The following is a 115,343-nucleotide window of genomic DNA, read 5'->3' on the forward strand; positions in this document are numbered from 1 at the left end:
TTTAAACCCTTCATCATGTATTTGATGAAGGGTTTTTTTATGCCCTAAAACCACCCCGGCCTGCGGCCACCCCTCCTTAAAAAGGAGGGGAACACTACAAAAGTGCAATCTGGAAACCGATCTCAGCTCCCCTCCCTTTCAGGGAGGGGAAGTCCGGCAATTGGCGGACGGGGAGGGTCTTACTTCCCCAGAGATTATAACTAACCAAGAACTATTAGATTCCATGCACCACCCCGGCCTGCGGCCACCCCTCCTCAGAGAGGAGGGGAACACTACAAAAGTCCAATCTGGAAACGAATGTCAGCTCCCCTCCCTTCCAGGGAGGGGAAGTCCGGCATTTGGCCGGACGGGGAGGGTCTTTTTTCCTCCAATTTGAATTCAGGAAACGGACGGATAGGACTTTACTTTTTAAAAGTGTCTAAACATGGGAAGAATTACTCCACCTCATAAGTTAAAACATCAACTTCCGAAAGCCTGAAATAACCAAATGGAAAATTGTCAGGATTCGTCTGGTTCACGATGTTTCCCCGTACTATACTTGGCTGTGTTTGGAAAGGTCCTCCATTATTGTTCCCGGCCTGCGATCGCAGGATGAACATGTATTCATAAAAACCTTCAGAAATCCCCTGGATTTCAAATAAAACCAAATCACCGGGCGCTGCATCTTCATCATTGAAAAATGCAAAGGTTCGGTTCCCGTTAGTGAATTCGTCATTATAGATCTGAATATTGAAACGTTCATTAAGATATCGAAAAAGGTAAAAGTTCTCCCTGTCTGCAGGATCCTCATAGTACACTTTAAATTCATATTCGTCACCAGAAAAGCCTCCCAATTCCTGTTCTACAAACTGTAGATCGGGGGTAGGGATATACTGTTCTGTTGCTGTGTAGACCTCCTCTTCATAAATCACCTCTAGTTGGTAATCTATGTTTTCTACGGGCACCATGCGGTCATTTTGATAAATTCCTTCTTTTACCTCCTCAAAAAGGTATTCCTCTCCTGTATTTGTTGTCACTTTCACCAAAGCCCCGGTAGCCGGAGGTACGTCCTCGTCAAAGTAAGGAGCTGTGAAAGAGAGTTTGATGATTTGAAAATTGGATTCATTTTCTTCATTCCACACCAATGATGCCTCTATCACTAATCTTGGATCAGATTCTTCAAGGTCAATATCTACTACCTCTTCACAGGAAGTTAATCCAAGGAGCAGAATTATAAATAAGATCTTTTTCATTTTTCAAAACTTAAAATTGTAAGTTACAGAAGGTACGATCCCAAACAGGGAAAGCCGTACAGCCTCGTTACGTAATGTATCATCGTTTTCTCTAAAACTTATAGAGACTGCATTTTTTCGGGCGTAAACATTATAGAGCCCGAAATTCCAGGAGGAACTGTAACTCCTTGAAGATTTTCTTTTAGGAGTGTAAGTAGCCGAAAGATCCAGCCTGTGATAATCTGGTAGCCTACTGCTATTACGCGGAGCATAAACCGGAATAGCCATGTTTTCAAATCTGTATTGACCTGTTGGATAAGTTGTGGGTAAGCCGGTCTGGTAAATAAAGTTGGCATTCAGATCCCATTTCCGACTAAGTTCGTAAGAAGCGGTTAATGAAAGATCATGAGTTTTATCGTAGGCAGTTGCGTACCATCGGGAATTGTTGATTCCGGGTTCTGTCGCAGTCCTTCCGGGAGTACGTTGTTCAGATTTTGAAAGTGTGTAGGCAAACCAGCCGGTAAATCTTCCCTTATTTTTTTTCAGCAATAATTCTGCGCCATAAGCACGGGCTTCTCCCGGCAGGATGACCTGTTCAATTGCATCATTGGCAATGAGATTAGCACCGTCAATATAATCAATGCGATTTCTAAGGCTTTTATAGTACGCCTCAATTTCAAGGGAATATTCTTCATTCTCAAAATTCCTGTAGTAACCTGCTGCTACCTGGTCCAGAGACTGGGGCTCAATATACCTGCCGCTTGGCGTCCAAACATCAAGCGGTGTGGGAGAGCTGGTATTTGTGATAAGGTGCAGGTACTGGGTCATGCGGTTGTAGCTAAACTTAATGCTTTGATCTTCGTTAAAAGTGTAGGCCAGGGCAAGACGAGGCTCAAAGTTCCCGAAGGACCGCTCCACCTTACTTTTGTCGAGTTGCCTGATATCTACGGGTTCTGCTTTTTCATAAATCCCAAATCTATCGTTATAAATTACAGGTTCTCCCTGGTACAGGTTTAATTCTTCCTGTCCCATTCTTAAAAAATTACTGTACCTAATCCCATATTCTGCTGAAAGTTTTTGGGAGATCGTATGCTCCAGAGACAAATACAAAGCCGATTCCAAAGCGTATTTTTTAATGAGTTCCCTGGGAATGATACCTGAAGAAGAGGAGCTGGGTTCAATTTCCCCCGGATTAAATTCATGCCAGGTGGTATGGAAACCGTAATCAAGATTCAGGTTCTTGTTGAGATAGTGGTCAAGGTCGTATTTGAAATTTAAATTCTTGATCCCGCTGTTCCAGTTAAATCCAACGAAATCAAGGGTAAGGCCATAATAATAGTCACTGTAGATGAGAGAAAGATTGCTGAAAACATTATCCCTTAGAACATGGTTCCATCGTAGATTAAAAACTGAATTCCCATAGATATTATTAAAGCTTTCGCTTATGTTAAAGACATCTCTTCCGAAGTAACCAGAGAATAATATGGTATTTTCCGGATCCAGTCTAAAGGTCAATTTAGTATTAAGATCGTAGAAGTAGGCCGAATTGTCGTTGTCTGTTAATTTCAGAAATAAATGTGCATACGAACTGCGGCCTCCTATTAAATAAGAACTTTTCTCCTTTACTATTGGTCCCTGGGCTAAAAGTCGGCTGGAGATAAGGCCTATTCCGCCGTTGGCTTCAAAATGGCGGCTGTTTCCATCCTTTTGATAAATATCCAGTACAGAAGATACCCTTCCGCCGTAGTTGGCAGGAATACCTCCCTTATAAAGCTTCAGGTTCTTAATCGCATCGGGATTAAAGACCGAGAATAACCCAAAGAGATGACTGGCATTATAGATGGTCGCTTCATCAAGAAGGATAAGATTTTGATCGGCAGCACCACCACGAACGTTGAATCCCGAAGATCCTTCCCCGGCATTAGACACTCCTGGGAGCAGGAGCAGAGATTTTACAATGTCCACCTCTCCAAATACCACCGGCAGCTTTTGAATGGTGGAAATTTCAAGTTTATTGACACTCATTTCCGGTTTGCTAATATTTAGTCGTTCGCTGTCATCTACGATAACAACTTCTGCCAGGTCCTGTGCTGCAGTGTTCAGCTCGAAGTTCAGGTTCAGGTTTTCCTGGATGTCTACTTTTTCAGAAATGGATTGATATCCAAGATAAGAGATTTCCATCCTGTGGTTTCCCGCCGGAACTTTTAAGGAGTAAAAACCATATTCATTGGTTACTGTTCCGGTTTGAAGCTCGGGGAAAAGAATATTGACTCCAGAAAGCGTCTCATTATTTTCGGCATCTTTTATAATACCATTAATAACGAAGCTTTCCTGTGCCCAGGCTGAAACAGAGGACAGAAGTAAACAAAGGAGAATTAAGTTTTTCAAAAATAAAAAGGTTTTAAAAATGCCATTTTTGGCACCTAATCAAATAGCGCTTTCATTACTGTCTGTATTCCTTTGAACATAAGAAAGATCGCTGCAGCCATGGCTGCTAAAGCAAAAACCAGGACCGGAAGGAACCCCGGACTTTCCTGGTTCTTAAAGGAACTAAAAAGTACCACAGGTCCAATGAATGAAAGAGGTAGAGCGCCGGCCAGGAATTTAAGTCCTTTTAGCAGGAGGTCCTTGTTGGTGTGTTTCATAAAATCAAAGATAAATATTACTTTTTAAAATTTGTCTTTGTCCACCGCCTCATTCAAAGTCCTTATTTTCATATATTTAAAGGATTAATATTTTATCGGGAAACATGTGCTAAATTAATTTCCGGTAATATTAATCCAGAATTAACATATATCAAAGCTTTTTATGTTTAATTTTGGTGTAAATTATTTAAACAATGGACCAATTTTCCATCAGTCAGCTTTCCCAATTTTCGGGAATTAAACCGCACACCATTCGCATTTGGGAAAAGCGGTACAACGCTCTCAGGCCCCACCGGTCTGAAGGGAATACCCGGTATTATGACGGTGCCCAACTGCGACGCCTCCTCAATATCGTAGGATTGGCAGAGACAGGAGTAAAGATATCCAAGCTGTGCGCCATGAGTGATGAGGAGCTTTTCAAGATGAGAGCGGACTATGAGAGTGAGGCCGGTTTGAAAGAAGATTACCAGTATTTTATCAATCAGCTGGTCGCTGCGGGGATGGGATATGACGAAGCAAATTTTGAGAAAACCTTCTCTCATTGTTTATTGAAGTTTGGTCTGCAAAAAACCTATGTTGAAATTATACTTCCATTGTTAAATAGAATAGGTCTTATGTGGTCTGTAAACAACATACCTCCTTCACAGGAACATTATATTTCCAATCTTTTGAAGCAGAAAATGTTTACAGCCATAGATTCTATGCCACCGGTCAAAAAAGCCGAAGAGAACTGGTTACTCTTTTTGCCCGAAGATGAATTCCATGAGTTGGGACTTTTATTCACCAATTATTTTTTACGAAGCAGGGGCAAAAATGTCATTTATTTAGGCGCTAATGTTCCATTGTCCTCTATTAAGCACACCCTAGAGGGACTTGAAATAGATAATCTAATGTTTTTCCTGGTGCATCATGACCTGCCCGAAAAGATAGACACTTACTTAAAGGAGCTTCGTGATCTGGCAGGACAACGTCAAATCTTTATTGCCGGGGGAGGTGTAGATCCCAAGATTTTAAAGGATAAAAAAAATATAATCCTACTTTCCACTGTTGAAGACCTGGAGCGGGAGGTAAAAGAAATAAAATTAGCCTAATGTCAAAAATTGCAGTAATAGGAGCAGGTTTTTCGGGTTTAAGTGCGGCAGCATACATGGGAGCTGCAGGCCACGAGGTGCATATCTTTGAGAAGAACAGCAGTGCCGGTGGCCGGGCCAGGCAATTCAAAACTTCCAGCGGTTATACTTATGACATGGGACCAAGTTGGTACTGGATGCCAGGGGTTTTTGAAAAGTTTTTCGGCGATTTTGGACACAAGGTAGAAGATCTTTATCAACTTGACCTGTTGGATCCGTCTTTTGAGGTGGTCTTTCCTCAGAATGAAAAATTAAGTATTCCCGATAATTATACTAAGCTTCGGGAACTGTTTGAAGAAATTGAAACCGGGAGTGCCGACAAACTCGATAAATTTATGGAGGAGGCACAATATAAATATGAGCAGGGAATGGAAAGACTGGTTTATATGCCGGGCATTTCCCTTACCGAATTTGTAGACCTGGATCTCATTAAAGGTACCATGCGCCTGCAGGTGTTCTCTTCTTTCAGCAAACATGTGCGAAAATATTTCAAAGATCCAAAGTTGATCTCCCTTATGGAATTTCCCGTTCTGTTTTTGGGAGCTATGCCGCAGGATACCCCGGCGCTTTACAGTCTCATGAATTACGCAGGACTTAAGCTTGGAACATGGTATCCACAGGGGGGCTTCGGAAGTGTGATAGATGCAATGGTGAAAGTAGCCAGGGAACAGGGTGTTGAGATCCATTTTGATGCTCCTGTGGAGCAGATCATTTCAGCTGAAAGTAGCGTAAAAGGCCTTAGAGTTCATGGGGAAGAAATGAAATTTGATGCAGTCGTAGCAGCGGCCGATTATCAACATGTGGAAGAAAAACTGCTTCCCAGGGAACTTCAAAACTACAGTGAGAAGTATTGGGAGAATAAGACCTTTGCTCCATCCTGCCTCATCTATTATCTGGGAATTTCAGAAAGAATTCCGGAGCTGGAACACCATACTTTATTCTTTGATGAAGATCTTTACGATCATTCCGTAGAAATCTATAAAGATCCAAAATGGCCTGCTAAGCCTTTATTTTATGTGTGTTGTCCTTCAAGAACCGATGATTCAGTAGCGCCGGAAGGTCATGAAAACCTGTTTATGCTTATGCCACTGGCACCTGGATTAAAAGATGAAGAGGCGACACGGGAAAAATTCTTCCAGATTATGATAAAGAGGCTTGAGAAACAAATAGGCCGCAGCATTTGTGCTAAAATTGATTATAAGAAGAGCTACTGTGTTTCAGATTTTATTACAGATTACAACTCTTATAAAGGCAATGCTTACGGCCTTGCCAATACCCTGCAACAAACAGCCGTGCTAAAACCTAAAATCAAGAACAAAAAGCTTGACAATCTCTTTTACGCGGGGCAGCTTACAGTGCCCGGCCCGGGAGTGCCGCCGTCGCTTATTTCGGGAAATATCGCGGCAGAACAAGTTATAAAAGAACTAAAAAAGAAGAAGTATGAAGTCACTGTTTGATGATCTGTCGGTCCAGGTAAGCCGGCTCACTACACGCTCCTATAGTACAAGCTTTTCGCTAGGGATCTATTTCCTTCACGACCGGCTGCGCGATCCAATTTACTCAATCTATGGATTTGTAAGGGTTGCCGATGAGATCGTGGACAGTTTTGAAGGTTATGACCAGGAGTACCTGCTAAAGAAATTTAGGGAGGATACCTATGAGGCATTAGAACAGAAGATTTCTGCCAATCCTATACTAAATTCCTTCCAGGAGGTAGTACATGAGTTTGACATAGACAAAGAACTCATTGATACTTTTTTGAAGAGTATGGAAATGGATCTTCAAAAAGTGGATTATACAGATGAAAAATATCAACAGTACATCCTGGGTTCTGCCGAGGTAGTTGGACTTATGTGCCTGCACGTCTTCACCGAAGGAGACAAAAAAATGTTTGCAGAGCTTAAGCCTTATGCGATGAAACTGGGGGCAGCTTTTCAGAAAGTAAATTTCCTGAGGGATCTTAAGGATGATTATCATGTATTGGGAAGAACTTATTTCCCGGGAGTGGACATGGAAAATTTTTCGGCAGAGGCAAAACAACAAATTGAAGAAGAGATTGAAGAAGACTTCAGGATTGCGCTGCAGGGGATAAAGATGTTACCGGCTTCTTCCAAAGGAGGCGTCTATCTTGCCTATGTTTATTATCAATCTTTATTTAAAAAGATCAAGAGATTACCTGCAAAAAGAATACTTTCGGGCAGGATAAGGATCAATAATGGCCGGAAAGTAGGCTTGATGATCAACAGTCTTGTAGAATGTAAAATGAGAATTATTTGATGAAGTATATAATAGTTTTACTTTTTGTGATGACAGGGATGGTGGTGCAAAAATCTAATATTTCGGAAGCCCGCAAGCTTTATAGCAAGGCTGCCGAGAATGAGAAGGCAGCAAGAAGCCTTTTGGAACTTTCAGAAAATAAAGATATCAAGGATCCTGTGGTGCTGGGTTACAAAGGTGCGGGACATATGATGATGGCCAAGCACGTGGGAAATCCTTTTAAAAAATTGTCCCATTTCAATAAAGGCAAGGGTATTTTTAGCAGTGCGATAGCAGCCGATAAACAAAACCTGGAACTGCGGTTCCTTAGGTTTGCTGTCCAGGCCGAAGCTCCCGCTTTTCTTGGATACCGTGATAATCTTGAAGAGGATAAAGCTTTACTTATTGCAGGTGTAGACACTCTCCAGGATAAGGAACTTCAAAATATGATCCTTGATTACCTAAAAACATCCAAAGGCCTTACTGCGGCCGAAAAAGAAAAATTAAAATAAAAAATTGAATTTTAGTATCTTAATACTTGAATAAAAAATAACAAAATGGAGACGATAGCAATAAATTTTCTAATAGTTCTGGCATCTTTTCTTGCCATGGAAGGTGTTGCGTGGTTCACCCATAAATATATCATGCACGGGCTGTTGTGGACCTTACATAAAGACCACCACAAGAAGGAATCGAAAGGATTTTTTGAACATAATGATTTCTTCTTTCTCATTTTCGCCATTCCGGGGATCATCTCTCTTTATTTCGGAATGGAAGCAGGCTTCAATTTTCTGTTTTGGATAGGTCTGGGAATTACACTTTATGGAATGGCATATTTCTTTGTTCATGACATCTTTATCCATCAACGATTTAAGGTGCTGCGCAAAGCAGATAATTCGTATTTCAAAGCAATACGTCGTGCTCACAAAATGCATCATAAACATATTGGTAAGGAAGAAGGAGAGTGCTTCGGAATGCTTTGGGTGCCAATGAAATATTTTAGGGAACAAAGAAAAACTGCCTAATGCAATACACATATCTGCTGGTCAATTTCTTTACCATCATCATTCCCTTCCTGTTTTCTTTTCATCCCCGGCTGAAGTTTCACAAAACCTGGGGTGCATTTTTCCCGGCCGTTTTCCTCACAGGATTAGTTTTCGTGCTTTGGGATATGTTATTCACTAAAATGGGAGTTTGGGGTTTTAATGACCGCTATCTTACAGGATTAGAAATAGGCAACCTTCCGGTTGAGGAGGTGCTGTTTTTTTTCTGTATCCCTTATGCCTGCGTCTTCACCTTCCACTGCCTTGATCTTTTTATGAACGAAATAGGGGGGTCAAAAACGCAAAAAATCATCACTCTTTTTCTGGTGGCCTTTTTGTTGATCTTTGGCACAATCCATTCTTCCAAAAGCTATACTGCGACTACTTTCTTTAGTTTTGCTATTCTGCTTTTATACGCCCAGTTTATTCTGAAGATCAACTGGCTCACCCGGTTTTATGTGATCTATGCGGTATTGTTGATTCCCTTCTTTTTCGTGAACGGGATCCTTACCGGAAGCTGGATCGAAGAACAGGTAGTATGGTATAATCCCGAAGAATTTATGAACTTCAGGATAGGGACGATCCCTGTTGAAGATGCTTTTTACGGAGCCGAATTGATCCTCATGAACCTGCTTATCTACAAATATCTTTTAAACAGGAAAAAAGCAGTCGCAGCGGCAAATCTTAAGACTACAGCATTATGAAAAAGATCTTACAAATCTCCAACATTGTAGCTTTTATTGCAATGGTGACCATTAATTACTTTTCGAATACCGGAGCGATCAATGGTGAGACCATGGCAACGGTTTCTGCGGAATATGAGAATTTGTTTACTCCTGCGGGATATGCGTTTTCCATTTGGGGACTAATCTATCTTGGCCTAGCCGGCTTTGTGACTTTCCAGGCGATAAGTTCCCGCGGGAAGGAGGCAGCTGTAAAAATTGGCTGGTGGTTCGTGATCACCTGTGTCCTTAACATAAGCTGGATCTTTGCCTGGTTAAATCATCTTACCGGCCTTTCAGTTATTTTAATGTCTTTATTGTTATTTTCTCTAATAATGATCATTATCAAAACCAGGATGGAACTTGATGACGAACCATTAAAAGTAATAGCATTTTTGTGGTGGCCGTTTTCATTTTATTCCGGGTGGATCAGCGTTGCTCTAATTGCAAATACTGCTGCTTTTCTCACTTCTTTGGGATGGGATGGCTTAGGGATTTCTAATGTCACCTGGACCCTTATTATGATCATTGTAGCTACCTTTATTAACTTACTAATTACCTGGACTCGTAACATGAGAGAATTTGCTCTTGTTGGCGCCTGGGGCCTTGTAGCTGTTGGGATTGCTAATCAGGGAGAAAATGAAGGGATCTTTTTAACAGCTGTGATCACGGCAGGAATATTAGTGATTAGCAGCGGAATTCATGGTTATAAAAACCGAAAATACTCTCCGTGGAAAAAGCTGTAGACAAGGGAATTGCTGTTTGCTGGCTGAGAAGAGACCTTCGGTTATTTGACAACACAGCCCTTTACCATGCTCTCGACAGGGGACTCCCGGTGCAGGTCATCTTTATCTTTGATCCCGAAATTTTAAATACTTTACCTCATAAAAAAGATCAACGAGTGGCTTTTATTCATCAAGAGCTGGAGAAGATCAATTCAAAACTTTTAGAATTTGGCGCATCTCTTCTGGTACTTCATGAAGTTCCAAAAAAGGCATTCGAAAAGCTCATTTTAGAGTATCCTGTTCGGGAGGTTTTCACAAATCATGACTATGAACCTTATGCCCGGCAAAGGGATAAAGAGGTAAAAGATCTTCTGAATAAAAATAATGTTGGATTCACCACTTACAAAGATCAGGTGATGTTTGAGAAGGCAGAAGTAATGAAACCCGATGGTACTCCTTACACTGTTTTTACACCTTACTCCAAAAAATGGAAGGAAAATCTTTACCGGCAATCTGTTCCGGAATTTCCTTCTGAAACTCTTTTATCTCACCTGCTGAAAAAGGCAAACGAGAGAATACCTTCTCTGGAAAAAATAGGATTTAAAAATGTGGAGCTCCATATTCCTGAAGCAGATCTTTCTGAAGAATTGATAAAAGATTACCATAAAAAACGGGATCTTCCGTTTGTGGAAGGGACCAGCAGAGCAGGTATTCACTTGAGGTTTGGAACTGTGAGCGTGCGACAGCTTGTAAAGCAGGCATTGCAACAAAATGAAACCTGGCTGAATGAACTCATTTGGCGGGAATTTTTCATGATGATCCTGTACCATTTTCCTCATGTAGAGCAGCATAACTTCCGAAGAAAATATGATAGAATTCCGTGGCGCAACGATGAAAGAGAATTCGAATTGTGGTGCAGGGGAGAAACAGGATATCCCATGGTGGATGCCGGGATGCGGCAGCTTAACCAAACCGGCTGGATGCATAATAGAGTAAGGATGGTGGTTGCCGGTTTCCTGTGTAAACATTTATTGATCGATTGGTGCTGGGGGGAAGCTTACTTTGCCGAAAAGCTCCTGGATTATGAACTGGCTTCCAACAATGGAAACTGGCAATGGGCAGCAGGCACGGGTTGTGATTCTGCACCGTATTTCAGGATCTTTAATCCTGAATCTCAACTAAAGAAATTCGACCCCGATCTAAAATATGTAAAGACCTGGATTCCCAATTTTAGGGCGGGTTATTTAGAACCTATTGTAGAGCATAAATTTGCGCGGGCAAGAGCATTGGAAGTGTATAAGAAAGCTCTGAATTAAAAGTGAAGTTGTCTTATAGACCCCAACTTTTACGGAGCGAAGAATCTATCGTGTACTGAAGAGATTCCTCCTTCGTCGGAATGACATTGGAGGGTTTGTCATTCATAGGTTAGATTTTGCGCAGCGAAGAATCTTTCGCATGCTGAAGAGATTCCTCCTTCGTCGGAATGACAATGAGTAAAGCACAGAATAAGCACCATTGAATCCTAGTTACAGAATCCCTCTTTTTTTGATCTCAAGGTATTTATTGATCGTGTTGACTGTGAGATCTTCGGGTCGGGTAAGGATGGTTTGAATTCCGTGTTTTTGAAGTTCTTTTGCCATTAATCGTTTGTCATAGCTAAATTGTTCGGCAATGGTTTGATTGAAGATTTCTGGTACTTTTTCGGCTTTAGTGTGAATAAAGCTTTCCAGTTCGGTGTTTTCGAAAAAGATGACTACCAGTAAATGTTTTCTCGCCAAAGCCAGCAGGTAAGGCATTTGCCTGCGAAGTGCACCCAAATGTTCAAAGTTGGTGTATAACAACAGCAGGCTTCGCTGTGGTAAGCTGCGATTCATGTGAGTATACAGAAGGCCAAAATCTGAATCTCTAAAGCGCGTGCCAACATTGTAAAGCGATTCCAAAAGCAGGTTTAGATGGGTCTTTTTAGAACTTGCCGGGAGTATCTTTTCCATTTTATTAGAAAAAGTGATCAATCCTGCTTTATCTTTTTTCTTTAGGGCAATGTTTGAAAATGCCAGGGCACTGTTTATGGCATAATCCAGCAACTTGAGGTTATTAAAGGGCATTTTCATGGTACGCCCGGTATCAATGACAGAATAGACGGGTTGTGACCGTTCATCCTGGTACTGGTTCACCATGAGATCTCCCTGCTTTGCAGTAGCTTTCCAGTTTATGCTTCGCACATCGTCTCCCGGCACGTAATCCTTGATCTGCTCGAATTCCATGGTGTGGCCAATCTTCCTTATCTTCTTTAAGCCCGGCTGTGAGATCTTTCGATCTATAGCCATGAAGTCATACTTCTTCATTTGAATAAAAGAAGGATAAACTTTCAACATTTGTTCTTTGCCAAACTTCTTCCGGCGTTTTGCCAGCTTGAGAGGTGTAGAGGCAAAGACATTCAGGTTACCGAAGAAATATTCCCCGCGTTCTACCGGTCGCAAAGAATAGCTGAAAGATGAAGAATCCCCGGCAGGTATATTTAAGAGTTTCAAAAAATCCCTTTTTTGGAACTGTACCGGGATCTCATCTATAATTTCAAGCCGGGATTTAAAACCATAGTTGTTCTGCAGTAAAATTTCTACGGGGTTTTGATCGCTATTAGAAAATTTCTCGGGCAGGATCCTTTCTGCAGTTATTCCGCGACTCTTATACAAAGCAATAATATCTGCCAGAAAAATTAATAGAAATATCACGGTGATGATCCACAGCACGGGGTAGAGCCATTGAAGCCAATAGGAGAACAGGAAACCGGCGGCCAGGACAAAGATGGTCACAAAAAAACGCTGGTGCAGGTATAATGACTTGAAAAAGTGTACCAATTATCTCGGGATTTCTACAGAGTGAGTGATCATATCTATAGCACTTGCCGTAGTACTGCCTTCCATTTCACGTTCGGGAGACAAAATAATGCGGTGACCCAACACAGGTTCCAGTACTTTTTTGATGTCTTCGGGGATAACGAAATCTCTTCCATCTACTGCCGCCACTGCTTTTGAAGCATTCATCACCGCAATAGACGCACGCGGAGAAGCTCCCAGATACAAATGCGGATGATTTCTTGTTTTACTCACAATTTCGGCAATATAAGTAAGCAGTTTCTTTTCAACTCTTACTCCTTGTATCTGAGAACGCAGCACCCGCAGTTTTTCGGGATCTAAAACGGCTTCGACCTCATTTTGAGGTGCAGCTCCCTGCCGGTCATGGTGGGTTTGAAGTATCCTCACTTCCTCTTCCATCGCCGGGTAATCAACATTGATCTTAAATAGGAACCTGTCAAGTTGTGCTTCGGGAAGGGCATAAGTTCCCTCCTGGTCAATAGGGTTTTGGGTAGCAATTACCATGAATGGCGGTGGCATGCTATGCTGCTTTCCGTCAATAGTGATCTGCCGTTCTTCCATCACTTCAAAAAGAGCAGCCTGTGTCTTAGCGGGTGCCCTGTTGATCTCGTCGATGAGAACAATATTGGAAAAAACAGGACCCGGCTTAAATTCAAAGTCCGAAGTTTTTGCATTGAGTACCGATGTCCCCAAAACGTCACTCGGCATAAGATCGGGGGTGAACTGGATGCGACTAAATCCGGTTTTTAAAGTTTTGGCAAATAATTTTGCAGTGATCGTCTTTGCTACCCCGGGCACTCCCTCAATGAGTACATGCCCATCGGCCAGCAAGCCAATGATCAAAAGGTCGATAAATCTCTCCTGTCCAATGATGATATGTGAAAGCTGAGTTTTCACATTTTCTACTGCCGACTTTAATTCCTCCAGCGGAATGCGGTTTTCAAAAGTGATCTCGTCGTTCTTTATTTCCTCGTTTTCCATTTATTTCTTTTTAAAAGCCTCCATGGCTTTGTTTAAATGTAGCAATTCCTCTTTTGACACAGATTGTTGGTTTTCCAATCTATGCATGAGTTGCCATAAATTTTTGACCTCCTCTTTACTATTATCGCTTAGTGCTGCCAGGTTTTCATAAAAACTTTCATTTACATTCCCCGTAGAAACCCGGTAGTGGGTACGAACATATTCCAAAAATAAAGTAATCTTTTTTGAAGCAATACTACTGTAATCTTCCCGGTCCAGGTAAAGGCCTGCAATTGTTCGGGTGAAATCCAGAGTTTGATTCCGTAGCGGCTGGACCACGGGGATACTGCGTTGCTTGCGTTTCCCTTCAAAAAGGATAAATAATACGCTGCCTATAATCACAAAATAATAGGCCCAGCGCAGGGCTTTACTGTTTAGGATCACGAAAAGAGGAGAAGTGTAGAATGATTTTCCCGTTTTATAATAATGATCCCAATAAACAACTTTTTGAGCAGGCAGGTAAGCCAGAACTTTTTCAACATACTCTGCATTGTTGTCCTGCAGCAGGAAATAATTGCTGAAAGCTTTTGGTGTGGAATGTAAATAAACCACGCCTTTTCCAATAGTATCTCTCAAAAAGTTAATTTTTGGCGAGGTAATTTCGGCTGAATCCCTCTTAAGTTGGGTTACCCCAAGAACCTCCTTAGGCAGGGAATCTGAAATTATAAAAATATCCTGGTAAGTCTCTTTGTCAAACAGGAACGGTTGTGAGTTCTTGAGCGCAGGATCCTTGAGGTTCAATAATGGTTTTGAGGAAAAACCTTTTTCGGGCGTAAGGGTTTCCTTTTTTAGATCAAGGGTATCGAGAAGATTTGCGCTAAATTGCTCGGCTATAAAAAAAGCAGTATTTCCCTTTGCCACCCATTCAAAGATCTTTTTAAGCTCATGTTTATCAAAGCCAAGCCCATTGTTAAGAAAGAAATAAGTGCCGGTGACAGTGGTGTCATTAAGAAATTCAAAAGGAGGAACATTGACCTCCTTTAATTCCAGGTCCTGTTGCTTAAGGTTATCAAAAAGCACTTTTGTTCCCAGGGGGATCTTATCAAGGGCCGAATAGCTGGGGCTCCAATTTAATTCCTGCGGTTCATTGGCCTCCAGCCAGGTGAGGAAAACCAGCAGCAGAACGAGCAGGGCAAGTGTGATCTTATATGCTTTGCTCATGCTGTGGCTGAATTATTTCTTCGGTTAATAGAAACTCATTTTTGATCTTGTCGTAATCCAGAGCTGTGGTGGCAAAATTCCCGTACCACACAAAATCATAGATACGGTTAAGTCTTTTGAAGCGCCGTTGAAGTTCGGGCGCTTTGATTTCCATCACGTATTCCTCATCGGTCTTGGAGGCATCGTAGATCACAAGCTCCTGTCGCGACAATTGCTGAAGTATATAAAGAAAGTGATAGCGAATAGCCAGACGGTAATTTTCGGCCGCTACGGCTTTCTCAATTAATTTTTTAATGTTTCTCGTTTTGATGATCTTTTCCTCTTCATTGAAATGAAGTTCCCCACTAGATGGAGTCCCAAAAAGGTAATTTCCGGGGTTCATTTTTCCGAAGAGATAGAGAATGAGTGCGAGCAACAACCCCAGCAGCAGGTAAGGTAGGATATCAAGAAGAATGGCCAGCAGCAGGGGGGCTTCATAATCCCCAAACATCCAGTCCAGAAACCGCTCCCATTGTAGCCCAATGTATCTTTTGAATTTGCTCCACCAGCTATCTTCGGCCGCTGCTTCGGAATAATCATAAGCGGGATCCTGTTTGAATTCCTCAATGGTTTCTTCAGAAAAATCTAATGGCACCAACTCTTCTTCCGAAGTTTGTACCGGCATCACCAACTCCCCGGCAGATACCGAAAGATTGAAGCCGAAAAGGAAAAAGAGGAGGAATTTTACCATTTTTAAGATCCCAGGTTTGAGATACGTTCATAAGTACCTGTGGCATTCTTTTTTTCGTCCAGGTGGTAATAAATAAAAGCAGAAGCTACTACCCCAATAACCGAAAGCAGGTACTGGAAGAGTGACGAGAGCACGTTAAAAAACACATATACCCAATCGACAACATCGGCAGGATTTGCAATACTTCCCTCCTGGGACATTACCAGAGCCTTAATGAACATATAGATCATAAGCGGAAACTGAAAGATGAGTCCAATGATGTATATGAGCAGGGTAATTACAAAAAGAGTGAAAAATGTTGTCCACCAGTTGTCTTTAATAAGGCTGAAGGAATAGCTTATGGAATCCATGACCGAGGTACGTGCAAAGATGAGCATAGCCGGCGCTAGTGATAGGGGCACCCATACATAAACTCCCGGGAAAAAACAGAGCATAAGTCCAAAAACGGTAATGATACCAATCAGGATTACCAGCCCGAGCATGCTTCCAAAGTCTTGTTTAACTCCCCGGGAAACTTGTGAATGATCTACTTCTCCTGAATTTTCAATGTAACTTTTAATATAATGCAAAACTGTATTGTAAAGGAGCACATAAAATGCCAGCAGGGAAACGAAGAGGATAAACACCGAAATGAAGAAGGTCTCAACATTTATCTCAGAAGTTTCTACTAAAAACGGGTTGGAGAGTAGATCCATTCCCAGGTAAGAATAATATCCTATGGCAAGAATAAGAATTACAAAAACAGGGCCTGTTATCTTAAAAATGTCCATAAACAGGGGCTTCAGGTTTTGGCGAAGAAATTTAAAGGTATCGGTAATGATATCTCCCAGCTCGCGCTGTTTTCTAAATTCGATTGGTTGGGACATTGGGTGGTTTTCTATGTAAATAAATGGGATAGTAAACGTAGTAAAATAATATAAGTGCCAGGGAGCCGGTAATGATGAGAATGGCCAGCCAGTCGGGCATTTGTGTTTGCCTGGTAACAAAACCTTCCAGGAAACCGGCTAATACAAAGAAAGGAATAGTGCTAATTACGATCTTGAGTCCGGCTTTTATTCCGTTCACAAAAGAGGTGAGCCGGGAATAGGTGCCGGGGAAAAGAATGCCTTTCCCAACAACGAGACCGGCACAGGCAGCGACTATGATCACCGAGATCTCTATTGTGCCGTGAATCCAGATGGTCCTTACCGATTCCCATAGTAATCCTTTTTCATAAAAGAAGTATTGGAAGGAACCCAACATTATAGCATTCTGCATGATGATATATAGAGTTCCCAATCCCGCAAAAATGCCAAAAACAAAGGCCATTAAAGCTACCCGTACATTGTTGATCGTTATCCCGAGAAACATTTCCATTTCCCCCATTTTTTTATAAACAGCCATGGGATCATCATTGGCAATGTTTTCAAGAGTCATATTGACATAGGCATCACCCAGGATAGAGCGAACAAAAGCGCCGTCACTCGAGGCAGAGAAACTTCCAGCTGCAACAAAGAGTACAAAAACCAGGAAGGCCAGCAACAACTGCTTTTGATACCGGTAAAATTCCCGCGGAAATTCTTCAGTGAAAAAGGTAATAAACCTGCTTTTTGGTTCTTTTTTATTGCGGTAGATCTTTTGATGTGCTCTTGAAGCAAGGCCATTTAGGTAGTGAAATGTATTGCTGCCGGGATAGAAAGTCTGTGCATAGCTAAGATGATCTGTCACCTCAAGGTATAGTACCGATAATTCACCGGGAGACAAGATTGCATTATTTTGCAGGGCGCTTTCAAATCTTTGCCAATTATCCTTATTTTGCCGTACAAAAGCAGCCTCGCGCATTCTTTGCTATTTTGTCTCAAAGAAACATATTAAATGGATAATTTTCAAATTGAAACTGCCCAAAATATAAGCATTTCCCAAAATGTTGCCGGGGTAGGGGAGCGTATCCTGGCGTATCTAATCGATGGCCTCATTATGCTGGCATATATCATCATTGCGATTATGCTCCTGGGAGGCCTTGATGCCAGCCAGGGGCAGGAATGGCTTTTCATAAGTGTGATTATGTTGCCATTACTCCTTTACTTCCTGTTATGGGAGAGCTTATGGAATGGGCAATCGCCCGGTAAGGCAGCATTGGACTTAAGGGTTGTAAAGATCGATGGATCAAGACCGGCATTTTCAAATTACCTGGTCCGCTGGCTTTTAAGGATCGTGGACATCACTTTAACCAGCGGGAGTGTTGCAGTAGTTACTATCTTAATGAACGGCAAAGGGCAACGTTTGGGAGACCTTGCCGCAGGTACCACTGTTATTTCTGAAAGAGTGAGAACCGGGCTGGACAGGACCCTCCTGGTCAATGTTCCTGAAGATTACCGGCCGGTCTACCCGCAGGTAACCATGCTTTCTGACCGGGATGTGCAGGAAATAAAGGAGATCTACAAACATTCTCTTCAAAACTCCAACTACAAGGTGATAGGGAAATTGTCTAACCGGGTATCGGAATTACTGCAGGTTACCCCGGAAGAAAATTCGGTGCAATTTTTAAAAACTATACTAAAGGATTACAGCTATTATACAAGGCACTAATTAATCGATAATTTCCATCTGGATATGGATGTTTCTTAGAGGCCATTCGCTGCCATCTGTCGGCACCTTGTTAATTTCATCTACCACATCCATTCCTGATATCACCCTGCCAAAAACAGTGTGGTCATTGTTGAGGTGTGGTGCACCGCCGGGATCCTGGACAATATAAAATTCATAAGGAGACGAGGCTTTACTCACATTTTGTTCAGAATATTTTGCGGCTGCAAGGGCACCTCGCACATGGCGATGACCGGCTTCAAACTCACTGGGAATAAGGTAATCTCCTATCCTGTGTCGTTTTTGATTGGTGTCGGGATTATCGGAATTTCCTCCCTGGATGACAAAACCTTCCGAAACCCGATGAAAGAACGTGCCGTCATAGTAATCGTTATTGACCATATAGAGAAAGTTGGCGCGGTGCAAAGGAGTATCTCTAAACAATTCTACATCAATATTTCCAAAACGTGTTTTTATTCGCACCCTGTTTTCGTCGTGTTCCTTTGCATATTTCGTTAAAAAAGGGATCAATTCTTCCTGTACCAAAAGTGGGCCTTCACGTTCTTCTTTTTCAACTTCGGCTTCCACCATTTTTTCTGTCTTAGTGTTATCAACACGGGCAGTATCGGGTTGAACGGGTTCTTCAAGCATGCTTTCCACCTCATTTTGTGATGAAGATTTCTTATCTTCACAACTTGCAAAAACGGCTGCTACCAAAATCATTATCAGGAAAAATTTAGATCTCATGGATTTTCAGGATTTTTTAAGTCTAAGCCCGAATTTAAGGAAAATTACACTTCCGGGCGAAGAGGCGCACTTTAAATTGGCTCCTGTGCTGAGGATGAAGGAACTTGAGAACCTGAATATTGACAGGAAAAATCCAAAACAGGCGGCGGTTCTTTCAGTTTTTTATCCGGCAGAGAACGGGGAAACCAGCTTTGTTTTGATCCTAAGAAAGACCTACAAAGGAGTACATTCCAACCAGGTAGGTTTTCCCGGGGGCAGAGTAGAATTGGCCGATAGGGATCTCGCACATACGGCCCTGCGGGAAACAGAAGAAGAAGTTGGTATTCCACAGCATGAAGTAGAGATCATGAGGGAGATGTCAAGATTATATATTCCTCCAAGTAATTTTTGGGTGCATCCTTTTATGGGTATTATGAAAAAGACTCCGGTACTGGTGCCACAGGAGGATGAGGTGGAATCTGTGCTGGAGATTAAACTTGATGAGTTTATGAGCGAATCCTGTTTGATCAAGGAAACCCTTAGTACCTCTTATGCCAAAGAGATCGAGGTGCCTGCATTTTTACTTAATGGTCATGTGGTGTGGGGAGCTACCGCAATGATGTTGAGCGAAATGAAAGAAATCCTAAGGCAGCTGCTGTAAGTTATATTTAAGTATCTTTGTTCTTTCTTTAAAATGTAAGGGAACAAATGGGGATATTGAAAAAGAATCCTTTTGGACATTATCTTTTCTTTAAAAAATGGCTGATCCGAATCTTTGGAGTGCTCTCACACAGACGATACAGGGGATTTAATGAACTCCATATCGAGGGTTCAGAAATTATCAAGAACCTGCCCGGGAACAACGTTCTGTTCGTTTCCAACCACCAAACCTATTTTGCCGATGTTACGGCCATGTTCCATGTTTTTAATGCAGCATTAAGCGGAAGGGTAGATTCTATTAAGAACGTTGGATACTTGTGGCAGCCCAAACTCAACATTTATTATGTTGCTGCAAAGGAAACAATGAATTCTGGCCTTCTCACTCGTTTGATGGCTTATGCCGGAGCGGTTTCGGTAGAGAGGACCTGGCGGGAAAAAGGAAAGGAAGTACAACGGGAAGTAAACCCCGATGACCATAAAAATATTGGGACAGCCTTACAGGATGGCTGGGTGATCACTTTCCCTCAAGGAACAACTAAACCCTTTAAACCTATAAGAAAGGGAACTGCCCACATAATCAAACAGTACAAACCAATAGTAATCCCAATCGTTATTGATGGTTTTAGACGTTCTTTTGATAAAAAAGGTCTGAGAATAAGGAAAAAAGGTATTCTTCAGAGTTTCCAGATAAAAGAACCACTTGTTATAGATTATGATAACGAAACTATTGAAGAGATTGTAGAGAAGCTGGAGTATGCCATTGAGCAACATCCTTCTTTCCTGAAAGTGATTCCGAGAGAAGAGCTAGAAGTTATGGAAGAGTTGAACAAGACCCGACAATGGGAATATTAGATTTCATACTGAAGAATTCTTTTAGAAAACAGAAGCAAAAATCAGGTCTGAAGATCTCGAAATTAGAAAGGAAAATGCTCTTTATGACGTAGAGCATATTTGGTGATTTGCTTTTAGGAGTAGGCTGAACAAGGGTTTAGTTGTAGTTGCTTTTTTATTGAAATCCAAAAATGTCATTTTTGGAAGATATTTTCCCCGGCTGCTTAAAACGGAACTTCAGCTACTGCTTATCAATATTAAGAACCCGACCCTCTTTTTCAGCTTTTTTGTCCAGACTGGCTCCGTAGAAGCTTCCAAAAGCCATTCCAATTGGGAGGCCGATACCTATAAAGGCAACATTTCCAGTTATAGCAAAGATTGCGGTTCCAATAGGTAGTCCAAAGGCGCTCATTCCAAGAGGAAGCCATAAAGTGGTGTAGTAATTTTTTTGAACAATTCCAGGTCCTTTTGCAAGAAGGTTTAAGATCCTGCCTTTTGCCGTTTTTATTTTCTTACTAAGGTTCTTATCTTCAGGAGAAAGATTGTTCACTTCTTTGATCTGCTCGTTGATTAAGGCCACAGTGTTTTCGGGAAGTTCCCGAACCTCGAGATCCTTCAGAAGTAACTCAAGCTCTAGAGCTGCCCCTCCTTTTTCGGATTCTTCAGAATTTAAACTTAGAAGTTCCATTAGCTATATTTCCAGTCTTTTTAGCTCCCTGTAATTTTTCTTGAGTCGGCGCAGTAGAATTCCGTAGATAAGCCTGTAAAACAGCCAAAGGGCCAGAAGAAAAACAGCAAGGATAATAGAGAATACTACTGTGAATTTTACCCAGTCCATAGCATCAAAGGTGTATTTGGAAGTATTTTCAATATCCTGTATTAACTGGTGGTTTTGGACAGTGAGATAACCAATGACTAAATAATATATCCCTGTTGAGATAAGAACATAGGCGATATATGTCCTTACTGTTCTACGGGTTCTAAGGATGTTGTGCATAAGCGTGGCAGCATCATCTGTAGTAGAAATCCTTTTGTAGTTCCTGTAGAAACAGTAAATAAAGTAGAAAGTAATTAAGTAGCTAATTACATATACAATAATTGTCACCTTCTTGAGATGTAACTGCTCCAATTGATCCCAGTAATTGGCATCGGCCATGAAAATAGTGAATAAGGTGGAAAGTAGTAACTCCACAATACTTATCACAAAGATCCACTTAACTATGGAAGAGGATTTCTTCCATATCATACTGTAAATATCATCATAGGAAAGTCTTGGAAGATTTTCCTCCTGCTTTTTCCAATTTTGTTTTAAAAATTCAAGTTCATCCATATCGTAGGTACTACGGATTTAAAATATTTCTAAGGGTTTTTTTGATCCTGTTCATCTTCACGCGTGCGTTCACTTCAGATATCCCCAACATTTCTGAAATTTCTCTATAAGACTGGTCTTCCAGGTATAAAAAAACCAGTGCCTTATCAATGTCATTTAATTCTTTAACAGCTTTATACATTAGTTGCAGTTGTTTCTCAACTTCATCATTATAAGCCTCTGCCTTAATTTTAAAGCTTATTTCATCGTAGTTCTGGGTATGCAGCTCTTTTTTAGATTTCCTGTAAAGGGTAATTGCGGTATTAAGTGCAACCCGGTACATCCAGGTACTAAATTTCGAATCACCTCTAAACTTTGGGTAAGCATTCCAAAGCTGTATTGTTATCTCCTGGAACAGGTCGTTATGTGAATCCTTATCATTGGTGTACATGCGACATATCTTGTGCACAATATTCTGGTGCTTTTCAAGATTACTCACAAATTCATGTTCCAGTTGTTTCTTCACAAGGCTGTTTAGACTATTATAAGTAGCGAAAGTAATGCACTTGTTACAATTCCCTTAAAATTTATTTATCTTCTATTTTGTGTAAGGAAAGCTTTAACTTTGAAATAAAGGTTCATTAAGGATGAATATTCCAGTTTCCGAATACCCCCGTGTTGTCATTGTTGGTGGCGGCTTTGCGGGAATTTCAATTGCCAAGCATCTTCTAAAGGAGAAAATACAGGTGGTCCTGCTGGATCGTCATAATTACCACACTTTCCAACCTTTATTATACCAGGTTTCTACCTCGGGCCTGGAACCCGATTCCATTGCTTACCCTCTTCGAAAGATCACGCGTCACAGCCGTGATGGTTATTTTAGGCTCACCGAAGTACAACGTATTATTCCTGAAGAGAACAAGATCAAAACTTCAATTGGCGAACTTGCTTATGATTATCTTGTTCTGGCTACAGGCTCCCGGACAAATTTCTTCGGAAATAAAAGTATTGAGAAGAATGCCATGTGGATGAAAACAATTCCGCAGGCATTGAATATCCGTAGTTTGATCCTGGAAAATCTCGAGCAGGCGGTAATCACCGAAGACCCTGAAAAACGGAAGGCGCTCCTTAATTTTGTGGTGGCCGGGGCAGGTCCAACTGGAGTGGAACTTTGTGGTGCTATAGCCGAAGTGCGAAATCACATCGTACCAAAGGATTTTCGGGACCTTGATCCAACCGAGATGGAGATACATCTTGTGGAAGGACTTGACAGGGTATTGCCTCCCATGAGTGCCGAAGCATCTAAAAAAGCCGAAAAATTCCTGAGGGAACTGGGGGTGGATATCCATCTCAATGTCATGGTGCAGGAGTATGATGGCAATAAGGTGACAACAAATAAAGAAGATCTAACTTTTATTACTTCCACTTTTATTTGGGCGGCAGGAGTATCGGGTGCACCCGTGGAGGGATTGAATGCCTCTGCACTTGTCGATAAGGCCGATAGATATGAGGTAAATGTGTTTAACCAGGTGAAAGGTTACGAGAATATTTTTGCTATTGGGGACATTGCTTTAATGAGCAATGAAGATTATCCCAAAGGGCATCCTATGGTTGCACAGCCGGCAATTCAACAGGGAAAACACTTGGCGAAAAATATAAAGAGAATCCTGAATAAGGAAAAAATGAAGGCTTTTGAATACAATGACAAAGGCACCATGGCAACTGTGGGTAGAAATAAAGCTGTAGTTGATCTTGGAAAACTAAAATTTGGAGGCTTCTTTGCCTGGTTCATCTGGATGTTCATTCACCTCTACTTTTTGGTAGGTTTCAGGAACCGGCTTATTACATTTTTCAATTGGGTATACAACTATGTTAATTTTGATAAAGCTGCAAGATTGATCATTAGGCCGTTTAAAAGTAATAAAGAGAACCTGGAAGTAGACCAGAAAAAGGTATAAAAAAAGCCGGCTCAAAAAAGATCATTTTGAGCCGGCTAAATTTTTATGGTAAATATTTTATTCTAACCATTCTACGCGTCCTGTATCCACATCATAAACAGCTCCTACAATTTTTATCTCTCCATTTTCGGCCATTTCGGCTATTATAGGGCTTTCATTCTTGATCACATCTATAGTGTGAAGCACGTTGTTTCGGGTTACTGCGTCAACAAACTCCTTGTTCTCAACAGTTCTTTGATCATCAGAAAAACCCTCGGTCATGTCGATTGCCGGTTCAATATGATTCAGCATTCCGGTAATATTTCCAAGCTCCACGCCTGCAATGGCAGATTTTACTGCGCCACAACTTTCATGGCCCATTACCACTATTACCTTTGAACCTGCAACTTTAGTTGCAAATTCCATGCTTCCAAGCATACCTTCATCTGCGAAATTACCCGCTATACGACCTACAAAAATATCTCCAAGTCCCTGGTCGAATATTTCTTCTACAGGAACCCTGCTGTCGATACATGAAAGTACCATTCCTGTGGGATACTGTGCTGATCCAGTTGCTCCCCTTCTTGCTTCCCGATTTCTTGGGGTAAGGCTGTCCTGAACAAATCGAAGATTTCCTCCCTTAAATTCTGCGACTACATCAGCAGGCATTAAGGCATCACGTTCTGCCTGTGTTAAAGTTATATCCGCTTCTCTTTGGGTTTCCATGGCGGTGTTTTCAGTTTCTTCAACTTCTTCAACAGGCTCATTTCTTTCCTCTGTTTCTCCACAAGAAACCATTAGAAGTGAAATGAATAGAATAAAGCTCCAGTAATTAATAGTCTTAGTTTTTTTCATTGTTATATGTGTTAGCATTAGTGAATAAAATAAAATTATTGACTGCAGATAGGTGTTTAATGATTGTGAAAAAGGTTTAAAACTGTAATAAAAAAAGCGGCCCGGAGGCCGCTTTTTGTTAATTTTTGCACTTACGGCCTTATAACTTTATCTCTGCACAACCTATTCTTGCACCTGCATTACCACTAGGTTGAGAAGTGAAATCATCTACACCGGCGTGCACGATCACCGATTTGTTCAGAATATTTTTCTTTTCATCTTCGCAGCCAATACACCACTCATCTGTAGTAAAAGTAATACTGCCTTCTCCACTTGAGTTCACGTCAAAGTTCCCTATGTCTCCTCTATGATAACCACCTGCATCTCCCCATTCTCCGTGATCTTCAAATGTCGGGTTCCAATGTCCTCCGGCAGAGGTTCCATCTTCTGCAGAACAATCGGCATTCTCATGAAGGTGGATTGCATGCATTCCTTCCTCAAGTCCTGCAAGATCTGCTGTCATAGTCACTTCTCCATTTTCCTGGATAAATGTTATTGTCCCCGAAACATTACTACCGCTGCGCGGCTCCATTTGAATAGTTAGCTCATCCTGGACATAAGTATCACCAGGTCCCGCCTCTTCTTCCTGCTGAGTAAGATTAGTGTGTTCATCTACGCGCTCATCGGCAGATTCTTTCTCATCCCGGCAACCGGTTAAGGTTAAAGCGGTAAAAAGAAAAAGGGATAGTCCTATTTGTTTCATAGTTGGTATTTTAAAATTATTTTTTCAGCTCACTAAAATAGAGTATGCTGCCTCATTTGCCAAAAAATTAAGGAGAGCTTAACAATAGCTGGATTTTACTGTAGAAATGTTGACTAAATATCTTAAATGCTAGTAGTTGATTTACAGGTTTTTACTAATCTTCTATTTTTTGCAACTAAATGCATTTATCAAATGCTTTCAGTAAAGATAAAAGCACTTATGAATTTTTTAAAACAGCAAAAGAAGTTCAAGACCTATTTTTTTAAGGATGATTAAATTTTCTTCAATTGGGTAGTTATTTTCACTTTGTTTGAAAGAGTACGATGCACCGGACATTTATCGGCAATTTCCAATAGCTTTTGTTGCTGCTGTTCGTCGAGATTTCCTTCAAGAACTATTTCCCTCTCAAAAAGGTCAATTTTCGCGGTGTTTCTTTCACAGTTCTCACAATCTTCGGCGTGACTTTTTTGGTGATCTACGTGGGTCTCAACATTGAGTAGGGGCCATTTTTTACGTCGTGCATACATTTGGATGGTCATAGAGGTGCAGGCTGCCAGGCCGGCAGAAAGAAGTTCGTATGGAGAAGGACCAAAGTCCTCTCCTCCAAAGGATTTTGGTTCATCGGCCGTGAAGTAGTGTTTGCCTGCTCGCATTTGGGTTGTGAATCCTTCTTCTCCCAGGTTTGCAACAACCTGATGGTTGGTTTCCAATTCTTTTTCTTCTGGTATTTCGAGATATCGCGAGGCCCAGGAGGCTATTACCATTCCTGCATATTCTGAATCCTTAGTATTGGTTAACAAATGATCTGCGCCATCCAGAGAAACAAAACTTTTGGGATGTTTCACACTTTTGTATAAAGCTTCTGCATTGCTAATTTCTACTACAGAGTCCTGTGGGGAATGCATAATCAAAAATGCTTTTTTTAGATCCCTTGCAAAACTGGTAAGATCATGGGTATTTATATCTTCCAGGAATTTTTTCTTTATGGTAAAATTCCTACCTCCAACATTCACTTGAGCTACACCTTTTTCATCAATTTCCTCGAGACTGGATTTCAGTAAATTTTTTACATGAACGGGGGAGGAGGGTGCTCCAATTGTGACCACACTTTTCACAGAGGTCAATTTTTCTGCAGCAAAAATAACTGCAGCCCCTCCCAGAGAATGACCAATGAGCATTTCGGGTGCTTTATACTCTTGCTTGAGGAAATCAGCAGCTGCAAGCAGATCTTCCACGTTCCCAGAAAAAGTGGTATTGGCAAATTCGCCATCACTTTCTCCCAGACCCGAAAAATCAAAACGCAGCACGCCATATCCTTTTGCGGAAAGTGCCCGTGCAATATTTTTAACTGCAAAGAAATTTTTATTACAGGTAAAGCAGTGGGCGAAAAGTACGTAACTGTGGGGATGCCTGTTAAGGGGAAGTTCAAGGTAACCTGAGAGTTCCAGGCCTTCTGAATTTTTGAATTTTATTTTTTTATAGTTCATAGGAAAGATATTGAATTATAAAAAAGGCTTTTAAAAAGCATCCTGAATTCCATCTCTACATCAAAGTCCAAATGGTTTCTTTAATGCCTCATATAATGGAAACAGTGAATACTTTTTAAAAGCCCTGCTTTCTACAGGTAATTACCTGTTATCTGCGATATTTGGTTTGATCGAATTCTCCTCTATCATAGAAAGAGTCATCTTCCGAAATTGTTCCGCTGCTGCGGCGGTCAGAATGTTTTCCAGATTCATTCCCGGTAAGAGGGTCACGATCACGATCTACAACTCCACGATCCCTGTCTGTAAGGGTACGTTCTCGATCACTTTTGTTATGATCAGAAAGGTCATTTTTTCTATCGGCATCTCTCATTCTTTTTCTTTCTTCATCTTTGTCGTGTGAACCAAGATCTTTGTCTCTGTCTCTGCGGTCTTCGCGGTTGTAGGATTCCAGCACAACCATCTCATATTCACGATCTACGTCATACCCTTTCTCCATCCTTTTTGTCTCGGCAAAGGTGCGGTGGTCAATTTTATCTGTATACACAAACTTATCATCCACATTTAATCTTGCGAGTCCTATAGGAAGGATCAGGTGATTCTCTCCTTCTTTGTTTATAAATTCGTGTACATCTCCAGATGCAGATTTCCCATATGGATCATGGTTTGCATCAATTATGGATTTATCCACTTCAACATCAAGATATACTACTCTTCTTTTTTCTTTGCTTACCAACAGGTTATCTACTTTCCCTATTACTTTGTTGTCAACATCTTTTACAGGCCATCCTCTTACATCTGGATCGTCACTGTCAACTTTAAAGTCGGAAAGTTCATTGAGGTAAAACAAATGTTTTCTATTGTCTTTTCTATCTGTCATAATTTCTTTCTTTTTTGATTAGCTCATTTTCTTTAATAAGTCTCCTGCTTCGTCAAAGAACTTTTTTACCTGATCTTTTTGGTCAAGGGTAGGAGTAGATCCCTCAATGTTTTGTGCTGCAGTTTTCACTTCAGTTACATCACTGGAAAGGTTAGGAAACTCTTCCTTTTGCATTTTTTCCATCACATTAGCCAGTTTTGTCCCTGCAGATTTAATTGTATTTGCATGGGTTAAAGACATTGGGTCGCTTTTTATTGCCTGTGCCTCCTGTCTTACAGTTTCCATATCGGCACTAATGTCATAGTTCATATCATCTGCTTTTGCCTGTACAGCGTTTATAAGCTCAATTAGAGCATTATTTGTATATTGATGATCTATGCCCATTTTCTCCTGATCTGAGATGTAGGCCAAATAACCTTCAACTCCTTCACTGGTGTCCCAGTCTGTGGTATCAGTCTGGTCTTCCCAATTGGTGGTTTCAGCGTCTTCTTCCTCCCAGGTAGTTTCTTCAACCTGTTCAGTTTCTACCTCGTCTAAGTCATCATCATCATCGGCAAATACTAAAAAGTATAGTATTGCAAGGATAACCAGTACCAGGATAATCCAAGGCCAAATTGGTTTCTTCTTTTCGATCTTAATCTCTGCCATAATTGTTCTTTTTTAATTAGTTAGATTGAACATCTAAATTACTCATTTGGCAGCCCAATTTAACTAAGGGTAGCCTAAATTATTGTTAATTAAGCATTAAAATAGCTAATTGTTTGCGAGAATGCTAGCGTAGTTGAAGATGTAGAGAGTTATTTTTAAGGAACTGCAATTTTAATCTTTACCGGTGATATGCTGGCAGTTACATCGCTAATATCTCCTCTATATTCCCCATCTATTTGGAATGGGATCTTTTTGTCACTGTAAATTCTTGCTTCTTCGGCAGAAATGATTTCCAGAAAATCCTCATCAAGTTCTGCATTTTCGCTAAAGGTTTTAAGGATCTGGGGAATATTGAATTCCTTAAATATGAGGATCTCGAACTTGCCGTCATTATACCTGCCATGAGGGTTAATATTGGCGCCAGTACCATATTTCCTGGCATTGGCAACAGCTACAAGAACTGCGTTGCGGGAGAATTTTTTTCCGTCCACCTGTATATCAAACTGAAAAGGAAAGTCACTTTTTATAAGAGTCGGGATAGATTTTAATAAGTAACCTAATTTTCCGCGGATATTTCCTTCCTGATAATTTTTTATCAACTCAGCATTTAATCCAATATCGCTTATATGTAGACAAAGCTCATTATTTATGAGAATAGAATCCATATTTTCAAATTTATCCCCCAAAGCTACTTCGGTAAGATATTCATCACTGCCGTGAAGATTAAAGTTTTCGGCGAGACCGTTTGCCGAACCGGCAGGGAATATTCCAATGGGAACAGAATCATCTTTAAGAAGTTCGGCAATCAATTTTATAGTTCCATCACCGCCTACAGATACAATACGATGAGGGGCATAATTTTCAATTTTTGAAAAGAGGAGTTCTTTGTCATCCTTGCCGGTGGTGTAGTAGATATCCAGGTCGTAATTCTTCTTCTTTGCCTGTTTTTTAACCTCCTCGATGATATCTGATTTATCTATTCCACCCGAGATCGGGTTAACTACCATTAAAACCCTGCTAAAGTCTGTCATTTTTATTGAGCTTGTGCCTAAAAATAACTAATTTGGGAGGGATAGGTAGTTAAAAAATATTAAATATGAGGTTAGACATTAAGCTCTACCGGGGTTATGTGAATGATCAGGAATTAGTAGTGTTTGGACATGTTTTTAAGTCCTGGGCACCAGATAAATATGAAATTGACCGCAGGGGCTACAGGCATGCAAAATCTGTTTACAAGATGTTTACGATTAGTCCCATAAAAAATGCCACTGTGAAATTAAATTTTAGAAGTCTTGAGGTGGTTACAAAAACTACAGATGATGGGTACTTCAGGTTTAATCTGCCTTATAACAAATTCCTGGAGAGCGGTTGGCACGAATACTCGGTCACCTGTCAATTTGGAGAGATTGGAGTGGTAGAGACAGGAGAATTGCTTAAGCCGTTTAAAAGTAAACTTGGAATAATATCAGATATTGATGATACTTTTCTTATTTCTCACACCCAGAATTTTTTCAAGAAGCTATATGTGATCCTTACCCAAAATATAGACAACCGTGAGATTTTCGACGATGTTGTTCCCCATTACCAGGCTTTAAGCAGGGCCGGGCAGGAAGAAGGACAATTCAATTCATTTTTTTATGTTTCCAGCAGTGAATGGAATTTATATGAATTTATTCTGCAGTTTGCACGTAAACATAAGCTTCCCAAAGCGGTAATAAAATTAAAAAGTATTAAAACCGGTCTTGGGGATTTTCTATTTACGGGCAGGGGTGGTCATGACCATAAATTTATCAAGATCAAAGATGTTATTTCTTTTTATCCACAACTTCAATATGTTTTAATGGGAGATGATTCCCAGCAGGATGCTTACCTGTATGAGCGTATAACAAAAATGTTCCCCTTAAACATTAGAGCTATTTACATTAGGCAAACTTCAAAACGGCAGAAAGAGAAAATAATTCAGGTATTGGAAAATATTGAGGATCTTGGAGTTGCCACCTGCTATTTTAAAGATAGTGGAAAAGCCATTGGACATTCAAAAAAAATAGGGATCGTTTGATCCCTATATGACTTTCAATAAAATTTGGTTTGGTAAGTAATTTTTGATTTTAGAAGGTGCTGGATGGAAACACTACCACACTTTCATTTCCATTCTTTCCTACAGTTGAAACACCAAAGAAGAAATTATCTATTACTATTCCCTCGAGAGTAAAGTTGTCTACGTTCCCAACAAATCTCGAATGCTGCCATTGAGGGGAGGTCGTTTCCCTCCAGTAAATCTTATAACCGGCTACATTATCGCCAGTCACTTTTTCCCATTTTAATTTAGCCGAAGGCTCTACAATTCCACCAATCTTTACTTCTTTAGGAGCAGGTGGTGCCCATGCAAGACTTGCCATAGTGATTGCGTTCACAGCAGTTAGCTTGGCGGCGTAATCAAAATTCACATGTTCAATCACATCTCCATATTCGATCCCATCTTCAGTACGAATATCCTGATGCTGCTGGTTATAGTTCTCATGGGCTTCCATGATTCTAATTCCTGCAAACCCAAGATCATTGAAAGGCCGGTGATGCCCTCCACGACCAAACCTGTCAAGTCTGTAGATCATCATTGGGTTCATTTCGGGCATATAGGTCTCGGTAGTACGATGAACATAGCGGGCTAATTGTCGGGAAATACCGTCTACTTCCCCTCCGTAATACCTTCTCATTTTTCTTTCGTCCTCAGTTTCTGTGGGAGGAACGGGTTCAGAAAAGATCCTGAAACTTCGGTTGTCAATGACTCCGTCAACTCCTTTAATATTGCCGATCATATCATTATTTAGAACTCCTATGATGTCCCAGCCTTCGTCTTTAGCCATTTTAGCAAAACCCTGTCCCCCAAACAATCCCTGTTCTTCTCCAGATAGTCCAAGGTATATAATGCTGTTCTCAAAATCATATTTTGAAAGCACACGTGCCGCCTCCATAACTCCTGCCATTCCGCTGGCATTGTCGTTGGCTCCAGGAGCATCTGTGGTGAAATCCATTGTGTTGCTAGCCCGGGAATCAATGTCACCGCTCATAATAATATATCGGTTTGGATATTTGGTTCCTTTTTGTACTGCCACAACATTTACTACCCATGCATCTTTGGGAACGCGGTTATTTCCTTCTTTGGTGACAAAATCCTTCTGGTAAAATACATCAAGACAGTCATTGCACTCCTGGGAAATTTTTTCAAAATCGGCTTTAATAAATCTCCGGGCAGCTCCAATTCCGCGGGTATTGGAAACGGTATCGCTAAAGGTATTTCGTGTTCCAAAACCAGCCAGACGACGAATATCGCTCTCAATTTCATCGGCAGAAACCGATTCCACTATATCGTAAATTCTAAGGTCTACCTGTGGGGGTGCAACCTCTTGAGCAAAGCTGGTAAGACCACAAAAAACAAAGGTGGCAAAAATGGCATTTTTAAGCATATTAATTTTTTAGATTCCTGTTTACAAAATAGGAAAAATAAAACATAAAAAAAGCTGCATGAGATGCAGCTTTAATTTAAATCTTCAAGAAGTCTTAGTAGATGATCTTATCATCTCCGTCCATTTCTGTTTGAAGTTCTTTAGACTTTCCTTTAATCTTTGATTTTACAGAATCATATCTGTGAGAAAGATTATCGCTTAGGTCGTTGTATTTGCTTTTGGCTCCATACATATATTCGTTGCCTTTATCAGCAATGTTTTTCCGTGTTTCAGATCCTTTTTTTGGTGCGAATAATAATCCTGCTACAGCACCAAGAGCAGCCCCTGAAAGTATTCCTGCTAAAATTTTTCCTGTTTTCATGTTTCGTTGTTTTCTAAATTCGATAATGGTTAAATATCCAATTGCTAATATACCTTATTTGCAGGTTTCGTATGGAAAACCAGAGTTAAGGTTGATTTAAAATAACAATTAATATTTACTCCTTTTTAACAGTTTTTGTTCCTATATCAACGGGTAAGGCTTACAAATTGCCCCAATAATTCAAGCACCTCATCTACATCATCTACGTAGTATTTTGCCTTAGTCTTATTCCTTCCCACTTTAACACTTACTGTTTGATCTGGAAGTTCGGTAAACAGGTATTCATCGGTCCAGTCATCACCTATGGCAAAGATGAAATCGTATTTTTCTACCAGCAATTTATTGGCTGCCTTACCTTTATTTACTCCGCTATTCTTTATTTCAAGTACTTTATTTCCCTGTAACACGGTTAAGCCGTGATTAGAGATCATGTCTTTTAGAACTGCCGAAAGTTCATTCGCTCTTACTTCGCCCAATTCGGGATTTGCTTTTCTATAATGCCACGCAAGCGAGAAGTTCTTTTCTTCAATGAAGGTGCCGGGAGTTCGATCTACATAAGTCTCCAGAACGGGACGAACAGAGGACATCCAGTTATTGTTGAGATTTTCTGTTAATTGCCAGCTTTCATTTACCGGCCGGTTCCAGACCCCATGTTCAGAAATTAATTCTATGGGAACATTCTTCCACCAGGTTCCAAGGGTTTCTTTGTCTCTTCCGCTTATAAGTACAACCCGGGTATTTTTTTGTTCCCCAAGTCTTGTAACCAATTGAATTAGATCGGGATCGGGCATGGCATCATCGGGCTTGTCTACAAATTTACGAAGGGTGCCATCATAATCCAGGAACAGGATGCGGCGCTGTGCCGCACTGTATTTATCAAAAAGGTCCTTTTTAATATTCTCTGTAATTTGAATAGCCTTGAAAGCCTTTCGGGAATCTCTGGTTTGCCGCAGGCTCTTCATAAAATCTTTAGCCCACTTTTCTACATTATATCGCTTAAGCCTTTTTTGAAGGAGTTTATTGCGGCGCACCTGCTCTTCTTTGGGCATTTCGAGAGCCATTTTTATACTGTCTACTATTTGTTCGAAGTTATTGGGGTTGATGATAAGTGCCTCATTTAGTTCGTGTGCCGCCCCTGCCATTTCGCTTAGAATAAGGACTCCTGTTTGGTCTGTCCTGGTAGCGATGTATTCTTTTGCAACCAGGTTCATACCATCGCGGGTAGGGGTGATGAGTGCAACATCGCTTGAGGTATAAAGGTCAATAAGATTTTCAAAAGGCATAGAGCGATAAAAATACCAAATGGGTGTCCAGTTAATGGAAGCGAACTTTCCATTAATACGTCCCACAAGTTCGTCAATCTCTTTCTTCAATAGTTGGTACTGCGGAACATTGGTGCGCGAAGGTACAGCCAGCATAATAAGCCTTACTTTTTCCTGATACTCCGGGTACTTCTCAAGAAAATATCCAAATGCCCTAATTCGATTGGCAATTCCTTTAGTGTAATCCAAGCGATCTATTGAAAGTATCAATTTGGTGTTGCGGGTCACATACTTGTGATAATCCAGCTTCTTTTGAATATCAGAATTTTCACTCCGGGGCTGATTAAAATGTTCTTTTGCGGCCGTTCGGAATTTCTTGTAATCAATTCCCATTGGGAATGAATCTGACCTCACAATACGGCCGCCAATATTGACGCTGTTAAAATTAATATCGAGGCGAAGTATTCGGTTAACAGAGCGCAGGAAGTGTCTCTCGTAATCATAAGTATGAAAACCAATAAGATCGGCCCCCAGCATACCTTTTAATACCTCTTCCCTCCATGGAAGGGTCCTGAAAACTTCAGAAGACGGGAAAGGAATATGATTAAAAAAGCCGATAGTTACCTTCATATTTTTCTTTCTAATATACTCGGGCAACAACAGCAGCTGGTAATCGTGAACCCATACTACATCATCATCATCAAGGTGCTCTACAACTGCCTCGGCGTATTTTTCATTTACTTGTTTATAAGCCTCCCAATGATCTGGGTGAAATTCTGTGTATTCCATAAAATAATGGAACAAAGGCCAAATGGTGCGGTTACTGAAGCCGTAATAAAATTTTTCAATTTCTTCGGTGGTTAAAGTGACGGGAATACATCCCTGTTTCCTGGCTTCAGATTTTACTTCCTCCTCCATTCCTTCGGGAATATCTTCAGCAGAAAGACCTGTCCATCCAATCCATATGCTGTCTCCTTCCTGATGAAAACTCTTTAATCCGGTGGCAAGCCCTCCGACACTGGGTGTAACTTCTAATTTTTCATCTTCAGTAATATTTATTTGTAAGGGTAGGCGATTAGAGATTATTATTGTTTTGCCCATAGTAAATTTTAAGCGGGTTCTATCTTATTCATTTTGCTTAAATTTCCGAAATTTTAAATAAGCCCCCTACCATTTTAAAAGAACTTTAAGACTAAATGAAAACATTGGATTATGGATTGATAGGCAACTGTAAAAGTGCTGCCTTGATCACGAAATCAGGCTCCCTCGACTGGTGTTGTTTGCCTAATTTTAATTCGGCTTCGGTCTTTGCAAAATTGCTTGATAAGGATAAAGGAGGACATTTTTCTTTTGAAGTGTCTTCAGATTATAACATTTCTCAAAAATACCTTCGGAAAACTAATATATTGTGTACCACCTTTGCTTCGGAAGAAGCTGCCTTCCAGGTGATAGATTTTATGCCCCGTTACAAGGAGGAGGATGGAACTTTTTATACACCTCCAGATGTGGTAAGATATATTAACCTTTTAAAAGGGTCCCCAAAATTTAAGGTAAGCTATCAACCCCGCTTGAATTATGCCCGGGAAGAAACAATTACCGAAAATCATCGCTATTATCTCAAGAGCTTTACCAAAGAAGGTACTTATGACTCGCTGTATCTCTACACCAGTCTGGATTTGGATAAGGTATTGAACGGGGAGGAGATAACCCTGGAGGAGAATGCATATTTTTTGATGGGATATCATGAAAAACTCAGGGAACAAAATCTGGAAAGAGCCTATCTAAAGTTTCAGCGAACCAAGACTTATTGGATGAACTGGAGCGAATCTACTACCAAATTTCCGCATTACGATGAGGCCATAAACCGAAGTGCTCTTGTACTAAAGGCTATGACCTATCAAAAGACGGGAGCGGTTCTTGCAGCTGTGACCACTTCCCTGCCCGAGACTATTGGGGAAGTGCGTAACTGGGATTACCGTTTTTGCTGGATTCGTGACGCTTCTATGGTGATCAAGGTGATGAGCAGCCTGGGACATCGGGAGTCGGCAGAGCACTTCCTGCAGTTTATTATCGATCTTATTCCGAATAAGGATGAAAAACTGCAAATCATGTATGGGATCAACGGTGAAAAAGAATTGACCGAACATATCCTGGATCACCTCGATGGCTATGAAGGTTCAAAGCCGGTACGTATTGGGAATGCTGCATATATTCAAAAGCAGAATGATATCTATGGGATTCTAATGGAAGTGATCTATCAGCAATTCTTAAGATTTGAAACTACTTTGGAAAACAGTGAAGAACTATGGACCATTGTGAGAGGGATTGTGCGTATTGTCGAAGAGCACTGGAAACAACCTGACAAAGGTATATGGGAGTTTAGAACTGAAGAACGACATTTTACCTTTTCGAAACTGTTATGCTGGGTAGCAGTAGACAGAGCCGTTAAAATAGGTGAAATCCTTAGGAATGGGATCAATGATCAAAAGTGGAAAGATTTGCGACAGGAGATCTATGATGATATTTATCACCGCGGATGGAATGAAGAGGTGCAGGCTTACACGCAGTCGTACGGTTCCAAAGATCTTGACGCCTCGACTTTGTTGATGGAGAATTATGGCTTTATCAAAGCTAAAGATCCTCGGTATATTAGCACGGTGAAGGCTACAGAACGGGAACTTAGCTATAACGGGCTTTTATTCAGGTATAAAAATAAGGACGATTTTGGAACTCCTTCTTCATCTTTTACTATTTGTACCTTCTGGTTTATCAACAGCCTTTATAAAATTGGAGAAAAGAAAAAAGCAATGAAGATGTTTGATCAATTGCTATCATACAGTAACCACCTTGGCTTATTTAGTGAAGATCTCGATTTTGAAACCAAACGTTTGCTGGGCAATTTCCCACAGGCTTATTCACACCTGGCACTAATTGAAACAGCAATGAATTTTTCTCAGAATATTACGTCTGAGGCTCGTTTGAAGATCCTTCTTGAGGAGGAAGATCTTCTTTAATATTAATACGGGTACGCGGTAAACTGTCGGGGTAATTTTCCTGAATGAATTTAAGAAGATTTTCCCTGGCATAGACCCGCAGATCCCAGGCAGTAGGTGCGTCTTTGGCACTCATTAATGCTCTTAATTCCATGGTATTTTCGGTTAGATCTGTGACCTGTATAACATTCACTTCTCTATCCCATAGTTCTGTGGCATTGAGCAGGCGCGTAAGTTCCTCCCTTAGTTTGTCTATGGGAAGATCAAAATCTGTATAGATGAAAACAGTACCAAGAATGTCCGATGAACTTCTTGTCCAGTTCTGGAAAGGTTTCTCGATGAAGTAGGTAGTAGGAAGTACAAGACGTCTTTTATCCCAAATTTTCACTACGACGTATGTGAGTTTTATTTCTTCGATTTTTCCCCATTCCCCTTCAACTATAACAACATCATCTATACGTATGGGTTGTGCAATCGCTATTTGAATTCCGGCGAAAATAGTTCCAAAGACTTTTTGAGCAGAAAGACCAAGGATTATACCGGCAATTCCGGCAGAGGTGAGGATGCTTATACCAATTTCTTCAACTCCGTCAAAAGTGAGGAGTGCAATGCCCAGGGCAAAAAGCACGACGACGAAAATCGAAATTCTTTCAATAATGTTGAATTGAGTATAGAATTTACGGGCCCGTAAATTATTTTGAGTGGTGACATCAAACTGCTTTAAAAATTGATTTTTGGCAACCCTTATAGCGACTACAATAAACCAGGTAAAACTGAAAATAAGCAGAATGGTACGCAATTGCTGAAAGAAATCTACCTGCCCTTCATCTGTAATGATTTCTCTGCGAATAAGAACGAACTGTATGGCAACCGCAAAAAAAAGAATTATAATGGGGATTTTTAAACGGCTGGCAATATTTTGGGGTAATATATTACTGGGATCCTTTCCCAGTCTCTTCAATATAAAATGCAGCAAAAAGTATAATACAATTAATGCTGCTAAAAATATGAGGATGTTGCGGGTTGTATCTCCCATAGGTGTGATATTTCCGTTTCTTTCAAGCTAAAAAATGGAATTCATTTATGCTGTTAAAGAAATACAAAAAGAAAAAGGTCGCCAGTGGCGACCTTCATCAGATTTAATTGACGCAAATTATATTTTAGAAAGGATATTTGTTTTCAGAAATTACTTTTTCGGCAATTGTCTTACGAAGTTCCACTACATTTGGATGGTTCTCATATTTGGTGAATCTCTTCAAGCCCATCAACATCATTCTTTGTTCATCTCCTTCAGCAAAAGAAACGATTCCTTCCTTGGCTTTTTGGTTTATAGTGTCAACAGCGTGATATAAATACAATTTCGACATTGCAATTTGTTCTTTCTGACTGTCGGCGCCAAAACGGTTAACATTTTTCTCTGTCCTAAGAATAGTAGACTCGGCCATATAGATCTCGATAAGAATATCGGCAGAAGCCAGCAGCAACTGTTGGTGATCTTCAAGCTGAGGTCCAAATTTTTGAACAGCACTACCTGCAACCATCAAAAATACTTTTTTCAACTTTTTCACCATTTCCTTTTCTTCGGCAAAAAGCTCTGAATAATCTGGCTTGTCAAAAGAAGGAATTCCGGTGAGTTCTTCTCCAACTTTAGTCGCTGGTCCAAGAAGGTCCACGTGTCCTTTCATGGCCTTTTTCACGAGCATTCCCACACAAAGCATGCGGTTGATTTCATTAGTACCTTCATAAATCCTGGTAATTCTCGCATCTCTCCAAGCAGATTCCATAGGAGCATCGGCCGAGAAGCCCATTCCCCCAAAGATCTGTATACCTTCATCTGTACAATTCTGAAGATCTTCTGAAGCTGCAACCTTTAGGATGGAACACTCTATGGCGTATTCCTCAACTCCTTTCAACTCGGCTTCCTGGTGAGAATTCCCTTCTTCCTGACGGATGGAAATCCTGTCCTCAATATCTTTAGCAGCACGATATGAAGCAGATTCCCCTGCATAAGCCGAAGTTGCCATTTCGGCTAATTTCGACTGAACAGCACCAAAATTGGCTATTGGAGTTTTAAACTGTACGCGCTCATTTGCGTATTTTACTGAAGCATCGATTGATCGGCGTTGTGCGTCCAAACAAGCTCCGGCTAGTTTTATACGTCCTACGTTTAGAGCATTCATCGCGATCTTGAAACCGCTCCCTCTTTCTGAAAGCATATTCTCTACCGGAACTTTTGTGTCGTTAAAGAACACCTGCCGGGTAGAGGAGGAGTGGATTCCCAGTTTCTTTTCTTCTTCTCCCAACGAGATTCCATTTGGATTTTCGGAATCATATTCCACTATAAATCCGGTGATGTTTTTATCATCTTCAATTCGGGCGAATACGATCATCATGTTGCAGAAGCCCGCATTGGAGATCCACATTTTTTGTCCGGTGATGTTGTAATATTTTCCATCTTCAGAAAGAACTGCTTTGGTCTTTCCTGAATTTGCATCACTACCTGCTCCTGGTTCTGTCAAGGCATAAGCTCCAAACCATTCTCCTGTGGCAAGCTTCGGAAGATATTTTTTCTTCTGCTCTTCATTCCCGTAGAGCGTGATTGGAAGTGTTCCAATCCCCGAATGTGCTCCAAAAGCGGTGGAAAATGATCCCGTAGCACCCGAAATATAATCTACCACAAGCATAGTAGTGACAAAACCCATTCCCAAGCCATCGTATTCTTCGGGTACCGAAACTCCCAAAAAGCCCATTTCCCCGGCCTTTTTCATAAGATCTTCGGTAAGTTCATAATTTTTCTTTTCAAATTCTTCCCTTCTTGGCATCAATTCGCGATTCACGAATTCCTGCACCGAATCCCGCATCATTTTTTGCTCATCAGTGAAATCTTCCGGAGTAAATACATCCTCTGCCTTAGTCTCCTTTACCAGGAATTGCCCTCCGCGTAGAAGGTCTTTCTTGTTACTATTGGTTTGTGTGCTCATTTTGTTTTTTTTTAGAACCTAGACTTCTAGAACCTAGAGCCTAGACTGGTTTTGTTTTAATTGGAAAGTCTAGTATCTAGACTCTAGTCTCTAATATCTTTTTCTACGACAGGAATTCAAAAACTCCCGCGGCTCCCTGTCCTGTTCCTACGCACATGGTTACCATTCCGTATTTATTTTTCAGTTCACGTTTGCGCATTTCATCAAACAACTGAACTGAAAGTTTGGCTCCTGTACATCCAAGTGGATGGCCCATTGAAATAGCTCCTCCGTTGGGGTTCATGCGGTCCATATCTAATCCAAGTTCTCGAATTACTGCTAAAGATTGAGATGCAAAGGCTTCATTAAGCTCGATCAACTCAAGATCATTTAATTGAATTCCGGCTTGTTTAACAGCCTTTGGAATCGCATAAACAGGTCCTATCCCCATTATTCTTGGTTCAACCCCAACAGCCGAATAACTAACAAGTCTGGCTACAGGCTCCAGATTTAATTCCTTCACCATTTCTTCGCTCATGACCATGACGAAAGCAGCACCATCACTCATTTGAGAAGAGTTACCAGCGGTCACACTTCCACCCTCCTCAAAAACGGGACGTAGTTTTCCTAATACTTCTCTGGAAGTATCGGCTCTTGGTCCTTCATCTTTATTGACGGTATATGATTTTGTCTGTTTTTTGCCATTTTCATCGACATAGGTTTGATCTACTGTGATCGGTACTATTTGATCCTGAAAACGATCTTCTTTTTGAGCTTTTAGAGACTTTTGGTGAGAGTTAAATGCGAACTCATCTTGATCTTCTCTCGAAACCTTATATTTTTGAGCAACTGCTTCTGCAGTTAATCCCATTCCCCAGTAATAATCTTCTTTTCCGGCTTTTGCAAGTTTATAATCGGGTACAGGTTTATAACCTCCCATAGGGATATAGCTCATGCTTTCTGCACCACCTGCAATTATACAGTTGGCCATACCGCTTTGGATCTTTGCTGTGGCGATTGCTATAGTCTCCAGGCCTGAAGCACAGTAGCGGTTTACAGTCATCCCGGGTACGTCTTCGGTCTTTAATCCCATGAGAGAGATAAAGCGCCCAACATTAAGTCCCTGTTCGGCTTCGGGCATCGCGTTCCCCACGATCACGTCATCAATTCGTTTTTTATCAAATTCGGGCAGCTTATCCATCATAAACTGGATAGTTTCTGCCGCTAATTCATCTGGCCTTTTAAATCTGAATACCCCCCGTGGTGCTTTTCCCACTGCAGTTCGGTATCCTTTTACGATGTAAGCTGTTTTGTTCATAGTTCTAAATATTAATCTGAAAACGAGAGTCTGGAAACTAGAGCCTAGATTCTAGACTTAATCATTTCCAAGGTTGTCCATAAAGGAGCCTATCATTTTCTGTATTTGTAAAATCTTATTTTCCAGTTCTTCAAATCTTTCCTTAGAAAGAAAGTTTTCATTGTAGGCGACAATTAGTTGTGTTTCCCATTCAAAAGCCGACCCAAGACTGTTCTCCAAAAACTTTTTAAAATGCCTGTCGGTACTTTTGCTGGAGCCTTCAGCTATGTTAGAAGGAATAGAAACGGCACAACGGTTTAACTGACTTATTAAATTGAATCTTTCACTATCAGGCAATGTTCGGGTAAGTTTATAGCTTTCCCCAACAAGAGCAATCCCCTCATTCCAGATCTTTAATTTTTTAAAATTATGTCGTCCCATTTTCTCCATTCGTCTAGTATCTAGACTCTAGATTCTAGTTTCTTAAAGGTTTACCTTTTTGCAACATATGCTGCAACCTCTCCAGTGTCTTCTTTTCTCCCGTAAGAGATAAAAATGCTTCTCTTTCCAGATCAAGCAGATATTGCTCACTCACATAAGAATTTTCGGAAAGATCTCCTCCCGCCATCACGTAGGCGAGTTTGTTGGCGATCTTCTTGTCATGTTCGCTAATGTACTTACCGGCGAACATCTGATCTGTACCTACTAAAAAGGCTCCCAGTGCCTGTTTACCTAATACCTTAATGTCTTTTCTCATAATAGGCTTGGTATAACCGTTTTCTGCCATGAGAAGCGCGTGTTTCTTAGCAATTGCTAACTGACGATCGGGGTTTATTACCACAATGTCTTTTCCTTTCTGAAGGATATTAAGGTCGTAAGCTTCGTAAGCTGATGTAGAAACCTTTGCCATACCAATAGTAAGGAAATGTTCCCGCAGTCGGTTCAACTCCACATCATCCTTCTGGAAAGTATCAGCAGCACGTAAGGTCATTTCCTTGGAGCCTCCACCGCCGGGAATCACCCCAACTCCAAATTCTACAAGTCCGATGTACGTTTCAGCCGCGGCGACTACTTTATCTGCGTGTAAGGAAAGTTCACATCCACCACCCAAAGTCATAGCGTGTGGTGCTGCAACTGTTGGAATTGAAGAATAGCGCATTCTCATCATGGTGTCCTGGAAATATTTTATAGCCATATTAAGCTCGTCATATTCCTGCTCTACAGCCATCATGAAGATCATCCCAATATTGGCTCCTACAGAAAAGTTCTTTCCGGTGTTGGCTACAACCAGTCCCTGATAATCTTTTTCTGCCATATCAATGGCCTTGTTCAAACCATCGAGTACATCGCCTCCAATAGAGTTCATTTTACTGCGGAATTCCACATTAAGGATTCCGTCACCAAGATCTTCTACCACAACTCCGCTGTTGCTGAAGACTTCTTTAGATTCCCTGATGTTGTCAAGGATAATGAAAGCATCCTGTCCCGGGATCTTTTTGTATTCCTTTGAAGGAATGTCGTAATACCAGGTATTTCCTTCTTTTACGGTGTAGAAATTCTTGTTTCCATTCTCGAGCATCTCCTTCACCCAGGCTGCAGGCTCTTTACCTTCAGCTTTCATGATCTCGATTCCTTTTTCCACACCAATGGCATCCCAAATCTGGAAGGGTCCATGTTCCCAACCGTAACCGGCTTTCATGGCATCATCGATCTTGTAAAGTTCATCTGTGATTTCAGGAATACGTTTTGAGGAATAAGTAAAAATAGCGGCGAAATTCTTTCTGTAGAACTCTCCTGCTTTGTCTTTTCCATCAACAAGAACTTTAAATCTGTCCTCTACTTTATCAATCGTTTTCGTTAATTCAAGAGTAGCAAAATTTGCTTTTTTCTGAGATCTGTATTCCAAAGTGTTGAGGTCGAGTGATTGTATTTCACTTGAACCGTCGTCTTTTTTTATCTTTTTATAGAACCCTTGCCCGCTTTTGCTCCCAAACCATTCATTGTCGACCATAGTATTAATATAGTCGGGCATGGCGTAGAGATCGTGCTCTTCATCTGTGGGTACTCCTTTGTGAAGACCTTCGGCAACATGTTTAAGAGTATCCAGTCCTACAAGGTCAACAGTTCTAAAAGTGGCAGATTTTTGTCTTCCAATTACAGGGCCTGTAAGTTTATCAACCTCCTCAATAGTAAGGTCCAGTTCCTTCACCATGTGGAAAAGGCTCATGATGCTATAAGTACCAATCCTGTTCCCAATAAAGGCCGGCGTATCTTTTGCGACAACCGATTTCTTTCCCAGGAATTTCTCACCGTACTCATTCAGGAATTCCAAAACTTCTTCGGAAGTGTCTGGCCCCGGAATAATTTCAAAAAGTCTTAGATAACGTGGTGGGTTGAAGAAGTGTGTTCCGCAGAAGTGTCTTTGGAAATCTTCACTTCGACCCTCATTCATCTGCTGAATAGGGATACCGGAAGTATTTGAAGTTATTAAAGTACCTGGTTTGCGGTATTTTTCGAGGTTATCAAAAACCTTCTTTTTGATATCCAGTCGCTCCACAACCACTTCCATGATCCAGTCAACTTCCGAAACCTTAGAGATATCATCCTCCAGGTTCCCCGTTTTAATACGATTTGCAAAGTCTTTATGATAAATAGGAGAGGGCTTGGATTTTAGGGCGTCTTGTAAAGAGGTATTTACAATTCGGTTTCTTACCTGCTTGTCATCCATGGTAAGACCCTGTTTCTTTTCCTTTTCTGTTAGCTCTCTCGGCACAATATCCAGCAGTAAAACTTCCACTCCAATATTGGCGAAGTGACATGCAATCCCGCTGCCCATAATACCCGAGCCTATTATTGCAACTTTGTTAATTCGTCTTTTCATGTTAATATAAATTTTGACGATCACCGGGGGTGACCTTTATTATTCATTATAAATTTTTCTGGACGCGATAAGGTCCATGATCTTGGAGGCTACTTCAATGAATTTATCCAGATCTTCCTGCGGAATTTCTTTTCTCACTGCTTCATCAAAGGTTAAAACCACCTTTTTTGAATAGTCTCTCATCTCCTTACCAAAATCGGTAAGACAAATGAGCACACTTCGGCCATCAACGGGATTTTTCTTCCGTGTAATGAGGCCTTTATCTTCCATAGTTTTAAGGGTGCGCGACAAACTGGTCGCTTCCATTCCCATTTTTGGACCCAATGAAGTGGAGGGGGTGCCATTTTCTGGATCAATACTCAAGAGGGCAAAGCCCGTAGCCATTGTACTTCCTTCTTTACCTGCCTCCTCATTATACATTTTTGAAATTGAGATCCAGGTCGCCCGGAGGACATAATCAATGGTTTTTTCTTTCATAGAATCTCAAAGTTAAGAAAATTTTGTTATGCGCGCATAGTAAATAAAAAATATTTTCCTTCTATTTAATGCCTCTCCTAAATTAATTAGAAAAACACAACAAAACTCTCCGTTAAAGAGGAGTTTGACAGTTTTTTCGACAATTAACTTAGAGGCTTTACTTTGAAGTGCTCTGCATCTTATCCTTTAGCTGAAACCAGGAATCGTGAAGAAAGAGCTTGATCTGGGCATCATTGTTCTCTTCCAAAAGGCGGGGAATTTTCTTTTTTTCCAGCATGAAATCTATGAGAAGTGCCGATTCCTGTTGGCTTAACTCCATCGTTTCTTCCATATAAGTTTTATAATGTATCTTAAAAAAGGCAATATTTCTTTGCGCTTTTTCAATCCTAATATTCCTTTTTAATTTTTTGGTTCTACTGTTAATGGCATTTAAAATGGGATCAATTTCCAGGGATCCCCCTAAAAGGCCTAATAAATGTATAGGTTTAAAATCCCCGGCAGTTCTAAGCCGTCTTTCATTCATGGAAAGCTTTTCTATTTTCCTGGGAATGATACCGAGACTTACGACATTAATTTCTGAATTTTCCTTGACTACCACTTCTTTAAGTTCCATCGAACTTTCCTCCATTTCAAAAACAACCGGAAATTCCTGAAGGTCCTCCTGTTTTATGAACCTTATAAGGTCCTCCATTCCCACATGTGACAAAACAAGGGTGTCTCCCGATTTAATGTTCAGTTCAAATATCCCTTTTTTGCCCGAAACCGAATATTTTCCTGAAGAAACATTATTTATATGGACGTTTTGTAGCAGATTTTCCTGGTTCGTGACTATTCCCCGCACCGTGACTCTCTCCTGTGCCTCAAGATTGAGTGAGAAAAGTGTGCAAAAAATAATAATGAGATACTTCAAAGTTCTTGTGCTAATCCAGGACAAAGTAGAACTTTAAAATAAAATAGGTGGAGAAAATGAGATTTTTGAAGGTTAAATGCCTGGTGTCTTCTTTAAAAAATCCATATTAATCCAGCGTTACAATTATTATCTTTACCACATTAAACAATATTAAATGCTCAATTACCCAATTCGTTTTGAACCCATTCTTAAGGAAAAGATATGGGGAGGAAATAAACTGAAACAAATCCTGCATAAGCCCTCAACCTCAGAAAATACGGGTGAAAGCTGGGAAATTTCTGGAGTGAAAGGTGATATTTCTGTGGTGGAAAATGGTCCTCTTAAAGGACAGAACCTAAATGACCTTTTGGCGAGGTATAAAGAAAAATTGCTGGGGAAGAGGAACTTTAAAAAGTTTGGAGAAGAATTCCCTCTTTTGATCAAGTTTATAGATGCAAAGACCGAACTTTCGGTGCAGCTGCATCCACACGACAGCATTGCAAAAGAACGCCACAACTCCTTTGGAAAGACCGAAATGTGGTACATCATGCAGGCAGATGAAGGCGCAGAGATCAATGTAGGTTTTAAAAAGAGCATTTCTGAAGCCGAATATCTCGAGCACCTCAATTCGGGAAGAATCACAGATTTGCTAAACTTCGAAAAAGTTCAAAAAGGAGACTCTTTTTTCATCAACACCGGAAAAGTTCATGCCATTGGCGCAGGAGTACTTTTGGCCGAAATTCAGCAGACATCAGATATTACTTATAGAATCTATGACTGGGACCGGGTGGATTCAGAAGGAAATTCAAGGGAATTGCATACAGATCTTGCACTGGATGCTATAGATTTTGAGAGAAAAGAGGATTTTAAAATGGAATATTCCCGGGAGGAGAATAGTTCCACCAATATTGCTAACTGCGAATATTTCACCACCAACTTTCTTCCGGTAAAAGGAAGTATTATAAAGGATTATTCAAATTTGGATTCCTTTGTCATTTTTATGTGTGTAAGCGGGGAAGCAGAAATAAGCATTGAAGGAAATTCAGAAAAAGTTTTCCAGGGGCAGACGCTGCTAATTCCGGCAGAAAATTCTGAAGTAAAAATAACCGCGAATGGAGCAGAACTTCTTGAAGTTTATGTCTCCTAAGTCCAAATGCTAGAATCAAAAAACACCTTCCAAAAATGGCATTTCTGGAAGGTGTTTTTGATTTAAGCGGCATTTAACGGCCACTTACATTCATCTCCAGACTATATAAGGAGTCCATAGCCGTAATGAACAATGTCTTGTTTTCCTTACCACCAAAAGTTACATTGGCAGTCCACTCTTTATCTATTGGAATGTGAAGGATCTTTTTTCCTTGTGGATTGAACACCGTCACGCCGTCGCCGGTGAGGTAAAGGTTTCCCTGCTTGTCTATTGTCATCCCGTCAGACCCCAGTTCAGTAAAAAGGATTTTGTCTTCCAGTTTTCCGTCTTTTCCAATAGAGTATTTCCAGGTTTTATTGTCCTCAATGTCTGCTACATATAATGTTTTACCGTCCACAGTCCCAATGATGCCATTTGGCTTCACAAGATCCTCGGCAGCGATGAAAAGACCTTTGCGGTTTGGGGTGAGATAATACACCCGCTGCTCCTTGATAGGCTGTTTAGTGTGCTTCCAATAATCTCTTTTGTAGAAAGGATCGGTAATAAAGATTCCGCCATCGGGGGCGATCCATAGATCATTAGGTCCGTTAAATCTTTGTCCTCTAAATCCTTCGAGCAGTACCCTCACCTCCTTATTGCTGTTAATCATCCAAATCTCGGAATGTTTATCGGCTGCGGCGTAGAGATTACCTTCAGCATCAAAGTAGAGACCGTTTGCACGTCCTGCATCTTCCATAAAGACATTTACTTTGTTGTCTTCCACAGACCATTTGTGAATGCGATTGTTCGGCTGATCTGTAAAATAAACATTTCCCTGAGAATCGGCAGCAGGGCCTTCGGTAAATTCAAAACCGTTGGACACAAGTTGCAATTCTGCGCCATCGGCAATAAGGTTCTTATCCTGGGCTTTTCCTGAAATACTGAACAAAATTGTAACAAGAAAAATATTACATGGTATTTTCATAGCGTTTTTATCTTTTCAATGTGGGGTCTCCAATTTTTCAATTGTCACTGTTATTTCTTTTAAGGATGTCCTCAATTTTTTCCAGCTCTTCTTTGCTAAATTTCAGGTTTTGCAGCCCTGCAATATTGTCTTTAAGCTGGGAAACCTTACTCACTCCAATTAAAACCGAGCTGACTCTGTGATCTTTTATGAACCACGCAATTGCCATTTGAGCAAGAGATTGATTTCGACTTTCGGCAATTGCATTTAGTTCTTTAACCTGCTCCAGAAGTCGGGGAGTGATTTTAGTTTTGTCAAGATAACCACCTTCAATTGCTGCACGGGAATCTTCCGGGATTCCATGCAGGTACTTTGAGGTTAGTATTCCCTGTTCCAGGGGCGAAAATACGATGCTGCCCAGGCCTTCTTTCTCAAGAGTGTCAAGGAGTCCGTCTTCAACCCAACGATCGAACATGTTATAGCGGGGCTGATGGATGACAAATGGAGTACCGAGATTGCGCAGTATTTCGGAAGCTTTGGCTGTCTGCCCGGCCGAATATTGTGATACGCCAACATAAAGTGCTTTTCCCTGCCGCACGATCTGGTCCAAAGCACCCATTGTCTCTTCCAGAGGAGTGGAAGGATCTGGCCTGTGGTGATAAAATATATCTACATAATCCAGTCCCATTCGTTTAAGCGACTGGTCCAGACTTGCGATAAGATACTTTCGGGAGCCGAAATTTCCATATGGTCCCGGCCACATATCCCAGCCTGCCTTGGTGGAAATTAGCAGCTCATCACGATATTTTTGAAAATCTTCTTTGAAGATCTTTCCGAAGTTAATCTCTGCCGAACCGTAAGGTGGTCCATAATTATTGGCAAGATCGAAATGGGTAATTCCATGGTCGAAAGCTGTTCGCAGGAGTTGTTTTGAATTTTCAAAACTGGTGGTATCTCCAAAGTTATGCCAAAGGCCAAGGGAAAGCAGAGGCAGCTTTAATCCGCTTTTACCACAACGGCGATATTCAATTTTTTCGTAGCGGTCTTCGGCCGCAGTATATGAACTCATAATCTATTTTTAATCGAGAATTTTTTGTAAGAAAGGCTTTAATTTTTCTGAAAAATAATAAGTGTCATTTATTCCTTTTTCGGGACTCTAATTTACGGTTTTCCTGAGGATCCTCTTTTACCGATTCCTTCAAATTGAGATATTATTTAAAAAAAATGTCCGGGATATTGTCCGGACATTTTTAATTAGTTTTTCACCTATTTACTGCTTTTCATAGATCCCGTCATACAGGTTCTGGTAAAGCTTGATGATATTCCTGCGCTTCAGCTTCATAGTAGGAGTAAGGTGTTCCCCTTCAATGCTCCAAACATCGGGAGTGAGTTCAAATTTTTTGATCTTTTCCCAGCTTCCAAATTTTTGGTTGTAAAAATCCACTTCTTCCTGGATCCTGGCTTTAACCTGCGTATTTGAAATGAGGTCTGCGTTGGTTGGTCCTACTTCAATATGTTTTCTTTTGGCCCATTCCCTCAAAAATTCAAAGTCGGGCTGTATTAGAGCTGCAGGCATTTTTTCACCTTCCCCAATAACCATTAGTTCCGCAATGAATCGGGATTGCTTCATTTGATTTTCAATGACCTGAGGAGCTACATATTTCCCGCCAGAAGTCTTGAACATTTCCTTTTTACGATCTGTGATCTTGAGGAAACCTTCGCTGTCCACTTCTCCTATATCTCCCGTGTGGAAATAACCATCTCCATTAATTGCTTCTTTGGTCTTTTCGGGCTCTTTATAATAGCCTTTCATAACATTAGGACCTTTACAGAGTATCTCTCCGTCTTCAGCAATTTTCACTTCCACATCTCTAAGGACTCTTCCTACTGTTCCAATCTTAAAACCATGGTTTCTTTGGTCATTAACAGCTATTACCGGAGAAGTTTCGGTCAATCCATAACCCTCCATTACCGGAATTCCCGCAGCAGCGAAAACTCTCGCAAGTCTTGGCTGTAAAGCCGCGCTACCCGATACTATAAGTTCAATTTTGCCTCCCAAACCTTCTTTCCATTTGGAGAAAACCAGTTTACGGGCCAGGCTAAGCTGGGTTTCATACCACCAACCTTTTGCGCCATAAGGTTCGTATTCCAGGCCGAGTTCCACTGCCCAGAAAAATAATTTCTGTTTGATCCCGCCAACAGTTGAGCCTTTTGCGATGATCTTGTCATAAACTTTTTCCAGAAGTCGGGGTACAGCCGAAATAACATGAGGTTGTACCTCCTTAAGGTTGTCACTAATTTTGTCAATTGATTCGGCAAAATGAATGGATACACTGTAGTATTGATACAGATAAAGGATCATTCTTTCAAAAATGTGGCAAACAGGAAGGAAACTAAGAGATACGTAACTTCCAAAATCAAAAGGAACCCGTTCTGAACTTAGCAGCACATCACTCACAATATTTTTATGGGTAAGCATAACTCCCTTTGGTCTCCCGGTAGTTCCCGAGGTATAGATAAGGGTGGCAAGATCATCTTCTTTAACTGATTTCTTCCTGGCTTCGACCTCTTCCTGGTTTGATTTGTCCTCCCCAAGTTTCAGGATCTCGCTCCAATTGTCGACTCCTGCGATCTCATCAAAGGTGTAGACCCCTTTTAATTTAGTGTTTCCACGAATGGAATTAAGCTTGTCAAGGATCTCCCTGTCTGAAACGAAACAATAAATAGATTCACTGTGATTGATCACATACTCATAATCTTCCTCAGAAACTGTGGGATAAATGGGCACGTTTTGGGCACCGAGCTGTAAGATCCCAATGTCCATTATGTTCCATTCGGTACGGTTACTGGTGGAGATCACCGCAATTTTATCATTTGGCTGGATCCCCAGCCGTAGCAGCCCACGGCTTACAGCATTCGCCTTGTCAATGTATTCCTGGGTAGAAATGGCTTCCCACTTCCCATTATACTTAGTGACCAGGGATTTTTCAAGAGGGGCATTTTCCAATTGGAAATATGGAAAATCAAAGAGTCTTTTTATTTCAATCATTTATTGATTTGTTACAATAATCTCTGCAAAATAGCAAAAGAAGCATCTATTTCAAATAAAATATTGAAAATGTCTTTTTCTAGACACAACTTTTTAATATTTCGATTCCTTTATAGGCAGTTTCTTTGGTCATTTGAAAATTGGGTAAAAATAACAGGCTGGAACCTTCAGTGTTCATTAGCAGCCCCTTTTTCATAGCTTTACTCTTAATTGTAGAAGCATAATCTTCATCTTTGAGATCTACACCTATTGCAGCTCCTTTGATCCGCACTTCAGGTGTATTCTTAAAATTTACTTCTGAAATACCTTTTTTGAAGGTCTCTGCAAGCTGCTTTATATTTTTAAAAAGTCTATTCTCGTGCTTCTGAAGGTAATCCAGAGCAGCCAGCGAAGCATCTACTGCAACGGGATGCCATCCATAAGAGGAATACAGGCCAATTTTTTCACCCACTTTGTCATCAATTTCCTCTGTGATAATAACCGCGCCCATCCCGGCATGTCCCGCAGTTATTGCTTTTGCCATACACAAAATATCCGGTTCAATATCAAAGTGCTCAGAAGCAAACATTTTTCCTGTGCGTCCAAAACCGGTAATAGCTTCATCCATGATCAACAAGGTATCTGTTTCTTTACAAATCTTATCTAATCCTGCCATAAAATCTTTTTCAGGGATTACTACCCCCAGGTTGATGATTACAGGTTCCATGATGACGGCAGCTACTTCTTTTGAAGAGAGGAGGGAACTTACCTGTTCCAGATTCTCCTTATTTAGGGGAAGCTCCAATTTTAAACAGCCTTCAAGCAGATTAGGGAATTTTTCCCTTTTCTTGGTGGCCCCAATGCTTAGTGCACCTATAGTATTTCCATGGTAACTACCTTCAATTGAAAGGATCTTCTTACGACCGGTATACATGGTGGCCATTTCAAGGGCTGCTTCTACTGCTTCAGACCCACCGGTCATCCTGTAGCTCTTTTTTAGATTTCCGGGACTGAGTTTGGCTAAAGTCTCTGCCAATTCGGTCCAGGGCTTGTAATAAAAATTTGGATATATATAGGAGGGACGATCGCCATTGCGAATTGCATCCTCTATCTCTTTTACATTCCAACCCAGATTTCCAACGCCTGCACCACCAAGGAAATCGATATATTCTTTTCCGTCGGCACCATATATAAAACTTCCTTCTGCTTTTACAACTTCCAGTTCTATAGCCGGATTCCCTCGTCCAAAATATTTTTTATCTTTTTCTTTTACAATCATTTCTTAAGCTTTTCCTTAAAATTTAAGGAATAAATTCTGGCAGGAATGTTAGTAAAAGGTGAAATCTTGAGGATGCCCCGATTTTGATGAAAATTTAGAGATTTGGTTAAATTCGTTTTAAATGTTTTAATAATTTGAGTGCTAAAGGTATAAATGTTTAAATTATGGGGAATCGAAAAAAACTGACTATGAAAAAATTGAACATTTTAATGCTGCTGTTATTTTCTTTTGCCATTCTAAGTTGTGGTCCAAGAGTAGCAACCCAAAAAACGACTTCTAAAGACCTTAGCTCTTATAATTCCTTTGCTTATCTCCCCAATGCAAATGTTAGTGCACAGGGGATGCAGATGAGTTCAGAAGATGTAAGTCGTGCAGTAATTGAAGCAGTAAACACCAATTTACAACAAGCCGGTTATAATCTCAACCGTCAAAATCCAGACCTGCTGGTGTTAATTAGCACAGAGACCGATACGGAAGTCACTACTACTACAGATCCTGTTTATGCTGCTTATCCTTATACTACAGGGGTAAGAACCATAAATCCTTTGTACAACAACTATTACTACGGAGGTTATGCGGGATATAATAATATCATTGGCTATGACACCGATACTTATACCTATGAAGAAGGGACGGTAGTAATTAACCTGGTGGACAGAGAGACTAAAAATACTGTATGGAAAGGAGTAGCTTCAGAAAGTATTACAGGCCAAACTTCAACACAGGGAATAAGGGATCTGGTAAACCCCATTTTTGAAGAGTATCCTGTGGAATAACCAAAACGAAGTGATCTGAAATAAAAACGTCCGACGAAATTAATCTGTCGGACGTTTTCTTTGTTTGATCTTTATTCAGATTTCTCCAGCCACTTTCTGGCATTTACAAAAGCTTCAATCCAGGGACTAATTTCATCCTCTCTATCCTTTGGATAGTAAGCCCAGTTCCATGGGAAAGTAGAACGCTCCAGGTGTGGCATCATCGCCAAATGGCGGCCGTTGTCACTTACGATCATTGCGGTATTGTAGTGAGAACCATTAGGATTGGAAGGATAGGTCTCATATCCATATTTTCCAATGATCTTATAACGTTCAATTTCATAAGGAAAACTGAATTTTCCTTCCCCGTGTGCAGCCCATATTCCAAGGCGGCTACCCGATAATGTAGACATCATCACCGAATCATTTTTTTCGATCTCCATAGAGGTGAAGTTACATTCAAACTTATGAGATTCGTTGTGCAGCATTTTTGGTTTCTCCTCATGGTCTGGGTGCAGTAATCCCAGTTCCATGAATAGTTGACAACCGTTACATACACCCAGGGATAAGGTATCTTCTCTCGCGAAAAAGTTGTCCAGGGCAGCCTTGGCTTTTTCATTGTACAAGAATGCTCCGGCCCAGCCTTTTGCACTTCCCAGGACATCCGAATTTGAAAATCCACCCACCGCTGCGATGAACTGAATATCCTCCAGGTTTTCCCGCCCGGTGATCAGGTCGGTCATATGCACGTCCTTCACGTCAAAGCCGGCAAGATCCATAGCGTAAGCCATCTCTCTTTCTGAATTTGAACCTTTTTCCCGTATAATGGCAGCCTTTATTCTTTGTCCTTCTTTTAGAGCAGGGATTTTTCCGCTGAAACCTTCCGGAAATCTAAAGTGTAGTGGCTGTTTGGCGTAATTTTTATAACGCTCGGTAGCATTGTCTATTCCGCTTTGCCTCTCGTCAAGTAGGAAAGAAGTTCGGGACCAGGTATTTCGAAGCTTTGGAATATCAAATTTCAGGTTTTCTTCCCCGTTCTTGATCTTCAGGGTCTTTCCTTCAGTTGCTTTTCCAATCTTGAAGAACTCTACTTTCTGTTCCTTTAAAATGGCTTCTACACTCTTATCTTTTGCCTGAAATACTATTCCGCAGTTTTCAGCAAATAGCAATTTCACGCTGTCTTCTTCTCCCAGTTTGGTAAGATTAAGTTCGGCAGCAAGATCTACATCTGCAAAGCACATTTCCAGAAGGGTGGTGATCAATCCTCCCGAAGCCACATCGTGACCTGCAAGAATAAGATCCTTCCGAATCAATTCCTGAACTGCATTAAAGGCTGCAGCGAATTTTTTGTCGTCTTTTATAGTAGGTGTCTCAGCACCTACCTTGTTGAGGATCTGTCCAAAGGAAGAGCCTCCAAGTTTAAAAGTATCCTGAGAAAAATTGATATAGTAAATAGGTCCACCATCTTTTTGCAATACGGGTTCCACAACCTTAGTGATCTCATCGCAATGTCCAGCGGCAGAAATGATCACTGTGCCCGGGGCCAGCACATTTCCGTCTTCATATCGCTGCTTCATGGAAAGAGAATCCTTTCCTGTAGGCACATTTATTCCAAGGCCAATAGCAAAATCTGATACTCCCTGCACTGCCTCATAAAGTCTCGCGTCTTCCCCTTCGTTATTACATGGCCACATCCAGTTAGCCGATAAGGAAATTGACTTCAAACCTTTTTCAAGAGGTGCCCATACGATATTTGTAAGTGCTTCGGCAATGGAGTTCCGGGAACCGGCTACAGGATCGATCAATGCCGAAACAGGGGAGTGGCCAATAGAAGTAGCCACGCCATTTTTTCCTTTGTAATCAAGAGCCATTACTCCGCAGTTGTTGAGTGGTAACTGCAAGGGCCCTGCGGTTTGTTGTTTTGCCACTCTTCCCGTGACACAGCGGTCAACCTTGTTGGTAAGCCAGTCTTTGGAACCAACAGCTTCCAGGAGCAGGACACGGTCAAGGTAGCTGTGCAGGTCTTCCTGCCTGTATTCTACATCGGCATATTTCCTGTCAACGGTCTTGTCTTTCATGATCATTTTCGGCGAGCTGCCAAACATATCACCCAAAGCAAGGTCCATAGGTTTTGCACCGGTTTTTTTGCTTTCAAAGGTGAACTGCCTGTCCTCGGTTACATTTCCTACAGAATATAGGGGAGTCCTTTCCCTTTCAGCGATCTTTTGCATTTGCTTTAGATCCTTTTCAGAAATGATAAGGCCCATTCTTTCCTGAGATTCATTTCCTATAATTTCCTTAGCGGAAAGAGTAGGGTCTCCAACGGGTAATTTATCCAGATCAATATTTCCTCCGGTATCTTCTACCAGCTCGCTAAGGCAGTTGAGGTGCCCACCGGCACCGTGATCGTGAATAGAGACAATTGGGTTCTCATCTGCCTCAACCATGGCACGGATAGTATTGGCGGCACGTTTTTGCATTTCGGGGTTCGATCGCTGGATGGCATTGAGTTCAATACCACTGCTAAATTCCCCTGTATCTGCCGAAGAAACTGCAGCACCGCCCATTCCAATCCGGTAATTTTCTCCTCCTAAAACAACGATCTGATCTCCCTTTTTTGGAGCTCCTTTGATCGCCTGGTCGGCTTTCCCATAACCAATTCCGCCGGCCATCATGATCACCTTGTCATAACCCAGTGCTCTTCTGTTTTCGGAATGTTCGAAAGTAAGGACCGAACCTGCAATAAGAGGCTGCCCAAATTTATTTCCAAAATCAGAAGCCCCATTGGAAGCTTTGATAAGGATGTCCATTGGCGTTTGGTAAAGCCATGGTCTCGCCGGGAAAGCGTCTTCCCATGGTCGGTTTTCTTCAAGTCGGGAGTAGGAAGTCATGTAAACGGCAGTTCCCGCCAGGGGCAGTGAACCTTTTCCGCCTGCGAGCCTGTCGCGGATTTCCCCTCCACTTCCCGTTGCAGCTCCGTTAAAAGGTTCTACTGTAGTTGGGAAGTTGTGGGTTTCGGCCTTTAGAGAAATGACCGAATCAAAATCTTTCTTTTTATAAAAATCTGATTTGTCTGCCGACTGTGGGGCGAATTGTTCAACCCTCGGACCTTTTACAAATGCAACATTGTCCTTGTATGCCGAAACTATGTCATTCGGATTTTCTTCAGAAGTCTTTCTTATCAGTTTAAAGAGGGAAACCGGCTTGGCTTTTCCATCTATTTCAAAGGTCCCGTTAAAGATCTTATGACGGCAGTGTTCAGAATTTACCTGGGAAAAACCAAAAACTTCAGAATCGGTGAGTTTGCGATCAATTCTTTCTGAAAGCTTTTCCAGGTATTCAACTTCCTCTTCATTAAGAGCCAGTCCTTCTTTGTTGTTGTAGGCAGCAATGTTTTCTACTTCGCGAATAGGTTCGGGTTCTATGTTGATCGTGAAAATATCCTGGTCCAGCCCATTGTACTTTTGAGAAAGCATGGGATCAAAATCGTGATAATTTTCGTCAACTTTATAGAACTCCTCGATCCTGCGGATGCCTTCAATACCCATATTTTGAGTAATCTCTACCGCATTTGTACTCCAGGGAGTGATCATGGCGGCACGGGGACCAACAAAAAAATCTGCCAGGGCAGATTTTTCTAAATATTGTGCGTTTCCAAAAAGCCAGTCTAATTTTGCAATGTTTTCGGCCGAAAGTGCCTTATGCGTGTCAACCGCATAGACCTTGTTTGGACGATTTCCGAAGAATAAGATCATTCTGAGGGTTTTGTGTTGTTGAGGAGCAAATTTACATTTTTTGAAGGAACTCCTTTAGCCTCAAAACAAAAAGAAAGTAAAAAAAATACCTATCCAAAATGTTATTTTTGAAAGTTCTTTTTTTGGTTGGGCTAAAGCCAATTGAAACTGATCCTTTTAACCTTCGCCTAAACGCGGAGGCAATTCATAGGCTAGAAATAAATAGCCCCCAAATTTATTTGGGGGCCTAAGATTATAGTTGAAAAGTGGGCTTTAGCCCAATGGAACTCTATTTGTTCTTCTCTAACAATGCCATATAAAAGCCGTCAAATCCTGTCTCGCTGGAAAGGATCTTTTGTTCTTTTGCAAGATTAAAATTCTTCCCTTCTTCGGCAGAAAGAAATTTCTTCACCTGCTCTTCATTTTCCGAAGGTAAAACCGAGCAAGTAGCGTAAACCAACTTCCCGCCGTCTTTTACCATTTTTGAATACTGCTTCAGGATCTCTTCCTGAGTTTGTTTGATAGTTTCAATGAATTCCGGCCGCAGTTTCCATTTTGCATCAGGATTTCGACTTAGAACTCCTAATCCGCTACAGGGAGCGTCGATAAGGACACGATCTGCAGTATTATAAAGTTTTTTCACCACTTTAGTGGAATCAATAGCGCGGGGTTCAATATTGTGAGCTCCTGCACGGCGTGCGCGGCGCTTGAGTTCCTTAAGTTTGTTCTCGTAAATATCTGTAGCTATCAACTGTCCCTTATTTTCCATCAAGGCAGCAAGATGCAGGGTCTTACCACCGGCACCGGCACAGGTATCGACTACTCTCATTCCCGGCTTAACCTCCAGGAATTGGGCTACAAGTTGAGATGAGGCATCCTGTACTTCAAACAAACCATTTTTGAAGGCTTCGGTTTGAAAGACATTAGTACGTTCCTTTAGCTGCAAAGCATCGGGATAACCTTTCAAAAATTCGGTTTCAATTCCCTCTTTTTGAAGCTCCTGTTGTAGCTTTTCTTTTGTCGTTTTAAGAGTGTTTGTCCTAAGAATTACTGGCGCCTGTTGGTTGAGGGCGTGTATTTCCTTCTCCCATACTTCTTCTCCCAGTTCTTTTACACCAAGCTCATCCAGCCAGTCGGGCACAGATTCACGGAACTTTCTTATCTGGCTCAACTCATCAAATTTTCCTTTGATGCGACGGGTGGGCACGGGTTCTATCTGTTTCCAGTCAGACGGAATTTCAATTCCTCTTAAGGTAGCCCAAACTGCGAACAGGCGAAAAAGGTTTTCTCTCGAATAAGGAGCTTTTACTTCGGCAATTTCAGCATAAAGACGCTTCCAGCGAACAATGTCATAAGTGGTTTCAGCAATAAAACCACGGTCGCGGGAACCCCAGCGCTTGTCACGTTTTAGTGTTTTTGCAATTACCTTATCGGCGTATCCTCCTTCATTAAATATTTCTCCCAGTGCGTCAACGGTTGCAAACACCAGGTTTCTGTATAAGCGCATAAAATTTGTTTAAAGCCGCAAAGGTAAGCTTTTTAAACTTCGGAAAAATCTATCTTTGAAGGCAAATTTCTATTTATGAAGCGTCTGTTTTTTATACTCTTTTTAGTCATCGCCGCATGTAAATCTGAACCTGAAAAGGTAGAAAGAAAGATTTTTACTGAAGTAGAAGTTGAGGTGCTCCTGGAAGATTCCATAAGTATAAGAGCGATTGAAATTATGGGGGAGGATCTGGCTTTTGCAGGCTCCAATGGTGCTTACGGAATTTATAATTCACAGCAGGATGAGGTGCGGGTAAGCCGGCAGCAATATGACTCTATTTATCCTGAATTTAGGGCTGTTGCAGGAACTTCTGAAGATTTCTTTATGCTAAGTGTGGCTAATCCTGCTTTGCTGTACAAAACCGGTGATAGCGGAGAAATGGAACTCGTGTTTAAAGAGGAGGGGGAAAATGTGTTTTACGACGCCATGACCTTTTGGAATGATAAAGAAGGAATTGCAATGGGCGACCCTGTGGAGAATTGCCTTTCGGTTATCATAACGGGCGATGGCGGGAAGAGCTGGAGCAAAGTTTCCTGCGAACAACTTCCCGAAGTGGCTGATGGAGAAGCCGCTTTTGCAGCAAGCAATTCTAATATTGCCGTACAGGGAGATAAAGCCTGGATACTTTCTGGAGGAGCACGATCAAGGGTTTTCTTTACTCCCGATAAAGGTAAGACCTGGGAAGTGTTTGAAACTCCTTTGGTACAGGGCGGGAGTACACAGGGAGGATACTCTATCGATTTTTATGATGAACAACAGGGAATTATCATTGGGGGTGATTACACAGCTCCCCAGGAAAATAAAGCTAATAAAGCGGTTACTACCGATGGCGGAAAAACCTGGAACCTTATAGCCCAGGGCAAAGATCCGGGTTATAAGAGCAGTGTGCGCTATGTTCCCGGTGGGGAAGGAAAGGAAATTGTCGCTGTTGGTTTTACCGGGATTTCTTACTCGGTAGATGCAGGGGAGAATTGGAAAGAATTTTCTTCAGAGGGTTTTTACACCATCAGGTTCCTAAATGACTCTGTAGCTTACGCGGCAGGGAAAAACAGGCTGGCAAAGTTGAAATTCAAATAAAAACAAATGATCCGGCGCCTTAAGCAACCGGATCATTTCAACTAACCAACCAACCATCTAACTTATTTATTGGATTCCTTTCTTTCACGGTATTCCCGCATCATTTTATGATTAAATTCATCTTCAACCTTTTTTAGTTGCATGATTCTGCGGGCGCTAAAGAATTTTTTTAAATCGTTGTAATACTGTTTTTTCAGCAGGTAATCTTCCTTTTCAATTTCAACATATTCATTGAGTTTTGAGTTTGCCTTTTCTTCACTAAGACACTCAATATTTTCAACCTCGGCCCTCTCTCTGCGATAAAGAGCTCTTCTTTTTTCTTCAAATTCATTGTACACCGGCCAAAATTGCTGAGCTTCCTGGGCTGTCAAATTCAAACCGTCTGTGATGAAGGCGGTTTTGAGAGCTCTAATTTTCTCACGGTGTGCCTCCCTGTCCTGGGCATGGGCAAAAAACCCGGTAAACAAAAGGAGTATTATTATTTTCTTTTTCATTCTAATCTTCATTAAGTAGGAGTGCCGGCTCATCAATATTCTCGGTTAAATATTCGAAAAGGGCTTCTTTATCAATATTGGGGTTTGCCGAAGCAGTTACTTCATATTCAGTAAAAGGTGGCTGAGTTGGATTTTCCATGTCCAGGGACTCTAAAAGGTAATTTTCAAGAGCTGTTATTTCAAGGTCTTCAAAACCTAATTCTCCATTGGTATTTATAACTAAAGAACTAAAGAAGATTGCGGCGACCGCTGCTACACCGGCCACATAAGACCAGATTTTCTTTTTGAAAAGCGGAACAACTTTTCCTTCTTTGGGAGGATTTTCAATCCTTGCAAAGACCCGGTCCCCAAACTTTTCGAAATAATTTTCAGGAACTTTAAAGGGGGTATCTCCAAAGCTTTTCTCTTCTTCGGTTACGTGCGCCATCATGCGAGCTTCAAAGTCCTGGAAATAACCTTCCGGAACTTTAAACCCGCCTGTATTGGGATATGGTAACCTGTTCTTTTTCATTTGTTTATTTGACTGAATATTCCTCTTAAGGTTTAAACATTTTTTAAAAATTCCTCGATTTTTTTAGTAGCATGGTGGTAAGAAGCCTTCAGCGCGCCTTCAGACGTACCTAAGATATCAGAAATTTCCTTATACTTCAATTCCTGAAAGTATTTCATGTTAAAAACCTGTTGTTGTTTTTCCGGAAGCGTGGCTATGGCTTTTTGTAGCTTCAGCTGAATTTCATCTCCTTCAAAGTAAACATCATTTTCAAGATTGTCAATGATTTGTTGCTGCAGCTCTTCTGAACTTATTTTCTGCTTTTTTGCCCTGTTATTGAGGAAGGTGATAGCTTCATTTGTTGCAATGCGATACATCCAGGAAAACAGCTGACTATCTCCTTTAAACTTCCCAATATTCCTGAAAATTTTAAGAAAGGTATTTTGCAGTACATCATCGGCATCTTCGTGATTTTTTACAATATTTCGACATTGCCAGTAAAGTCGCTCCTGATATAATTCCAGCAATTCCCGAAATGCCGAATCCCTTGATTGGGGATCCTGGAGGCGGAGAACTAATTTTTCTTCGGAAGATTTCAATCGATGCCGGAATTATTTGAGCGGTTAAAGATAGGAGGAAATCTTTTAAGATTAGAAAGAGGGGAATTGCTGTTTTTTCCGAAAAGGATCGACGAAATACACATAATTTGGATAAAATACACAAATAATTTTTTTGTGTTTATTTTTGTAGTATATTCACATTGTGAAAAAGTAATCTTTTTTGCTCCAATTGCTGGAGATTCTTTCGCCACATACCCCATAGTGGTGCAAAGATTATGAAAAATGGATGAACCTACTTCATCCATTTTTTTCTCCTTTAGATTACCTACAAAAAAATAAGGTTCCGAAAATGTTATTTTGGAACCTTATTTTTTTAACTTTTTTTTGGGAATTCCTTATTCGAAAGACTGCATCTCAACCAGTTTTTGATAAACAGATTTTTTCGCCAGCAGTTCATCGTGTTTTCCCTGTTCCACAATTTCTCCTTTTTGCATAACCACGATCTGGTCGGCATTTTGAATGGTCGAAAGCCGGTGGGCGATCACAATTGAAGTTCTATTCTTCATCATGTTCTCAAGGGCTTTTTGTACCAGCCTTTCGCTTTCGGTGTCAAGCGCCGACGTCGCCTCATCAAGGATCATTATTGGCGGATTTTTTAGGACGGCTCTTGCAATTGAAAGACGCTGCTTTTGTCCCCCGCTAAGTTTATTTCCACTATCACCAATGTTCGTATCCAGACCAAGGGGAAGGTCTTTTACAAATTCCCAGGCATTCGCAATCTTTAATGCATCTATAATTTCTTCGTCTGTTGAATTATCTTTTCCAAGACCTACATTATTTCTAATCGTGTCGTTGAAGAGAATGGAATCCTGAGTCACGAGTCCCATCAAATTCCGCAGGGATTTTTTGGTCATGTTCCTAATGTCAATTCCGTCGATCTTTATTGCTCCTTCGTTGACATCATAGAACCGCGTCACCAGGTTGGCAATGGTTGATTTTCCACTTCCAGATTGTCCTACCAGCGCAACCGTGGAACCTTTAGGGACGGCAATACTGAAATTCTTCAGGACATTTTCTTCTTCGTATCTAAAGGAAATATTTTCAATTTTTATTACCTCTTCAAAATCAGATTTTTCAACTGCATTTTTAGCATCTGTAATATTACTTTCGGTATCTAGCACGTGGAAGATCCTTTCGGCAGCTGCATCTCCTTTTTTCACGCTGTAGGTTGCCTTACTTATTTGCTTTGCCGGTGTAAGGATATTATAAGCAAGGCCCATGAAAGCAATAAAAGTAGCTCCATCAAGAGTGCCTTCTACCAAAACCATATTTCCTCCATACCACAGGATGATCACGATCACAAAGATCCCGAGGAATTCACTGGTAGGAGAGGCGAGGTTCTGCCGGTTAATAAGACTGTCCAGGATTTTCTTTAATCGGTTTGTAGATTCATGAAACTTGTTCCTGAACTTATCTTCAGCATTAAAACCTTTTACAATTTTTAAACTTGATAAAGTCTCTTCCACAAGCGACAGGAAATGTCCATTTTCCTCTTGCGCCTGATTTGATTTGCTCTTCAGCTTTTTCCCAATAGCCGAAATAATAAATCCTGAAATAGGTAAAAAAATAAACACGAAGATCGTGAGGCTCGGGCTCATGATAAGCATGGCCGTAATAGTAAAGATGATCGTAAGAGGTTCGCGAACGATCAATTCAAGAATTGATAGAAAAGAAGTCTGCACCTCATTCACATCGGCTGTAATTCGGGAAATGGTGTCTCCTTTTCGTTTTTCAGAAAAATAAGAAACCGGTAAGACAAGGATCTTATCATAAATAGCATTCCGCACATCCCGCAGCACTCCATTCCGTAGGAAAGTGATGAAGAAGGCAGCCATGTATCCAAAAAAGTTTTTTAGAAAGAAAAGAATCACCACAATTCCGCAGACAAATAGAAGAGCAGTGACTTCATCTTCATTGACACGGCGGGTGACTTCATAGTTAAAAGATTCGACCACATAATCTTTTATGCTGTTTAAACCTGCCCATTTAGGTTCGACAGCAACTCTTTTAGTCTTGTCAAACAGGATCTGGATCACCGGGATGAGCGCCAGGAAGGACAGGGTGCTGAAAAGAGCGTAGAAAACGTTACAAATAATATTAAGGATCGCGAACCTCTTGTAGGGGATCGCGAACCTCATAATCTTCTTAAAGTAATTCATGCAGGGTGGCGGCTTAGGCCAATTTAAGATCTGATTTTATTCCGGCAATTTTATTTGAAAGTTGTTGTTCCACTTCCTCATAATTTGCAACATCATCAAGTGGTGCATTTACACTTATATAGAACTTAATCTTTGGCTCAGTACCACTAGGCCTGGCAGCTACTTTTGTTCCGTTTTCGGTGTAATAGATCAAAACGTTCGACTTTGGAACATCAAGTGTTTCGATCTTTGTTTCTGCAAGATCATAGTGAAAGGCTTTAGAGCTTTGATAATCTTCTACCAATACTACTTTTTCCCCATCAATTTCGGTTAGTGGATTATCCCGTAAGCTAACCATCATGTTCTTGATCTGGGCGGCACCGTCAATACCTTTCTTTACAAGTGAAATTAATTCTTCTTTGTAAAGGCCATATTCTTTATACAGCTCCAGCAATTTTTCATAAAATGAAATGCCATTGGCTTTCATTTGGGCAGCGATCTCGCAGGCCAGTAGAGTAGAAGTGGCCGCATCTTTATCGCGAACAAAATCTCCTACCATGAAACCAAAACTCTCTTCCCCACCGCCTATGTAATCCAGGCCTGGGTTATCTTTGATCATTTTGGCAATCCATTTAAAGCCTGTAAGCCCTTCTTTATATTGTACTCCATAATCTTCAGTCACAACTCTCAACATTGGTGTTGAAACAATTGTAGAGCCAACAAATTCACGTCCTTTGATCCTGTCCTGTTTTTTCCACTGCTCAAGAAGGAACCAGGTCATTACCAGCATGGTTTGATTTCCATTTAGAAGTTCCATTTCTCCCTTGAGATTCTTTACTGCTACTCCCAGGCGGTCCCCATCGGGATCTGTTCCAATAACAATGTCGGCATCTATTTCCTTTGCCTTTTCAAGAGCCATTTTAAGAGCTTCGGGCTCTTCGGGGTTTGGAGATTCTACGGTAGGGAAATTACCGTCTGGTACAGCCTGCTCTTCAACAATATGAATATTTGTATATCCTGCAGCTTCCAAAACTTTGGGATTGAGTTTTATGGCTGTTCCATGGAGGGAAGTAAAGACGATCTTTAAATTGTCTTTGTCTTTTTGTGAAGTGTCAAAACTGCCACTTTTGACAGATGCTTCCACAAAAGCTTCATCTACTTCTTTATCTATATATTCAATAAGATCTTCATTGGCTTCGAATTTCACTTCGGAATATTCCAGGCGGCTTATCTCTTCCACGATCTCCTGGTCTTGTGGTGGCACCAGTTGTCCCCCATCCTGCCAGTAAACTTTGTACCCGTTGTACTCTGGCGGATTGTGGCTGGCTGTGAGCACAATTCCGCAGTGACAGTTAAGGTGTTTTACAGCAAATGATAGCTCTGGGGTAGGGCGTAGTTCAGAAAAGAGAAAAACTTTGATTCCATTGGCCGAAAAGACGTTGGCTACAACTTTAGCCAGTTCCTTACTGTTCTTTCTACAATCGTACGCAATCACGGCTTTCAAATCTTCGCCCGGGAATTGGAGCTTCAGGTAATTGGAAAGTCCCTGAGTATTCTTTCCCAGGGTGTATTTGTTGATCCTGTTAGTCCCAACTCCCATAATGCCACGCATTCCGCCGGTACCAAACTCCAGATCTTTATAAAAACTTTCCTTTAGTTCATCCTGATCTTTTTCAAGAAGGTCTTTTATTTTCGATTGGGTTTTGTCATCAAATTCTGGATTTAACCAGGACTCTGCCCGAGATTTTACGTCGTAGTAACTCATGCCATAAAATTTATTTCAGCAACAAAAATAAGGATTTATGTGATAATGCCTGCTAAATCTCTCCTGTAGTTTCACTTATACGGTAGCGCTCTTTTTCCCTGCTACTGCGTAAAATTAATTCTCCAAGGAAGCCGGCGATGAATAACAGGGTTCCTAAGACCATGGTGGTAAGGGAGATGTAAAACCAAGGATTATCAGTTACCAGGATGTTTGGGAGTCCATGGTACAGTTTATACAATTTTGAAGTGCCTATCCACACAGCGAATAAAAAACCGAAGAAAAACATAAGAACCCCGAGTGCTCCAAAAAGATGCATGGGCCTGCGGGCAAACGTGGAAAGGAACCAGATTGTAATAAGGTCTAAAAACCCATTGATAAATCGTTCTGCCCCAAATTTGGTTTTACCGTATTTCCTGGCCTGGTGTTGTACAACCTTTTCATCGATGCGGGAGTAGCCGGCATTTTTTGCCAGAACCGGGATATATCGGTGCATTTCTCCATAGACATCAATATTTTTTATGACTGCTTTTCGGTAAGCTTTTAATCCGCAGTTGAAGTCATGCAGTTTAAGACCGGATGTCTTTCGGGCGGCGGCATTAAATAATTTCGAAGGCAGATTCTTGCTAATAACAGAATCGTAGCGCTTTTTCTTCCAGCCTGAAATGAGGTCATAGCCTTCTTTAGTGATAAGGCGGTATAACTCGGGAATTTCTTCAGGATTGTCCTGCAGGTCGGCATCCATGGTGATGATCACATCTCCTTCGGCTTTAGCGAAACCTACGTGCAGGGCCTGGGATTTCCCGTAATTGCGGTTAAACTTTATTCCCCTCACCGAAGGATCTTCTGCCGAGATCTTTTTGATGGTTTTCCAGGAATTGTCTGTACTGCCATCATCAATAAAAATAATCTCATAGGAAAAAGAATTGGACCGCATAACAGTTGCGATCCAATTGTATAATTCGTTTAAAGATTCTTCTTCGTTAAGAAGAGGGATGACAATAGATAATTGCATTTAATAGGGTTTATGCTTCGTAAGGCCGTTGCTGTTTCCAGATGGCACCTGCAATTAAGGAGTAGATCAATCCAAAGAAAGCGCTCATAGCTATCCAAAACGCACCTCCAATAAAAGGATTAATCATGTACTTTGAAAATGACAGGGCCATTTCTACCTGATCCTCGGTCATATTTCCATCTTCCAGCATATTGTCACGTGCAACGTCAAGGATCATTTCACCATAACCTGGTTCAATGATATAAAAAAACAATACATTATATACTAAAAAGATCACTCCACTAATTGCAGCGGCAGAGAGCCCTGTTTTTAAAGCCTCAGAAAGAGTTAAAAAACCAGCGTTCTTTTGCCTGTAAGATTTAACAGCAGCAAAGATAAGGATGGCAAAGATTACATAGTAGATGTAAACTGGCCATTGAACCCCTTCAAGGGCCATTCCTGTTACGTACATCACAACTTGAATAAGAATGATAATAAGGCCAAGATAAATTCCATAATTTAATCCAACTTTGCCCGGCGAAATTGTATTTTGTGATTCCATTGTAAAAAATGATTAGTTAGTTGGATATTGGTAAGCAAATATAACAAAACGTTACACAGGAGGTGTTGCTTTCTTTTATACCAAAAATTTAGGAGAGAATTCTTGTTGAATTAGAAAAATTAATTAAATTTGCACCTCGAAAAATTACAAGATTTTAAAGAATAAAGAGATGAAGCAGGGAATCCATCCGGAAAATTATAGATTGGTAGCTTTTAAAGACATGTCAAATGACGAGATTTTTTTAACTAAATCTACCGCGAACACAAAAGAAACTATTGAAGTTGATGGTGAGAAATATCCTTTAGTGAAATTGGAGATTTCCAGAACTTCTCACCCTTTCTACACCGGGAAAGCCAAGTTATTGGATACTGCCGGTCGTATCGACAAGTTCAAGAACAAATACGCGAAATTCAAAAAGTAATTTTTGCGTCATTATAGCTCAAAAGCCTCCTGTAAAGGGGGCTTTTTTTGTTGAACATAGAGAGAAGTTGACAGTACTTTCATTTTCTTCGGTTTAAATTAACTTGTACCTTTACTTACCAAAGAACAATCAAAATGAATTATATTTTATTTGACGGGGCTGTGCGTTCGCAGTTATTGCCGTTTACCTTTACCCGGCCCGTTGCTGACATTCGAATAGGGATTCTTACCATTCGGGAAAAATGGGAAAAATTCCTAAATACCACCACATCTACTATCACCGAGGATTATCTATCAGAAAAATGGCCAATGGTGGAGATGGAGGAGAATATTATCATTAATGCAGCCTTTCTACCAACTGCCGAACTCGTGGAGCAGGTAAAAAATCTTCAACCAGGAGAAGGAATTTTTTATGAAGAAGATGTTGTTGCTTTTCACGCTTATGAAGAGCAGGAAGTAGATTTCCGGGAATGCACAAACATTGAAATGGAGGGGAAAGCGATTCTTATAGAGCACACCTGGGATATTTTTAAACTTAATGGTGAAGCTCTTGAAGCCGATTTCGAGCTTCTTACCCAGGATAGGGAGAGTGAGAAAATTTCTTCCACCAACCAGGTAATAGCTCCTGAAAATATCTTTTTAGAAGAGGGTGCGAAAGTGGAATGCGCAATCCTAAATGCTTCTGAAGGACCTATTTATATAGGAGCCGATGCCGAAGTAATGGAAGGAAGTATTGTTCGCGGGCCTTTTGCTTTGTGTGAGCATGCCACCTTGAAATTAGGAGCTAAAATATATGGGCCTACAACGGTTGGTCCACATTCAAAAGTTGGGGGAGAGGTCAACAATTCTGTCATTTTTGGATACTCTAATAAAGGACACGATGGCTTCCTTGGAAATTCTGTCCTTGGCGAGTGGTGCAATCTTGGGGCCGATACCAATACTTCTAACCTCAAGAACAATTACGCCGAAGTTCGGTTGTGGGATTATGCTTCTGAAAAATTCGCTCCAACAGGTTTGCAGTTCTGCGGACTAATGATGGGTGACCACAGTAAGTGTGGGATCAACACCATGTTCAACACGGGAACAGTAGTAGGGGTAAGCGCCAACATCTTTGGAGCCGGTTTTCCACGGAATTTCATTCCGAGTTTTAGCTGGGGTGGAAGTGGAGGCACCACCACTTATAAAACCGATAAGGCTTTTGAAGTAGCCGAAAAGGTCATGGGACGAAGAAATATTGAATTTTCAGAAGAAGACAAAGCGATCCTGGAAAAAGTGTTTGAGGATACACGAAAGTTTAGGAGAGAGTAGTTACGTAGTTACCTTAAGCAATGTGCAGGATTAGTTCCTGTAATTTTAATTTTCTGGAATTGGTAGTTAAAATAGAAAGCCTGAGAAATTTGATCTTCCTTTAAAATGAAATTGGTTCATTGTTCAATGTTAATTGGACATTGAATTAAAGTTGGTATCTTTGCAGCCTCTAAAACGGGATTTTTAGAGGCTTTTATATTTTGTTGAATTTCTGATGGTTAGCTATTAGAACTTGAGAAGAAAAAATGGAAGATTCCAAAAAAGTAGCATTTTACACCCTGGGTTGTAAGCTGAATTTTTCTGAAACCTCTACGATCGCCCGCTCATTTAAGGACGAAGGCTTTTTAAGGGTGGATTTTAGTGAGGCTGCCGATATCTATGTGATCAACACCTGTTCGGTTACAGATAATGCCGATAAACGTTTTAAAACCATTGTAAAGCAGGCGCAAAAGGCAAATGAAAATGCTTTTGTGATCGCTGTAGGCTGTTACGCCCAGCTAAAACCTGAGGAACTTGCAGCTGTAGATGGAGTTGACCTTGTTTTGGGTGCAACTGAAAAATTTAAGATCACAAATTACCTTAATGACCTCAGCAAGAATGATATGGGAGAGATTCACTCCTGCGAGATAGAAGATGCCGATTTTTACGTGGGATCATATTCCTTTGGAGACCGTACCAGGGCATTTTTAAAGGTACAGGATGGTTGTGATTATAAATGTACTTACTGCACGATTCCCCTAGCGCGGGGAATCTCCCGAAGTGATACTTTGGAGAATGTGCTTGATAATGCTAAAAAGATAAGTGACAAAGGGATTAAAGAAATTGTCCTTACCGGTGTAAATATTGGGGATTACGGGAAAGGGGAGTATGGGAATAAGAAGCATGAACATACTTTTCTTGATTTGGTAAAGGCGCTTGATACAGTAGAGGGAATTGAAAGACTTCGAATTTCTTCTATAGAACCGAACCTTTTAAAGAACGAAACAATAGATTTCGTGGCGCAAAGTGAAACATTTGTACCACATTTCCATATTCCGTTACAGAGTGGAAGTAATGAGGTGCTTAAAGCCATGCGACGCAGATATATGAAGGAGCTATATGTGGACCGGGTGAGAAAAATCAAAGAAGTCATGCCTGATGCTTGCATTGGTGTTGATGTGATCGTTGGGTTTCCGGGCGAGACAGATGAGTATTTCCTGGAAACATATAATTTCCTGAATGAATTGGATATTTCTTACCTCCACGTCTTTACCTATTCCGAAAGAGATAATACTCCGGCAGCCGAAATGGAAGCCGTGGTGCCTTTAAAGGTTCGTAAAAAAAGAAGCAAGATGCTTAGGGGACTATCCGCCAAAAAAAGGAGAGCCTTTTATGAATCACAGTTAGACAAACTTAAAACTGTTCTTTTCGAAGGAGAAAATAAGGAAGGGTATATCCATGGCTTTACTGAAAATTATGTAAAAGTAAAAACCCCCTGGAATCCTTCCCTGGTTAATACCCTGCACAAAATAGAACTACAGGAAATAGGTGAAGACGGGCTGGTACGATTCGCTTATATTGAAGAAGAGGTGCTTACCTAGATGTTGATGCCCACAGGTAACAATCCTTTATACTTGCGACGGTTCTTCCGCATAAAGCGTGCAATAGAGGGACTTGTAGGCATAACCCTTATTTCCCGTTCTTTTATTATATCCAGAACTTTTTCAATGAAAGGTTCCAGGTATCCTTTTTCTTTAAGAGTTTCACTCATTTCGAGTTTGGTCAAAAAAATCTTTCGGTCCTGGCTGGCATATTCAATCTTGGCTAATTCTCCTTCAACCTGAAGTTCAAATTGACGAAGGAATTCATTGTCAGTAACAGATAGCTGAGGGTCCATATGTAAGTGTTTTATTTTTAAGTATCAAAAAATCAGCCATTTTTATAAAAAGAAAGTAAAATGCTATTATCTGGCTGACCGGGCTGCGGCCCGAAAGGAAATTTTATATTAAATATTTATTTGAGCGGTCAAATTCCCTTAAATTTGATAGTAAAGTTAAGGATTTTCGGGCACATTTAGCTGTAGAAGCTTATAAAGTATGGTAAAAGAAACTGTTATTCATGTTTATTGTATGCCCGGGCTGGCAGCAAATCCGTCGATTTTTGAAATGATCAGGTTACCCGAGCAAAAATTCCAGATTCATTGGCTGGATTGGTTGCTTCCAAAGCCGAAGGAAAGTTTAAAAGAATATTCGGCTCGCCTGTGTAAAAAAGTTAAACATGAGAACCCGGTTTTGATAGGTGTTTCTTTTGGCGGGATTATTGTTCAGGAAATGGCGCAGCAAATGCAAGTTCGCAGAGTCATAATTATATCGAGTGTAAAGAGCGAAAAGGAGTTGCCGAGGAGGATGAGATTTGCGCGCTGCACCAAAGCTTTTAAAATACTGCCTACCTCCCTTGCACGATATGTTGACGCTTTTGAGAAAGTGGCGGTAGGGGATTTTGCCAGGAAAAGGGCGAAATTGTACAAGAAATATTTATCTATTACCGATACCCGTTATCTTGACTGGGCGATCGAAAAGATGGTTTGCTGGGAAAGGCCGGAGCCTTTCCCGGATGTAGTTCATATACATGGGGATAAGGATGAAATATTTCCTTATCGTTACATTGATGGGTGTATCACCGTAAAGGGAGGGACCCACGTGATGATCATTAACCGTTTTAGATGGTTTAATGAGCACCTTGAGGAAATAATCCTTACCGGGAATTTGAAAGAGAAAAAAGAAAAAGAATTATCAAATTGAATATGAAAGCGAAGAATATACTTATTGGAGGAAGTTTGCTGGTGATCTGTGCATTGGGAATTAATGCGGTGCAGGATGCACCGAGTGATGAAATCCAGGAGAGGAAAATAATCAATGACTATAATGTCTATGCTCTCCCGATGCCCGAGGATCTTGAATTTGCAGGAGAAGAGGTGCCGATTGAAATTCCAGATGTTTATGAAAGAATGGACAGGGAGCTGTTAGTGAATACTTATTGGCAGTCAAATACCCTTTTATTGCTCAAAAGAGCAAACAAATATTTTCCTGTTATAGAACCCATTTTAGCTGAATACGGAGTGCCAGATGATTTTAAATATTTGGCAGTAATAGAAAGCAGTCTTACCAATGCTGTTTCTCCCGCCGGAGCACGCGGATTTTGGCAGATCATGGAAAGCACCGGAAAAGAATATGGCCTGGAGATAAACGATAATGTTGATGAGCGGTATAATATTGAGAAGTCTACTCGTGTAGCTGCCGAATATCTTAAGAAGTCAAAAGAACGCTTTGGAAGCTGGACGCTTGCCGCAGCTGCATACAATGCGGGGAATTACGGTGTCGATAAGCAGAGGGACCGGCAGGATGTTAGAGACTATTACGACTTGCTTCTTGGAGAAGAGACTGGTAGGTATGTCTTTCGGATCCTTGCATTAAAAGAAATTATGGAGAACCCAAAGAAGTACGGGTTTAACTTTAGGGAAAAGGATCTTTACCAGGATATCCCATCCTATAAAGTAAAAGTAGACACTGCAGTGAGCGATTTTGCCAGGTTTGCACAAGAATTTGGGATTAACTATAAGGTATTAAAGATCCACAACCCATGGTTGAGGGAAGCTCATCTTAACAATAATTCCCGGAAAGAATATCTTATAGAACTACCCGAGGAGGGATATTATTCCCCTGCTCCTTAAATTTGTCTCCAAAAAATTGATTTTTTGATAAACCGTAATGTAGGGAGATTCCAGTGATTTAGGGCACGTTGCTTTCTTCGGCCGTGGAATACCGGCTGCTGTCGTCAATCAATAACAGGGAGAGTGCACTGGAGAGAGAATCGTAATTGAGGTCGAAAGATTTTTCAAATTCAATTCCATAGGGATGAGATATCTTTCTTCTAATATCCAGTATCTTTTTGTTTTTATCCAGCAGGAATGAGGTGGGCAAACCTAGAGAATGCTTCATCATCTTCACCACGTAAGGGCTGTTGTTCTGCATTTCATCGACGTACAGAACAATTATATTTTCATGGTAATTTTTTGCAAGTTTCTTTGTAGTCCTATGATCATCCCAAAACAACATTACAAAGTCAACCTGTTCACCATACTTTTCGGCTAATTTGTTTAGGGCTGGTATTTCGCCTTCTGTAGGAACGATCCAGGATGCATAAGTTGTGAGATATACAGGCTTCTTGAATTCATCCAGGTGAACCGGTTTTTTTCTGAGATCTTTTACCTTGAAATTATCAAGTCGGGTTCCTTTTAAACCATAATCGACCAGGGAATCAAACAGGAAATCTGCCCGTTCCATATTTTGAGTGCGGTAGGCTTTATCTGCGTGTTTTTTATATTTATCCAGATGAAGGCCAAGAGCTTCAGAGAAGGTTATCTGGTCCTCCTGTGCATAAGATGTCAGAAAAAAAGAGAAGGTAAGAATAAAAAGTAAAAATTTACTCATCTAGTAGTTAGGGGGTCAAATTCTGCGCGAAATTACAGAATCGATACTCTTAACTAAAATATACTCGTTTAACTGCGAGGAAATTAGTTGAAATGCGGAGACATGTTCTTAACAGGAAATCCCAAAAGTTAAAGCTTTAAAAAAAGACTTTTTAGATTTTTTTCATCTGCTGCTTCATCATCTTGATCTGTTCATCAAGCATGTTGTGTTTGTCCAGCTTTTTAGCTTCCTGCAGCAGCATTTGTGCTTCTCTCTTTCTGCGTTTGGTCATGGCGATCCCGGCCAGGTTTAATTTTGCCATAGCGAGATCCTGCTTCATAGAAAGCCCCAGTTTAATAGCCCTTTTAAAAAATTTTTCGGCCTGGGTCATGTTCGTCTGTGAAACCATTAATCCATGCAGGTACCAGTAATAACCCTGTTGATTTTGAGTGAGTGCCTTTTCAGGATCTTTGATCTTGTCCAGCCATTTTTTGGCACCTGGAAAATCCTGCTTCCGAAGCCTCAAAAAAGCCATAAGTATCATTTCATTCTTGTAGTAGAGGAAAACAAAGATTCCTGCTAACAGGAGCAGGAAAATCCCATTCCCGATATTACCTTCAAAAAATTGCCATATTGCAATGACGACCAGAATAGCTGTAATGATTAACTTATAGACTTTATTGAACATTTGCAGTTGATTTTAAAGGCCGCAAAGGTATAAAAAACAATTGGAAATTATTTCAAATAAGGGTTTGCCTAAGTAAAAACTCTTTGTATATTTGCCCGCAGTTTTAGGAGGAGGTCTTAAAACAATTTTTCAAAGCGATTTCAAAGAAGATTAAAGATAATTATCATGAAAAGAACGTTTCAACCATCTAAGAGGAAAAGAAAAAATAAGCACGGTTTCAGAGAGCGCATGGCAAGTGTTAATGGAAGAAAAGTGCTGGCTCGCAGAAGAGCAAAAGGAAGAAAGAAATTATCTGTTTCCTCTGAGCAAAGGCATAAACACTAGATGATAATTACCGAAAATAATAAAGGTGTTACTTTTTTAAGTAACGCCTTTTTTTATACCCTATTGGTCCCTATTTTTACAAACACCACACAAATATTTTCTCATGCCGAAGAATGAAAACCTAAAGAAAATACTTATCATAGGTTCTGGACCAATAATCATTGGCCAGGCTTGTGAATTCGATTACGCCGGTGCACAAGCGCTAAAATCCTTGAGGGAGGAAGGGATTGAAACGGTCCTTATAAACTCAAACCCTGCCACTATCATGACCGATCCTTCAATGGCAGATCATGTTTATCTCAAACCGCTTACCACAAAAAGCATCATTGAAATCCTTAAAGAGCATAGTGACATTGACGCGGTGCTTCCCACCATGGGAGGACAAACCGCTTTGAACCTTTGCATTGAAGCAGAGGAAAAAGGGATTTGGAGTGATTTTAATGTAAAGTTGATCGGGGTGGATATTGATGCCATCAATATCACAGAAGATCGTGAAAAATTCAAGCAATTGATGGTTCGTCTTGGGGTAGGGGTGGCTCCGGCACAAACAGTGACTTCTTTCCTTCAGGGAAAAGAAGTGGCCCAGGAATTCGGGTTTCCACTGGTGATAAGGGCTTCTTTTACACTAGGAGGAAGCGGTGCCTCTTTTGTACATAAAGAAGAAGATTTTGATGAACTGCTAACAGCAGGTCTTGAAGCTTCTCCTATCCACGAAGTGTTAATAGATAAGGCATTACTGGGATGGAAAGAATATGAGCTAGAGCTTTTACGCGATAAGAATGATAACGTGGTGATCATATGTTCCATCGAGAACATGGATCCTATGGGAATACATACCGGAGATTCTATTACAGTAGCACCGGCCATGACCCTTAGTGATACCTGCTTCCAAAGAATGCGTGACCTGGCCATTAAAATGATGCGGAACATTGGAGATTTTGCGGGAGGCTGTAACGTTCAGTTTGCGGTAAGCCCCGATGAGAAGGAAGACATAATGGCTATTGAGATCAACCCAAGAACTTCCAGGTCTTCGGCTCTTGCTTCAAAAGCTACGGGATATCCTATCGCAAAGATCGCCGCCAAACTTGCGATTGGTTATACGCTTGACGAACTTCACAATCAAATTACAAAATCGACTTCAGCTTTATTCGAACCCACTCTGGATTATGTGATCGTAAAGATTCCGCGATGGAATTTTGATAAATTTGAAGGCAGTGATCGTACTCTTGGCCTTCAAATGAAATCTGTAGGAGAAGTTATGGGAATTGGGCGATCTTTCCAGGAGGCTCTTCATAAAGCCACCCAGTCTCTCGAAATTAAAAGGAACGGACTTGGCGCCGATGGTAAAGGATATACTAATTATGATGTAATACTTGATAAGCTCAAAAACGCCAGCTGGGATAGGGTCTTTGTCATTTATGATGCTATTCAGCTGGGAATTCCGCTAACCAGGATCCATGAGATCACGAAGATCGACATGTGGTTCTTAAAGCAGTATGAGGAACTTTATGCCCTTGAGGTGGAGATCTCTAAATACAACATTGACTCTTTACCCAAAGATTTGATTTTGGAAGCTAAACAAAAAGGTTTTGCCGACAGGCAGATCGCTTATATGGTAGACTGTTTGGAAAGCCAGGTTTATAAGAAAAGGGAAGAAATGGGGATCAACCGTATCTATAAACTTGTTGATACTTGTGCAGCCGAATTTAAAGCGGAAACTCCTTACTACTATTCCACTTTTGAAGCCGATATTGAGACTAAAGATGGGGTGAGATATGTGGAAAATGACAGTAAAGTTTCAGAAAAAAGAAAAATTGTGGTGTTGGGATCAGGTCCCAACAGGATAGGCCAGGGGATCGAATTTGATTACTGCTGTGTGCATGGAGTTCTGGCAGCAAAGGAATGCGGTTATGAAACCATCATGATCAATTGTAATCCTGAAACTGTTTCGACCGACTTTGATGTCGCCGATAAACTTTATTTTGAACCTGTTTTCTGGGAGCACATCTATGATATAATTCGTCATGAGAAGCCAGAAGGTGTCATTGTACAATTAGGGGGGCAAACGGCCTTAAAACTTGCTGAAAAACTTGATCGCTACGGAATAAAGATCATTGGAACCAGTTATGAGTCCCTGGATCTAGCCGAAGACAGAGGGTCTTTCTCAAAGCTGCTTCAGGAAAATGATATTCCCTATCCCGATTTTGGGGTAGCTGAAACAGCAGATGAAGCGCTGGCTCTTGCAGATGAACTTGATTTTCCAATCCTGGTGCGCCCTTCATATGTACTTGGCGGACAAGGGATGAAAATCGTGATCAACAAAAAAGATCTCGAGGCAACTGTTGTAGACCTGCTTCGAAAAATTCCAAATAACAAACTCCTGCTGGATCACTACTTAGACGGCGCTATTGAAGCTGAAGCAGATGCTATTTGTGATGGGGAAACAGTACAGATCATTGGGATCATGGAACATATCGAGCCTTGCGGGATTCATTCCGGAGATTCAAATGCCTTACTTCCACCATTCAATCTTGGAGACCTGGTACTTCAGCAAATAAAAGATCATACAAAAAAGATCGCACTTGCGCTCAATACGGTTGGTTTGATCAACATCCAGTTTGCTATTAAAGATGACAAGGTGTTCATTATAGAGGCAAATCCAAGAGCCTCCCGTACAGTTCCTTTTATTGCAAAAGCATACGGGCAACCCTATGTAAATTATGCGACTAAAGTGATGCTTGGGGAAAATAAAGTGACCGATTTTAAATTTGAACCGAAACTGGAAGGATACGCAATTAAACAACCTGTGTTCTCTTTCAACAAGTTCCCGCATGTGAACAAGCAGCTGGGGCCTGAGATGAAAAGTACTGGAGAAAGTATTTTGTTTATTGACAGTTTAAGAGACGACACTTTCTATGAGTTATACTCAAGAAGAAAAATGTATTTGAGTAAATAAGTCTCAAAAATGCTATTTTTGAATGCCATCTTTTTAAGGTGGCATTCTTTTTTAGGAGAAGTTTAAATTTTAGAATTATGAAGGAATTCGTTTTAATAATTGGGGGTGCTTATGGAGCCCTGGCGGTTGTTTTTGGAGCTTTTGGAGCTCATGGGTTGAAAAAATATCTGGATGTTGATCAACTTAAGAGTTTTGAGACAGGAGTGAAGTATCAAATGTATCACGCCCTATTATTGATTATGACTGGAATTATTTTTCCTTTTGTGGGATATTCCCAAAATCTCATGGGGTGGTTTCTAATCCTGGGAGTTTTCTTTTTCTCCTTTAGTATTTACGGCCTTGTCTTATCTTCAGCTAACGGTCGAAAAATGTCATTTTTAGGACCTGTTACACCTTTGGGCGGATTACTGCTGGTGATGGGGTGGATCTTGTTCACTGTGAATGCTGCCGCGTAGCATTTAATATAATTCACTGTAGTTTTTTGATTTACAATTGGGATGAATTGCAGTTAGAGTTGTAGAACTCCACCATAGGCGTCAGCCCATTTCTCATCCTGAAATCTTTATTCTCTATTTTTTGTATAAGCTCCTTACAATCTGCAAAATACGCAAGGACCTTATTCTTCAAATTATTTATAAGGGGATCATATAAACCTAACAAGGTGAGGTTCTTTTCTGTTGGTTTTTTGATGTAATATTGAATTGCATTCATATCCATAGCAGGTCCTGCGAAACCTGAGGAGCGTACAACTCGGGTAACTCCATACAATTCGGCGTTTTTCCCTTTGGCGAGTTGTTGGAACGCTTTGTAATCTTTGTCATCTTCAAGACGAAAGAATCTATATGTTCGAATGTCATCACTGTCAAACATGATCTTGACATAATTTAATTTTTCAAAATCTAATTTTATCGACTCTCCGTTAGATTGGGTTTTGTATTTGAAGACTTTTCTTTGCACATCTCCAATAATTCCAACAAGAGAGTCTCCTGTTTTCAAGCCGGCTACGGCGGGTCGATATTGAGCCAGGCATGAGAAGCCAGTTGACAAAATAAGAGCTATCAGCAATAGGAATTTTTTGATATAAGGTCTAGTTATAACCATAATTCATTAGTATAAATTGGATTTAAATCTTTAAAATCCACTGTGGGAATTTAACAAAATAAAGAAATTGTAATGAAGTTTTTTATTAGAAATTACAACTCAGGCGTTTTAGTCGGTAAGCGTTTTCTATATCCTTCAGCAAAGATTGCAATCACCAGCAGCTGCAAAATGTGGTAAAGCATAATTGGTAGAAGGTATAAAGCATTTGCAGCACTGTTTCCGAAGATCACCTTTACCATGACCGATCCATGGACAAGAGATTTTTTGGTGCCGCAGAATTTTGCTGTGATCTCATCCTCAGTGGACAGATTCATCCAACGGGATACCACTCCCAATCCAAAATAAACTACAAAAAATAGGGCGGTAACCATAAGGGTGAGCTTTAACAGATCCACCAGCCCAACTGTGCTGAACAATTCCGAAGCAAAGGCACTGCTAAAACTGGAATAGACGATCAACACGATTACCGACTTGTCAAAAAGGCTGATTTTCTTAGAGTTTTTTCGGGCAATATTTCCTAAATACTTCTGAAGGGAAAGTCCAATTACAAGAGGTAAAATAATTTGAATTACCAGCTTTTGCACTACAGCTCCAAATTCAAATTGGGAAGAGGAAGCCATGAAAACACTCATCCACAAGGGTGTAGCTATGATCCCTATAAGCCCCGAAAGGCTGGCATTAAAAATGGCCGTAGGAAGATTACCTCTTGCCAGGGACACCATTACAATTGAAGAGCTAACTGTAGAGGGAAGACTTCCCAAAAAAAACAGGGCAAGCCAAAGGGATGAACCTGTTCCCCCTTCAAAAAATGGAATAAATGCCAGCACCAGCAGCGGGAACGCGATATAAGTAGTTAGCTGGATTAAAATATGAATCCGGTAATTATAAAATCCCGCTTTAAATTCTGCCGGGGATAGTTTTAATCCGTAGAAAAAGAAGATGAAACCTATACCTATGTCAGTAATGAATTTTAACGGCAGGACTTCCGGGCCTTCCGGAAGGAACCAGGCCAATAGGATAACAAAAAGTAAGGCAGCAATGAATCCGTTAAATTTCACTAATCTTCAATTTTGACATTATAGGTCTCGACAATGTGCAGGTGCTCTTCGGAGACAAAATCTGTTTCGGTGAACTCCTTTAGACGAACTCTTTTATTATCGTACCTCTTTATACTTTTGGCAAACCTTCTTATGTCATCTGTGGATTTGAGAATAAGTCCGGGAACTTTGACCGATTTTCCGTCACTGTCTTTGGCTACCATAGTAAAATAAGAAGAGTTACAGTGTTTTACTTCTCCCGTCTGGATATTTTCGGCTTCAACCCGAATCCCGATCTGCATGGAAGTGCTTCCCACAAAATTCACCGAGGCTTTCATGGTTACCAGTTCTCCGATCTCGATGGGTTTTAAGAAATCGACAGTATCCACACTGGCTGTAACACAGTAGACCCCCGAATGCTTTGAAGCGCAGGCAAAGGCAATCTGGTCCATTAGGGAAAGCACATAACCTCCATGCATCTTACCATTGAAGTTCGAGTGGGAGGGAAGCATAAGTTCAGAAATTGTGACCTGTGATTCGGCAACAGTTTTAAAGTCTTTGGTCATCTTATATTTTGATTCAGTAGGTTTATAAATTCTTTTATTATTTGAGGCTTAGCGCAAAAATTATGAGAAAGAAGTTGAGCTAAAATACCTTCATGCCTTAGTTTAGCTGGTTTTGTGAATCTTCCTCATTTGTGCGGGAAAGCCATTTTTGTGAAAGCTTTTGTTTTGGAGAAATACCCAGGGCTTCCAATTGGTCAATATCCTTTATAAGGTTTTGTTGACCCGTTAGTTTTTTCATAGCATCATCATAGGCTGTGGTTGTTGATTTCAATCTCTTTCCAACCGTTTCCAGCTCATCAAGCAGCAATTTGAATTTGTGGTACAATGAAGCCGCATGATTGGCGATTTCCAGCGCATTTTGCTGTTGTTTTTCATTGCTCCATAAAGTATCAATGGTCCTAAGGACCGACAATAATGTGGTGGGACTCACGAGCAGGATATTCTTTTGGAAAGCTGTATAAAAAAAGGAACTGTCGAGATTTTGGGCCAGGTACAAAGCTGGCTCAACCGGGATGAACATAAGCACAAAATCGGGCGACTCCATTTTATACAGGTCCTCATATTTCTTTGAACTCAGGTCCTGGATATGACTGTTAAGCGAGCGCAAATGATCTTTTAGGAATCGGGCCCTTTTTTCTTCGTTTTCCTCATTTACATACCTTTCATAGGCCACAAGAGAAACTTTGGAGTCAATAACCATTCTTTTTTCACCGGGTAAATGAAGGACCACATCGGGAAGCAATTTCTTTCCGTCTTCGGTTTCATGGGACTTTTGCAAAAAATATTCCCGGTCCTTAGCCAACCCCGATTTCTCCAGCACCCGCTCCAGTATTAATTCTCCCCAATTTCCCTGCGTCTTGTTTTCACCTTTAAGTGCCTTCGTGAGGTTGTTCGCTTCTTCACTTATTTTAATATTTTGCTCGTGTAAATATTCAAGCTGTTTTCCCAGCTGTGCATGGCGTTCAATAAAATCATTCGAGTTTTTCTCCACCTTATCCTCAAAAGTTTTGATCTTTTCCTGAAGCGGGGAAAGGATCTGTTCAATATTCTCTTTGTTGATGCTGGTAAATTTTTCTGATTTTTGCTCCAGGATCTTGTTAGCCAGGTTCTCAAATTCTTTGCTGAATTTCTCCTGAAGTTTTTCCAGTTCTCCTTTTTGATCTTCAAGTTTCGACTGAAGGTTTCTGTACTCCGAATTTCTTTCGGTCAACTGAGTGCTTAAAAGGTCTTTTTGGTTCCGTATTTCTTCCCGTTCCCTGCAGGCGTCAAGAAATTGCTTATTTACTGCTTCTTTTTCCTCTTTCCCCTGTTCCTTTAGCTGATGTACCTGTTCCTGAATTTGAGTTTTATATTCCTGAAATTGATGAGTTAGCTGTTCATTTCTTTCTTTCAGGACATTCTGAATGCTTTTACTTCTAAAATTGGCTACTAAATAACCTATAAAGGTTCCAAAAATGAGGATAAAGAAGGCAATTATAAGGAGGATGGGTTCAATCATGAGCAGCAGGTTTGCTCAAAGATACTATTTTCAGGTTTTTATTCTGAAGGATTTCGTGGTCCTGTCAAAAACAATCAGGTCCTGGGGGAAGATGCTTTCAAAATGCCCTTTTTGGATAAGCTGTTGCGGAGTATCCTGGACGACCTCTTTGGGTTTCATTAAAATGATCTTATCGCATAATTGCAGGGCCAGGTTGATCTCATGAGTTGCAAAAATGACGGCTTTTTGAGTGCTTAGACTTAGATCTTTTAGCAGTTTTAAAACCTGTGCTTTGTGGTACATGTCAAGATGTGAAGTGGGTTCATCCAGGATCATCAAGGGAGTATCCTGCGCCAGCGCCCGGGAAATAAGCACTTTTTGCATCTGGCCGTCACTCAGCTCATAACATTTTTTAGTCTGCAGGTCCTCGATCTTTACCAAAGCCAGGGCTTCCCTTACCTTTTTTCGATCCTCTGCTGTCAGGCTGCCAATCCAGTTGGTATAAGGTTGTCTGCCCAGGGCTACCAGTTCAGGAACGCTAAGGTTTTTTGATAGCGGCTGTTCGGTAAGGACAAGGCTTATCATCCTTGCCAGCTTTTCGGAAGAAATATTTTCCCGGTTTTCCTCCTTGATCTCAATCTTTCCCGAAAGAGCTTCCTGGACGCCACTTATAGTTCTCAAAAAGGTGGATTTTCCCACCCCGTTAATTCCTATCACTGCTACCAATTCACCTTCTTTTACAGCAATATCAATTCCTGAAGCAACTATCGTCTCCTGTTGCTTTTTCCTGTAGCCTATTGTAAGGTCTTCAGTTCTTAAGATGATATTTTTTGTTTCCGTTTCTATTTTATTAAATCTTAAAAAAGGAATTTTCTTTTCCTTACCAGGAGCCAGATCACCACAGGAGCTCCTACCAGGGAAGTTATAGCATTTATTGGTAAAGTGTGTTCACTTCCCGGTAATTGGGCAACAATATCGCATAACAACATGAGAATAGCACCTCCTAAAATGACAGCCGGGAGCAGGATTCTGTGGTCATTTACGGGTATAACCTGCCTTATCAAATGAGGCACTGCAAGTCCCACAAAAGCAATTGGACCTGCAAAAGCAGTTATACTACCCGCCAGTAAACTGGTCGATATAATTAGAAGTGCCCGGTTCCTGCTAATGTTCATACCGAGGCTTCGGGCGTATTGCTCTCCCAGTAATAGAGAGTTAAGATTTTTTATGCTGAACAAAGCTAAGGCAATACCCAAAAACCAGAAAAAACTTAAAATTCCCAGTTCATTCCAGCTTAGATCGCCAACACTTCCGTAAGACCAAAAAACATACTGCTGCAATTGTGCCGCGGGACTAAAATATGCAAGCACGCTCACAACGGCCGAAGTAAGACTGGCAAACATAAGCCCTATGATGAGGATTGCCATGGTATCTTTTAATCTTACCGATGCCAGCATTACTGCTAAAAGTACAAGTAAACTTCCAAGGCTGGAGGCAATTACAAGACCCCATTCCGAAAAGAGGATACTTGCAGCAACCCCCCCAAACATAGTTGCTCCCATTAGAACAAGCGCTACTCCCAGGCTGGCCCCGCTGCTTAACCCAAGGACGTATGGCCCCGCCAATGGATTCCTGAACATAGTTTGCATGAGCATCCCGCTCACTGCAAGACCAGAACCCGCCAAAACAGAGGTGAAGGCTTTTGGAATGCGGTATTCCATTATAATGTAGTTCCAGCTGTCATTGCCTGCTTCCGAAGAAAACAGTACCCCAAGAACTTCCCTAAATGGGATGTTTACAGAACCAAGACTTATATTTAAAAACCAGACTGCAACTGTTGCTACCAGCAGGAGGATGAATACGGTGGTATAAGTGCGGGTGGTTTGCAATTATTCCATGGGTTTATAAAATGTGGTATTGTAGTCGGGGAGCAGCTGCGGATGGAAAATCGAGATGAGGTCTTTTAAGACCAGGTCGGGCCGCATTGGAGCAAGTTCGTAAAAAACAACTCCCCCGGTTTCCCCTTTTTCACTGGCAAAAGTGTAAATATTTTGGTTCTTGAAAGCTTCAAACCGGGTATAATGCTGGGAGGCATTTCTTAGTTCTTCATAAGAGGTGAATTGTGCCGGCCCTACCCAAAAATCGGCATGAGCGGCTTCGGCCAGGACGGTTTCAAAAGATAAAGAAAGACTTCCTGTTCCTTCTGTTTGACCAAAGAGATAATTTGCATTGGCGTCTTTAATGAACAAAGCTTGCCATGAATTTCCAGCAGGCAGGTACCATTGATCTTTATACATGGCGCCGGCTACTACTGTTGGAGTTTCTTTAGCTTCTTTGGCCAGTTCCCGGGCAGCCAGATATTCCTTTTCCACCTCTTCAAAAAAGGCATTTGCAGCCTCCATTTTTCCCAGGAAAGCACCAAAGAATTTTATCCATTCCACCTTTCCAAGCGGCGAACTTTCGGTCCAGTCTGCATTAAAGACTACAGGAATTCCGCTTTTTTGGAGGGTGTTGAAGCTTTTGTTGCTGCCGTCAATGGAGAAACCAATCACCACATCGGGCTTCAGGTCGAGGAGGCTTTCGGTATTTAAGGCTTCATTTTTTCCAATCTCTTTAATTTTACCTTCAGAAATGAGTTTGCGGGTTTTTTCAGAAGAGATGTAATCCAGACCGGGGAAACCTATCAGCAATTTCTCGGCTTCTAAAATTTCGAGAGACGGGATGTGAGTGGTGGAGGTAACCACAATTTTTTCTACAGGGATTTTAATCCTTTCATCAAATTTGATGTCCTGTGGCACATCGGCACCTTCTTCTGCCAGCAGGTAACGATAAGTTCTGTCTGCATTTGGCCATGGATTTTCTACTGTGATAATCATATGATCTCCAAAATCCACAATGTTTAAGCCCGAAGCATACTTCACTTCAACCTCTTCTCCTTCACGTGTGAGGATAGGTTTTTTCTCCTCTTTATCAGACTTGCAAGCCAAAAAGGCTGCAAAAATTAAGAGGGCTATTATGTAAGAAGTTTTTCTCATTGACAGTTCAAAAGTAAGATTATTTAAAATTAATGAAGCCGGAAGCGCTGAAATGTTTATTTTCGCCTTGAAATTTTGGTTCGATTGTTTCTGAAGTAATTCAGAAGAAAAGACATCGATTAAAAGGGAATCAGGAGAATTTGAAGTTAGAAGTACGAAGTTAGATTAACGAAGTACAATGACTTAAATTCTGAAGCAGTTTTACAGAAGCAGAAATTCACTTCTAATTTCGTACTTCTTAATTCGTACTTCATATAAGCCTGAGCTGTTCCCGCAACTGTAAGCTTAGTCCCGTTATTTCGGGATGCCTTTGTACACTTCATACCACTGTTCCAACTGGGACGGGAAGGTTGACAAAAGGACGCGAGCCAGGAGACCTGCCATTTTCATTAATTAAAACCTTTGGCTTTCGGGAAAAAAGCCTGCGGATGATGAATAAAAACGTCTTCTACATTTTATTTTTCGTTCTGTTGCATTCTCATCCGGGATACAGTCAGCTGGATTCTATTAACCACCTGGACGAAGTGGTGCTAAGTGATGTTCACCTTTTTCGGAGATCTAACAGCAATACGATCCAGGTGCTGAATGATTCTGTACTGGAGCATAATTCGCCTGCCCTTACTTCCATCTTAAAATTCAACAGTCCTATCTATTTTAGGGAGAATGGCCCCGGGATGGTAGCCTCGGCTTCATTTAGAGGTACTACTGCTTCACAAACAGCTGTGATATGGAATGGCATCAACATTAATTCGCAATTTACCGGGCAGACCGATTTTAATACTATTCTTACTTCGGGCTATGAGAACATCGCAATAAGGTCTGGCGGGGGCAGTGTCCTGTATGGTAGCGGCGCAATTGGGGGAAGCGTTCATCTCAACGACCGCTTTAGGTTTAGCAATGGCTTTCAAAATAAAGTTCAAATACGTTACGGCAGTTTCGATACCTACTATGGCAATCTTGAATCTGAATATTCTAAGGAAAATTTGAGTGTACAACTAAATATATCTAAGAATGGAAGTGAAAATGATTTTCCTTACCCGGAATCGAATAAATTGAACGAAAATGGAGATTACTCCAATACAGGAATTAATGCAGCAGTTGCTTATTTGTTTAATCCTTTAAACAGCCTTAAGTTCTATACCAATTATTACGTTGGGGACAGAGGGTTTTCGGGAACCCTTACTGCACCTTCCAAAAGTAAGTACGAAGATCTTAACAGCAAAAATTTACTGGAGTGGAGGAGGTACCTGGGGAACTTTACTTCCACTTTACGCCTGGCCTATTTGGATGAAGAATATAAATATTTTGAAAACAGGAACCGGGAGGATTATAGCTATGGTAGATCAAAATCGGGCATTGTAAAATATGAACTTGAATACCGGTTACATTACGACAAAAAGTTATTCGCTCTATTGGAATACCGTAAAACCAGGGGCGAAGGGACAAATATAGAAGCAATCCAGGAAAGGAATACAGGTTCGGCAGGTCTTCTGTTTTCTCACGACCTTTACCCTTTTAGGTATGAACTAAGTACACGAACCGAATTTTCCGATCGCTATGATTCTCCCTTGCTTTTTTCGGCTGGTGCTTCTTATGCAGTTACCGAAGATTATTTGGTGAAACTGAACGTCTCGCGCAATTACAGAATTCCTACCTTAAATGACCTTTTTTGGTACGCCGGCGGAAACCTAAATCTGCGCCCGGAAAATTCCCTGCAGGCAGAGGTAGGTCAGGAAGTGAATTTTTCAAACCTGAAGCTAACCGTGACCGGATTTGTCATTGATACCGAGGATTTGCTGCGATGGGTTCCAGCTACAAATGGAATGTGGCGACCCGAAAATACGCACCAAACCCTGAATTATGGGATGGAAGCAACTGCTAATTGGAATAAGAATATTAATGGTCACCTTCTAAAGATCAATTCCACTTACTCCTTTACAAAGGCCGTCGATCAAAAAACTGAAAGGCAGCTAATTTACGTTCCGCTGCATAAAGCAACGGCCTCTGCGGGATACGGGTTTAAAAGGTTTAGCAGCTATTTTCAGTTTTTGTACAATGGGGAAGTCTTTACATCTTCAGATAATCGTTATTCGCTGGATCCTTATTATATCGCCAATGCCGGTGTAACCTATGATCTTTTCAAGAATCATCTCGAAATTGGATTTGAGGCCCAGAATATTTTCAACACTTCATATCAAAGTATGCCGTCCCGGCCAATGCCGGGGAGAGCTTATTACAGTTCATTAATTTTTAAATTTTAACCAATGCAAACCAGAAACTATTTTTACCTGATTTTTCTTCTTTTAATTCTTAATTCTTGTGAGGCCGATGATGGCAGTAATCCGGAGCCGGATAATTCGGGCACTTATTCAGAAGGTTTTTTTGTGCTTAATGAAGGTGTATTTGGACAGGGGAACTCCTCGGTATCTTTTATAGATCCTGCCAATGAAGAAGTAAGTCAAAGTATTTTTTCGGGTGTTAATGGAGTAGATCTGGGGGACACAGCTTCAGACCTGGGTTTTTATAAGGACAGGGTATTCATGGTGGTAAATGTTTCCAATAAGATCGAAATTGTGGAAGAAGGCAGCTTTTTAAAGGTGGCAACTATTGAAGGCAACCTTGAGAACCCTCGAAAAATAACCTTTTTGGATGGTATGGCTTATGTGACGAATTGGGGAGACGCTTCCAATCCTTTGGATGATTATGTGGCAGTTTTTAATGCCGAAACTTTTGAGTTTATTACTAAAATTGCCGTGGAAGAAGGCCCGGAAAATATTCTAGCTGAAGGAAACAGAATATTTGTTGCACATAAAGGAGGATGGAATTTTAATAATACCATTAGTGTGATATCAGGAAGTGATGTGGAAAAAATAATTCAAGTGGGGGAAGTACCTAATTCCTTGGCTGCAGGAAATGGGTATTTATGGGTTTCTTCTTCAGGCTTGCCTAATTATGCGGGAGAAACGGCAGGTTCTTTAAGCAAGATAGATCTTTCCACTCTTGAAGTAGTAAAGAAGTTTGAAGGTGCCAGTGCTTCCTGGCATCCGGCAAATTTGACCCTGGAGAATGATCTTGTCCATTATACTTTAGGTACAGAGGTTTACAGCTTTGCCACAGGAGAAGAAACTCTACCCTTAGAACCAGAATTTATCATGGAGGAAGCGACGAACCTGTATGGGTTTAAATTAAACAATGGAAGGATCTATGCAGCTTCTGCAAGCCCGGATTATACGGGAGATGGAAAATTATTTATATATGATGTTACAACCGGAAGCCTGGAGGAGACTTACGAAACGGGAATAAATCCAAACGGCATTTTCTTTAATTAATAATTTCTTCCGGAGAAAATATTGTTTTTTACTTTTTGAAAAAGTTCGTATAAACAAAAAATCCCGCTTCGATTAAGAGCGGGATTTTTATTTGTTATCTAAAGACTACTTAAGTATCGGAAGATTATTTTCATACATTCTTTGATAATTTGGAAGAAACATATCGCTTTCTCCAAGCATTTTTAATTCAGGACGATTCATCCTTTTTTGATTGGCACTTGCAGTCTCCTGAGCTATTCCTAAAATAGAATTTAAAGCTGCTTGTAATAAGGGTTCTGAGATATCACCAAGGGTGCCGTAGTTTGACAAATTTTCTCTGATGTCAATATCTGGAAACAACCCATCAACAAAATCTGTCTTACCATCTTTATTGGCAGATTTAAAAATAAGAGGTTGAATAACGTATTTATGATTTGGATTGACGTGTACATTACCTTCGCTGTCGGTTCTGTAAAAGTTTGGAGCATCATATAAAGTGGTGGAGGCCTGAAATTTCCCCCGAGTTGTTTTGCCAATATGAACCACATCTATATATGGTTCAAGCCCATTAATGATTAATTCACTGGCAGATGCAGAACTTCTGGTTGCAATTATATGTACTTTATTAAGTCCTAAACTGTTAGTAGTTTCTCCTGTTCTTATTTGGGAATCAAATCTTGTCAAATAATTTTCGCTTGACCAAGCATTTTGATATTTTTCATTCCAGAATTCTTTAATAAAAATCTCATTTTTATATTGTCCGGTTATCATACTTGCAAGATCTACAGCCGTTTCAACACTTCCACCTCCGTTATATCTTAAATCCAATACTAAATCTGAAACGGAAGCATTTTTAAATTCGGCAAAGACGGAATTTAATTGGCTATCAAATTCATCTGTTCCAGTAAAGCCATTGTACAAAAGATAGCCTATTTTTTTACCTTCAACTTCAAGAATATCATAGCGGAATATGGGGTTTTCTTTATATTCCGAACTGACTAAAGTAATAGTTTTCCCAGAACTGACAAATTTCCCCTCTTCGATCCGGTTAATATCTATAGAATAAGTGTCTCCTGTTAAAAGTTTCTGATAATTTTCATCATTTAATTTGATCCCATTTATCGACGTAAAAATATCTCCACGTTTTACACCTTGATCTTCCGCCGAAGTTCCGGGAAGGACATACCTTACATATCCCCAAAGGGCATTGGACCCTTCTTCAATATAAGTTAGTCCGAAATCAATTCCATTTGATTTTGAAATTCCACTGAACATCTTGATCAGTTCCTCATAATCATGATGCATAAAACTAAAATCATCAAACTCCGGCTGTAAATCTTCATATAGCACTTCCGGGGAATCATAGGAAGCTAAAAATTTATCTTTATCTAGTGTAGATGAAAAGAAATCATCAGCAAGTTCAGGAACGTCAGCCTTATAAAGATAAATTTCATTCATGCCGGAATAAATAAAGGATTCTACCTCAATTTCTTCAGGATCAATTTTTTCAATCTCCTCTACTTCTTCTACTTCTTCCTGTACATCATCCTTGGAGCAGGAGGTGAAAAATATTCCCAAAAGGAATACTGGTAAAAATAACTTCTTCATTTATAATTTATTTTGTGGTGGTTAAAACTAAGATAATAATGACTGGTTCAAAAGATAATTCTAAAATAATTGTTAAAATGTTACATTCTGTTCGAAAAGTGGCAACGGCTCTTCTGTATACATTTTTTGATAAAGCGGGTCGTACATTTCGTTTTCCCCTAATACTTTAAGTTCTTTACTATTCACATTCATTGCAGGCACCCTTCCTTCAATTATATCCAATACTGCTGCAAGTAGGGGTTCCTGGGGATCTCCAAGGATTCCAAGATTTCTAATACTCTCACTTATTTCAAAATCTGGTGTAAGTCCATTGACATAATCACTTACATTATTTGCATTGAGAGTTTTATATATCAAAGGTTGTACCGCATATGTATGCCCTGCATTTGCACCGTTTCTGCGGAAATTTGGCGAGTCATAAAGGGTAGTGGAAGCCTGGAATTTTCCTGTTGTGTTTTCGCCTACCTGTACGACTTCAATGTAAGGTTTTAAGCTGTTGATCAATAATTCACTCGCCGAAGCTGTTCTAAGGGTGGTAATAAAATAAACCTTTCCCAATCCAAGGCTATTTATCGCAGCGCCGGTCTTTATCCTGTCGTTAAAAAGGTTGATAAGACTCTCGGGTGCAGTAGTTTCCAGAAGGGTTTGATAATCTTCATTCCACTGTTCCTTACTAAAGATCTCTCCTTTAAACTGTCCTGTGATCATACTTGCCAGGTCATTGGCAGTTTCGACAGATCCACCGCCGTTATATCGCAGGTCTACGATGAGATTTTCAACTCCTTCGGCTTTAAACATACCAAACGCTTCATTAAGAGCTTCATCAAAGCTACTGGTAAAGCCGTTATACATGAGATATCCAACATTGCCTTCAGGAGTATCTAAAACTTCTGCTATATAAACAGGGTTTGAAGAATATTCTTCTTTTTGAAGCGTAACGGTTTCTCCTGTAGATGAGATCTCATCCTCATTTATTTCTGCAAGGCCTATAGAATAAGATGCAGGTTGAAGTAGTCGAAAATAATTTTCTCTTGTAAGCTGGACTCCATCAACTGTATTAAAAAGATCCCCCCTTTTTATACCGTTTTCTTCTGCTGAAGTATTTGGTAATACATACCTAACGTATCCCAGGACTTCCTCTGAAGTTTCAGAATAAGCGATGACTCCATATTGCATTCCATTGATAAGATTAATGCCATCCAAAGATTTTTCAAGCTTCCTGTAATCTTTTACCAAAAAGCTGAATTCATCATGATTGGCTACAAGACCATCGTAAAAAAGATTTTCTGGAGAGGCAAACCCTTTCAGGAATTTATCAAGTTCTGCCTGTGTGGCAAAGCGGTCATCGGCAAGATCAGGAACATCTGCTTTGTAGAGATACATGTCATTCATTGCCCTCCAGATAAAGTTTTTAATTTCGAGATCATTGGCTGGAATGAAAACATCATCAAGATCATCGTGACAACTTAGGGTAAAGAGGAGCAAAAAGAAGCTTAAGAGAAGGTTCCTGGTAGTTTTCATAGCTTTATAGACAATTAGTTGTGTCTAAATTTAGTGGGAATAATTAAAATTTTTCAAATTACTGGTAACAAATTTGTTTTGTAACCGTCGTAAAGGAAAGGGGCAGTAAAATGCTTCGACCAACCAAACCAAAATGAAACAGCATACTTTCATAAGTCTCATGAAACCGGTGCAGGACAAGATGTACAGACTTGCCTTAAGGTTACTTGTTTCCAAAGAGGCCGCCGAAGATGCAACCCAGGAGGTGATTTTAAAACTGTGGAGCCGAAAGGAGCAGTTAAGTTCTTATAATAATCTTGAAGCATTTGCCATGACGGTTACCAAAAACCATTGTCTTGACCAGCTGAAGCTAAAACAGAACAATAATCTTAGGATCGTTCACAGCAATTACGAATGTGGAGAATCATCCCTGCAACACAAGGTTGAGGTCCAGGATGATCTTAACTGGGTCCAAAAGATTATTGCAGGCTTGCCGGAACAACAAAAGATCCTTATTCAATTAAGGGAGGTTGAGCAGTATGAGTACGAGGAGATCGCCAAAATGACCCAAATGAATGAGACGGCCATACGGGTGGCATTAAGCAGAGCCCGCAAAAAAATAAAAGAAGAAATGATTAAAAGACATCGTTATGGAATCGCAAATAATTGAAAAACTACTTGGTCGCTACTTCGAAGCGGAGACCACAGTAGCCGAGGAAGACAGGTTAAAAGCCTACTTCAATTCGGGAGAAGTAGCGCCTCATTTGCAGCAGTACATTCCTGTGTTCTGTTACTTTGAGCAGGCAAAAACCGAGCACTTAAGCAAAGAGGTCTCCTTTACTCCTAAAGCCGTCAAATTTTCGGCTGCTAAAAGGAAAGTATATTCCTGGGTGGCAATAGCAGCTTCCATAGCGATACTTATGGGAATTGTAGTACAGCAGGAAAATCAGGTTAGTGAGTTTGGCACCTATGAAGATCCCGAACTGGCTATGCAAAAAACCCTTGAGGCTTTAGAAATGGTGTCCTTGTACATGAATTCGGGGACAGAAGACCTGGGCTACATTGAAGAATTCAATAACACTAAAGATAAAATCGTAAAATAATTAAAAATTAGAAACCATGAAAAAGTTAACCTTAGCCTTATTGGCCCTTATATTACCCTTTCTTGCAAATGCCCAGAGCTTTGACAAGTACGAGAGCATGAAAGAAGTAGATGCGGTAGTAGTAACGAGCAAGATGTTCAAGTTACTTACTAAAATTGACCTTAATGCCGATGATCCTGAAACCCAGGCGTACATTGACCTAATTGAGAATCTTCAGGAGATGAAAGTTCTCTCCACCACAAAAGAGGATATTCGTCAACAAATGGCTTTAGATGTCGCTTCCTATATTAAAAGAGGTAGCATGCAGGAACTTATGAGAGTTTCTGAAGATGGAAAAAATGTAAGGTTCTACTACAAGCCGGGTAAAAATGATGATTACGTGAGCCAGTTGTTCATGTTCATGGAAGGTGAGGAAAAGGACAAGCCAATGTCTGTTATCCTTAACATAACCGGGGAAATCAATCTTTCGCAAGTATCAAGACTGGCAAATGATTTTAAGATCCCCGGGGGGAAAGAATTGGAAAAAGTAGAAGTGAATTAAGATGAAAAAGGTACTCATAATAGTGGTGCTACTAAGCCTGGGGGTTGTTTCATGTGACAATGAAACAACCCTACAGGAATTTTATGTGGAGCACCAAAACGACAACCAGTATTTGGCCTTTGATATTCCTGCCAGCCTTTTAACAGGAGATAATTCGGCCCTTAATGCTGAACAAAAGGCCACTTTAGAGACCATTAAAAAAGTAAATATTCTCGGATTTCCCTTAAAAGAGGAGAATAAGGAAACTTATGAAACCGAAAAAGAAAGACTAACCTCAATCTTAAAAGCCGACAAGTATAAACAGCTTATGCGCTATGGTGGAGGCAATCGTAAAGCCGAGCTTTATTACCTGGGAGAGGAAGATGCTATAGATGAGTTGATCGTCTTTGGAAGTGATGACGAAAAAGGCTTCGGAATTGCACGGGTGACCGGCAATGACATGGATCCTGAAGCTATGATAAGACTCCTCAAGTCTTTTGAAAAAGGAGATCTTAATGTAGCCGGTTTACCCGATTTGGACGGCTTTCTTGATTAAAAACAAAGTATGTAAAAACAAAGAACCTCAAAAATGGCATTTTTGAGGTTCTTTGTTTTTAGATTCCGGTGTAATTCTGCGGAGTGATTTGTCGCAGCTCCTGTTTTATCTCTTCAGAAACATCCAGGTGTTTTATAAAATCAGAAATGCTTTCCCGGTTGATCTTTTCATTTGTTCGGGTGAGGCCTTTTAAAGCTTCGTAGGGATTAGGGTAACCTTCTCTCCTCAATATTGTCTGAATAGCTTCGGCCACTACTGCCCAGTTCTTTTCCAGGTCTTCATTGAGTTTAGCTTCATTCAGCAGAAGTTTGTTTAGACCTTTAAGGGTAGAAGAAAAACCTATTAAGGTGTGGCCAAATGGTACTCCAATGGTGCGTAATACTGTACTATCTGTAAGATCGCGCTGTAAACGACTCACCGGTAGCTTTGCCGAAAGGTGTTCAAAAAGGGCATTTGCAATTCCTAAATTCCCTTCACTGTTTTCAAAGTCTATAGGGTTCACTTTATGTGGCATAGCCGAAGAACCCACTTCTCCTTTTTTGATCTTTTGCTTGAAATAATCCATGGATACGTAAGACCAGATATCCTTATCCAAATCCAGGATGATAGTATTGATACGCTTTAGAGCATCAAAAAGAGAAGCCATATGGTCGTAATGCTCAATTTGGGTTGTGGGGAATGAATGATAAAGACCAAGAGAGCCTTCAACAAAATCCTTCCCAAAGCTTTTCCAGTTAACATCAGGGTAGGCCACTTTATGTGCATTGTAATTTCCTGTAGCTCCGCCAAACTTGGCTGCGTTTGGAATATCCTGAAGGAATTTCATCTGTTCTTTCAGTCTTACCACAAAAACCTTTATCTCTTTTCCAAGACGGGTAGGAGAGGCCGGCTGGCCATGAGTTCTTGCCAGCATTGGAATATCTTTCCAGTCTACCGAGAGCTGTTCCAGTTTTTCAAGCAATACCTTAAGGGCAGGGATATATACCTCTTCCATTGCTTCTTTAATACTAAGAGGCACTGCGGTATTATTTATATCCTGAGACGTAAGGCCAAAATGAATGAATTCCTTATATGAAGCGAGATCAAGAGCATCAAATTTGTCCTTTATAAAATATTCTACCGCCTTGACGTCATGGTTGGTAGTTTTTTCAATTTCTTTAATCTTCAAGGCATCCTCGCTTGAAAAATCATTATAAATCTTTCTTAGATCCTGAAATTTTGATTCTGAAATATCATTTAGCTGAGGTAGTCCGTGCTCGACCAAAGAAATAAAATATTCAATTTCTACCCGTACTCTATATTTAATAAGGGCCTGTTCACTAAAGTAATCTACCAGTTGCTGAGTTTTGGAAGAATACCTGCCATCTATGGGAGATATTGCCTGAAGAGAGGTCATGAAATGCAGTTAAAAATTAAGGGTTAAAGATACATTTTCGGGCCCAATGGTAAAAAGTATTTGTTCTTTTAGTTTCATTTGGCTTTTTCCAGCAATTCCTGCACCAGCCTTGGAACTCCTGTAGACGCATTTTCAGCAAAGACCTGGAGGTGGCGGGTTTCCTTAACAGAGGGTTTGGGATCTATGAAATATACCGGTATATCATCGGGGGCATAATAGAGGAGGCCCGCAGCAGGATAAACCTGCATTGAGGTACCAATAATCATGAGAATATCGGCTTTTTGGGTGATCTCCATCGCCGGTTCCATCATAGGAACTTCTTCTCCAAACCACACCACGTGAGGTCTCAACTGGTGGTTGTGTTCGCAAAAGTCTCCTGCGTTGAGGTCATTTTCCCAGTCAAGCACCAGGTTTTCGTTAAACGTACTGCGTACTTTTTTAAGTTCCCCATGAAGATGTATGACGTTTTTGCTGCCTGCCCGTTCGTGCAGGTCGTCAACATTTTGAGTGATAATATGCACCTCGTACTGTTCTTCGAGATCTTTAAGTGCTTCGTGGGCAGCATTTGGTTTGACTTCTTTTAGCTGCCGTCTTCTTTTGTTGTAAAAATCAAGTACCAGTTCCTGGTTGCGCTCCCAACCAATGGGAGAAGCAACTTCCATTACATCGTGACCTTCCCAGAGACCGTCTGCGTCTCTAAAGGTGCTAATTCCGCTTTCTGCACTTATTCCGGCGCCGGTGAGCACCACTACCTTTTTCATTTTTGATGGATTTTAATTTTAAAAAATAAGCAGATTTCTTCAGAAATCATAATGGTAAAGACGACTTTTATTATCTCCCAAAAAGGGTAAATTCAGGTAGGTTTTCCTAATTTCGCTGCCATGGAAGAGAACCTTCAATTATTATCCTACCTGGAATCTTTTCTTACAGATAAGAGAAAAGAGCTTTTCAAGAAGGTTATTGAGCAGCGCACCAATCATTTTACAGTTGCCACCCAGGATGTTTACCAACTTCACAACACCAGTGCAGTGATTCGCAGTTGCGACGTTTTTGGAATCCAAAATGTGCATGTAGTTGAGGAAGTGAACCTAAAAAAGATTGACAGGGAGATTGCGATGGGAGCCCAGAAATGGGTCGATATAAACCGTTATACTTCAACTGCCGATTGTATTGAGACGCTTCGGAAGAAAGAATACAAAATTGTAGCGACTTCACCTCATAAGGGAACTTTGCTTCAGGATTTCGATATTTCGAACAAGGCAGCCTTGTTCTTTGGTACCGAAACAGAAGGATTATCGGAAGAGGTAATGCAGGAGGCCGATGAGTTTCTACAGATCCCAATGGTTGGTTTCACCGAGAGCTTGAATATTTCGGTTTCTGCAGCTATTATCCTTCAGGATGTTAGCGCAAGGTTAAGGAATAGTGGGATAGACTGGAAACTTTCAGAAGAGGAACAAATTCTTAAGAGGTTAGACTGGGCTAAAAAAAATTTAAAAAATTCTGCCGAAATTATTGCCCGTTTTGAGACATCACGATAAATTTATTTACATTTAGGTCCCTATAGTTAAAGAATATGACCCTTTTTTTTTATGTCATTATTGGCATTATCACCTTTGTAGCATTCCTACATGCATGGGCAAAGAAAGAATACAACCTTAGTCGCACCGTGGTGATCAACCGGCCAAAAGCCGAAGTTTACGCCTTCATTCGACAGCTTAAAAAACAACCCTTATGGATGCCCTGGTACCTGAATGATCCCAAGGTAGTGATCAAATTTAAAGGGGAAGACGGGAAAGTTGGAGCTACTTCTTATTGGAAAGGGAAAAATAATATTGAAGGAATACAAAAGATCGTAAAAGTTAAAGAAGGGAAGGTGCTGGAAACCCAGCTATTGTTTATAAAGCCCTACAAATCCCTGTCCCTTAATTACATGGCTGTAAAAGAACTGGAGCCAGAACGCACAAAGATGGTGTGGGGAGTCAAAGGAGTCCATAAATTTCCCGCATCGGTTGTGATGCTTTTCTACGGAATGGAGCGCGCTTTAGGTGATGATTTTGAGAGGGGACTTTATAATCTAAAAAATCACCTGGAAAAGAAATAGGTTTTTCCTGAAGCTTATCTGCTACACATAAAAAAAAATGCCGAAAATTCTCATTTTCGGCACCTTAGTTTTTCAATTTTTTATCGATCCAGTTTATCTATTCAGAACCTTGTATTCTTCATAACACCCACTCATCGCATCGAGGATCTGCAGGTCATTGGCAGTATTAATAAAATCGGTTGAATAATTACAGCGCCTTAGCACTTCGTCGATATCCATCCTGTTAATTCCCAATACAGCCATTAATGTTTGCCGGTCAAATTTACTCTGCAACAGGTTCCTTATCTCGTCATCCTGCTTCATTTCCCTTAGCTTCTTCATTTGCTTTGGCTGCTGGCCAAAGATGTTGTAAAGGGCATCTGCCGGATTAAACACTGCGCCTAAGGCCCTCGAAATGGCATTTGGACTGTGTTCCCCGCCTTCATAACCCTGGTTTAAACCGGAAATGCTATAGCGGTAATTCTCGTAAATAGGAATATTCTTGGCGTCAATTTCCAGGTAGCCTGTCAATTGAATTGGGCTCACCACAACTTCTTCAAGAGCAATTCCCAGCTCAGTCATTTTCACTTTCACTTCCCCAAACTTAAGCCAGTCGTTGGTAACTCTCACCCGTATGGATTTAAAACCCAGGTAAGAAAAATACAGCGTATCATTTACTTCTGCCTTAATTTCAAAATTTCCTTCTTCTCCCGAAACTGCACCAATTACCTGATTAAGATTGACAATGTGGGCATTTTCTATGGGCAGGTCATTTGCCGCATTAAGAACCTTCCCTGTCACCACAGTTGATTCCTGGCTAAAAGCCAGGAAGCTAAAAAGCAAAAACAGGGGAAATAAAAATTTCTTCATGTTGTGATCTAAACTACTCACATACTTAGGGAAAACTGTACCAAAAATGTCTTAAAGGATTACTTTTTTGATCTTCTTCTTTTAATAGAACTTTCAATGCTGCTGCTGCGGCCACCGCTCTTCTTTCCCTCGCGTCCGCCGGTTCCTGAGTCAGATGATCTTCTTTTCCCGGTTGAAGGAGAACTTGAAGATCTTCTACGACCTTTATCTGCTCCTTTTGAGGATTTGTCAAAGCTGCGTTCGCCTTTATCTCTTCCTTTGTAACCACCACCGCCTTTGCGACCACCACCGCCACCGCTACGTTCCTTACCGGCGCTCTTTTTGGTGATCTCCACATTAATGTGACGTCCATTATGTTTAAAGTCCTGGAAAATTCTAATTACTTCCTCAGCTTTTGAACTGTCAACATTAAAAAAGGAGAAGCTGTCTTTTACTTCTACACGATTCACATCATCTCTTCCAAGATCCAAAGTAGCCTTAAGGAAATCCTTCAGACTCATCCAATCGAAATCGTCTTTTGCTCCAACGTTTATAAAGAACCTGGTGCTGTCACCTTCGTCCTCATAAACTTCCGTAGAACCTTTTGCATTAAGATCCTGTGCGTTGTTGTAGTAATTAAAGAATCTGGTGAATTCTACCGAAAAGAATTTTTTAAGAAGTTCTTCTTTTGTAAGGCCTTCAAAAAGTTCGGCTATACTAGGTAAATATTTATCGATCTCGTGGTTGATCTCGGTCTTGCTAATTTCATTAGCAAGATGAAAAAGTTGTACTTCACAGATCTCCCTACCATCAGGGATTTCTTTTCTTTCGAAGGACTGACCAATAATTCGCTCTATACCTTTGATCTTTCTTGCTTCACTTTTGGAAACAATGACCATAGAAACTCCGCTTTTTCCGGCTCTTCCGGTACGGCCACTACGGTGAGTATAAGTTTCAATTTCATCGGGAAGCTGGTAGTTGATCACGTGAGTGATATCATCAACATCAATTCCGCGGGCAGCAACATCTGTAGCTACCAGCATCTGGATTTGTCTTCCCCTAAAGCTTTTCATTACCAGGTCACGTTGGTTCTGGCTAAGGTCACCGTGGAGTGCTGCAGCGTTGTATCCATCTTCGATCAACTGCTCCGCCACTTTTTGGGTGTCGCGTTTGGTACGACAAAAGATCACAGAGAAAATATCTGGATTGGCATCTGCCAGTCTCTTTAATGCCGCATAACGGTCACGGGCATTAACGACAAAGTATTCGTGAGAAACATTTGATGTCCCCATGTTCTTGGTACCCACAGTGATCTCAACGGGAGTACGCATAAATTTTTTGGCAATAGTAGAAACCTCCTTTGGCATAGTAGCCGAAAATAACCAGGTGCTCTTTTCTCTTGGGGTGTGAGAAAGGATTTCGGTAATGTCTTCATAGAATCCCATGTTCAGCATTTCATCTGCCTCATCAAGGATACAATACTCGATCGCCGAAATATCTACCAGTTTTCTATTCACCATGTCCTGCATACGACCCGGGGTCGCAACAATGATCTGTGCTCCTTTTTTGATCAGGGAAGCCTGGTCTGTAATACTGGCACCACCGTAGATCGCTACGGTATTAAGGCCCTTGGAATATTTTGAGTAATTCTTTAATTCGTTGGTAATCTGTAAACACAACTCGCGGGTTGGAGAAAGAATAAGGCCCTGTGTCTTTCTGTTGTTTACATCAATCTTTTGGATAAGCGGAAATCCAAATGCTGCGGTTTTTCCGGTTCCTGTTTGTGCAAGGGCTACCATATCTGTATCCTCCTGCAATAAAATTGGGATTGCTTTTTCCTGTACTTCACTTGGGCTTTCAAAACCCATGTCTTTAATTGCCTGTAACAAGGCGTCATTCAATCCTAATAATTCAAATTTATTCATACATATCTAATAAGTTGCAAAGGTAAGGATTAGTTAGCAGCTTATTACATTTAAATTTGTTCGCCTTTAGAGGTCATAAAGTCAATAAGTTCGCGGGTTGCACGTGCGCGATGACTAATTTGCGATTTTTCTTCCAGGCTCATTTCGGCAAATGTGACCTGTTTTCCTTCGGCTTGAAAGACAGGATCATAGCCAAAACCCTGTAGTCCCTTCCTCTCAAAAATGATACTTCCGGAACAAATTCCGGTGAAGGTGTGGAGCTTTCCTTTTAGATGAAGTGCAATTACTGTTTTAAAACGTGCACTGCGATCTTCTTTTCCTTCCAATTCCTTCAATAGCTTGTCAATATTGGCCTCGCTGCTTTTTTCTTCCCCTGCATACCTGGCCGAATATACCCCGGGAGCACCGTTCAAGGCATTAACCTCCAGGCCGGTATCATCGGCAAAACAATCGTAACCGTAATTTTTTTTCACATATTCGGCCTTTTGAACGGCATTGCCTTCAATTGTGGGTGCAGTTTCAGGGATGTCTTCGGTACAGCCGATCTCCTCCAGCGAAAGCAACTTTATTTCCTTCGGAAGCAAAGCCTGCACTTCTTTCAATTTGTTTTTATTATTGGTAGCGAATACTAATTTCATGAGAATTTATTTGTGATGGTAAGGTTCATTCCGAAGGATGGTAAAAGCCCTGTAAAGCTGCTCCACAAAGAATAACCTAACCATTTGGTGTGAAAATGTCATTTTTGAGAGGGATAATTTCCCATTGGCCCGCGAGTAGACTTCTTCTGAAAAGCCATACGGGCCGCCAATGATAAAGATAAGTTGCTTCATCCCACTGTTTAACCGCTTTTGAATATATTCCGAAAAACCTTCAGAGGAAAACTGCTTTCCGTTCTCATCCAGCAGCACTACAAAGTCTGAAGGAGAAAGCTTATCCAGGATCTGCTTTCCTTCCGCAGTTTTTTGCTGGTCAAGAGAAAGGTTTTTTGTCTTTTTAAGATCGGGGATGACCTCAAGTTCAAATTTGTTATAATGTCCAAGCCTGTTGACGTAGGTGTCGATGAGGTTTTGTAGGGCGGCATCATCGGTTTTCCCTATTGTCAGCAATTTTATGGTCATGATAAGATTTAAGTGTTTACTTTGTAACTTTAGCAAAAATAGGCACTGCAATGATTTCTAAAGAACAATTTGAAAAGGAAATTGAAATAATAATTGAAAATGCGTTAAGAGAAGACATAGGAGATGGAGACCACAGCTCCCTTGCTTGCATTCCAGGAACCGCCCGGGGTAAGGCTAAACTTTTGGTGAAAGATGCAGGTATTCTTGCAGGAGTCGATTTTGCACGAAGAGTTTTTGAAAAAGTGGATCCCGAAATGAAGATGGACGTCCAGATCCAGGACGGCAGCCGCATTAAACCAAGAGATATTGTATTTTATGTGGAAGGGTCTTCACAGTCGATCCTCAAAGCCGAAAGACTGGTGTTAAACGCTATGCAGAGAATGAGTGCCATAGCCACTAAAACCCGGACTTTTGCCGAAAAACTTGAGGGCACCGGCACCAGGATCCTCGATACCAGGAAAACCACTCCCGGTATTCGTGCGCTGGAGAAATGGGCCGTAAAGATTGGAGGAGGAGAAAATCATCGTTTCGCACTATACGATATGATCATGCTTAAGGACAATCACATTGACTTTGCAGGAGGCATAGAAAAAGCAATAGCCAAAACTCATAAATATCTTGCCGATCATAAACTGAATCTAAAGATCATCGTGGAGGCCAGGAATATTCATGAAATTAAACAGATCCTGGATGCTGGTGGTGTAGACCGAATTTTACTGGATAACTTTAACTATGATGAAACCCGTGAAGCTGTGGAGTTGATCGACAAACGTTGTGAAACCGAATCCAGTGGGGGCATAACCCTGGAAACTGCCAGGAAGTATGCCGAATGCGGTGTCGATTTTATCTCCAGTGGTGCGCTAACACATTCAGTTTACAACCTGGACCTTAGTTTAAAGGCCTTGTAGTACATGAGCAACGGCGAGAAAACAACTACAAGGAAAAAGGAAGGTTTCACCTACTGGTGGACAAGCCGGGCAAAAAATATTATCCTGCCCGGGTTTGAAGGACTTTCCCTTTATGATTTGTATATTATTTTTTACGCCGGGTTGGTTAAAGGGACGTTTTCGGCAAGAGCAAGTGCCATTTCTTTCAGCTTTTTCATGGCTCTCTTTCCTTTTTTGCTATTTATTCTTAACCTCATTCCCTTTATAAATTTTATTGACGATTTCCAGCTGGAATTTTTGGCTTTTATTGACTCTTTGCTTCCGCCGGAAACCAGCGAATTCTTCAATGACATTTTTTATGATATCGCAGCACGCAAAAGGGGAGGTCTTCTTTCTATAGTTTTTTTGCTGTCCATTTTTCTTATGGCAAATGGCGTAAATGCGGTGTTTACGGGTTTTGAGTTCTCATATCATACCAAAAAAAACCGCTCAATAATCAGGCAATACATTATAGCTGTGGGGGTTTCTTTAATTCTGGCCCTCTTATTGCTGATAACAGTAGTAGTATGGGTATATCTCACTTATTTAACCGAAGATCTTAAAATGCTTCAGGTTGTGAATGATGCGGTGATGTGGGCAAATTTGGGGAGGTATATCATTTTTACAATAATGATCTATTTGGCCGTAGCAACCTTATATTATTTCGGAACCAAAGAGAGCCGGTTAAGTCGGTTCTTTTCAATAGGAGCTTTCTTTTGTACTATCTTTATTTTATTGAATACTTATTTATTTGGGCTGTATATTGAAAACTTTTCTGCTTATAACGAATTGTATGGTTCAATTGGGGCATTATTGATCTTAATGTTCTATATATGGATTAATTCTAATATATTGTTGCTCGGTTTTGAACTCAATGCTTCCTTCATGAAGCTTAAAAGAAAATGAAAATATTATTTAATTTAAAAACTCAAATTATGAAGAACCTGCTTTTATTATTAATGGCTGTTGTGGTTTCCTCTACAGCGGTAGCGCAGAAAAAAGTTGGAGGAGTAACTCTTCCTGCAACTCAAACGTTTCAAAATCACAACCTGCAGCTCAATGGGGCAGGAGTGAGAGAGAAACTATGGATTGACCTCTATGCTGCCGGACTTTACCTGGATCAAAAGAATCAAAACGCCCAGGAGATACTTAATGCAGATAAACCTATGGCTATAAAACTTCATATTGTTTCTAAATTGATCACCAGTGATAAAATGGTAGAGGCAGTGACCGAAGGTTTTGAGAATTCCACTAATGGAAATACTGCACCAATACAGGATGAAATCAACCAGCTTTTAGGCTTTTTTAGAGAAGACATTCAAAAAAATGACATTTTTGATTTGGTTTACCTTCCAAATAAAGGAGTTGTGGCATTTAAGAACGGGAAAGAACGTGGCGTGGTGACTGGAAAGGACTTCAAAAAAGCTCTTTTTGGCATCTGGTTGTCCAACAGGCCTGCAGATGATGGTCTAAGAGATGATCTCTTGGCTCCTAACTAATATTTGTACTACAAACTTTAATAAACCATTCTTCTGGAATGGTTTATTTTTTTGTCCTAAATCCTGCTATTTTTGCTTAAAACCCGGGCTTCAAAATGTCATTTTTCATCAATGTAATTCTACCGCTTCCACTGGAGAAGCATTTTACCTACAGTGTTTCTCTAGATGAGGCTCAATTCCTCAAGCCCGGAATGCGCGTAGCAGTTCCTTTCGGAAAATCAAAGATCTACACAGGAATTGTTTCTGAAGTTCACCAAATTCCTCCGTCGGTTTATGAAGCTAAGCCCATTGAGCAGATCCTGGATAAAGCTCCTGTAGTAACTGAATCTCAGCTGAAGTTCTGGAGCTGGATAGCCTCCTATTATATGTGTGCTGAAGGGGAAGTGCTTCGCGCAGCTATTCCCAGTGCTTTTCTTTTGGAGAGTGAAACCATTGTGCAGTTGCTTAATGGGGTGCAGGTAAATGATGAGCAATTGAGCGATGATGAATTCCTTCTTTTTGAAGCCCTGCAGGCACAATCGTCTTTAAAGATCAATGAAATTATTCAGCTGCTGGACAAGAAAACGGTGCTTCCTGTGATCAATTCTCTCGTAGAGAAGAAAGTCGTAGTTGTTAATCAGGAGATATATGAGCAGTACAAGCCGAAGATTGAGCGTTATGTAAGATTGCATGAGCGATTCTCTGAGGAAGGTCCTATGCACGAATTGCTTGACCAGCTTAGCCGGGCACCCAAACAAAGAGAGGTGATTTTCACCCTTTTTGGAATGGCTGGAAAAGGGAAGGCTTCAGTGAAGATATCAGAATTAACAAAAAAAAGTGGGGCTTCAGCAGGAGTGATCAAATCTCTTATTGATAAAGCTATACTTGAGGAACTAAAAATCGAAACCTCAAGATTTAATCCCGACCTGGAAGAAGTCTCGGGTAGAGTGCAGCTCAATGATCATCAACAACAGGCTTTAGAGGAGATTGAAACCTCATTTGAAACTCAGGATGTTTGTTTGCTTCACGGAATTACCTCTTCGGGTAAAACCGAGATATACGTAGAGCTTATCGAAAAAGCCATTTCCCAGGGGAAACAGGTGTTGTACCTCCTTCCGGAAATTGCCCTTACCGCTCAACTTATTGCGAGACTTCAGAATTATTTTGGGGAACAGGTGCTCATTTACCACAGTAAATATTCTGTAAATGAAAGGGTGGAAGTGTATCAAAATGTACTTCGGAATAAAGAAAACGCACGAATAGTGATTGGCGTACGCTCCAGTATTTTTCTTCCTTTTCATGATTTGGGATTAATTATAGTAGATGAGGAACACGAATCCACTTTTAAGCAATATGATCCTGCGCCTAGGTATCATGCCCGGGATGTTGCCGTAGTATTAGGGAAGATGCAGGACGCCAAAGTTCTTTTAGGTTCTGCGACCCCTTCCCTGGAATCTTATTTTAATGCCGATCATTCTAAATATGGACTGGTTAATCTCGATCGCCGGTATGGAGATGTGCTCTTACCCGAAATTGAAATTGTGGATATTAAGGAAAAGCACCGTAAGAAACGTATGACCGGGCATTTCTCAGACAGGCTGCTGGAGGAGATAAGGGAAACCCTAAGCAATAATGAGCAGGTGATACTTTTTCAAAACAGGCGGGGTTTTAGTCCTATCCTGGAGTGCAATACCTGTGGGCATTCTCCACAATGTCCTAATTGCGATGTTAGTCTTACTTTTCACAGCCATAACAATCAATTGCGCTGTCATTATTGTGGTTATCATATGGCAATGCAACAAAAATGTATGGCCTGCGATAGTGTAGAGCTTTCCACAAAGGGTTTTGGCACCGAAAAGGTGGAGACCGAACTCAAAGCTCTTTTTCCGGAACATAAGATTGGGAGAATGGACCTGGATACCACCCGGGGAAAATATGGGTATGAGAAAATAATTTCTGCATTTGAAAATGAGGAAATAGATATCCTGGTGGGAACGCAAATGGTCACTAAAGGTCTTGATTTTAGAAATGTTAGGCTGGTGGGAATAATGAATGCCGATACGCTGCTTAATTTCCCCGACTTTAGGGCGCATGAGCGAAGTTTTCAATTAATGCTGCAGGTAGCAGGCCGTGCAGGGCGTACAGAGAAAAGAGGGCTGGTGCTTATTCAAACCTATAATCCTCATCATCAAATTGTGCAGCAGGTTTCTACCAACAGTTATCATGAGATGTACAGGGAGCAGCTTGAAGAGAGGCGGAACTATAAATATCCCCCATTTTACAGGCTTATAAGGATCACTCTTAAGGGCCGGGATTATAGCAGGGTAAACGAGGGAGCGGACTGGCTTGCCATTTCTCTAAAAAATACTTTCAGGGAAAATGTTTTAGGACCGGAATTTCCGCCGGTTGCGAGAATAAGGAATGAATACTACAAGAATATTCTTATAAAAATTCCGCAGGGACAATCTTTATCTAAAACAAAAGATCTTATTGGCAGAATCCTTCAAAGCTTTAAAGCAATTGGAGCTTACAGGGGAGTAAAGACAGTAATAAATGTTGATCCTTATTGATTGGCAGCAAGTGCTTCAATAAGATTGGATTTTTTGTGTCGGCTCAATGGAATTTGCTGCTTGTCGATCTCGATATTTCTGCTGTTATAACGTTCTATCTTATCGAGATTAACAATGTAGGATTTATGGATCCTTAAAAATTTGTTTGAGGGCAATTGGCTCTCAAAAGATTTCATGGTAGCTAATACTACAAAATTATCTTTCTCGGTAACAAATTTAACATAATCCCCAAGAGCTTCAATATACTTAAGCTTGTTAAGAAAAACCTTACGGTTCTTCAGGTTGCTTTTTACAAAGATGTAGTTGTCATCTTCTGGTGGAGCACCATCGTGTTTAAGGCGATATAGGTTGATAGCTTTTGAAACTGCGTTGAGAAACCGGTCTTTGGAAATAGGCTTATGCAAATAGTCTACAGCATCATAGTCAAAGGCCTTGAAAGCGTACTTTGTCTTACCGGTTACAAAGATGATCTGTGGTTTATTAGGAAGATCATCCAACAGGTCAAACCCAGAAAGAATAGGCATTTCTATGTCAAGAAAGATAAGATCTACTTCGGTATCGAGTAGTCCATTCTTGGTTTCAATGGCATTGTTATATTCGGCCACGAGTTTGAGATTGGAATGATCTTTTATTAGCCTGACAATAGAAAGTCTTTGCAAGCTTGAATCATCAACGACCGCACATTTGAGTATAACTTCTTCCACTTATAATCGGTTAGTATTAGCAATAATAAATAAAAAAAATCATAAAAAAAAGGAAAAAGGGATTTCATCGATTAAAAAAGACAGTTTGGCTAAAAGGTTTCTATTTTGTAATATTAAAGAATAGTGTTACTTTTGCAGCCAATTTAATTTAAAGTAAATTTTTTATGAATCATTATGAAACTGTTTTCATCTTGAATCCCGTTTTATCTGACGACCAGATAAAGGAAACAGTTAAGAAATACGAAGATTTTCTTGTTTCTAACGGTGCCGAGATGATATCAAAAGAGAACTGGGGGCTAAAAAAATTAGCTTATCCAATTCAGCACAAAAAAAGTGGTTTTTACCACCTTTTTGAATTCACCGCTCCTGGTGAAGCGATTAACCCACTTGAGGTAGAATTCAGAAGAGATGAGCGCATGATGCGTTACCTAACTGTGAAGTTGGATAAGCATGCTGTTGCCTGGGCTGAGAAGAGAAGAAACAGAAACAAAGAAAAAGCGTAAGGTATGTCATCAATTGAACAACAAGCTAAAGGAAAGAAAGATGGAGAGATCAGGTATCTTACTCCTCTAAATATTGAGACCAGCAAGACAAAGAAATACTGTCGTTTTAAAAGATCCGGGATCAAGTACATTGATTACAAGGATCCAGATTTCTTAATGAGTTTTGTAAACGAACAGGGGAAATTATTGCCTCGTCGTTTGACCGGAACTTCTTTGAAATATCAAAGAAAAGTGGCTGTAGCTGTTAAACGTGCACGTCATTTAGCATTAATGCCTTATGTTGGCGATTTACTAAAATAAAAAGGGGCTATTATGGAATTGATATTAAAGAAAGACGTAGAGAAATTAGGGTTTAAAGATGATGTTGTTTCGGTAAAACCGGGTTACGGCAGAAACTTTCTTATCCCTCAAGGTGCTGCTGTATTGGCAACTCCTTCTGCGAAAAAAGTTTTGGATGAAACTTTGAAGCAACGTTCTTATAAAGAGAAAAAGCAAGTCGATGAAGCAAAAGCACAGGCTGCCAAACTTCAGGGAATTGATATTAAACTTACTGCTAAAGCAGGTGCCGGTGATAAGATCTATGGATCTGTAACCGATGCCGATCTTGCACAGGCTCTTTCAAAAGAAGGAGTAGAAATAGAGAAAAAATATATCTCTATTGCAGGTGGTAACATCAAACGTCTAGGTCAGTATGAGGCTACTTTGCGTTTTCACCGTGAAGTTGTTACAAACTATGCATTTGAAGTTGTAGCAGAAGCTTAATCGCTAAACAAATTTTATTAAAGCCTGCTTCTAACGGAGTGGGCTTTTTTATTTTTTATTTTAAATCGAATATTTTTTATTGAGTAAGAGTAGGCTGTCTTTAGTAATGAATTAATAGTGGATATTTTGACTCCTAAATAGTGGTTTTGCCCCAGCCCTAAAGGGAGCCGAAGATTTAATTAAAACAATTTTTTACTCGCAACCCGCAACCTGCAGCCCCAACTAAACATTATTCCTTAAAAATTAAACCTTAGAAAATTGAAGTACGCAAGATTAACAAAAGAACAGTTTGAAGAACTTCAGCAGGAGTTCATTAATTTCTTAGCATCTCAGTCAATTACCGGAGATGAATGGGAAGATATAAAGATCAATAAACCTGAAGTTGCAGAACAGGAACTTGATGTTTTTAGTGATCTTGTATGGGAGGGGGTTCTCAACAAAGCAGAATTTTTAGAGCATTTTTCCCCGAACCAGATCTACCTCTTTAAAATAACCGAATTGACCATTAATCTTATTGCTGTAGAAGTGAAAAATGACGCAATAGACGTTACTACCCGTCATGGCTATGCCTGGTTACAGCAAAACCTAATGGATGACAGGGTAAACCTGTACACTTCCTCAAAAAACATAAGTGATGACCGCAATAAAGATTTATTTGCGCTAATCCAGCAGGGAGCTGTGATCACTAAAGGAGAGTTGTATGGTTTTTTTGAAAAGCACTTGAACCTTTAAAATCTGAGCTTAAGGTTGAAGCAATTCTTTTTTCTTCAATTCACAACCTGCTACAGAGAAAAGAACTGAGACTGCCTACTTATTACTGCTGCCCGTCCTATTCGTATCTTAACGATTCAATAGGATCCTGCTTCGCTGCCTTTGCTGCAGGGTAACTTCCTGCTAAGACTGCTACGATAAGAGTAATTGCCGTAGCCCATATAATTGCCATCCAGGGAGTGGTAAAATCAAATCCTACAGAAGTAGAGACTGCCAGGCCAATTAAGATCCCAAGGATAATTCCAATCACACCACCCATTTGGCCAATGATAAGAGTTTCCATAAAGAATTGCATGGCAATGGTATTTTTCTTCGCACCCATAGCTTTTCTCACCCCAATTTCCCGGGTTCTTTCACTTACCGAAACCAGCATTATGTTCATAAGCGCGATAGAGGATCCAAAAATGGTAATTATCGATATTACCCATGCAGCAATATTGAGATATTGAGTAATTGAAAAAATCCGGTTGAGCAGGTCATCGCTTTTTGCAATTCCAAAATTGTTTTCTTCCACAGGATTTAGTCCGCGAACGTTCCTAAAGGTTATGATAGCTTCGTCCTGGGCGCCTTCAAGCATTTCCTGGTTCTCTACACGTACACTCAGATCGTAATTGATATTGGGATTGGTGAACATCGAACGGGCAACCTGGATTGGAATTAGAACCCTGAGATCCTGATTGTTCCCAAAAGTTGACCCCTTTGATTCCAAGACTCCAATGACCCTGAATTTCACTCCCCGAATGGAAATGATCCTGTCCAATGGTTCAAGTCCTTCCAGAATTCCATTTTTAACATCGCCACCAATAATTGCCACGTTATTGTTGTTCTCAATGTCAAAAATGCTGAAATCACGGCCTTCTTCAATATTTAGTCCAGAGTTACTTACGTAATTTTCATTCACTCCCAGCACGCTGGCTTCAGGATCTGTTTTATCACTTTCATATTTAAGTTCGGCTCTTGACGTCCCGGTAAAGGAAATTGCAACCTTTGTTTGAGGATACTCGTAATTATCCTTGAACTGCTTGACTTCTCTATAACTTATTACCGGATTCACCTTCTCTCTTTCTCCACCATTCACCCTTATCTGGGAATCATAACGCTGTAAATTAAAGGTATTGGTGCCCATAGAAGCAAAATCACTTGTTATGGTATTTTCCAGTGCAGCGACAGCGCTTAGGATCCCTACAAGTGCAGTGATTCCTATAGCTATGATCATTACTGTAAGCACAGTTCTTAATACCTGACTCTTAATGGAAAAGAAGGCGATACGAACATTTTCTTTAAAAAGTGGAAACATGCGAAAGTTTCAGTTTTAAGGTTAGACGCATTTCATTGGCTGTTGTTACACAAACTCTGTATAAATCCTCTCCCCGGGTTCTTTTTATTTTTCAGATATTTGTGCTTTAAAGAACAAGACTAAAAATGGCGCAAAAACCTTCAATTCCCAAAGGTACCCGGGACTTTTCTCCTTCCGAAGTAGCAAAACGTAATTTTATTATTCAATCCATAAAAGAACAGTTCGAAAAATTCGGATTTCAACCCATTGAGACTCCAAGTTTTGAGAACAGTGAAACCCTAATGGGGAAGTACGGGGAAGAAGGTGACAGGCTTATATTTAAAATCCTTAATTCAGGAGATTTTTTAAGAAAGGTGGATGAGCAGGCTTATAAAGGTAAAGATAGCCTAAAGATCACCTCTTCAATTAGCGAAAAGGCCTTAAGATATGATCTTACAGTGCCTTTTGCACGGTATGTTGTCCAGCACAGAAATGAGTTAGAATTTCCTTTTAAACGTTACCAGATTCAGCCGGTATGGCGTGCAGACAGGCCTCAGAAAGGGCGTTTTAGAGAGTTCTTTCAGTGCGATGCCGATGTTGTTGGCAGTGATAGCCTTTGGCAGGAAGTCGAGTTCGTGCAGTTGTATGATGCTGTCTTTACATCTCTTGGCTTAGAAGGGGTGACAATTAAAATGAACAACCGTAAGGTGCTTTCAGGATTTGCCGAGGTCATTGGAGAATCCGATAAGCTCATAGATTTCACTGTAGCCCTTGATAAGCTTGATAAAATAGGCGAAGAAGGTGTTGAAAAGGAAATGGGGGAGAAGGGAATTTCTTCGGAAGCAATTCAAAAGATCCGGAAGGTTTTTGGCCTTAAAGGAACTTTTTCTGAAAAAATTGAGGTCTTAAAAGGCATTTTAGCAACTTCTGAAATTGGAACAAAAGGGATCGAGGAGCTCGAATTCATCAACAGTGCCATTAATGAATTAGGACTTTCTACTGCAAATCTTGATCTTGATGTCACTCTTGCCCGCGGACTTAACTACTATACAGGGGCCATTTTTGAAGTCTCAGCGCCCAAAGGTGTGGCAATGGGTTCTATTGGCGGCGGCGGTCGCTACGATGATCTTACAGGCATCTTTGGGATGAGTGGTGTGAGTGGAGTAGGTATTTCTTTTGGTCTTGACCGTATCTACCTGGTGCTGGAAGAACTCAACCTCTTTCCGGAGACTGTTGCACGAAATATTAAGGCATTATTCATAAACTTCGGAAACAAAGAAAGCCTGTACTGTCTTAAAGCGATAAAGGAATTACGGTCTGCCGGAGTTGCTGCCGAACTTTATCCTGAAGAGGCCAAAATGAAGAAGCAAATGAACCACGCCAACAAAAGAGAAATTCCTTTTGTAATACTGGCCGGGGCTGAAGAAATAGAAAATAAAAAATTTACTCTTAAAAATATGAAGAGCGGAGAACAACAGGCTGTTTCGCTTGAAAATTTGATCTCGATATTAGAAAAGTAGTCTCGACCGAATATTGGATTTGAATTCTTGTAAGCTTTTCCTTCAGGATGATTTGTTAAGATCAGGCGGTTGCCTCCTGTAATGAATTGGACCTGTTCTTATTTTCAAGGCTCTTGATGTTTTCAGCAAATGCTTTTACTCGTTCCCAATTAGTGTACTCTATAGGTTTTTCTGTTTTGGTTGGGCCGTTTGTAAATTTCATGATGGCCTTGATCATTAATCTATCAAAAAACCTGTACTTTGAATAGTCGAGACTTCCGGCGAAGACCCCTGTAAGATCGGGCTTCCAATCAATGGACTTCATGAATTTAATGAGGTATGGGTTGGTTTCAGGAAGGTTCTTGTCGGTCTTTCGCGCAACAAGATTTACCGAAAAGAAGGCGCTGTTGATCTTTTCCAGCGCTTGCCGGTTTTCTTTTATAAATCTTTCAACGATTTCATTGTGTTTCCCGTACCGTATGCTGGCCCCAATGATAATGGTGTGATAACTGGGAATTTCTTCGTAAAATTCATCAAGGGAATAAAGGTGGATTTTTGAATGCGATTGTTCAAGGTGGTTGGCCAAATATTCACAAATTTTTTTGGTCTGCCCATCTACTGTCGAGTATAAAATGGCAATAGGTTTCATAATCTTAATTAAAGCCGGGAAAGAATTTCCATTAATTTTTTAGGACCAAATTATCGTAAAAATGGCAGCTATGCGTTTGCTTAATATTCCTTATTTACGGCCTTTTAAAGATACGAAATGCATCAAAATTTTTTTTGAGGAAAGAAGAAAAATTGTACGGGTGGATACATTCTTGAATAGGAGAATTTTTTCCACAAACTGCCTTTTCTGCTGGGCAATAAAAAAGCTTGGTGAATTTTAAAGTTTTGTTAAATTAGTGGTTCTAACCATTGACCACTATGAAAGCTTTTCCATTATTAGCACTTTTTCTTGGATTTGGGATTACCCTCTCTGCTCAAACCCGTGCAATAACCGATACAGGCCAGGAGGTTGTTCTTTACAGTAATGGCACCTATGCATATATAAATGCCGAAGATGCCGCTGCTGTTGACATACCCACAAGTTCTAAAACATTTACCAAAACCGAAAACGCCTCATTTCTTTTGAAAAGTAAGAAAGTGAATGTAGGTTTTTGGTTGGATCCAAAACTATGGTCATTTGGGGAATCAAAGGAAAACCCCGATGCCGAATATGAGGTGGTACTCAAGGGAGAAGATCTCTACGGAGTAATTATTACTGAAAAAATTGAAGTACCTCTTGAAACTCTAAAAAATGTTGCCATTGAAAACGCCCGCCAAATCGCTCCCGATATTAAGGTGAAAGAACAGGAATATCGCATGGTTAATGGGGAGAAAGTGCTTTATCTTAGACTTGATGGTACTATGGACGGAATGAAAATTTCCTATTCCGGGTATTTTTATTCTAATTCTACAGGCACAGTTCAATTCATCACTTTTACTTCACAGAATTTGGTTGAAGAGTATCGTGAGGTAAGTCAGCAGTTAATAAACGGGCTTGTAAAACTCAGCTAGGGTCAGTTTAAAAAACAATTCTGATTCGTCTATTCACTTAGTCTATCCATTTCCTGGGAGGATAATTTCATATTTACTGCTTCCTCAAAAGCGTCCAAATGACTTTCCTTGGTAGCACTGGCAATTGGTGCGGTTACTGCAGGTCGTTGCATTAGCCATCGCAAGGCTACAGCAGCATTCGATACCTGGTGAGCCTTAGAAATTTCATCTAGGGTTTTTAATTTGTTTAAACCTTTTTCGTTGAAATATTTCTTGACCATTTCTTCCCGGGCACCTTCCAAATCCTCTTTCTTGCGATATTTGCCTGTGAGAAAGCCACTGGCTAAAGAAAAATAAGTCATCACAGCAAGATTGTTTTCTTCGGCGAGAGGTATATAGTCACCTTCAAATTTGTCCTTTTCAACAAGGTTGTATTCAGGCTGAATTACCTCATATTTTGGCAGATTATTTTGGTTTGCTGCTTTTAAAGAAGCCAAAATTCTTTCCGGGGACAAGTTTGAAGCTCCAATGTGCCCCACTTTACCTTGTTTGATGAGCTGCTCATATGCCTCCAGGGTTTCTTCTACTGGCGTTTTTTCATCATCCCAGTGGGTGAAATACAGGTCGATATGATCTGTTTGCAGGCGCCGCAGGGAATCTTCGGCAGCTTTTAAGATATATTTTTTTGAAATATCTCTTCCTTCTTTTCCCGGATTGGAACCTACTTTGGTTGCAAGAAAGATTTCCTTTCTATTGCCCCTTTCTTTTAACCACTTACCAATGATGGTCTCACTTTCCCCACCACTGTTTCCCCGAGCCCAATGAGAGTAAGAATCGGCAGTATCTATGGAAGTGAATCCTTTTTCAAAGATCTTGTCCAGCATCCTGAAGGATTCTTTTTCATCGAGGGTCCAGCCAAAGACGTTCCCTCCAAAGACTATTGGAGCGATTTCGAGACCGGTAGATCCAAGAGGTTTTTTTACCATATCAATAGATTTTTATTTTATCAAGAAGTTAGAATTTTAAACAGAAAATGAAGCTGTCATGTATTGTTAGAAGAAGTATTTCAGAAAATGGCATTTTTGAATATACCTTCCCGAAGTTGTTATCCACTACTTCTGTATTAAAAGAAGTTTCAATTTGATTTAATGCTACCCTTTCTCTCAAAAGGTTTTTATTTTGAGTAGATATTGTTTTCTTCTGCCGGCATAGATTATTTACCCGGGCCAGAACTACTTTGAAGATTGGATCTTTTAGCTTCCTCTTCAAGTAATTGTATATATCTGTCGAACTGCGGTTTGGTAAGAATATCCCGAATTTCACGGGTTTCTAATATTTTGAGGTCTTTTAGTCTATTGAGTTTTTCTTCTTTTTCAGGAATATTTGCATTAAATACCTCTTCCCGTTTTATATCAAATTCTACAAACTTTTTTTGCAAAAGTAGGGCTTGCTTTGCTGTAAGGGAAAGTTCATCATCCCATTTATCAACTCTATCCTTTGCAGCTATTTCCATTTCTTCATGGGGTTTGTTCTGCGTGATATCCTGAGCGGACCCAAGTGTTGTAAAAAGGAAAGTAAAAGTTAAGCCTAATATTAACTGCATTGTTTTTATATTCTTCATGATAATTATTTTTGGGTTTGGGAAATTATTATATTAAAATCGGTCCGGGTGGTTAAAGTTCCTCCATCCCATGAAACTCTTTGTTCACTTTGTTTTCTATTCCAGGTATCCTTTCTCCCGAATGATCACCGAATCCAGTGCTTCCTTTAGATAAGTAAGCGCCAAATCCTTTTGCTCTTCAGAATTTTTATTTGTTTCTCCATTTTTAAGGTCTGTTGCAATGTCAAAACTCTTAGAGGTCCAGTTGATCTCCTGCTGGTCATCAATTTCGCTCAATTGACTGGTGGTCTTGTTTAAGAGCTGCATTAACTCCTCTACAAAACTGTCATTTTTTACCTTAAGCTTTTCCACTTTGGCCCTTATGTCCTCAAGTTCATGAATTTTTCCTTTCATGTTTTTCAATTGAAATGATTAACCATTATTCTCAATTCGCCCTTTTTTGGTTCCTTCTGTATTTTCTCCGGTATCTACTTCTTTTTCGTCCCCGCATGAATAGAGAGCAATCAGTATCCCTGCAAATGCTAACATCAACAATTTTTTTTTCATTATTACCGTTAATATTCCTTCAGAAGAAACCTGCTTCCGAAGAATTTATTAATCTGAAAATTTGCTCGTTTAATGTTATCCAATAATGTTATCCAAACTTTTCAGAAAAGACAAATTCTTACGTAAATACTGGTTGCGCCGAAGAAGAAGTCCACATGTTTTAAATTTAATTGATACATCGGCCTATACCAAGAAGTTTAAGAAAGAATTAGGTGGATAATAATATAAGGTTAACAGGGAGAGTGGGTTAGTAGGCAATCAACACAGACAAAGGAAGAAAATGTTGTGCTTGAAATAAAAAAAGCCGAAAAAAATTTCCGGCTTTTTTTGTAGCGAGAACGAGATTTGAACTCGTGACCTCCGGGTTATGAATCCGACGCTCTAACCAACTGAGCTACCTCGCCATTCACTAAAATTTACAGGACCAGTAAGGGTTATGCTTCCTTTTAGCGGGTGCAAATATAAAAACAATTTGGGTTGCCGCAAACTATCTTTTCGGAATTATTTAAAATGATTTCTTTTTAGGTTTATAATTAATATTTATATTGCCCGAAACTAACAATTTCGAAGAATGGACGATAAGATAAAGTATGAAATGGAGTTTCCAATCCAGGCTTCCCCTTCTTTACTCTACAACTATATTGCAACCCCCTCGGGTTTAAGTGAATGGTATGCAGATAATGTGAACTCACGCGGAGAATTATTTACATTTATATGGAACGGCAGTGAAGAAAAAGCGAAACTACTCAGTAAAAAATCTGGGGAACGTGTTAAATTTCGCTGGCTGGCCGATGAGGATACCCAGTATTTTTTCGAAATACGTATTCAGGTAGATGAGATCACCAAAGATGTCTCTATTATGATAACCGATTTTGCTGAAGAAGATGAGATAGATGAAGGAAAAATGCTGTGGGAAAATATGATCTCAGACCTGAAACAAGTACTGGGTTCGGTTTAAAAATCCTTTATAAAATAGTACATTTGCCCGTTTTTAAACGGGTTTTTTTATGACTAACATTAATGGACAATTGTTCGAAAAAGATGAGGCTTCCCTTTCAATTGCAAACCGCGGTTTTGCCTATGGTGATGCAGTTTTTGAAACTATAAGGGTGGTCAATGGGCGGATCATTTTCTGGGAAGATCACTACTTCAGGTTAATGGCTTCCATGCGAATCATGAGAATGGAAATTCCGCTAACTTTTTCTCCGGAATTTCTGGAAGCCGAAATTCTGCAGATTGTTCGGGAAAATGACCTTTTTGACAGTCAGGCTCGCGTAAAGTTTATTGTTTCGCGCAAACCCGGAGGTTTGTATACGCCCGAAACTAATGAAATAGATTATTTAATTACTTCTGAAGCCCTTGCAGATGCTTTCTATTTGTTCAAGGATGATTTTTATGAAGTAGAACTCTTCAAAGATCATTATGTCACTGCAGGTCTGCTTTCAACCTTAAAGACCAATAACCGCGCAGTGAATATACTTGCAGGAATTTATGCAAAGGAAAATGAATATCATAATTGTTTGTTGCTCAATGAACAAAAAAATGTGGTTGAAGCCTTTAATGGCAATCTTTTCCTGGTGGTAGATAATGTTATCAAGACTCCGCCTCTTAAAGATGGCTGCTTAAAAGGGATCACTCGTGGTAAGATATTAGAGATTGTTAAGAAAATGCCCGAATACAAAATAGAGGAGGCTTCTATCTCTCCTTTTGAATTACAAAAGGCAGACGAGATGTTCATTAGCAATGTAGTCATGGGAATACAGCCGGTAAAAAAATACCGGAAAAAAGAATACAAGTCAGAAGTTGCAAAAACACTGCTGGGCAGACTTAATACTTTGGCAAGGCTGAGTTAGTTGTAAGAAGGATTTTCGGGAGCGTTTGACCAAATGACATAGTTGCCTCCCAATTGCATCATTTTATCTTTCCAGAAGGTTCTTGGTTTTCGGTTCAAAATGTCTTTGTGATCGTGATTTTCGGCCACTATCCAGGAGTGAGCGTGTAGTTCTTCATTAAGTTGATCAAATTCCCAACCCGAATATCCCAGGAAGAACTTGATCTCGTTTTCGCTTATGAGATCTTCTTTAATAAGTTCTTTAACAGCCTCAAAATTTCCACCCCAATAAATACCGCTGGCTATCTCAATACTATCTGGAATGAGATCGGGGATCTTATGAATGAAGTAAAGATTGTCCTGTTCCACAGGTCCTCCATTATAAACTTTAAAATTTTTAGATATGTCTGGCAGGAGATCTTTAAGAGTAAAATCAAGCTGCTTATTAAGAATAAACCCTACAGAGCCATTCTCGGTATGATCTGCGATGAGCACAACCGATCTGTTAAAGGAAAGATCCCCGGTGATGGCAGGCTCCGCAATGAGAAGTAATCCTTTTGCAGGTTTAAGTGTAGTCATTCGTCAATAGTTTCTCCAATCTATTAATTAAATTTATAAAAATAATGTACAGCTTCAAATGAAGGGGTAAAATATTTAACAAAAAAACTCTCCCAAAAGGGAGAGT

113 protein-coding genes, 1 tRNA gene and 1 riboswitch are annotated in these 115,343 nt (G+C 40.4%); of the genes, 45 read left to right on the forward strand and 69 right to left on the reverse strand.

Going from position 1 to position 115,343, the window contains the following annotated elements; all coding sequences use genetic code 11:
• Positions 1-434: 434 nt before the first annotated feature.
• The 3 genes from OU683_RS13120 to OU683_RS13130 are packed head-to-tail and all read right to left on the reverse strand — an operon-like array spanning position 435 to position 3,856.
• Positions 435-1,232: a DUF4249 domain-containing protein gene (locus OU683_RS13120; RefSeq protein ID WP_268139052.1), complete on the reverse strand. Its 798-nt coding sequence runs from the start codon at positions 1,230-1,232 to the stop codon at positions 435-437.
• Positions 1,233-1,235: 3 nt separating this feature from the next.
• Entirely contained in the window at positions 1,236-3,599 is a 2,364-nt protein-coding gene (locus OU683_RS13125) for a TonB-dependent receptor (protein ID WP_268139054.1), read from the reverse strand.
• Between the two features lie 35 nt (positions 3,600-3,634).
• Positions 3,635-3,856 (reverse strand): DUF6095 family protein, encoded by a 222-nt coding sequence (locus OU683_RS13130; protein ID WP_268139056.1) that lies wholly within the window; start codon positions 3,854-3,856, stop codon positions 3,635-3,637.
• Between the two features lie 194 nt (positions 3,857-4,050).
• Between OU683_RS13130 and OU683_RS13135 the strand changes: the two genes are divergently transcribed.
• The 8 genes from OU683_RS13135 to OU683_RS13170 are packed head-to-tail and all read left to right on the forward strand — an operon-like array spanning position 4,051 to position 11,048.
• The gene (locus OU683_RS13135; protein ID WP_268139058.1) at positions 4,051-4,947 is read left to right on the forward strand and encodes a MerR family transcriptional regulator; all 897 of its coding nucleotides are present in this window, start codon (positions 4,051-4,053) and stop codon (positions 4,945-4,947) included.
• Positions 4,947-6,443: a bifunctional phytoene desaturase/3,4-desaturase gene (gene crtID / locus OU683_RS13140; protein WP_268139060.1), complete on the forward strand. Its 1,497-nt coding sequence runs from the start codon at positions 4,947-4,949 to the stop codon at positions 6,441-6,443. The genes OU683_RS13135 and crtID overlap by 1 nt, the downstream gene beginning before the upstream one ends.
• Positions 6,427-7,263, forward strand: coding sequence for a phytoene/squalene synthase family protein (locus tag OU683_RS13145; RefSeq protein ID WP_268139062.1), 837 nt, complete (start codon positions 6,427-6,429; stop codon positions 7,261-7,263). The genes crtID and OU683_RS13145 overlap by 17 nt, the downstream gene beginning before the upstream one ends.
• Positions 7,263-7,754, forward strand: a complete 492-nt coding sequence (locus OU683_RS13150; RefSeq protein ID WP_268139064.1) for a hypothetical protein — start codon at positions 7,263-7,265, stop codon at positions 7,752-7,754. Before OU683_RS13145 ends, OU683_RS13150 begins: the two co-directional genes overlap by 1 nt.
• 45 nt (positions 7,755-7,799) lie before the next feature.
• Positions 7,800-8,267, forward strand: a complete 468-nt coding sequence (locus OU683_RS13155; RefSeq protein ID WP_228913564.1) for a sterol desaturase family protein — start codon at positions 7,800-7,802, stop codon at positions 8,265-8,267.
• A complete protein-coding gene (locus OU683_RS13160) occupies positions 8,267-8,989 on the forward strand; it encodes a lycopene cyclase domain-containing protein (protein ID WP_268139066.1) in 723 nt (240 codons plus the stop codon). Before OU683_RS13155 ends, OU683_RS13160 begins: the two co-directional genes overlap by 1 nt.
• Positions 8,986-9,753, forward strand: coding sequence for a TspO-related membrane protein (locus OU683_RS13165; RefSeq protein ID WP_268139068.1), 768 nt, complete (start codon positions 8,986-8,988; stop codon positions 9,751-9,753). Before OU683_RS13160 ends, OU683_RS13165 begins: the two co-directional genes overlap by 4 nt.
• Entirely contained in the window at positions 9,738-11,048 is a 1,311-nt protein-coding gene (locus OU683_RS13170; protein WP_268139070.1) for a cryptochrome/photolyase family protein, read from the forward strand. The genes OU683_RS13165 and OU683_RS13170 overlap by 16 nt, the downstream gene beginning before the upstream one ends.
• A 210-nt stretch (positions 11,049-11,258) precedes the next feature.
• Here OU683_RS13170 and OU683_RS13175 read toward each other — a convergent pair whose 3' ends face one another.
• From OU683_RS13175 to OU683_RS13200, 6 genes are read right to left on the reverse strand one after another with little or no spacing between them, the layout of a single operon-like run.
• Positions 11,259-12,590, reverse strand: coding sequence for a DUF58 domain-containing protein (locus OU683_RS13175; RefSeq protein WP_268139072.1), 1,332 nt, complete (start codon positions 12,588-12,590; stop codon positions 11,259-11,261).
• Positions 12,591-13,589 carry an AAA family ATPase gene (locus tag OU683_RS13180; RefSeq protein WP_268139074.1) on the reverse strand — a complete coding sequence of 333 codons (999 nt, stop codon included), beginning with the start codon at positions 13,587-13,589 and terminating at the stop codon, positions 12,591-12,593.
• On the reverse strand, positions 13,590-14,789 hold the full coding sequence (locus tag OU683_RS13185) for a DUF4350 domain-containing protein (protein ID WP_268139076.1): 1,200 nt from the start codon (positions 14,787-14,789) through the stop codon (positions 13,590-13,592). It abuts the gene before it with no gap.
• Positions 14,773-15,519 (reverse strand): DUF4129 domain-containing protein, encoded by a 747-nt coding sequence (locus OU683_RS13190; protein WP_268139078.1) that lies wholly within the window; start codon positions 15,517-15,519, stop codon positions 14,773-14,775. Before OU683_RS13190 ends, OU683_RS13185 begins: the two co-directional genes overlap by 17 nt.
• A 2-nt stretch (positions 15,520-15,521) precedes the next feature.
• On the reverse strand, positions 15,522-16,385 hold the full coding sequence (locus OU683_RS13195; RefSeq protein WP_268139080.1) for a YciC family protein: 864 nt from the start codon (positions 16,383-16,385) through the stop codon (positions 15,522-15,524).
• Complete coding sequence (locus OU683_RS13200) at positions 16,363-17,340, reverse strand: stage II sporulation protein M (protein ID WP_268139082.1); 978 nt, start codon at positions 17,338-17,340, stop codon at positions 16,363-16,365. The genes OU683_RS13195 and OU683_RS13200 overlap by 23 nt, the downstream gene beginning before the upstream one ends.
• A gap of 33 nt (positions 17,341-17,373) precedes the next feature.
• Between OU683_RS13200 and OU683_RS13205 the strand changes: the two genes are divergently transcribed.
• The gene (locus OU683_RS13205) at positions 17,374-18,087 is read left to right on the forward strand and encodes an RDD family protein (protein WP_268139084.1); all 714 of its coding nucleotides are present in this window, start codon (positions 17,374-17,376) and stop codon (positions 18,085-18,087) included.
• Here the strand turns inward: OU683_RS13205 and OU683_RS13210 are convergent, their stop codons facing one another.
• Positions 18,088-18,831: a peptidylprolyl isomerase gene (locus OU683_RS13210; protein WP_268139086.1), complete on the reverse strand. Its 744-nt coding sequence runs from the start codon at positions 18,829-18,831 to the stop codon at positions 18,088-18,090. It lies immediately after the preceding gene.
• Here OU683_RS13210 and OU683_RS13215 point away from each other — a divergent pair.
• Positions 18,830-19,471, forward strand: a complete 642-nt coding sequence (locus OU683_RS13215; RefSeq protein ID WP_268139088.1) for an NUDIX hydrolase — start codon at positions 18,830-18,832, stop codon at positions 19,469-19,471. The two genes, OU683_RS13210 and OU683_RS13215, sit on opposite strands and share 2 nt — an antisense overlap.
• 47 nt (positions 19,472-19,518) lie before the next feature.
• Positions 19,519-20,322, forward strand: a complete 804-nt coding sequence (locus OU683_RS13220; RefSeq protein ID WP_268139090.1) for a lysophospholipid acyltransferase family protein — start codon at positions 19,519-19,521, stop codon at positions 20,320-20,322.
• Between the two features lie 220 nt (positions 20,323-20,542).
• Here the strand turns inward: OU683_RS13220 and OU683_RS13225 are convergent, their stop codons facing one another.
• The 3 genes from OU683_RS13225 to OU683_RS13235 are packed head-to-tail and all read right to left on the reverse strand — an operon-like array spanning position 20,543 to position 22,136.
• Positions 20,543-20,989 (reverse strand): basic helix-loop-helix domain-containing protein, encoded by a 447-nt coding sequence (locus OU683_RS13225; protein WP_268139092.1) that lies wholly within the window; start codon positions 20,987-20,989, stop codon positions 20,543-20,545.
• Between the two features lie 3 nt (positions 20,990-20,992).
• Positions 20,993-21,631 (reverse strand): DUF8845 family protein, encoded by a 639-nt coding sequence (locus tag OU683_RS13230; protein ID WP_268139094.1) that lies wholly within the window; start codon positions 21,629-21,631, stop codon positions 20,993-20,995.
• A 10-nt stretch (positions 21,632-21,641) separates the two neighbouring features.
• Positions 21,642-22,136, reverse strand: coding sequence for an RNA polymerase sigma factor (locus tag OU683_RS13235; RefSeq protein ID WP_228913549.1), 495 nt, complete (start codon positions 22,134-22,136; stop codon positions 21,642-21,644).
• Between the two features lie 121 nt (positions 22,137-22,257).
• Between OU683_RS13235 and OU683_RS13240 the strand changes: the two genes are divergently transcribed.
• Positions 22,258-23,568 (forward strand): NAD(P)/FAD-dependent oxidoreductase, encoded by a 1,311-nt coding sequence (locus OU683_RS13240; RefSeq protein WP_268139096.1) that lies wholly within the window; start codon positions 22,258-22,260, stop codon positions 23,566-23,568.
• Between the two features lie 57 nt (positions 23,569-23,625).
• Here the strand turns inward: OU683_RS13240 and OU683_RS13245 are convergent, their stop codons facing one another.
• From OU683_RS13245 to OU683_RS13270, 6 genes are all read right to left on the reverse strand, one after another.
• Positions 23,626-24,402 carry a carbonic anhydrase family protein gene (locus OU683_RS13245; protein WP_268139098.1) on the reverse strand — a complete coding sequence of 259 codons (777 nt, stop codon included), beginning with the start codon at positions 24,400-24,402 and terminating at the stop codon, positions 23,626-23,628.
• A 139-nt stretch (positions 24,403-24,541) separates the two neighbouring features.
• On the reverse strand, positions 24,542-25,144 hold the full coding sequence (locus OU683_RS13250) for a superoxide dismutase family protein (protein WP_268139100.1): 603 nt from the start codon (positions 25,142-25,144) through the stop codon (positions 24,542-24,544).
• A gap of 272 nt (positions 25,145-25,416) precedes the next feature.
• Positions 25,417-26,631, reverse strand: coding sequence for a bifunctional alpha/beta hydrolase/OsmC family protein (locus OU683_RS13255; protein ID WP_268139102.1), 1,215 nt, complete (start codon positions 26,629-26,631; stop codon positions 25,417-25,419).
• A gap of 148 nt (positions 26,632-26,779) precedes the next feature.
• Positions 26,780-27,508, reverse strand: a complete 729-nt coding sequence (locus tag OU683_RS13260) for a PRC-barrel domain-containing protein (RefSeq protein ID WP_268139104.1) — start codon at positions 27,506-27,508, stop codon at positions 26,780-26,782.
• Positions 27,509-27,526: 18 nt separating this feature from the next.
• On the reverse strand, positions 27,527-28,156 hold the full coding sequence (locus OU683_RS13265; RefSeq protein WP_268139106.1) for a hypothetical protein: 630 nt from the start codon (positions 28,154-28,156) through the stop codon (positions 27,527-27,529).
• Positions 28,157-28,311: 155 nt separating this feature from the next.
• Positions 28,312-29,187: a diacylglycerol/lipid kinase family protein gene (locus tag OU683_RS13270; protein ID WP_268139108.1), complete on the reverse strand. Its 876-nt coding sequence runs from the start codon at positions 29,185-29,187 to the stop codon at positions 28,312-28,314.
• Positions 29,188-29,252: 65 nt separating this feature from the next.
• On the opposite strand from OU683_RS13270, the gene OU683_RS13275 reads away from it, so the two are divergent.
• On the forward strand, positions 29,253-30,215 hold the full coding sequence (locus OU683_RS13275) for an App1 family protein phosphatidate phosphatase (protein ID WP_268139110.1): 963 nt from the start codon (positions 29,253-29,255) through the stop codon (positions 30,213-30,215).
• Positions 30,216-30,264: 49 nt separating this feature from the next.
• On the opposite strand, the gene OU683_RS13280 is transcribed toward OU683_RS13275, so the two are convergent.
• From OU683_RS13280 to OU683_RS13290, 3 genes are all read right to left on the reverse strand, one after another.
• Positions 30,265-31,620 carry a M28 family peptidase gene (locus OU683_RS13280; protein WP_268139112.1) on the reverse strand — a complete coding sequence of 452 codons (1,356 nt, stop codon included), beginning with the start codon at positions 31,618-31,620 and terminating at the stop codon, positions 30,265-30,267.
• 94 nt (positions 31,621-31,714) lie between these two features.
• A complete protein-coding gene (locus OU683_RS13285) occupies positions 31,715-31,981 on the reverse strand; it encodes a YtxH domain-containing protein (protein ID WP_268139114.1) in 267 nt (88 codons plus the stop codon).
• A 146-nt stretch (positions 31,982-32,127) separates the two neighbouring features.
• Positions 32,128-34,344, reverse strand: coding sequence for a bifunctional alpha,alpha-trehalose-phosphate synthase (UDP-forming)/trehalose-phosphatase (locus OU683_RS13290; protein WP_268139116.1), 2,217 nt, complete (start codon positions 34,342-34,344; stop codon positions 32,128-32,130).
• Positions 34,345-34,439: 95 nt separating this feature from the next.
• Between OU683_RS13290 and OU683_RS13295 the strand changes: the two genes are divergently transcribed.
• Positions 34,440-36,257 (forward strand): glycoside hydrolase family 15 protein, encoded by a 1,818-nt coding sequence (locus tag OU683_RS13295; RefSeq protein WP_268139118.1) that lies wholly within the window; start codon positions 34,440-34,442, stop codon positions 36,255-36,257.
• Here the strand turns inward: OU683_RS13295 and OU683_RS13300 are convergent.
• From OU683_RS13300 to OU683_RS13330, 7 genes are all read right to left on the reverse strand, one after another.
• Entirely contained in the window at positions 36,205-37,272 is a 1,068-nt protein-coding gene (locus tag OU683_RS13300) for a mechanosensitive ion channel family protein (protein WP_268139120.1), read from the reverse strand. The genes OU683_RS13295 and OU683_RS13300 overlap by 53 nt on opposite strands.
• A 124-nt stretch (positions 37,273-37,396) precedes the next feature.
• Positions 37,397-39,217 (reverse strand): acyl-CoA dehydrogenase FadE, encoded by a 1,821-nt coding sequence (locus OU683_RS13305; protein ID WP_268139122.1) that lies wholly within the window; start codon positions 39,215-39,217, stop codon positions 37,397-37,399.
• Positions 39,218-39,320: 103 nt separating this feature from the next.
• Entirely contained in the window at positions 39,321-40,514 is a 1,194-nt protein-coding gene (locus OU683_RS13310) for an acetyl-CoA C-acyltransferase (RefSeq protein ID WP_268139124.1), read from the reverse strand.
• A gap of 57 nt (positions 40,515-40,571) precedes the next feature.
• On the reverse strand, positions 40,572-40,943 hold the full coding sequence (locus OU683_RS13315; RefSeq protein ID WP_326493556.1) for a four helix bundle protein: 372 nt from the start codon (positions 40,941-40,943) through the stop codon (positions 40,572-40,574).
• 25 nt (positions 40,944-40,968) lie between these two features.
• On the reverse strand, positions 40,969-43,374 hold the full coding sequence (locus OU683_RS13320) for a 3-hydroxyacyl-CoA dehydrogenase/enoyl-CoA hydratase family protein (protein WP_268139126.1): 2,406 nt from the start codon (positions 43,372-43,374) through the stop codon (positions 40,969-40,971).
• A gap of 39 nt (positions 43,375-43,413) precedes the next feature.
• A complete protein-coding gene (locus OU683_RS13325; RefSeq protein ID WP_228913531.1) occupies positions 43,414-43,851 on the reverse strand; it encodes a MarR family winged helix-turn-helix transcriptional regulator in 438 nt (145 codons plus the stop codon).
• Positions 43,852-44,008: 157 nt separating this feature from the next.
• Entirely contained in the window at positions 44,009-44,761 is a 753-nt protein-coding gene (locus OU683_RS13330) for a carboxypeptidase-like regulatory domain-containing protein (RefSeq protein ID WP_268139128.1), read from the reverse strand.
• A gap of 154 nt (positions 44,762-44,915) precedes the next feature.
• Between OU683_RS13330 and OU683_RS13335 the strand changes: the two genes are divergently transcribed.
• Complete coding sequence (locus OU683_RS13335) at positions 44,916-45,887, forward strand: type I phosphomannose isomerase catalytic subunit (RefSeq protein WP_268139130.1); 972 nt, start codon at positions 44,916-44,918, stop codon at positions 45,885-45,887.
• Positions 45,888-45,960: 73 nt separating this feature from the next.
• Here the strand turns inward: OU683_RS13335 and OU683_RS13340 are convergent, their stop codons facing one another.
• From OU683_RS13340 to OU683_RS13355, 4 genes are all read right to left on the reverse strand, one after another.
• Positions 45,961-46,851, reverse strand: a complete 891-nt coding sequence (locus OU683_RS13340) for an SMP-30/gluconolactonase/LRE family protein (protein ID WP_268139132.1) — start codon at positions 46,849-46,851, stop codon at positions 45,961-45,963.
• A gap of 37 nt (positions 46,852-46,888) precedes the next feature.
• Complete coding sequence (gene mgrA, locus OU683_RS13345; RefSeq protein WP_268139134.1) at positions 46,889-47,899, reverse strand: L-glyceraldehyde 3-phosphate reductase; 1,011 nt, start codon at positions 47,897-47,899, stop codon at positions 46,889-46,891.
• A 201-nt stretch (positions 47,900-48,100) separates the two neighbouring features.
• Positions 48,101-49,879 (reverse strand): AMP-dependent synthetase/ligase, encoded by a 1,779-nt coding sequence (locus tag OU683_RS13350; RefSeq protein ID WP_268139136.1) that lies wholly within the window; start codon positions 49,877-49,879, stop codon positions 48,101-48,103.
• 79 nt (positions 49,880-49,958) lie between these two features.
• The gene (locus OU683_RS13355) at positions 49,959-51,137 is read right to left on the reverse strand and encodes a class-III pyridoxal-phosphate-dependent aminotransferase (protein WP_268139138.1); all 1,179 of its coding nucleotides are present in this window, start codon (positions 51,135-51,137) and stop codon (positions 49,959-49,961) included.
• Between the two features lie 188 nt (positions 51,138-51,325).
• On the opposite strand from OU683_RS13355, the gene OU683_RS13360 reads away from it, so the two are divergent.
• Positions 51,326-51,913 (forward strand): DUF4136 domain-containing protein, encoded by a 588-nt coding sequence (locus tag OU683_RS13360; RefSeq protein ID WP_268139140.1) that lies wholly within the window; start codon positions 51,326-51,328, stop codon positions 51,911-51,913.
• Positions 51,914-51,984: 71 nt separating this feature from the next.
• Here OU683_RS13360 and purL read toward each other — a convergent pair whose 3' ends face one another.
• Positions 51,985-55,647 carry a phosphoribosylformylglycinamidine synthase gene (gene purL / locus OU683_RS13365; protein ID WP_268139142.1) on the reverse strand — a complete coding sequence of 1,221 codons (3,663 nt, stop codon included), beginning with the start codon at positions 55,645-55,647 and terminating at the stop codon, positions 51,985-51,987.
• Positions 55,648-55,915: 268 nt separating this feature from the next.
• Complete coding sequence (locus OU683_RS13370; RefSeq protein WP_268139144.1) at positions 55,916-57,133, reverse strand: RsmB/NOP family class I SAM-dependent RNA methyltransferase; 1,218 nt, start codon at positions 57,131-57,133, stop codon at positions 55,916-55,918.
• A 75-nt stretch (positions 57,134-57,208) separates the two neighbouring features.
• Here OU683_RS13370 and OU683_RS13375 point away from each other — a divergent pair, with 75 nt between their 5' ends.
• Entirely contained in the window at positions 57,209-58,249 is a 1,041-nt protein-coding gene (locus OU683_RS13375) for a WD40/YVTN/BNR-like repeat-containing protein (protein ID WP_268139146.1), read from the forward strand.
• A 62-nt stretch (positions 58,250-58,311) separates the two neighbouring features.
• On the opposite strand, the gene OU683_RS13380 is transcribed toward OU683_RS13375, so the two are convergent.
• The 7 genes from OU683_RS13380 to OU683_RS13410 form a co-directional block, all read right to left on the reverse strand.
• A complete protein-coding gene (locus OU683_RS13380; protein WP_268139148.1) occupies positions 58,312-58,743 on the reverse strand; it encodes a hypothetical protein in 432 nt (143 codons plus the stop codon).
• 1 nt (position 58,744) lies between these two features.
• Entirely contained in the window at positions 58,745-59,254 is a 510-nt protein-coding gene (locus tag OU683_RS13385; RefSeq protein WP_268139150.1) for a hypothetical protein, read from the reverse strand.
• Positions 59,255-59,286: 32 nt separating this feature from the next.
• Positions 59,287-59,832 (reverse strand): RNA polymerase sigma factor, encoded by a 546-nt coding sequence (locus OU683_RS13390; protein ID WP_268139152.1) that lies wholly within the window; start codon positions 59,830-59,832, stop codon positions 59,287-59,289.
• A gap of 356 nt (positions 59,833-60,188) precedes the next feature.
• Positions 60,189-62,012 (reverse strand): ABC transporter ATP-binding protein, encoded by a 1,824-nt coding sequence (locus OU683_RS13395; RefSeq protein ID WP_268139154.1) that lies wholly within the window; start codon positions 62,010-62,012, stop codon positions 60,189-60,191.
• A 13-nt stretch (positions 62,013-62,025) separates the two neighbouring features.
• Entirely contained in the window at positions 62,026-63,756 is a 1,731-nt protein-coding gene (locus OU683_RS13400; RefSeq protein ID WP_268139156.1) for a phospho-sugar mutase, read from the reverse strand.
• 52 nt (positions 63,757-63,808) lie between these two features.
• Positions 63,809-64,768: a glycosyltransferase family 2 protein gene (locus OU683_RS13405; RefSeq protein ID WP_268139158.1), complete on the reverse strand. Its 960-nt coding sequence runs from the start codon at positions 64,766-64,768 to the stop codon at positions 63,809-63,811.
• A 10-nt stretch (positions 64,769-64,778) separates the two neighbouring features.
• Positions 64,779-65,309 (reverse strand): DUF4199 domain-containing protein, encoded by a 531-nt coding sequence (locus OU683_RS13410; RefSeq protein WP_268139160.1) that lies wholly within the window; start codon positions 65,307-65,309, stop codon positions 64,779-64,781.
• A 169-nt stretch (positions 65,310-65,478) separates the two neighbouring features.
• On the opposite strand from OU683_RS13410, the gene OU683_RS13415 reads away from it, so the two are divergent.
• From OU683_RS13415 to mtaB, 3 genes are all read left to right on the forward strand, one after another.
• Complete coding sequence (locus tag OU683_RS13415; RefSeq protein ID WP_268139162.1) at positions 65,479-65,730, forward strand: type B 50S ribosomal protein L31; 252 nt, start codon at positions 65,479-65,481, stop codon at positions 65,728-65,730.
• Positions 65,731-65,864: 134 nt separating this feature from the next.
• Positions 65,865-67,037 carry a GlmU family protein gene (locus tag OU683_RS13420; protein WP_268139164.1) on the forward strand — a complete coding sequence of 391 codons (1,173 nt, stop codon included), beginning with the start codon at positions 65,865-65,867 and terminating at the stop codon, positions 67,035-67,037.
• A 245-nt stretch (positions 67,038-67,282) separates the two neighbouring features.
• On the forward strand, positions 67,283-68,617 hold the full coding sequence (gene mtaB / locus OU683_RS13425; protein ID WP_268139166.1) for a tRNA (N(6)-L-threonylcarbamoyladenosine(37)-C(2))-methylthiotransferase MtaB: 1,335 nt from the start codon (positions 67,283-67,285) through the stop codon (positions 68,615-68,617).
• Here the strand turns inward: mtaB and OU683_RS13430 are convergent.
• The gene (locus OU683_RS13430; RefSeq protein WP_268139168.1) at positions 68,614-68,913 is read right to left on the reverse strand and encodes an N-acetyltransferase; all 300 of its coding nucleotides are present in this window, start codon (positions 68,911-68,913) and stop codon (positions 68,614-68,616) included. The genes mtaB and OU683_RS13430 overlap by 4 nt on opposite strands.
• 199 nt (positions 68,914-69,112) lie before the next feature.
• On the opposite strand from OU683_RS13430, the gene OU683_RS13435 reads away from it, so the two are divergent.
• Positions 69,113-69,817, forward strand: a complete 705-nt coding sequence (locus tag OU683_RS13435) for an alpha/beta fold hydrolase (RefSeq protein ID WP_268139170.1) — start codon at positions 69,113-69,115, stop codon at positions 69,815-69,817.
• Between the two features lie 2 nt (positions 69,818-69,819).
• On the forward strand, positions 69,820-70,746 hold the full coding sequence (locus OU683_RS13440) for a lytic transglycosylase domain-containing protein (protein WP_268139172.1): 927 nt from the start codon (positions 69,820-69,822) through the stop codon (positions 70,744-70,746).
• 58 nt (positions 70,747-70,804) lie between these two features.
• Here OU683_RS13440 and OU683_RS13445 read toward each other — a convergent pair whose 3' ends face one another.
• Together OU683_RS13445 and OU683_RS13450 are read right to left on the reverse strand one after the other, a co-directional pair.
• Complete coding sequence (locus OU683_RS13445) at positions 70,805-71,506, reverse strand: TlpA family protein disulfide reductase (RefSeq protein WP_268139174.1); 702 nt, start codon at positions 71,504-71,506, stop codon at positions 70,805-70,807.
• Positions 71,507-71,657: 151 nt separating this feature from the next.
• Positions 71,658-72,173, reverse strand: coding sequence for a tetratricopeptide repeat protein (locus OU683_RS13450; protein ID WP_228913506.1), 516 nt, complete (start codon positions 72,171-72,173; stop codon positions 71,658-71,660).
• 165 nt (positions 72,174-72,338) lie between these two features.
• Here OU683_RS13450 and rpmH point away from each other — a divergent pair, with 165 nt between their 5' ends.
• From rpmH to OU683_RS13465, 3 genes are all read left to right on the forward strand, one after another.
• Positions 72,339-72,497, forward strand: a complete 159-nt coding sequence (gene rpmH, locus OU683_RS13455) for a 50S ribosomal protein L34 (RefSeq protein WP_083961569.1) — start codon at positions 72,339-72,341, stop codon at positions 72,495-72,497.
• 103 nt (positions 72,498-72,600) lie between these two features.
• Positions 72,601-75,453, forward strand: coding sequence for a carbamoyl-phosphate synthase large subunit (carB, locus tag OU683_RS13460; protein WP_268139176.1), 2,853 nt, complete (start codon positions 72,601-72,603; stop codon positions 75,451-75,453).
• 77 nt (positions 75,454-75,530) lie between these two features.
• A complete protein-coding gene (locus OU683_RS13465) occupies positions 75,531-75,908 on the forward strand; it encodes a DUF423 domain-containing protein (protein ID WP_268139178.1) in 378 nt (125 codons plus the stop codon).
• 31 nt (positions 75,909-75,939) lie between these two features.
• On the opposite strand, the gene OU683_RS13470 is transcribed toward OU683_RS13465, so the two are convergent.
• The 7 genes from OU683_RS13470 to OU683_RS13500 all read right to left on the reverse strand — a co-directional run bounded on the left by OU683_RS13470 (position 75,940) and on the right by OU683_RS13500 (position 82,669).
• Positions 75,940-76,518, reverse strand: a complete 579-nt coding sequence (locus OU683_RS13470; RefSeq protein ID WP_268139180.1) for a hypothetical protein — start codon at positions 76,516-76,518, stop codon at positions 75,940-75,942.
• Positions 76,519-76,646: 128 nt separating this feature from the next.
• Positions 76,647-77,612 carry a bile acid:sodium symporter family protein gene (locus OU683_RS13475; RefSeq protein ID WP_268139182.1) on the reverse strand — a complete coding sequence of 322 codons (966 nt, stop codon included), beginning with the start codon at positions 77,610-77,612 and terminating at the stop codon, positions 76,647-76,649.
• A complete protein-coding gene (locus tag OU683_RS13480; protein ID WP_228913500.1) occupies positions 77,612-78,157 on the reverse strand; it encodes an acyl-CoA thioesterase in 546 nt (181 codons plus the stop codon). Before OU683_RS13480 ends, OU683_RS13475 begins: the two co-directional genes overlap by 1 nt.
• Positions 78,158-78,254: 97 nt before the next feature.
• Positions 78,255-79,655: a DNA recombination protein RmuC gene (locus OU683_RS13485; protein ID WP_268139184.1), complete on the reverse strand. Its 1,401-nt coding sequence runs from the start codon at positions 79,653-79,655 to the stop codon at positions 78,255-78,257.
• Between the two features lie 30 nt (positions 79,656-79,685).
• Positions 79,686-80,528 carry an ABC transporter ATP-binding protein gene (locus OU683_RS13490; protein WP_326493557.1) on the reverse strand — a complete coding sequence of 281 codons (843 nt, stop codon included), beginning with the start codon at positions 80,526-80,528 and terminating at the stop codon, positions 79,686-79,688.
• Complete coding sequence (locus tag OU683_RS13495) at positions 80,492-81,523, reverse strand: FecCD family ABC transporter permease (RefSeq protein ID WP_268139186.1); 1,032 nt, start codon at positions 81,521-81,523, stop codon at positions 80,492-80,494. Before OU683_RS13495 ends, OU683_RS13490 begins: the two co-directional genes overlap by 37 nt.
• Positions 81,524-82,669: an ABC transporter substrate-binding protein gene (locus OU683_RS13500; RefSeq protein ID WP_268139188.1), complete on the reverse strand. Its 1,146-nt coding sequence runs from the start codon at positions 82,667-82,669 to the stop codon at positions 81,524-81,526. It abuts the gene before it with no gap.
• A gap of 59 nt (positions 82,670-82,728) precedes the next feature.
• Positions 82,729-83,068: riboswitch (cobalamin riboswitch) on the forward strand.
• 29 nt (positions 83,069-83,097) lie between these two features.
• Here OU683_RS13500 and OU683_RS13505 point away from each other — a divergent pair.
• Both OU683_RS13505 and OU683_RS13510 read left to right on the forward strand, forming a co-directional pair.
• Entirely contained in the window at positions 83,098-84,930 is a 1,833-nt protein-coding gene (locus OU683_RS13505) for a TonB-dependent receptor plug domain-containing protein (protein ID WP_268139190.1), read from the forward strand.
• Between the two features lie 3 nt (positions 84,931-84,933).
• On the forward strand, positions 84,934-85,998 hold the full coding sequence (locus tag OU683_RS13510; protein WP_268139192.1) for a YncE family protein: 1,065 nt from the start codon (positions 84,934-84,936) through the stop codon (positions 85,996-85,998).
• A gap of 105 nt (positions 85,999-86,103) precedes the next feature.
• Here the strand turns inward: OU683_RS13510 and OU683_RS13515 are convergent, their stop codons facing one another.
• Together OU683_RS13515 and OU683_RS13520 are read right to left on the reverse strand one after the other, a co-directional pair.
• Positions 86,104-87,585, reverse strand: a complete 1,482-nt coding sequence (locus OU683_RS13515) for a GFO_1087 family putative carboxy terminal peptidase (RefSeq protein WP_268139194.1) — start codon at positions 87,583-87,585, stop codon at positions 86,104-86,106.
• A gap of 72 nt (positions 87,586-87,657) precedes the next feature.
• Positions 87,658-89,106 carry a GFO_1087 family putative carboxy terminal peptidase gene (locus tag OU683_RS13520; protein ID WP_268139196.1) on the reverse strand — a complete coding sequence of 483 codons (1,449 nt, stop codon included), beginning with the start codon at positions 89,104-89,106 and terminating at the stop codon, positions 87,658-87,660.
• Positions 89,107-89,239: 133 nt separating this feature from the next.
• On the opposite strand from OU683_RS13520, the gene OU683_RS13525 reads away from it, so the two are divergent.
• From OU683_RS13525 to OU683_RS13540, 4 genes are read left to right on the forward strand one after another with little or no spacing between them, the layout of a single operon-like run.
• Positions 89,240-89,755, forward strand: a complete 516-nt coding sequence (locus OU683_RS13525; protein WP_228913492.1) for a GFO_1088 family ECF-type sigma factor — start codon at positions 89,240-89,242, stop codon at positions 89,753-89,755.
• On the forward strand, positions 89,736-90,188 hold the full coding sequence (locus OU683_RS13530; protein WP_268139198.1) for a PG0215 family putative anti-sigma factor: 453 nt from the start codon (positions 89,736-89,738) through the stop codon (positions 90,186-90,188). Before OU683_RS13525 ends, OU683_RS13530 begins: the two co-directional genes overlap by 20 nt.
• A 16-nt stretch (positions 90,189-90,204) precedes the next feature.
• Positions 90,205-90,729, forward strand: a complete 525-nt coding sequence (locus OU683_RS13535; protein ID WP_268139200.1) for a GFO_1090 family protein — start codon at positions 90,205-90,207, stop codon at positions 90,727-90,729.
• Position 90,730: 1 nt separating this feature from the next.
• Complete coding sequence (locus OU683_RS13540) at positions 90,731-91,264, forward strand: GFO_1091 family lipoprotein (RefSeq protein WP_268139202.1); 534 nt, start codon at positions 90,731-90,733, stop codon at positions 91,262-91,264.
• A gap of 58 nt (positions 91,265-91,322) precedes the next feature.
• Here the strand turns inward: OU683_RS13540 and purB are convergent, their stop codons facing one another.
• Together purB and OU683_RS13550 are read right to left on the reverse strand one after the other, a co-directional pair.
• Positions 91,323-92,660 carry an adenylosuccinate lyase gene (gene purB / locus OU683_RS13545; RefSeq protein ID WP_268139204.1) on the reverse strand — a complete coding sequence of 446 codons (1,338 nt, stop codon included), beginning with the start codon at positions 92,658-92,660 and terminating at the stop codon, positions 91,323-91,325.
• Positions 92,661-92,734: 74 nt separating this feature from the next.
• Positions 92,735-93,421 carry an SIR2 family NAD-dependent protein deacylase gene (locus tag OU683_RS13550; RefSeq protein ID WP_268139206.1) on the reverse strand — a complete coding sequence of 229 codons (687 nt, stop codon included), beginning with the start codon at positions 93,419-93,421 and terminating at the stop codon, positions 92,735-92,737.
• A 120-nt stretch (positions 93,422-93,541) separates the two neighbouring features.
• On the opposite strand from OU683_RS13550, the gene OU683_RS13555 reads away from it, so the two are divergent.
• Together OU683_RS13555 and OU683_RS13560 are read left to right on the forward strand one after the other, a co-directional pair.
• Positions 93,542-94,198: a TrmH family RNA methyltransferase gene (locus OU683_RS13555; RefSeq protein WP_268139208.1), complete on the forward strand. Its 657-nt coding sequence runs from the start codon at positions 93,542-93,544 to the stop codon at positions 94,196-94,198.
• A gap of 35 nt (positions 94,199-94,233) precedes the next feature.
• Complete coding sequence (locus OU683_RS13560) at positions 94,234-94,761, forward strand: SRPBCC family protein (protein WP_228913485.1); 528 nt, start codon at positions 94,234-94,236, stop codon at positions 94,759-94,761.
• A gap of 93 nt (positions 94,762-94,854) precedes the next feature.
• On the opposite strand, the gene OU683_RS13565 is transcribed toward OU683_RS13560, so the two are convergent.
• Genes OU683_RS13565 through rlmH form a run of 4 tightly spaced genes read right to left on the reverse strand, consistent with a single transcriptional unit; the run spans position 94,855 to position 98,632 of the window.
• Positions 94,855-95,610, reverse strand: coding sequence for a carboxypeptidase-like regulatory domain-containing protein (locus tag OU683_RS13565; protein WP_268139210.1), 756 nt, complete (start codon positions 95,608-95,610; stop codon positions 94,855-94,857).
• A gap of 59 nt (positions 95,611-95,669) precedes the next feature.
• The gene (locus OU683_RS13570) at positions 95,670-97,514 is read right to left on the reverse strand and encodes a DEAD/DEAH box helicase (RefSeq protein ID WP_268139212.1); all 1,845 of its coding nucleotides are present in this window, start codon (positions 97,512-97,514) and stop codon (positions 95,670-95,672) included.
• 50 nt (positions 97,515-97,564) lie between these two features.
• A complete protein-coding gene (locus tag OU683_RS13575; protein ID WP_268139214.1) occupies positions 97,565-98,152 on the reverse strand; it encodes a non-canonical purine NTP diphosphatase in 588 nt (195 codons plus the stop codon).
• 6 nt (positions 98,153-98,158) lie between these two features.
• Positions 98,159-98,632, reverse strand: coding sequence for a 23S rRNA (pseudouridine(1915)-N(3))-methyltransferase RlmH (gene rlmH / locus OU683_RS13580; RefSeq protein WP_268139216.1), 474 nt, complete (start codon positions 98,630-98,632; stop codon positions 98,159-98,161).
• Between the two features lie 50 nt (positions 98,633-98,682).
• On the opposite strand from rlmH, the gene nadC reads away from it, so the two are divergent.
• The 4 genes from nadC (at position 98,683) to priA (ending at position 103,606) form a co-directional block, all read left to right on the forward strand.
• Entirely contained in the window at positions 98,683-99,540 is an 858-nt protein-coding gene (gene nadC / locus OU683_RS13585; protein ID WP_268139218.1) for a carboxylating nicotinate-nucleotide diphosphorylase, read from the forward strand.
• Positions 99,541-99,543: 3 nt separating this feature from the next.
• Positions 99,544-100,464, forward strand: coding sequence for a YihY/virulence factor BrkB family protein (locus OU683_RS13590; protein WP_268139220.1), 921 nt, complete (start codon positions 99,544-99,546; stop codon positions 100,462-100,464).
• Between the two features lie 29 nt (positions 100,465-100,493).
• Complete coding sequence (locus tag OU683_RS13595; protein WP_228913478.1) at positions 100,494-101,057, forward strand: chalcone isomerase family protein; 564 nt, start codon at positions 100,494-100,496, stop codon at positions 101,055-101,057.
• Positions 101,058-101,152: 95 nt separating this feature from the next.
• Positions 101,153-103,606 carry a replication restart helicase PriA gene (gene priA / locus OU683_RS13600; RefSeq protein ID WP_268139222.1) on the forward strand — a complete coding sequence of 818 codons (2,454 nt, stop codon included), beginning with the start codon at positions 101,153-101,155 and terminating at the stop codon, positions 103,604-103,606.
• Here priA and OU683_RS13605 read toward each other — a convergent pair.
• Complete coding sequence (locus tag OU683_RS13605) at positions 103,600-104,310, reverse strand: LytR/AlgR family response regulator transcription factor (protein ID WP_268139224.1); 711 nt, start codon at positions 104,308-104,310, stop codon at positions 103,600-103,602. The two genes, priA and OU683_RS13605, sit on opposite strands and share 7 nt — an antisense overlap.
• Positions 104,311-104,474: 164 nt before the next feature.
• Here OU683_RS13605 and rpsF point away from each other — a divergent pair, with 164 nt between their 5' ends.
• The 4 genes from rpsF (at position 104,475) to OU683_RS13625 (ending at position 106,307) form a co-directional block, all read left to right on the forward strand.
• Complete coding sequence (gene rpsF / locus OU683_RS13610) at positions 104,475-104,813, forward strand: 30S ribosomal protein S6 (protein ID WP_029036470.1); 339 nt, start codon at positions 104,475-104,477, stop codon at positions 104,811-104,813.
• 3 nt (positions 104,814-104,816) lie between these two features.
• Positions 104,817-105,113 (forward strand): 30S ribosomal protein S18, encoded by a 297-nt coding sequence (rpsR, locus tag OU683_RS13615; RefSeq protein ID WP_037324607.1) that lies wholly within the window; start codon positions 104,817-104,819, stop codon positions 105,111-105,113.
• A gap of 12 nt (positions 105,114-105,125) precedes the next feature.
• A complete protein-coding gene (gene rplI, locus OU683_RS13620) occupies positions 105,126-105,575 on the forward strand; it encodes a 50S ribosomal protein L9 (protein WP_268139226.1) in 450 nt (149 codons plus the stop codon).
• Between the two features lie 258 nt (positions 105,576-105,833).
• Positions 105,834-106,307, forward strand: coding sequence for a DUF6495 family protein (locus OU683_RS13625; RefSeq protein WP_268139228.1), 474 nt, complete (start codon positions 105,834-105,836; stop codon positions 106,305-106,307).
• 97 nt (positions 106,308-106,404) lie between these two features.
• On the opposite strand, the gene OU683_RS13630 is transcribed toward OU683_RS13625, so the two are convergent.
• Positions 106,405-107,643, reverse strand: coding sequence for an ABC transporter permease (locus OU683_RS13630; RefSeq protein WP_268139230.1), 1,239 nt, complete (start codon positions 107,641-107,643; stop codon positions 106,405-106,407).
• Positions 107,644-107,768: 125 nt separating this feature from the next.
• Between OU683_RS13630 and hisS the strand changes: the two genes are divergently transcribed.
• The gene (hisS, locus tag OU683_RS13635) at positions 107,769-109,142 is read left to right on the forward strand and encodes a histidine--tRNA ligase (protein ID WP_268139232.1); all 1,374 of its coding nucleotides are present in this window, start codon (positions 107,769-107,771) and stop codon (positions 109,140-109,142) included.
• Positions 109,143-109,203: 61 nt separating this feature from the next.
• Here the strand turns inward: hisS and hemG are convergent, their stop codons facing one another.
• Complete coding sequence (gene hemG / locus OU683_RS13640) at positions 109,204-109,770, reverse strand: menaquinone-dependent protoporphyrinogen IX dehydrogenase (RefSeq protein WP_268139234.1); 567 nt, start codon at positions 109,768-109,770, stop codon at positions 109,204-109,206.
• A 278-nt stretch (positions 109,771-110,048) separates the two neighbouring features.
• Here hemG and OU683_RS13645 point away from each other — a divergent pair, with 278 nt between their 5' ends.
• Entirely contained in the window at positions 110,049-110,681 is a 633-nt protein-coding gene (locus OU683_RS13645; protein ID WP_268139236.1) for a hypothetical protein, read from the forward strand.
• 29 nt (positions 110,682-110,710) lie between these two features.
• Here the strand turns inward: OU683_RS13645 and OU683_RS13650 are convergent, their stop codons facing one another.
• The 5 genes from OU683_RS13650 to OU683_RS13670 form a co-directional block, all read right to left on the reverse strand.
• Positions 110,711-111,646, reverse strand: a complete 936-nt coding sequence (locus OU683_RS13650) for an aldo/keto reductase (protein ID WP_268139238.1) — start codon at positions 111,644-111,646, stop codon at positions 110,711-110,713.
• A gap of 227 nt (positions 111,647-111,873) precedes the next feature.
• On the reverse strand, positions 111,874-112,281 hold the full coding sequence (locus OU683_RS13655) for a hypothetical protein (protein WP_268139240.1): 408 nt from the start codon (positions 112,279-112,281) through the stop codon (positions 111,874-111,876).
• Positions 112,282-112,377: 96 nt separating this feature from the next.
• A complete protein-coding gene (locus OU683_RS13660) occupies positions 112,378-112,674 on the reverse strand; it encodes a hypothetical protein (RefSeq protein ID WP_268139242.1) in 297 nt (98 codons plus the stop codon).
• 18 nt (positions 112,675-112,692) lie between these two features.
• Positions 112,693-112,827, reverse strand: coding sequence for a hypothetical protein (locus OU683_RS13665; protein WP_268139244.1), 135 nt, complete (start codon positions 112,825-112,827; stop codon positions 112,693-112,695).
• Between the two features lie 330 nt (positions 112,828-113,157).
• Positions 113,158-113,231: transfer RNA gene (locus tag OU683_RS13670), tRNA-Met, on the reverse strand.
• Positions 113,232-113,398: 167 nt separating this feature from the next.
• On the opposite strand from OU683_RS13670, the gene OU683_RS13675 reads away from it, so the two are divergent.
• Both OU683_RS13675 and OU683_RS13680 read left to right on the forward strand, forming a co-directional pair.
• Entirely contained in the window at positions 113,399-113,785 is a 387-nt protein-coding gene (locus OU683_RS13675) for an START-like domain-containing protein (RefSeq protein WP_228913465.1), read from the forward strand.
• A 49-nt stretch (positions 113,786-113,834) separates the two neighbouring features.
• Complete coding sequence (locus tag OU683_RS13680; RefSeq protein ID WP_268139246.1) at positions 113,835-114,680, forward strand: aminotransferase class IV; 846 nt, start codon at positions 113,835-113,837, stop codon at positions 114,678-114,680.
• Here OU683_RS13680 and OU683_RS13685 read toward each other — a convergent pair.
• A complete protein-coding gene (locus OU683_RS13685) occupies positions 114,677-115,237 on the reverse strand; it encodes a YqgE/AlgH family protein (RefSeq protein WP_268139248.1) in 561 nt (186 codons plus the stop codon). The two genes, OU683_RS13680 and OU683_RS13685, sit on opposite strands and share 4 nt — an antisense overlap.
• Between the last annotated feature and the right edge of the window lie 106 nt (positions 115,238-115,343).

It is taken from the genome of Salinimicrobium sp. TH3 (assembly GCF_026676115.1).
Lineage (GTDB): Bacteria > Bacteroidota > Bacteroidia > Flavobacteriales > Flavobacteriaceae > Salinimicrobium.

Bases quoted from the DNA above. Each gene is read 5' to 3' on its own strand.
- OU683_RS13435 (WP_268139170.1), top strand. From the start codon at position 69,113: ATGGTAAAAGAAACTGTTATTCATGTTTATTGTATGCCCGGGCTGGCA.
- OU683_RS13485 (WP_268139184.1), bottom strand. From the start codon at position 79,655: ATGATTGAACCCATCCTCCTTATAATTGCCTTCTTTATCCTCATTTTT.
- OU683_RS13385 (WP_268139150.1), bottom strand. From the start codon at position 59,254: ATGAAAAAGAACAGGTTACCATATCCCAATACAGGCGGGTTTAAAGTT.
- OU683_RS13145 (WP_268139062.1), top strand. From the start codon at position 6,427: ATGAAGTCACTGTTTGATGATCTGTCGGTCCAGGTAAGCCGGCTCACT.
- hisS (WP_268139232.1), top strand. From the start codon at position 107,769: ATGGCGCAAAAACCTTCAATTCCCAAAGGTACCCGGGACTTTTCTCCT.
- OU683_RS13195 (WP_268139080.1), bottom strand. From the start codon at position 16,385: ATGTCCCAACCAATCGAATTTAGAAAACAGCGCGAGCTGGGAGATATC.
- OU683_RS13405 (WP_268139158.1), bottom strand. From the start codon at position 64,768: ATGCAATTATCTATTGTCATCCCTCTTCTTAACGAAGAAGAATCTTTA.
- rpmH (WP_083961569.1), top strand. From the start codon at position 72,339: ATGAAAAGAACGTTTCAACCATCTAAGAGGAAAAGAAAAAATAAGCAC.
- OU683_RS13655 (WP_268139240.1), bottom strand. From the start codon at position 112,281: ATGAAGAATATAAAAACAATGCAGTTAATATTAGGCTTAACTTTTACT.
- priA (WP_268139222.1), top strand. From the start codon at position 101,153: ATGTCATTTTTCATCAATGTAATTCTACCGCTTCCACTGGAGAAGCAT.
- OU683_RS13445 (WP_268139174.1), bottom strand. From the start codon at position 71,506: ATGAGTAAATTTTTACTTTTTATTCTTACCTTCTCTTTTTTTCTGACA.
- OU683_RS13685 (WP_268139248.1), bottom strand. From the start codon at position 115,237: ATGACTACACTTAAACCTGCAAAAGGATTACTTCTCATTGCGGAGCCT.
- OU683_RS13540 (WP_268139202.1), top strand. From the start codon at position 90,731: ATGAAAAAGGTACTCATAATAGTGGTGCTACTAAGCCTGGGGGTTGTT.
- OU683_RS13275 (WP_268139110.1), top strand. From the start codon at position 29,253: ATGAGGTTAGACATTAAGCTCTACCGGGGTTATGTGAATGATCAGGAA.
- OU683_RS13205 (WP_268139084.1), top strand. From the start codon at position 17,374: ATGGATAATTTTCAAATTGAAACTGCCCAAAATATAAGCATTTCCCAA.
- OU683_RS13130 (WP_268139056.1), bottom strand. From the start codon at position 3,856: ATGAAACACACCAACAAGGACCTCCTGCTAAAAGGACTTAAATTCCTG.
- OU683_RS13565 (WP_268139210.1), bottom strand. From the start codon at position 95,610: ATGAAGAAATTTTTATTTCCCCTGTTTTTGCTTTTTAGCTTCCTGGCT.
- OU683_RS13185 (WP_268139076.1), bottom strand. From the start codon at position 14,789: ATGAGCAAAGCATATAAGATCACACTTGCCCTGCTCGTTCTGCTGCTG.
- OU683_RS13510 (WP_268139192.1), top strand. From the start codon at position 84,934: ATGCAAACCAGAAACTATTTTTACCTGATTTTTCTTCTTTTAATTCTT.
- OU683_RS13370 (WP_268139144.1), bottom strand. From the start codon at position 57,133: ATGCGCTTATACAGAAACCTGGTGTTTGCAACCGTTGACGCACTGGGA.
- OU683_RS13355 (WP_268139138.1), bottom strand. From the start codon at position 51,137: ATGATTGTAAAAGAAAAAGATAAAAAATATTTTGGACGAGGGAATCCG.
- OU683_RS13430 (WP_268139168.1), bottom strand. From the start codon at position 68,913: ATGGACCCTCAGCTATCTGTTACTGACAATGAATTCCTTCGTCAATTT.
- OU683_RS13325 (WP_228913531.1), bottom strand. From the start codon at position 43,851: ATGAAAGAAAAAACCATTGATTATGTCCTCCGGGCGACCTGGATCTCA.
- OU683_RS13290 (WP_268139116.1), bottom strand. From the start codon at position 34,344: ATGGGCAAAACAATAATAATCTCTAATCGCCTACCCTTACAAATAAAT.
- OU683_RS13480 (WP_228913500.1), bottom strand. From the start codon at position 78,157: ATGACCAAAGACTTTAAAACTGTTGCCGAATCACAGGTCACAATTTCT.
- OU683_RS13255 (WP_268139102.1), bottom strand. From the start codon at position 26,631: ATGAACTATAAAAAAATAAAATTCAAAAATTCAGAAGGCCTGGAACTC.
- OU683_RS13310 (WP_268139124.1), bottom strand. From the start codon at position 40,514: ATGAACAAAACAGCTTACATCGTAAAAGGATACCGAACTGCAGTGGGA.
- OU683_RS13465 (WP_268139178.1), top strand. From the start codon at position 75,531: ATGAAGGAATTCGTTTTAATAATTGGGGGTGCTTATGGAGCCCTGGCG.
- OU683_RS13570 (WP_268139212.1), bottom strand. From the start codon at position 97,514: ATGAATAAATTTGAATTATTAGGATTGAATGACGCCTTGTTACAGGCA.
- rlmH (WP_268139216.1), bottom strand. From the start codon at position 98,632: ATGACCATAAAATTGCTGACAATAGGGAAAACCGATGATGCCGCCCTA.
- OU683_RS13360 (WP_268139140.1), top strand. From the start codon at position 51,326: ATGAAAAAATTGAACATTTTAATGCTGCTGTTATTTTCTTTTGCCATT.
- OU683_RS13505 (WP_268139190.1), top strand. From the start codon at position 83,098: ATGATGAATAAAAACGTCTTCTACATTTTATTTTTCGTTCTGTTGCAT.
- OU683_RS13190 (WP_268139078.1), bottom strand. From the start codon at position 15,519: ATGGTAAAATTCCTCCTCTTTTTCCTTTTCGGCTTCAATCTTTCGGTA.
- OU683_RS13680 (WP_268139246.1), top strand. From the start codon at position 113,835: ATGACTAACATTAATGGACAATTGTTCGAAAAAGATGAGGCTTCCCTT.
- crtID (WP_268139060.1), top strand. From the start codon at position 4,947: ATGTCAAAAATTGCAGTAATAGGAGCAGGTTTTTCGGGTTTAAGTGCG.
- OU683_RS13270 (WP_268139108.1), bottom strand. From the start codon at position 29,187: ATGACAGACTTTAGCAGGGTTTTAATGGTAGTTAACCCGATCTCGGGT.
- OU683_RS13420 (WP_268139164.1), top strand. From the start codon at position 65,865: ATGAATTATATTTTATTTGACGGGGCTGTGCGTTCGCAGTTATTGCCG.
- OU683_RS13575 (WP_268139214.1), bottom strand. From the start codon at position 98,152: ATGAAATTAGTATTCGCTACCAATAATAAAAACAAATTGAAAGAAGTG.
- OU683_RS13665 (WP_268139244.1), bottom strand. From the start codon at position 112,827: ATGAAAAAAAAATTGTTGATGTTAGCATTTGCAGGGATACTGATTGCT.
- OU683_RS13375 (WP_268139146.1), top strand. From the start codon at position 57,209: ATGAAGCGTCTGTTTTTTATACTCTTTTTAGTCATCGCCGCATGTAAA.
- OU683_RS13230 (WP_268139094.1), bottom strand. From the start codon at position 21,631: ATGGATGAACTTGAATTTTTAAAACAAAATTGGAAAAAGCAGGAGGAA.
- OU683_RS13550 (WP_268139206.1), bottom strand. From the start codon at position 93,421: ATGAAAAAGGTAGTGGTGCTCACCGGCGCCGGAATAAGTGCAGAAAGC.
- OU683_RS13280 (WP_268139112.1), bottom strand. From the start codon at position 31,620: ATGCTTAAAAATGCCATTTTTGCCACCTTTGTTTTTTGTGGTCTTACC.
- OU683_RS13450 (WP_228913506.1), bottom strand. From the start codon at position 72,173: ATGTTCAATAAAGTCTATAAGTTAATCATTACAGCTATTCTGGTCGTC.
- OU683_RS13530 (WP_268139198.1), top strand. From the start codon at position 89,736: ATGGAATCGCAAATAATTGAAAAACTACTTGGTCGCTACTTCGAAGCG.
- OU683_RS13215 (WP_268139088.1), top strand. From the start codon at position 18,830: ATGGATTTTCAGGATTTTTTAAGTCTAAGCCCGAATTTAAGGAAAATT.
- OU683_RS13415 (WP_268139162.1), top strand. From the start codon at position 65,479: ATGAAGCAGGGAATCCATCCGGAAAATTATAGATTGGTAGCTTTTAAA.
- OU683_RS13265 (WP_268139106.1), bottom strand. From the start codon at position 28,156: ATGGCAGAGATTAAGATCGAAAAGAAGAAACCAATTTGGCCTTGGATT.
- OU683_RS13305 (WP_268139122.1), bottom strand. From the start codon at position 39,217: ATGAGCACACAAACCAATAGTAACAAGAAAGACCTTCTACGCGGAGGG.
- OU683_RS13315 (WP_326493556.1), bottom strand. From the start codon at position 40,943: ATGGAGAAAATGGGACGACATAATTTTAAAAAATTAAAGATCTGGAAT.
- OU683_RS13560 (WP_228913485.1), top strand. From the start codon at position 94,234: ATGACCCTTTTTTTTTATGTCATTATTGGCATTATCACCTTTGTAGCA.
- purB (WP_268139204.1), bottom strand. From the start codon at position 92,660: ATGACCTCTCTTCAGGCAATATCTCCCATAGATGGCAGGTATTCTTCC.
- mtaB (WP_268139166.1), top strand. From the start codon at position 67,283: ATGGAAGATTCCAAAAAAGTAGCATTTTACACCCTGGGTTGTAAGCTG.
- OU683_RS13150 (WP_268139064.1), top strand. From the start codon at position 7,263: ATGAAGTATATAATAGTTTTACTTTTTGTGATGACAGGGATGGTGGTG.
- mgrA (WP_268139134.1), bottom strand. From the start codon at position 47,899: ATGAGTTCATATACTGCGGCCGAAGACCGCTACGAAAAAATTGAATAT.
- OU683_RS13180 (WP_268139074.1), bottom strand. From the start codon at position 13,589: ATGGAAAACGAGGAAATAAAGAACGACGAGATCACTTTTGAAAACCGC.
- OU683_RS13155 (WP_228913564.1), top strand. From the start codon at position 7,800: ATGGAGACGATAGCAATAAATTTTCTAATAGTTCTGGCATCTTTTCTT.
- OU683_RS13210 (WP_268139086.1), bottom strand. From the start codon at position 18,831: ATGAGATCTAAATTTTTCCTGATAATGATTTTGGTAGCAGCCGTTTTT.
- OU683_RS13165 (WP_268139068.1), top strand. From the start codon at position 8,986: ATGAAAAAGATCTTACAAATCTCCAACATTGTAGCTTTTATTGCAATG.
- OU683_RS13245 (WP_268139098.1), bottom strand. From the start codon at position 24,402: ATGAAAAAAACTAAGACTATTAATTACTGGAGCTTTATTCTATTCATT.
- OU683_RS13525 (WP_228913492.1), top strand. From the start codon at position 89,240: ATGAAACAGCATACTTTCATAAGTCTCATGAAACCGGTGCAGGACAAG.
- OU683_RS13555 (WP_268139208.1), top strand. From the start codon at position 93,542: ATGGAAGAGAACCTTCAATTATTATCCTACCTGGAATCTTTTCTTACA.
- OU683_RS13120 (WP_268139052.1), bottom strand. From the start codon at position 1,232: ATGAAAAAGATCTTATTTATAATTCTGCTCCTTGGATTAACTTCCTGT.
- OU683_RS13675 (WP_228913465.1), top strand. From the start codon at position 113,399: ATGGACGATAAGATAAAGTATGAAATGGAGTTTCCAATCCAGGCTTCC.
- OU683_RS13240 (WP_268139096.1), top strand. From the start codon at position 22,258: ATGAATATTCCAGTTTCCGAATACCCCCGTGTTGTCATTGTTGGTGGC.
- OU683_RS13335 (WP_268139130.1), top strand. From the start codon at position 44,916: ATGCTCAATTACCCAATTCGTTTTGAACCCATTCTTAAGGAAAAGATA.
- OU683_RS13285 (WP_268139114.1), bottom strand. From the start codon at position 31,981: ATGAAAACAGGAAAAATTTTAGCAGGAATACTTTCAGGGGCTGCTCTT.
- OU683_RS13630 (WP_268139230.1), bottom strand. From the start codon at position 107,643: ATGTTTCCACTTTTTAAAGAAAATGTTCGTATCGCCTTCTTTTCCATT.
- OU683_RS13260 (WP_268139104.1), bottom strand. From the start codon at position 27,508: ATGACAGATAGAAAAGACAATAGAAAACATTTGTTTTACCTCAATGAA.
- OU683_RS13350 (WP_268139136.1), bottom strand. From the start codon at position 49,879: ATGATTGAAATAAAAAGACTCTTTGATTTTCCATATTTCCAATTGGAA.
- OU683_RS13660 (WP_268139242.1), bottom strand. From the start codon at position 112,674: ATGAAAGGAAAAATTCATGAACTTGAGGACATAAGGGCCAAAGTGGAA.
- nadC (WP_268139218.1), top strand. From the start codon at position 98,683: ATGATTTCTAAAGAACAATTTGAAAAGGAAATTGAAATAATAATTGAA.
- rplI (WP_268139226.1), top strand. From the start codon at position 105,126: ATGGAATTGATATTAAAGAAAGACGTAGAGAAATTAGGGTTTAAAGAT.
- purL (WP_268139142.1), bottom strand. From the start codon at position 55,647: ATGATCTTATTCTTCGGAAATCGTCCAAACAAGGTCTATGCGGTTGAC.
- OU683_RS13160 (WP_268139066.1), top strand. From the start codon at position 8,267: ATGCAATACACATATCTGCTGGTCAATTTCTTTACCATCATCATTCCC.
- OU683_RS13220 (WP_268139090.1), top strand. From the start codon at position 19,519: ATGGGGATATTGAAAAAGAATCCTTTTGGACATTATCTTTTCTTTAAA.
- OU683_RS13500 (WP_268139188.1), bottom strand. From the start codon at position 82,669: ATGAGAAAAACTTCTTACATAATAGCCCTCTTAATTTTTGCAGCCTTT.
- rpsR (WP_037324607.1), top strand. From the start codon at position 104,817: ATGTCATCAATTGAACAACAAGCTAAAGGAAAGAAAGATGGAGAGATC.
- OU683_RS13225 (WP_268139092.1), bottom strand. From the start codon at position 20,989: ATGGAACTTCTAAGTTTAAATTCTGAAGAATCCGAAAAAGGAGGGGCA.
- OU683_RS13395 (WP_268139154.1), bottom strand. From the start codon at position 62,012: ATGAATTACTTTAAGAAGATTATGAGGTTCGCGATCCCCTACAAGAGG.
- OU683_RS13595 (WP_228913478.1), top strand. From the start codon at position 100,494: ATGAAGAACCTGCTTTTATTATTAATGGCTGTTGTGGTTTCCTCTACA.
- OU683_RS13380 (WP_268139148.1), bottom strand. From the start codon at position 58,743: ATGAAAAAGAAAATAATAATACTCCTTTTGTTTACCGGGTTTTTTGCC.
- OU683_RS13200 (WP_268139082.1), bottom strand. From the start codon at position 17,340: ATGCGCGAGGCTGCTTTTGTACGGCAAAATAAGGATAATTGGCAAAGA.
- rpsF (WP_029036470.1), top strand. From the start codon at position 104,475: ATGAATCATTATGAAACTGTTTTCATCTTGAATCCCGTTTTATCTGAC.
- OU683_RS13400 (WP_268139156.1), bottom strand. From the start codon at position 63,756: ATGAGTTACTACGACGTAAAATCTCGGGCAGAGTCCTGGTTAAATCCA.
- OU683_RS13250 (WP_268139100.1), bottom strand. From the start codon at position 25,144: ATGAAACAAATAGGACTATCCCTTTTTCTTTTTACCGCTTTAACCTTA.
- OU683_RS13320 (WP_268139126.1), bottom strand. From the start codon at position 43,374: ATGAAAAGACGAATTAACAAAGTTGCAATAATAGGCTCGGGTATTATG.
- OU683_RS13520 (WP_268139196.1), bottom strand. From the start codon at position 89,106: ATGAAAACTACCAGGAACCTTCTCTTAAGCTTCTTTTTGCTCCTCTTT.
- OU683_RS13340 (WP_268139132.1), bottom strand. From the start codon at position 46,851: ATGAAAATACCATGTAATATTTTTCTTGTTACAATTTTGTTCAGTATT.
- hemG (WP_268139234.1), bottom strand. From the start codon at position 109,770: ATGAAACCTATTGCCATTTTATACTCGACAGTAGATGGGCAGACCAAA.
- OU683_RS13300 (WP_268139120.1), bottom strand. From the start codon at position 37,272: ATGGGAGATACAACCCGCAACATCCTCATATTTTTAGCAGCATTAATT.
- carB (WP_268139176.1), top strand. From the start codon at position 72,601: ATGCCGAAGAATGAAAACCTAAAGAAAATACTTATCATAGGTTCTGGA.
- OU683_RS13650 (WP_268139238.1), bottom strand. From the start codon at position 111,646: ATGGTAAAAAAACCTCTTGGATCTACCGGTCTCGAAATCGCTCCAATA.
- OU683_RS13515 (WP_268139194.1), bottom strand. From the start codon at position 87,585: ATGAAGAAGTTATTTTTACCAGTATTCCTTTTGGGAATATTTTTCACC.
- OU683_RS13590 (WP_268139220.1), top strand. From the start codon at position 99,544: ATGAGCAACGGCGAGAAAACAACTACAAGGAAAAAGGAAGGTTTCACC.
- OU683_RS13135 (WP_268139058.1), top strand. From the start codon at position 4,051: ATGGACCAATTTTCCATCAGTCAGCTTTCCCAATTTTCGGGAATTAAA.
- OU683_RS13295 (WP_268139118.1), top strand. From the start codon at position 34,440: ATGAAAACATTGGATTATGGATTGATAGGCAACTGTAAAAGTGCTGCC.
- OU683_RS13410 (WP_268139160.1), bottom strand. From the start codon at position 65,309: ATGGAATCACAAAATACAATTTCGCCGGGCAAAGTTGGATTAAATTAT.
- OU683_RS13440 (WP_268139172.1), top strand. From the start codon at position 69,820: ATGAAAGCGAAGAATATACTTATTGGAGGAAGTTTGCTGGTGATCTGT.
- OU683_RS13535 (WP_268139200.1), top strand. From the start codon at position 90,205: ATGAAAAAGTTAACCTTAGCCTTATTGGCCCTTATATTACCCTTTCTT.
- OU683_RS13645 (WP_268139236.1), top strand. From the start codon at position 110,049: ATGAAAGCTTTTCCATTATTAGCACTTTTTCTTGGATTTGGGATTACC.